We start from the raw sequence: 113,529 nt of genomic DNA on the forward strand, positions 1-113,529 counted from the left end.
AGGTAAAACGTGGGTCTTGGCACACCTCGCCACAGCCTTCGCCCGGCAGGGTTTGCGCGTGCTTATTACGTCCTCCAACCACCGCGGCATAAACAATGCCCTGCGCAAGATTCACGAAGTAACCAGCTACCCGCACCTGCTCAAAGTCGGTAAGCAGGCAGATGCCGACGGCTTAGGAGAAGTTGCTAACCATGAAAACGGGCCAGCGCTTGAAGCTGTGGACGGGAATGGGTTCATCGTCGGTGCTACCTGTTTTGCTCTCTATACCAAGCGCTTAGCAGGAGTAAAATTTGACGTGGTAGTTGTCGACGAGGCCAGCCAGTTAACGCTGCTGCAAGCCGCTGCCGCTATGCTTGCTGGTCGCAAATACATTTTCATTGGTGACCACCAGCAAATGCCGCCCATCATTGCGGCCTCCCATTCCGACCCAGCCCTGCACCGCTCCGTATTCGAGCACTTGTTTACCCGCGCACCTGGCACTCGCCTGAACGTCACTTACCGACTCAATGCGAGCCTGGCTGAATTTGCATCGTCTTACTTCTACGAAAACGACTTTACTTCCCACGAGTCCGCTGCTACCCGCACCCTTCACATACCCTCGACACCCACACAGTACGCTGATATTCTTGACCCCGCCCAACCCAGCGTTTTCGTAGATCTGCGCCATAGCAACTCCAAAACATATGAGCGCAGCGAAGCCCACTATGTTGCCGAACTGGTGTCTGAACTGCTGGCTAGCGGCGTTTCTGCCAGCGAAATAGCTGTTGTTATTCCCTATCGTGCCCAGGGGCGTGCCATCCGCCGCCGCCTCGACAAACGTTGCGCTGACCGCTCGCCCGAAGAGTTAGCTCAGGTCACCATCGATACCGTGGAGCGAATGCAGGGCCAGGAACGTGACGTGATAATACTGTCACTCACGTCCGGCCGCTTTGACTCTGCTTTGCAGCGAGCCAGCTTTTACTTTATGCCTAACCGCCTCAATGTGGCAATTACCCGCGCCCGCGTCAAGCGTATCATTGTCGGTAGCTCCCACCTCACCCGCGCCCGCTTCGATGTACCCGAGTTGCAACAGTGGGTAGACTGTTTCCGAGACTTTCTCAACTCCTGTCACCGCATTACCCGCTTGGAACCGTTAAAAAAGACTCGTCCAGCCAATACTTCCAATAGCAAAGCTGCTGGATGATAAGACCACACCGGCTTAACCCCAAAAAAGGCCACTCCGACATCGGAGCGGCCTTTTTCGTCAAAGTACCTCTTACACAGTTTGCCTTAAACCTCAAAATGCGGCCGGTCCTTCCACCCCGGCCAGTCCCCGCCCCAGCGCACCGCCGGACTCGCCACCTTCATCAACTGCGCGAACCGCCGCAGGACGTGAGTGGTAAAAGGTTTTTTTGTCTGCTTTGCGTCACAAATCAGATTTGTGTGATTGTACAAGTATGATAAATTAAATATTTTATATAAATATGTGTGTGCTAACTAAGTAAGACTATGGATAACAGGTACCATCGCTTTCGGCGAGAAGTGGTTTCTTGCCTGCTTAAGCGTGGCGAGCAACTCTTTAAGCTTTTACTTTTAGGTGGCTCTTTGGCCTTATCATCCTGCCGCGCTATAGAGCCCAGATATGAGGTGAGTCAGCTACCAGCTCCTTACCAAGGTAAAGCCCCTCTCAACCATGATAACGTTGATTATCACAATCATTTAACTTTAAAGCCTTATTATCAACTTATAGAGACGCCGGTTCAAATAGTCAATCCCAGACTGGTACTTGTGCCTACTCCCCACTATGAAACTTACCCTCCTGCACAATGGGATCCATCGGGCAGGTTAGGTTATGCAGCTTGGCAGTTGAACACCTCACAAGAGTTGAGATACCAAGCCTACGGTAAATTTTCTGATTTTTCTCGTTACCGACAATCCGCTTGGCCCGAGTTGACGGGCTACAAAGCAGTCTGTACCTCGTTGTATTCTATCGAGAAGGGGCTCACGACCAACGAGGGAAGCAAAACATTAGGCATCATTAATAATACAGGGCTTAAACGCTTTGCCCTTAAAACAGTCACTGGTTTGGATAAAAAACGACTACAAAATGTAGTGCATGATTTAACGCTTGAGCCATTAATTGAAACCCAGGCTGAGTACGATTTTCTAAAGCATCAAGCACAGGCGCTGTCTGCCGAAAGTCCTCAGCGTGTCGTATTGGCCGAGCCCCGAACTCTAGATAGTCTGTTGCAGGCACCAAATACAACTGCAGTTGTTATCAGTATTGAGGGGGGGCACGTGCTCTTAGGACCTGATGCGCTGCAAAACAATAGATTGTTATTAGCAGATACCAAGCCCCAGGATGCACAGGACATCCGTGACAGGGTAGCTTTAATCAAAGCTTGGCAACACCCCGTCTTCTTCATCACGTTTAGCCACCTCATCTGGAATAAGTTGGCAGGCCAAGCGAAAGGAACAGATGCTGATGGTTTCAAGCGGCAGTTGCTTACCATCCTTTCTCGTATGCCGGGCTTTGGTCCTGCAGTTTTCACCCAGCCAAATTCAGGCATAGCGGGGCTTTCTGGAGCATCTTATGAAAGCGGTACCCTGCCATATGATAATGGGAATTCAGAACGCATTATCCCAGATGATAACCAGTTGGGTCTAGTAGCAATAGAGGCTCTTTTGAGTAAAAACAACGGGCGTCGAATATTGATAGATCTTCGCCATTCAGGTATCAAGACCCGACTGCAATTCTATCATCTCCGAGATAGTTTATATCAAGACGTTCCGCCTTTAGTTTCTCATTGCGCCGCAAGTGGCGAATCTCTACGGCTTGCAATAGCCACTGGCCTACGGCCATATTATGATAGATACCCTGAATTCAACAACCCAGAAAAATTCTATCGCAAAAAGATAAAAAATCATTCTTTTCGGATGTTTAATCAATGGCCCTATTCCAAGTACTTCTCCGACAACACCACGACGCTGAAGGCCACTGAAATATTTCGTAGTAATAGCACAGGTTGGTTCCATCCGACTAGTAATAACTTGGCAGATGAGGAAATAGAGTATATCACCCGAAATGGTGGACTCATGGGTCTCACCGTTGAGCAAAGAGGTTTGGGGGGCAGTATGAAACAGTACAAGAAGACTCGTCGTGCAGCCCAAGCGAGTTTCCGGAGCTGGCTTACCCGTAATGAACCCACTCTCACTGATGCTGAGCGTCTGATCAGAGAAAAGCAGTTTTTTGATGCGGTTCCATTCATGCGCAACCTGTGGTATTTCACTAACCTCAGTAAGCCTGGGGCTGACGTCTGGTATCACCTTACCATCGGGTCTGACTATGATGGCATTGCTGATCCTATGGATTCCTTTGCAACCTCCAGCCGGCTGCCTAACCTAGAAAGTTTTATCAATGATTATTACCAAGCGTTCGAACATGTGTACGGCTTAAGGTTTAATTTAGCTGGCCGTTCAATGTCTCAAAATCTTCGTTTAGTATTTTCAACCAACGGTGTTGATTTTATCAAAAAGTACTATCCTAGGCGCTAGTTGGTATAGCTAAAAATTAGCCTGGTAAGTCGCGCATCAAATCAAGATTTTTGAAATAGTGACTTTGATCGAAAATAATATTTTCAAACACACGCCATTAGCCGAATGAATACAAAATTCATATTCAATATAATTTTATGGGTGATGATCATTGCCAATGCAGCTTTCATGTGTAGCTGCACCATGCGATATGTACTGTACGGCACAGAGGCTAGCCGCTATAGTGGAGCGGTGCAAAACGATAGCACATTCGTTTACTTTGATCGTCAAGGAGATATGTATCCCTCGGTTGACTCTAGAGTAGTTGTTCACGACGACCGTTTGAACTACCATGGAGCGTCTCTGCAGCACTACTTTCAGTTTTTAACTAAGCCAATCTGGTCTGCGGACCAGCAAGCGCAGGTTACTTCTCTGAGTAGATACTATGGGGTCAATCTAGACTTGCCAGCAAAGGAAACAGAGGTAAAAGCTTCGTGGCTTCAGCTACAGGATTCTGTTCAGACGAAGTTTATCCGGAATTTTAATCGACAACTTAAAGCGTCCAAAACTGATGTTTTGGTAGTCTTAATTCATGGCTACAATAATAATGTAGGTGAAACCCGTTGGTTTGCGCCGCTTAAGCGTCAGATTCTGGCTAACTATTTCATTGGTGAGCGAGTACATTTCTTGCACATATATTGGGACGGGCGCTCAGGTACCTTCGTATTACCGATGTGGACATGGGCACAAGGATCGTTGTATCCGGTAGGGTTGGGAGTAAGGCAGATTCTGACTCGTCTTGACCCCAAGATGCCTGTTTATGCGTTAGGGCACAGCACTGGTGCCCCCGTATTGTGTGCGGCTTTATGGAACTGCACCTCGGCACTGAACAAGGGTCGTGATTACCAAGTGCATCTAGGCGAGAGATATTTAGATATGCTCAAACAGCCCCGTTACATCACTCCAACCTTACCTAAGTTGCGGGTAGCATTTGTCGCACCCGCTATGCCAGCATTGCACTTCAATGATTTTGACAACCGCACAACAATAGCAGGCCAACAGTCATTAACTCCACCACCATTAACCCCGCAGCGGTTTGTGATAGGTCATAACCGCCATGACAAGGTGACGGGCAAAGGCCCGTTTCCAACTAGACTCTACGGCTCTACGCGGCTGGGAACTAAAAGAAGCGAATACTGTGGACACGGTAATACAACTCCTTATGGAGTTTTGACTTTGTTGCGCAGTACAGGAAGTTCAGCAGAAACCTTTCTGTATGACTTTACTAAAGGTATTCCGTGGTTCGGGTTAGGACATGGTGTCGTTAGTTTCATGAATGATGAACGCACTTTCTCACAATTCCTTGATGCTTGGCTTACTAATAAGCCAGTGCGCGGCAACACTACATGTCCGTGATAGTCGCGTATGATAAGCATCACCGTGATGACAGTATAAATTCACGTAGGAGTGGAAAGCTACCGGTCCTTGTTGAATGAAATTAAGGCAGTAATGGAGAGAGTGCGTTGAGAATTTAATCCTATGCACTTGGTCGGTATTTGCGCTACCGAGTTTCCCAACGCTCATTCTAACTAAACAGGCAGATCGCCTGACCTGCCCGTTGCTGTTCATCTACACCTCAAAATGCGGCCGGTCCTTCCACCCCGGCCAGTCCCCGCCCCAGCGCACCGCCGGACTCGCCGCCTTCATCAACTGTGCGAACCGCCGCAGCAGCTCCGCCGACCAGCTAATCTGCCCGCCGGCCAGCAGAAAGGCCACATCCAGGGCCCGCGCCGGTACTAGGTTGTGCTTCGACCCTCCGCCGCGCTTGTAGGTCACGATGGGGCCAGGCGCCGTGCGGCCCTGCGCGTACAGCCGCTCCTGCTCGGCCGCGCTCCGGTAGCCTTCCGTCACGATGGGCCGCCCCAGCCGGGCCAGCTCCGGCCGAGCCTGCCAAGCAGCCAGGGCCCGCCCGAAGGCCGTTCGCAGCTCCTCGTGCACGCCGGCCAGACGTGCTGCCTGGCGCGCCTGCTGGGCCTTAGTCAGCGTCACCACGCCGGATAGGGGCAGCCGGTGGAACTTCGGCCGGCAGGGCCTCCGCCGGAATCTTCACGACCGCCTCCGGCTTCTGCAGAGCCTTACGCACCGTGGCCCAGATGGTCACGATGGCTACCAGCGCCTGAATTACCAGATGCCCGTACTGCTCAATCTTATCAGGATCCGGCGGCACCAGCTCGTGGCTGGCTACCTGGCCCAGAAAGGAAGTTGCCATAATGTGTGCCATATGGCCGGCTTTCGTGCTGCTGAACATGGGGCTGCGTGTGGTTTGTTGTATTTATTTACAACAAATTTACGAGCCGCACCGTCGGACAGACAGCACCGGTTGCTGTTGGTTGCGTATGGTACTTTTTTGGGCAGCCCCTGCGGGCCGGGCTGTCCGCCACTCCGCTTCGCTGCGGCCCTGCGGGCAGCCTCCTGCGTCGGCTTGGCTCCCATCCCTGCTGCATCCTCCCGATTCTGCCGCATCCCGCCGCTATTCCCCGGGCGCTCCGCCCCCGCACCCGCGGCCGGGCCGCCCTGTCTGCCCCGCACAGCCACCCCACCAGGGCCACCCGGCCGCTCCCCCGATAAGGCCGCAGCCCGCCCCTGAAACGGGGCCGGCTGCCGGTTGAAGTGCGTTCAGGCCACGCAGGCCAAACAAAGCGGTGTGCTGCGCACCGGTTGGTTTAACCGGGGGCCTCCCCGGACCCCTCGCCACCGCGCCGGCACCCGCCGGCTCCATTCCGCTTTGCTCCATTCCGACCGGCCGGTGCCTCTTGCCGCCATCCATGCCCACCGGCCCTTAAAAAGGGGCCGCCGGTCATCTTAGCCGCCACGCGGGGCCAGCCGCCGGTCCGGCTCCGCTGCTCTGCGCCTCCCCGTCGGCCCGCCCCTAAGCCCCCGCCCATAGGAGCGTTGCACGCAGCCCCAGTGGGGGAGGGCCCCCACACCCCCCGGGCATTCAGGGGGCAGGTGGGCGGCCCCGGCGGCCACGCTGTGCCGGTGCCCGTGCTCAGGTGTCCAGGGGCAGCAGCTCCACCGGGCGGCCCAGGCGCCGGGCGGCCCGCAGGGCGCTCAGCGTGCCCTTGCTGCGGCCGTCCCATACCACCAGCACCAGGTCGGCGCGGCGTACTATCTCGGCGTTGCGCACGTGGGGCGCGGCTGTGGGGCCGTGGGCCGCGTAGTCCGGCCGCAGCTCCGTCAGCAGTACCCCGTGGGCGCGGGCCCAGGCGGCGGCCAGCTGGTCCACGCCCGCCGCGCCGCCGCTTACCACGCCGGCCGGTGCCAGCTCCGTCAGCCGGGCCGGCAGCGCTGCGCAGGTGCGCACGCTCCGGCTGCCAACTACTGCTATTATTTTGTCTTTTACCATGAAATAAGATACTGTATTTTTCTTGCATTTCCAGGGGGTGTTACCGTAAAATACTTGCATTTAATTGCATATAATTCCAATTATTATTGTATATTTATACAAGTAGTTCGGGAAAGGCCCGGACGCCATGCGCCGGCCAAAGGCCACGGCGGCGCAGCCCACGGCTAACATCTACAGCCCATGCTTACCGCTTTGCAGTTCTCGCAGCTCGTTGCCGCAGCCTGGTCCGGTCCGGCTGCCGCCCACTTCGCCACCATCAGCCACTACGCAGCCCCGGAGGGCTACACCCGCACCCAGTACACGGCCTCGTACCACCTCGGCCGCGCCTGTCACCTGGGGCAGGCTGAGTGCCCCTTCCAGGCCATTGCCGCTGCCGTGCAGGCGTTTGCCGTGGCCCAGCCCGCTCCCAGCCTGCTGGGGGCCCTGGCCGTAGCCCACGCCGCCCGCGCCCTGGCTGCCGCCGCCCGGGCGCTGGCCGGCGGCCCGCAGTACCGCCCCGGCTTCATCAGCCGCTGCCTCCGTCACCGTTGCGCCCGCCTGCGGTATGCGTAGCGCCCTGCTGTCCGCGCCGGCCGCCCCTGCATCGGGGGCGGCCCCGGTGCCCACCGTGCGCCAGCAGCTGGCCCACACGCAGTCGGCCCTGCACGATGCCCGCCAGGCGTTGTACGGGCTGCGCGGGGAGTACCCGCGCCAGCCGGCCCGCTTCGCCCGCATCCGCGCCGCCATCCTGCGCCACCAGGCCGCCCGCGCTGCCTATCAGGCTGCCTGCGAGGCGTTCCACGCCAGCCCCGAAGGTGCACAGCTCCACCGCATGCGCCGGCAGTATGCCTGCTGGTAGCCCCCCGCAGGCTGGCCGGTGGCACCCGGCCTGCCTGTACGCCGGCAACCTGGGCTGGGCCGTGGTGCGCGACGTGGCCCTGCCCGGCACCCGGCCCGGCGGCCCCGGCCACTACCAGCAGCAGGCCGCCCCCGGCGCCTACGCCACCCACGGGCAGGCCCAGGCCGCGGCCGATGCGCTGAACGCGCCGCCCGTCCTGCGCCTGCGCCCGGCCGACCGCTACGGTGAGCTGCCCGCGCCGGCCGACGACGACCACCCCCACCCCTGGGACCTCAAATAAGGCTGTTGGCTGATAGCTCTTAGCTGTCAGCCCGGCCCCATCCATCAACAAGCTGACAGCCATCAGCTAACAGCCAGAGACCATGTACCAGCCCCATCTGCTCGACCCGCACCGCGCCGAGCCCCAGCCCATCCAGCCCCGCAACGGCCGCAGCTTCCGGCTGGCCGAACTCTACGAACTCCTCGACTGCCGCACGGTGGACGTGGTGCGCCTCACCGACGAGCTGATTTTGATTATCGACGACGAAGGCAAGTTCCGCAACCCGGCTTACCTCAATCTGCTGGCTACCTACCTGTGGTACCAGTACCAGCCCGCCGCCCGCGGCGTGGACAGCATTGTGGGCCGCGTGATTCTGTGCCACGACAAGCAGTTCCGCTAGGCCCATGCAAGCGCCCACCTTCCGCGCCTGGGTGCGGCCCTGTCCGCGCTTCGGCTTTGTCTGGCAGGCCCGCCAGCCCTCTTATACGACCACCGCCCACGGCGACCGGCCCACCCGGGCCGCCGCCATGCGCGAGGCTATCCAGGACTGCCGCCACTTCCAGACCTGCCACGAACACCCCGGCCCCTGCAAGGGCTGACCACACACGGCTACCGGGGGCCGGGCCGGCAACCGGCCCCCCATTTCATTTCTCATTCCTTCTTCCATGAAAACCAGACAAACCACCACCGCCCCGGCTGCACCCGCCACGCCCGCCGCCGGGCTGACTTCCACCATTATGCCCGGCCGGGCCTACCTCACGGCCGCCGTGGACGAGGCCACCGGCGAAATCACAGAAACCAGCCGCTTCCGCTACCTGCCCGGCCACCCGCGCCAGATCCGCTTCGACGCCAAGGCCGGCCAGTTCAATAGCAACGGTACCGTGCCGCTGGGTTCTTCCATCCGCTTTATCCCGCTGGCCTGGCGCATCTTCCACGACAACATCCTGAACATGGGCCGCAAGCTGTGGGCCGAGTTGTTTTATGCCGACGACAAGGGCGCCATCTGCGCCGTGCTGTTCCACGGCTATTCGGTCGAGAACCTGTACCGCCTCATTGAGCCCCTGTTCTACGACGACCTGACCCTGGCCGACGTGGTGGTGAAGGTGCAGGCCGCGAAGAAGGAAACCGTCAAGGACGGCAAGAAGGCCACCTACTACATTGCCGAATTTAGCTACGAACCCGCCGATCCGGCCGAAGTGCAGGCCCGGCAGGAGTTTGCCCGCGACTTTCCCATCTGGCGCCAGGAAACCCACACGGGTACGGCCGACGTGCGCATCCGGGACGGCTACACCGTGCCCGCGGAGGCAGAGGCCGTTACGGAAGAAGCACCGGAAACCCAGCAGGCTGCCTGATGTCCCGGCCCCCGCTTCCCCGGTGGCGGGGGCCTGATCCGGTTACCCATCCAGCGCCATGACTCCGCTGCATACTATCCTCACGCTGCCCCGGCTCCGCGTCGAGCAAACCCCGCTCGATGCCACCGAGGCCGATCTGCTGGCCCGCCTCGGCCGGCTTGTAGAAGCCACCGGCCCCATGCCTGATGTGCGCGTCCTGGCCCCGGCCATCCGGGCGCTTTTCCCGGCCCCTACTTACCAGGTAGGCTGCGGCGGCACCCACATCTGGCTGCACCGCACCGACGACCCGGGCCGCCTGGCCATCATTCACGAAGACCGGTAAGCCCCGAACGCAGCATTTATCCACTCTCAGGAACCTGACAGCCATGTTTCACAGCCTCCAAACCTACCCCGGCCTCACCCAGGAGCAGCACCGCGCCCTGCCGTACGTTTCCAATACCGACCTGTCTGAGCTGAAAGCCCGGGTGCTGGGCCAGCTCCGTACCCCCAACCCCCGGGCCCTGGCCTACGGCACGGCCTTTCACGCGGCCACCCTGGAGCCGCGCACCTACGCCCGCACCGCCGACAACTGCCCCTGGCAGGAGCTGGAGCAGCTGGCCCGCCACGTGCGCCGCCACCGCTACTGCCGCGACCTGCTGTACCGCGGCACCGCCGAGCTGACCCACACCGCCGTGCACACCGAAACCGGGGTAGGGGTGAAGGTGCGCCCCGATCTGCTGGTAATCAGCCCCGCCGGCCGCCGCCGTACCCTAATCGACTTCAAAACTACCAGCTGCCGCAGCCGGGAGCAGTTCCTCGCCACCGTTGAGCAGTACGACTACGACCGCCAGGCTGCCCTCTACCTCGATGCCCTGCAGGCTGACCGTTTCCTGATTATCGGCGTGCAGAAGAAAGCCCCGCACGAGGTATGGGTATTAGACATTAGCGCCAATGCGGCCCTGCTCACTCAGGGGCGGAAGAAGTACACCGCCCTGCTGCATCGGTACACTGCTGAGGTCGTGCCAGTAGCCAAGGCCTACACCCATCGTTGTGGTATGTACCATTCCCGCGGCCCGCAGTTCTATACATAGCTGGACGTCAGTACTTCGGGGGGGTAGGTCTGTTTCCCACGGCTACTGACAATCTCCTCTGACAGCTGCTCCACTATATATTGCCATTGTCTTCTGCCAGAACGAGACGGCCTGTTGCGCTGTGTTGCTGGCGCTTCACGCGCTGGTGGAATTCATACCCGCTGGCATGGGAGTATTGCAGGTGGAAACACGTGCCTTAAATGTTGGCGGTTGCCATAATGCTTGAAGCATGAAAGCAAAGCCAAAGAGCTGAGCACACAGATGTGCTACAGGAAATCCTAAACCTCCGCCAGGGCCAGGGATTGTGCTGATGGTTCCGGCTCAAGACCGATTTCGCTTTTGGCCCTGACACCACAGTAGTCCCTTAACAGCCGAGCAATAGTGCGGGCAACCCCATTGGCCAATGGAACGGGTACACCATTGCCAATCATCTTGAACTTTGCGCTAAGTGGCAGGTCGGTTGGTAGAATGTATTGTTCATCCACCCCTTGGATACGCAGCACCTCCCTGACGGAGAGACGTTTGTTTTCCCATGGGTGCAGATGAACTTCGTTGTTGCCGTAGCACGCGGTCGGGCTATACCGGTATCGGTGTAACCGTTTAAAGGAACGGTTAGATACCATGCCTTCGTCGGTTGCCGCGGGCTTTTCAGAGAATAAGTTGAAACGCTCCTTGGCATTGTGGGTTGTTTCCTCCAAATGTTCAGGAACAAGGCATCGGCTAACGCACAAATCAAGCTGTTGCTCCATTTCTGGTGCAGGAGGTGTTACACCCAGTGGCGTGATGGTGGGCCAGGTGTAGCTCTTTCGGGCCTCCGCGTGGGTAAACTCCTGCTCCCAACCAGCCCAGCCAGCCTGTAGCAACTCAGGTGCTGACAAGTCTATCTGCGGTGTCTGTACCAAGTCCCGCCGGATACCTATCAGGAAAAGCCGTTCGCGGCTCTGCGGCACTCCGTAGTCCAAGGAGTTTAGTTTGGCATAATCTGTCAGGTAATGCTGTTTGAAAAAGTCCCGGATCAGATCAAATTCTGCCCGGTGCTTTTTCTGTAGCAAGCCAGCAACATTCTCAAAAACGAAGAAGGCCGGTTGCAGATGGTCAATGCGCCAACAGTAATCGTGCGTCAAACTACCCCGCTTTCCACCAATCCCTTCCCGTTTGCCGGCGATGCTGAAATCCTGGCAAGGTGGCCCGCCTATGATACCGAACAGATTGGGTGTTCCTGCAGGAAAGGCCTGCTTCAGAATTGTGTCATCGTCCGGTATGTCTACAATGCTGCCTGCAAAAGAAATCTGCGCTTCTTCAGCCTGTGGATCTTTCCCGCGACGCCAGGAGGTCATGCCCGCAGCATAAAGGGCAGCAAACTGAGGGTCAACCTCATTAGTCCACACCACGGGAAACCCTAATGACTCAAATCCCATGTCCATTAGTCCGCCGCCTGTGAAAAACGACAATACGGGAATCTGATGGGCTATTTCCTGCAAGCTTTGAAGTGACGCATTCATTAATTCCGCACAACTGTTATCCTCGACTGCTATACGATACAGTAACTGGTAAATGTAGTTCAGTCACGACTGATAGTAAAGTGAACAAAACAACAATTTCTAACCGTTGGAAGCAGTATCAACCAATACTGCGTAAGGCTCACACAGTTGCTTCACCTGGCAGCCATGGCAAATTTCCTTTGCAGGCCGCGCGAGCTTCTCGCTATGGCCAGCGGCAATCTGATTGTTGACTTCCTTGAACATCTCACGTGCAGCAGCTAGTAAGGAGGAACACTCCTGCAAACTGCCAGGCACTGTGTATTCATTACCCGCCAAATCTGCCAACAGCATTGAAATTGGCCATTCGCCAGAGCTTTCATGCAATACGGCAGCATACAATTGCAACTGTGTGATGTACTCAGGCTTGATTCTGCGGGCATCCGGCTCCTGAGAATCCGCGTCCGGTTCGGTTATGCGCCCGGTTTTATAGTCCACTACCTCCAGATTGCCAGCGGCGTTTCGCCTGATGAGGTCAGCTACACCGCGGACAACGCCATGACTGTCAGCCAGCCGTTGTTCAACCCCAAGTGGAACAGAGGAAACGGGTTTCGACCTGCCTGTGAGCATCCAGCACAGCAGCAACTTTCTGACAGCATACTGATGAGCGCGGTAAGCAAGTGGAACCAGATGTTGCTGCTGCTTTTTAAGCAGCTCAGCCTCCTGACATTCCACTTGCCTGTTCCACTCAGCTTCAAACTCAGCTACCGTGCTTATCCCGCTTGTGTTAGCGGCCTCCAACACTTTATGAATAATGGTGCCCAATGGCCCAGCACCGCCAGGTCCTGAACCTGAACCCGACACTGCCAGTAACATTTTTCCCTCGGGAGACCTTTCCAGCAGCACCTGATAAGCGCAGCGCTGCAGCCGCACAAACTGGCTGGGAGATACACTGGTGAGAGGCTGCAGCGCTGTAATCATTATTTCAGCAGGTTTTGGCTGCTTTTAAGCCATTCATAACATTTGCCCATGCGGCGGGCCAGATTGAACGAATCCAGGAACTGGACTTGCCCATCATGGTCAAGCGCATACTGCTGTGCCAACGCGAGTATCTCAGTTAGCCAGCTGCCTTCCTCAGGACGGTTGAGTTCCCAGAATGGATGTACTGCCAGAGTTATGTTCTGGCGGCTGGGACCCCATAGCAGGACAGGAAGAGCCTGACCGTTGCTGGCCCGCAACTCGCTGACTTCGCCTGTAATGCCTCCAGGAGTAATGAAGAAGCTGGTAGCCAGGTCGGAAAAAAGAACTTTAGTCTGGTCCAACCAGCCTGCGAGTTCGGGGGTAATGAACTGCCCATCTGTACCAGCGCGGTAAGAAGGGTCTCTCATAACTCGCAACAGACTTAGTGCAAGCCGCCAATCCAGCAAAGCATGATAACTCATGTTACGGTAGCCCATCAAGCAGTTGTAGCAGGCCGTTTTGCAGCGCTCCGGGTGGCCATCTGTCCCAGTTCCTCTGTCGTTGTGGATCTTGTCCAGATAGCCTCCTGCTTCTGCTGGTGCTAGTGCCTCCTGTATCAGGTCCATGCCAATTGATCCATGGCCTACAGGTGCCATCTTTCCGAACAACCGTCGCACAAAGCCTGAACCATTTGGCAGCGCATCGCTCAGTGTCAACTGACCTACGAAACGGCCTGCTCGTTTGTCATCAGCCAAGGGCACTTGCGTAATGCTGCCAATTTCAATTTCCTCGGGCTCGATATCCTCTTCATCCGCAATGGCGCGCTGCAGCAGGAACGCAGCTGAGTAATACGCGGCCTTCACCCCGTCTCTTTGCGAACCAGCTGATCCATCTAAGCCAAGGTTCAAGCCAAGGGGTACTGTTGTGGGCCTGAGTTGCAATAGCTCTGTTTTTTTATTGGCTGCCAAGGCCACCCGCTCCTGCGGATTGGCTTCGTCAGCCAGCCATTGCTGGGTAGTCCACACGTCGTTAAGTTGCTTCTCCCGCACATTTGCTTTCATTCCCCCTCCAAATAATGCTTCGCGAGGGCCCTTGTTCAAGCGCCATACCACATCAGCATCCCAAAGCATTGCCTGTGACCCGTGCAGCTCCAATACAGGGGTAGGCTCACTATCAGCGCCACGTTCTGTTAATAGGGGAGGACGCTGCACATACGAATCCACGTCTTCCCGTTCATCGCTGCCCGGGCCATAGTTCGTACGGAATGCTCTAGGGGAAACTACTTCATAGATATGTGCCGTGCTGACGTGCGGCGCATCAAGTTCGGCCTTGCAGGCCTCAACGGGGCACACTGCTGTGGGCGGGTCCGCCTGTTCGCAAGTGTCTGTATGATGGCATACCGGACAGGTGCGCATCCAGCGTCGGAGCACGAATGGGTCCTCGTCACGGTTGCTAATTACTGTCCGGTCGTAGCGTTGCTGGGTCTGCAACTCAGAGGTGAACCCAGTGGCCATGTAATAGAACTTGTCCTTGAGCTTTTGGGCTCCCGGAGCAAATTCATAAATGGCAGTGTCCGCCTGCCGGTCAATGAGTGGTAATATCCACCTACCGGCCTGCTGCCGCGCTCCTAAGTGCAGATTCCGGACCGTGGTAGGCATTCCAAACATGGGGAGCACACCGCCTTGGGCCAGTTTGTCGGCGTTGTCCTCACCTGGGGATTTGCCGGTCATAACCCGGTCCATTTCCCGGTAAAGGCCAGTGCCTGTATCAGCTAGCCAATCCAGCATTTCCGGAATATACTGCGCATTCTGGGCACCCGTCATAACATCCAGGACCTCTGTAGCCCAATCGGCTGACTCCTCCTTCAGCCATTGCTTAACGCCATCCTGCCACGCAGGCCATGTTCCTTGCTCCCCGAACTCGCCATGTACTCCGCCTCCAGTGGCGCCAGCATACTGGAACGCCTCGCGCAGCGCGGCTTTAGCCAGCACGCGCTTCAAAATGCGGGGCTGGTCCATTGCCAGGAAGGGTGTAGGAGAATCGTCGCCGGTTATTTTGTGGGGGTTGGCAAAATAAAATTCATCATGGCTGCGGCCCCGGCAGAAGGTGAAGGCGACGGAGTACGCCTGGCCCCGGCGGCCTGCACGTCCGACCCGCTGCTGGTAATTGAAGCGCTGCGGGGGCATGTTCGCTAACATCACTGCCTGTAGGGCACCGATGTCAACGCCAACTTCCAAGGTGGTTGTAACGCTCAGTAGATCGATCTGCCGAACTACTGCTGGTCCTTCGTCGGTCAGCACCACGTTACGGAAATGCCTTTGCCGCTCAAACTGGTCATCCGTTTGGCCGGTAAGCTCTTCGCAGTGTAAGCGGATGGAAGGCCGTGGATGCAATGCCGCGTGGTAAGCGAGGTAATTCCGCTCCCAAAGCTCATAACACTGCTTTTCTGGCTGTTTGGGCAGCGGCTCACGGCACCCCGTACAAACTCCTGCTGCTGGATGCAAGTGCGGACGGTAACATTTGCCGCAAATCCATACCGGGTCATTCTTGGCAGCGGCTTGCAAACTTAGGGCAATGGGGTCTACGTTACCGTTGGGATCTACAACAGCGGAACCTCCTGCTCCGCGCAAGTACCGGCGCACCCAATCAGCAATAATATTCCACTGGTCTCTTCCGCCCAGGTGTAGGCCTGCAACGGCTTTCATATACCGTTTAACGGCGCCAGGGAAACTCTCGTCATCGGCCAGCGGCCGTTCGCTTTTGTACTCGCTGGTAGTGTAACGGTATTTGTCGCCCAGGATTCTGATAACGGCGCTCAATATGTGGTCTGCGTGTGCATGAAGTATAGAGGGCAGAGCAGATAATGCTGAATCGCTGAGCTTAGGCCGCACCACGGCCGTTGCCAAGCCTGATGCTTCAAGGGAGTAAAACAGGCGGCGGAACAGCAATTCTGCTAACCTATCTGTCATCCCATTGCGAATTTCATCACTCAGAGCACCATAGTTTTCCCGCCACTTAGGCTTAACCGGATTAGAGTAGTCAAGCCCACTAAACCATGGCTTCTGGCGATTCTGGATGTCCAGAAATTGTACTTTCAGTTCATTCCCTCCTGGGTTTACACCTAGTTGCAAAAACGATTCCTGCAAAGGGCCGGCCCCGTTGTGTGAACTAAGGCTATTGTCCGATAAACCGCTTATCAACTCCTTAACAGATACAGTTCTCTCTGAAATCTTATCTAATTCAGACTGTGCCGCTATGCCGTCGTTACGCTCATATTCGTTATCACTGCTTGACAAGCGTGCTTTGTTGAGCAGGTATGATATCTGGCTGTATAGGTTTGGATGCTGTTCCTTAACCCCGCTTTTAGTTAACTCAGATGCTTCCGGGTCTTTCAGTAATCGGATGATGGAGTAGCCCGATACTACTCGTTGTAGATTAATTGTTAGTAGTTCACGTAGCAGGTCGCCATAATGGTTGCGTTCTATTCCATTGGCTACCTGAGCTGCATCGTCTCGGCTGTCAGAAAATACAACCAGTTTCCGGCTATCGGCGCCTTCTGGCAGCTGTAATAGCAGTTCCTTCGCAAACGTCTGACTGGTCTGGCCGAAACCAGTCCGGAAGCCGCGCACTGAACTCAGGCGTTTCTTGCCTTTCTCATGATTGGCACCACACCCAGGGCATACAGCTGGCATAGCCCGCAATGGTTGTGCGTCGGCAGCACTCTGTCCTTCCACGCAAAACAGCCACCCCGTAATCCAATCCGGTCCGTTGGCGGCACTTGGTGTTGACGAGCCGTTCCCGAGTAACTGTACCTGGCCGGTACGGCTATCAATCCTGGCCCGCACCCATTTAGCTGTGTTGGCTGGCCGGTTTTTGCCTATGCCAGGTTGCTGCCAAGGAAACGGACCCTCTGCATCAAGTTCGGCCTGCGTCCATTCCCGCCGCGGGTGTTCATAAGGTAGGACCTTCTGATCCCCAGCTGGCCAAAATACCGCATAGTCGGCATAGGTCCGCCGCTCCACCAGGGTTTCTGCTGCTTTCTCCGGAATGCCCTCAATGTCAGGGCTAACAGTCAGCATCTGGAAGCTGTTGCGGGAGGAAGTGCCTGGTACCGACCAGTTAAGGCGGGCTCCTCCATAAAATACAGTACCGCAGCTGTCACAGTACAGACCTTCCAATACATGCTGGCCGTCATCGGTGCGCAGCTTTGTCTGAGGCAACAGCTCACCAAACGGCTTTCTCACCTGCTGACCAGCGGGTAAACCAGGCAGGCCTACCCACAAGCCTTCGATGTTGCGAAAGAAGAAGTGAAACCGGAATCGGGGCAGTGCACGCCCCTGTACCCGTGCTGCCTTCTCGACATCCCGGAATTGCTTGTCATCGAGTAGACCGCGCGCAATAAACAAGCCACGCATGGCGGCCCGTAAATCCGCCTCGGCATGCCCTGGGCCAAATAATGATATAGCCAGGTGCTGGAAGCCAGGGGCAAGGCTGTCATTAGCTGGCAGTACGGGTACTGCACGGATCTTGGTGCGTCCAGTATCCTGGTCAGTTACCTGACAGGCCGCGTACAGCCGTTCGCGCAACTGTAGTTCGGCCGACAACAGGCTGCGTCCCAATGCGGCTACACCCGTGATGGGTTCAGTTGTGCTCTGCGTTCTTTTGCAAAACTGGTTCAGCAGCTGGGCCGCTTCGGTTGCAGCCTCGTCTAATTGGTCCTGGGTTCCGCCCCATGCGTCAGCCACTACCTTGAATGGGGCTATTGGCAAATGGCATTTCAGGCTACCGTCAGGAGATGTAGCTACTTCAATCTCTTGACCTTTGATGATTTGGAAAGCCTCGTTGCCATCTTCATTAGTGGGAACACCAAAAAAGTCCTCGAGGAACTGACGACTTGCTGCGCCTTCTTCTCCTTCTGTTTCCAGCGAAGCACTGCTGGCCAAGATCCGTAGCTGCGGGTGTGTAGGCGACAAGCCAAGCCGCTGTAATACGAGCCGTAAGAGGTAGGCTACTTCCGTGCCGGCAGTGCCCCGGTATAGGTGCAGCTCATCAACGACCAGGTGGAATATGCGGCTGCTGTCTTCTTCTAGCCAAAGGCGTGTCTTCTCAAAAATCGGGCTGTCCAGTGTACGCATTAGCATCACACTGAGCATTGAGTAGTTGGTAATCAGGATATCCGGTGGAGAATCCTGCATATCAAACCGGCTCCGCATCTCAGCTCCATCCAGCTGCGGAAAGAAAGCAGTCAGTTCTTTCCGGCGGTCAGCGTTTTCAGGCTGACTTATAAATTCCGCAATGGCTTCTGCATTGGCGCTAGCTTGTTGCAGCTCAGCCCGTAGCTCAGTCAGCTTGTACTTGTTAATCTCCCACTGCCCAGCCTCATTCTTCTTGCGCAATGAGCCGGCCACGGGAGTAGCCCCTGTATATCGGCCGAAATGGATGCGGTTGCCATTGTTGTTGGCATCAAACCAGTCGCGGGCATCCTGCGAGTCCAGTGCCCGCCGCAAGCGGGTCATCTGATCCTCAACCAGGGCGTTCATCGGGTAAAGAATCATTGCCCGCACTGCCGCTGGGCGGTTTTCGTGCCCGCGTTGTTTGGCGGCAGGTTTTAAGCCGCTGCCTGCCGTTGCCGCTTTATCAACTGTGCTAGCATCCGTGAGCTTATTTGGGCCATCCCACCAGTTTTTTGCACTGGGTGGCATCTCTCCGGCCGGCCGCCATTCCTTTCGGGTGAATTCCTTGGTGATTTCAGCCAAGAGCGGCAACAGAAATGATTCGGTCTTACCCGAACCGGTACCAGAAGTGATGACACAGTGTTTATGCTGTAGAGCTTCCCGCAGCATCATCACTTGGTGCTCATATAATTCTATCTCTGGATTGTCAATCAACCCAGCCTGGATCAGGCCCTTGAAAAGCTCCTGCTGTCGGCTGTCCAATCCGGGCAGGTCATCCGGGCCAAGTGCGGCAATATTCTTTCTGCTGCTCTTGTACTCCGGTAGTGGTTCGGCCCATGGCTGACGGTACAGCACCCGGTCCTGATGCAGTAATTTGTGCCGACGTTCTTCTATATCTGGAAATTTGGTGCGGAATGCTGTTTCTACGTAGCGGATAAAATTGTCACGGATGGTGTCAAACGCACCGATAGGATCATTCATAACAGGAGGGGGGCAAACAGTTCAGGTGTTGTACTTCAATGATCTTCTGTCCCAGAAGCTCAGGCAATTTGTTGTAGAGCAGTGTGTACATGCCAGGGGCACTGTAGACGTTGTAGCGTCGTATCTGGCCACCGTATTCAATAAAACATTGCTCAGGAGCTAATCCACTTAATAGAGTGGCCGCCCGTGCCGGCAATTCGGGTAACGGTGTTGCTGCTGGCACGGCAAGCAATTCCTGTGACTGGCTATGGAGCAGCACCCGTTTCGGGGCTCCTGCCTCTGCCCGCGAAAGAACCAGGTATCTTCCCCAGCTCTTATCAACGGCATAAGGAATATTATCCTGCCACAAGTAACAGTGGCGCCGGTACACTGTAAGCTCAAATTCAACCAGACTGAAGGATTTGTCACCAATCCCTTCCTGCCATTGCAGCGTTTGCGGGTTGAACCAGGACTGCTTCCAGTCGTCAGGGAGTTCGTCGTTATGGGGTTGCAACGAAGCGCCGTATGCTTCCAGCTTGGTGGAAAAAGCCATCAGTTCCGGTTGCACCAGGTCGCTGCAGAATTGCAGTCGGCATTCGGCCGCCAGGTGTTTCAGCTTGGGCAGTCCATAACTGGTCTGAGCAGTACCGCGTGCTGTCAACACCACCCGATCAGGCAGAAGCAGGTGGGTATTACTATTGGGCTGCGGGCTCACTTCCACCTCAACATCTAAAGCTGCAGCCTGTTGACTGATGTCTTCGATGAGCTGCCTGGTACGTGCTCCGGTCAAGAGCATGCGTCGGCCACAGAATCCTGTAGGTGCTGGCAGCAGGATGACCCCAGGTGGGTGGACGCGCAAAAGACCATGCTGTGCGTCATAGTCTCCAAATCCTAGTTGGCCATAGAGCCGCATGGCAGCACGCTTGTCTGCGGCCTTCGGTGGGGCTGCTTGTGAACCTGGGGGGGCTGCACGGCGCCGTTTGTCATGGATTACCTGAAACGCCTCACCGAATTCCTGATTGCTGAGCCGTCCCTGAAGAGTCAGATAGTGTAAAAGTGTATCGTTGTGCACTGTGGAATCAGCAAACGGGTTGGAAATACTGGGCATAAACCACCTGCTGGCGCAAGCGTAGCTGCTTCAGAGTTTGGGTTTCTCCACGCAGCCCATATCCGTCATAGCACAGGCCTGCCAATTCCTCGGGAATAATGGTGGTAGCAAGTCCAAGTGAATCCCGGCTGGGAGCAGAATAATTTTCTGGCAGCTTGCTGGAAACGATGCAATGCGGCAAGCTGCTGACATTTGCTTCGCCGACGGCAAACACTTTGAACTTTCTATCTGTAACCATGTCGGAAGGCAAATGCCACAAGGCAGCATCTTTCTCGTCCCGACATAATTCTACTGCTGGTCCCCCGTCTGTGTATGCCAGGCATAGCTGCCAGTCTCTTTGGCCGTTGATAACCCGGAACGACGGCACCAATTCATCCAAGTAGGTGCGGTAGCCGCAGGCCAGGCCACCTTCTGCTACAATTTGGGTTTCAGTAGCGACGGGCAGTCCGGCAAGTCCTGTTGCGTTTACAGGCAAACCCTCCAGCCAGAATAAACAGTAGTCGTTTGGAACCCCATCGAAGTGTGACCATTCCAGAAATCCAGCCGGTCCAACGTTATTCTTCCATTGTTGTACTGCGCTGGCATGGTGCTTATGGCAAAGAATCAACAGGGGAGTACCATGTTCGAGTGTTTGTGCCGGCACCCACCATTGGTAAAAACCGTAGCGTCCTCCAGAAATGAAGACCTGCAGCTCAGCCAACTGAGCTACCACCTTCCAATTGTTCGCAGGATCCCGGTAAACCTGCGCTTGGCTACTAGTCACTATGCCTTCTACTTCCTGCGACCATTCAGCCGTTTCCGGTTGAACAGCTTGCTGCTGTATGCCCGGTCCCGTCAGCTTCATGTCGTCCGGAATCGGTGTTTTGATATCCAGCCGGTAGTGTAAGGTGAGCTTGCCGGTTTCACCTATCCAGTCAGGAATAAAGGGCATCAGCCGGGCATACGTTTCACCGCGGTACTCCACAGTCTTCACCTGCCCACCCAAGCGTATCACCCGTTCACGCCGACTCGTGCTGCCAGTCCAACGGTCCAGCACGTTCTGCACAATGTCTACAACCGCCACCCCTAGTTCTGTGCTCTCTTGCAGCTCGTGTCGGGTGGAGGCAGGTAGTAATATGGATGGGTCCTGCAGCAACAGGGTCCGCATTTTGTCGGCAGTGACTTTAGATCCTGGTAGGAGATTGTTTCGCCCAAAAAATGCTGGCAAACCGCTTAGGGTAGTTGGCGGGAGAAGACACTGAGCCCTGGGCCAACCAACATGGATATGATGCCCCAGCTTCCGGGCCACCAGTACCCCACGTGCGCCCTGTAAATCCTCCTGACTCCACCGGGCAAGCTCTTGCCACATCTGCACCCAAACCCCGCTGCCTAGCTGAGCAAAGGCATTATCTGGCATCTCAGTCTGGCGCAGCAGTAGCCCTTTTCCTCTGAAAAAGTTATTCCAGCATCTGTAAAATCCTCGGGTTACAGATGTATCAATGCTGAACGGCAGCGTAAAGCAAGCCAAATACAACAGATGAAGCGGAGCTTTGAGCGACAATTTTCTGTTACCACGGAACATGACTGTGCGCTGACCAGTAATGGCTCCCTGTGCAGCATGCATCCAGTCTTGCCAGGCATACTTGGCCAATTCAGCTGGATGAGCAGGTGCATCACGCACAACACAGTCTTGTAATTCCTCACTTAGTACTACGGATTGCTTGCCTGAGGACACACTGTCCCAGAACACGGGGCCGCGTTGTAGGGCTTGCCAAAAGTCACGCAGAATAACAGCACTTTCGGCTTTGGCCAATGTTACCAAAGTACTGGTGGCGGTGGGCTTGGCTGCTGCCGATTGGACCGCCTGAAGTAAGTTGTCCTCAGTGAGATATAGGAACACCTCCTGTCCCTGCCGGTCAGGTTTAAACAAATAATCTGCGACCAGATTATTCCACTGTATATAGTCCATATTGAATAACTGCAGATTAGCTGTAGTTGCTTTACAGCCATATTTTTGAGACTAGCAAGTAGCTTATAAAGTCACGCAACTGCAAGCATATTATGAATGATGCAAACATTATTTTGCATCCTATTACTACCCAGCTATGCGAAGGGAGCTGTAATTCAGTTCATTCCACAAGCGCTCGAATGTTGACTCCCGCCGTATCGGCTTGAGTTCACACTCCCATACTACTAGCACTTGCCAGCCCTGTAATTCCAAGGCACGTTGTTGTTGCCAGTCACGGGCTTTATTGCGCCCTAATTTCTGCTGCCACCATTCAGTCCTTGATGCTGGAAGCTTAAAGCAGGGCTGGCCCTCGTGAGCATGCCAGAAACAACCATGTACCAGAATCACGGTACGGTACCGTGGCAATACAATGTCTGGCTTACCTGGCAAGTCTCCCCGGTGCAGTCGGAATCTGAGTCCTTGGCTGTGAAGCCACTTCCTCACGGTCATCTCAGGTTTCGTATCCTTGCTTCGGATACGCGACATATTGTAACTCCTCTGCGAAGGTGTAATCTTGTCCGCCATACCAACTCAACCCCTGGTTTTGCTCCCGTGTTCCGCTTTCATCACTGGGTGCTTGATCAGGTGGCATTTCTTTGAAAACCTTAACTGTTATGTATAGACCATCTCGTACTTATACATCTGATAGCTTGATTGTCAATAAATTGTATTCAAGGCGGGATTTGCGTGAGCTATTTGCTATTAATGATGCTACGATCAATACTGGCGTGTTTCGGCCCAAAGGCACCAATTCCGTATGGCTATTCGTGACTGAGGAAAAAGCAGCCGATAAAATCCAGTATAAGGATAAGCTGGAGGGTGATATACTTAAATGGCAAGGACAGCTTAGTGGCCGCACGGATAAGCTAATCATGAGTCATGCAACGGAGCACATTGAGTTATTGGTCTTCTATCGTCATAGTAAGCGGGAATATCCCAGTGCTGCCTTTCGTTATCTTGGACGCTTCGAATACGAAAGTCACCAGGCAGGAAAGCCCACTTCGTTTTTGTTAGTTGTCAATAAGGAGTGAAGGTTTGGGTTCTTCAACCAATTAATTGAAGTGTATTTATGACACAAATAGCGTGAAATCAGGACTCACCAGCGCCACAGAAGCCACGATCGGACTCTTCGCTCTCACATTCGATGGCTACGCATATACCGAAAAGATGTGGCAGCACCGGCCGGAGCGTGCCGCTGAACTCAGGGAGCAGTTGCATACCAGCGGCCGGCTGTCTGCTTATGCGGAGGAAAATTTTGCGGTGAATTTTCTGATGCACCGGGACTTTTACTCCTGGAAACATCTGCCGGAAAACCTTTCCCCTGTATGGTATCAGATGCTCTGGCTTTATCTGCACCTTTACCGCACACCGGTACCGACGGCATTCCGTCATGCCGACCTGTATCAGCAGTGGCAGCAGCGGCCTAAAGGTGCTGCTGAAGCCGCCGCCGCCGAGATCAGAATGATACTGAGCCGCCACCACTGATATGCTGTATCGTCTTGTTCCACAGCTCAGGTTAGGTGTTCAGGGGGCTGTATCCCATCAGTCCGGAAAATGGCAGCCTGTTCACCTGCGGCAGGGTAGCGTTGATGGAGCGTGCGGTGCATACAGCATCATGATGGTATTGCTCTTGTTGGGTCGGTTGGATTATGAACAGTTAACCGGATTGGAACAGACAGATGGCAGACGGCGTGAGGGCAGGTTTCTGGCAAGGCTGGAAAGATTTCCTGGTCTGTTCCGTCAAGGTATGGATATGCAGGAAGTACAGGGCTTGCTTCTGGATAGCTTTGGTAAAGTACTGCACGTGGAGCCTGCACCAAACGGAGGGGAAACATCCTGGGAATTCATAATTGGTCACCTTCAGAATGACCACCCCGTCGTTATCAGCGTTCGGAACGAAAGCTGTGGCCATTGGATGGTTGCAGTTGGAGTAGAATTCGACGACAGGCAGAAAGTGGTCAGGATACTGGCCCTGGACAGCTCAGCAGCGGCTTCCGGAATTTGTCCGTGGAATGCTTTTATTGAGGCCAGACAAAAGAGTAAGTCCCAATATTCCTTCAACTGGCATTCCGATGGTACGTCATGCTCCGTACAAATCGAGGATGTAGTAGCCATTTGGTGATTGTTGCTGGCCTAGCTGCTGAGTTGGTACCCGGCAATGACAGAAAAAGCCAGCCCACACTGTGTGGGCTGGCTTTTTCTGTCTTTATGATGTGCGTTACTGTCGTATCTATACCTCACCTGGAAGTATGCTGTAAGAATGCTCAGAACTGGTTGAACGAGTTTCGTTCTTCGTTCTAAGGTCTGATGTATCCGGCTGCGGTATAAGCACAATGGGAGTGCCCGCCACCGTTTCCCCGAACAGCGGGTTGGCCGGCAGCTGCTGCCCGCCGTTGCCATCCGGAATCTGGTTGAACAGCACCACCTCTTCGCCCGGCGTGCTGGCGGCCAGTGCATCGGTCAGGCGCTGGGGCGTCACCATGTCCAGCAGGTCGTGCACCAGCAGGGTCTGCGTACTCACGTCCACGTTGTAGGTCTGGTTCAGCGCGTTCATCATGGCTGTGGCCGTCTGGGCGTCGAGCAGGGCCGTAGCCAGGCGCGTAGCGTAGGAGCGGGCTTTGCGGTCAGCCTTGGCCCGCAGGCTCATGGCGCGCTTCATGCGCTGGCGGAACTGCTTCTGGTAAGGGGTCAGGGTTGCCATCTGATAACTGCCTTGCGGCGTTGAAGTGAAAAAGAAAGCGGCCGGCTCCGGGAAGCCGGCCGCGTGCCCGTTGATGCCAGGCGGCTAGCCCACGTATACCACCGCCAGCGGGTTGCTGCCGTTGTTGTTCAGCGGGTACATCTTGCCGTTCAGCTCCTGGTAGAAGTTGATGCCGAGCACGCCCAGCACCACGTCCGTTACGGCCGGGTCGGCGGGCAGCGTGGCCACCACGTTCTGCGCGCCCAGGGCGCCGCTTAGCGGTTGCGTGCCCAGCGGCGCGGCCACCGTGGCCACGGCAAAGGTTTTGGTGTCGAAGCTGAGCGCGGCTGCGGCGTACACAACCTCGTAATGGGTGGCGCCCTGCGGGCCGGCCACGTCGGTTTGCGGGTTGATGCCCGCCACGCTCAGCGTTACGTCCCGGCCGGCCAGCTCCACGCCGTAGCCGAAAAACAGCGTCTGGCTCAGGCCGGCCCCAGCGTTGAAGTTGAAGCCCAGCAGGCCGGCCGTGTTTTCTTTGAGCACCTGCCGGCCGCCCCGGTCATTGTCCTCGTCGAGGCTGATGATTTCGCGCATCTTCTGCGTCAGCCGGGCCACCAGCTTCTTGTCGCTGGCCGACTGGATAGCCTGGCGCAGCGCGTCACGTACCAGCTTGCCGGCCGAGGCCGCCTCGCCGAACTCCGAGGCGTTTTCCCGCGTGCGGGCCATGCTGGCCGAGCCGGCAAATGCCGCCTTGTTGGAAGCCGGCTTCTGCCGGATGCTGCCGTCCTTGGCAAACACGAGCCCGCCGACGGTGCCCTGAATGCCGATAATTCCGGTTTGTTGTGCCATGGGTGAAAAGGGAAAAGGAGTGAGGAAATGAGAAAAATCAGGGGAGAAGCGGCTGGCTCAGCGGGGACAGCCCGAGGCGTAGCGCCGCTTCCCGGCCGCGCTCAGATTGCGCCAGATGGAAGGCGGCACCGCCGGCGGGCAATGCCACAGCCCGCGCCCCTGGCGCTGGGCCTGCTGCTGCACGGCCGCCAGCCGCGGCACCTTGTGGCGGGGCGCCCAGGCCCACGCCCAGCCCCGCGCCACCAGCAGTGAGTCCAGGGCCACTGCCGGCCGCTTACCCGCCGCCGGCAGTACCACCGTAGCCAGGGTCCGGCCATACAGGTCCTGCCCGTGCAGGGTCAGGGCCACCAGCTGCCGGGGCGACAGCAGCCGGCGCACCGAGTCAGCCACCTGCCGGCCGTAGGGCTGGCCCGGCTCGGGTGCATCCGCCCCGGTCAGGCGCACCCGCAGCACCCGGCCACCGCTCAGCACGTCATAGGTGTCGCCGTCGATGACGCGCACCACCCGGCCGGCTTCCGTACGGGGCACGTCCGTACCGCCCCCGGTGCTGCCGGCGGCCGGCGGACAGCCCGTCAGCAGCCCGCCCAGCGCCAGGAAACCAATCGCAACCAATCGTAACGTATTGTTTGTCATGACGCTAAACCTATGTTCTGCGCCCGTCTGGTTGTATCTTTGTCTGTCCCGAACGCCCCCACTCTCCCCAGTATGCCCCAGGTTTGCATCTACCCCAAGGAGGCAGCCCAGCTTACGGGCACCAGCTACGACGCCGGCAAGCGCCTCCTCCAGCGCATCCGCCGCCACCTGGCCAAGCCGGCCCGCTCCTACGTTTCCATCGCCGAGTTCTGCCGCTACACCGGCCTGCCCGAGGCCGAAGTATGCGCCGCCCTCCGCCCGTAGCTGGAGGCAGGCAAAAGCCACCCTCCAGGCACCTTACAACTGCAGTAGTTACGTGGCGTCGGTACCGCATCTGTGCTTCCCCTGGTCGGCAGATACTTTCTGGTACGCCGGAGGACCAAAACCACCCAGGCCAGGCAACCCCTGGTTTATTTCACGCATCTGGCTCCTGTTGCCGGTACCCTCTGCCTTGTGCAGGGAGGCATCTGAAGTATGGCAGCTACTCTGGTTCCCAGGGTAGATCCTGGTTTCCCCGCTTTTATCCCGCTTTATACCGCATTCTGCGTTCTGATGAAGTTATTTACCACTACTGTTACCAGCATGTTGCTGTGTGCGTCGGCCTTCGGGCAGGACGTTCGTTCCTACGTGAGCACCCATACGGTGCCAGTGGCCATGATAAACCCGGCCGCCCCGGCCGACGAGTATGCCGATTTAGCCCCGCTGGGTGAAGCCATCGGCGAGGCCCGGGTAGTCATGCTGGGCGAGCAGGACCACGGCGACGGTCCGGCGTTCCAGGCCAAAACGCGCCTGATCAAATACCTGCACGAGCGCAAAGGATTCACTGTGCTGGCTTTCGAAAGCGACTTTTACGGCCTGACCACGGGCTGGAACCAACTGCCCAAACAACCCGACTCCATCCGGCACTTTCTGCGCCACAATATCTTTCCCGTCTGGACGCGCAGCGCCGACTGCCGCTACCTGTTTGAACAGTACATTCCTCAAAGCTTCCAGACCGCCAGCCCGCTCCAGGTGAGTGGCTTCGATTCGCAGCTGTATCTTAATTACAGCCACCTGCATCTGCGTGAAAACCTGGAGCGTTACCTGACCACCTCGGGTATTGCCGGCAAATTTGCCTCCCCCGCCGCCTGCCAGCAGTTTCTGGCGGCGGTGCAGGGATTGATGGTCAAACAGCGCACCAACACGCCTGACGCCTTCCCCCCGGCCATGCGCCGGGACCTGGAAAAAGGCCTGCAACTGATCAGCCAGGCCCAGCGCGCTGCCGCCGATACATCCGGCTGGCCGCGCGTAATCGCCAGCCTGCAGGCTTCCATTGCGACCAACTACCCGCTGCTGGCCCGCGACAAGGCCATGGCGGATAACCTGGAATTTCTGGTGGCTACGCAGTACCCGGATACCAAAGTCATTGTGTGGGCTGCCAATGCTCATATTCTGCGCTACCCGGACCAGCAGCCCGGCAAAGGCCGGGCTTTCGACATGGTAATCCGCAATAAGATGGGCTCGTATTTCACGCAAAACCCGCAACGGGCCCGGCAAACCTATGTGTTGGGCTTTGCCTCTTATCAGGGCACCGCCGGCCGGCTGACCATGCCTGCACCCTATACCATTGCCTTGCCGGAGAAGGATGGCCTGGAAACCTGGATTCCCCCCAGCGTTGTCTACGGCTTTCTGGATTTCACCTCCTACAACCGGCAGTTCAATACCCCAACCACGCCCTTCGCGTTGAAAAGCCCCGGTCATTCCCTGCCTCCCGGTTCCATTTCCCCTGTCGCCTGGAATCTGGCCTACGACGGCCTGTTCTTCATTCGCGACATGCAGGCGACGCAGAAAGCCGAATAACAGTACCGGTGTCGGCCGGTGCGTAGGCTGAGCGCAGGGCGGCAGCGGCCCAGGCCGCTAACACCCACTACCGCGCCGGCTCCCCGTCGAACCACTCGCCCAGAATCTTCTGCCAGGCATCCAGCACGGCCGGTGCCAGCAGCCGGGCTTTGTCTTTGGCGTAACGGTCCGTTACGTCTTCCTCGGCGTGGCCCAGCACCAGCCGGGCCAGTGCCTTATTACCGTTGCTGACCTGCTTGAGCAGCGTGGCAGCCGTGTGCCGGGCCGTGTGGGTGCTGATGACCTGCCAGATGGGGCGCCAGTTGTGCACCACCTTCCCGCCCGTAATCAGCCGGTCGTCCCATTCCCGGTTCAGCCCGGCCTGCCGGGCAATGTCTTTGATATAGTCGCCGCGCTGCTGCCAGGTGCGGGCCGGAAACTGCCAGCCCCACCGTTCCCCGATGTTCACCGCAATAGGGGGGAGGGGCACGGCCGCATCGTTGCCCGTCTTGCCCTGGGCGTGCAGCAGCGCCGGCACCCGCGTGCCATCCTCCAGCGTCAGCGTAATCCGCTCCCGCGGGTCGAACTTTTCCAGGTCCTCATACCGCCGCCCGCTGAACAGCTGAAACAGCCACCGGTCCCGTTCCTCAGCCAGTACGTCAGAAGTCGGCCGCCACCTGATCAGCCGCTGTACTTCCTCGATTTCCAGGTCCAGCTGCGGCGCGTTCTTGGCCGAATACTGCAGCCACGCCATGTCGGCCGGCAGCCCCAGCTGCTCGAAGCATTTGCGCAGCCCGGTGAAATGTACCTTGATGGTGGCGTCCGACTTCTGCAGGTCCAGCAGATGCTGCTGGTATTCCTTGGCAATCTTCTGCGTCACCTGCTCCGGCCGCAGATCGGGCCGCCAGCTTTCCATCATAGTGGCCAGCTGGTCGTACTTGCGCAGAGAGTCCTTGCCCAGGTTGCGGTTTTCCTCTTTCCACTCTTCCAGCACCTGCCGGAACGTGCGGCTGACCGGCTTTGCTGCTGCTACCGGTACCAGTACCTCTTCCACCTCCGACGGGAACAGCTCAGCCCGCAGCTGTTCCCGGGTTACCTTCTCGAACGGCGCCCGGTCAAACACTGCCTCGAAAGCCTGGGTAATGTCCCTGACCCACTCCGCCAGCCGGGAGTTCAGATACGCCTTGTCAGGATGGTCACCGATAACCTGTCCCGCCTCCGCATCCCAGAACGATTCCTCCCTGCCCCGCCGGTTCTTTCCTGCCGGAAGTACCAGCTCTCCCGTATCCAGCTGTAGTTCCTCGCCGTGCCAGCGGGCAGTCACCCGTACCGGGCAGAACCCCCGCCTGTTACATCTGGCCAGCCGCAGACTCATCCGCACGCTGATTTGCTTCCGGTAGGTAATCTGCTTTGCCATCCTGCCTGTGTCCCGGTATAGGTCCCGCTTTGTGTCCCGGTTTATATCTCAAGATAACCGGAACGCGGAGGAAAGGCAAGAAGGACGAAAGCAAAAAGTGGCCTGAAGCGGCCTAAAAACGAAGAAGCCCGCCGGGTATCGGCGGGCTTCTTCAACTTGAGCGCTCCCTCCTGGGCTCGAACCAGGGACCCTCTGATTAACAGTCAGATGCTCTAACCGGCTGAGCTAAGGAAGCGGTTATGGCGACGTTTATCTGTCGTTGCGGGTGCAATATTAGTGCATGCGGCTAGTTCCTGCAAGCATTGCGCTGAAAATAATTGTAAAAAATTAGCTAGTTCGTGATTGTCAGGACGTTGCCGGACAAAGAAGTTTGGTAGCGACGCAGCGCAATGTTGGCCGGCCCGCCCTGCACCTGGCCCTGGAAGTTGAACTGCGACTTGCAGCACGGGTCGAACAGCTGCACGAAAGGCGAGATTTTCACCCGGGCGCAGGTGTCGGCCGAGTTGTAGGTGCAGGTCCGCTCGAAGGCCAGATAGGTGCTGGCGTTTTGCCGCACCACAATAAGCCCCCGCACCCCGCCCGCGTGGTACACGGCCCCGTTGTCGAAGCGCAGCGCGCTGTTCTGCTGGTCGGTCAGGTAAAGCACCTCGTTGAAGGCCGTGAGCGGAATCTGGGGCTGAGCCTCCGAATTGCCCGCGCAGCTGGCCAGCAACGGGAGGCTGGCTACGGCTAAGGCCACAAGGAGGCTAGGCAGAGAAGAAACGCGGAACATAGGCGGATGCGCTAAGGATACGAGCAGAGAGGCTGGCCAGCTGTGAGCCGAAGTACCAGCCGAACAGGAAAGCCGCCTTAAAACGCCGAAGCTACGGCTTCTCGTTCCAGGGCGGCTTCCGGTTGGGCTGAGCCTCTATACTATCTATACTATAAAGGAGAAGGGCCCGATTTATTGTACGCCTTCAAACTGGCGCAGGAAGCGCAGGTCGTTTTCCGTGAACAAACGCAGGTCCTTGATCTGGTACTTGAGCATCGTAATCCGCTCGATGCCCATGCCCCAGGCGTAGCCCGAGTATTTCTCCGTGTCGATGCCCGACTGCTCCAGCACGTTGGGGTCGACCATGCCGCAGCCGCCAATTTCTACCCAGCCGCTCTGCTTGCAGATGTTGCAGCCCGCGCCCTTGCAGATCAGGCAGGTAATGTCGATTTCGGCGCTGGGCTCGGTGAAGGGGAAGAACGACGGCCGGAACCGGATGTTGATATCCTGACCGAACATTTCCTGCACGAAGTAATACACCGTCTGCTTCAGGTCGGCAAAGCTCACGCCCTCATCAATGAAAATGCCTTCGACCTGGTGGAACATCATGTGGGCGCGGGCCGAAATGGCCTCGTTGCGGTACACGCGGCCCGGCATGATGCTGCGAATCGGCGGCTTCTGGCTTTCCATCACGCGCACCTGCACGGTGCTGGTGTGGGTGCGCAGCAGCGCGTCGTGGGTGGGGTCGGCGGGGTTGCGGGTCACGAAGAACGTGTCCTGCATGTCGCGGGCCGGGTGGTTTTCGGGGAAGTTCAGAGCCGTGAAGTTGTGCCAGTCGTCCTCGATTTCTGGTCCCTCGGCCACGTTGAAGCCAATGCGGGAGAAAATCCGCACCATTTCCTCGCGCACCAGGCTCAGGGGGTGGCGCGTGCCCAGGGCCTGGGGCACCACGGGCAGCGTATAGTCGAACGTGGGGTCGGCGGGGGCGTTTTGCGCGGCGGCTTCCAGTTCCTGCTGGCGCTGGGTAAACTTCTCCAGGGCCAGCTGCTTGAGCTGGTTGAGCTCCTGGCCCACGGCCCGGCGCTGCTCCTGCGGCACGGTTTTCAGCAGGTCGAACAAATCGGCCAGCTGCCCTTTGCGCCCGGTGAAGGCAATGCGGAACTGCTCCAGCTGGTCGGGAGCGGAGAGGTCGTAAGCTTCGATTTCGGCGCGAAGGCGGTTGATTTGGTCCTGCATAGTACAGCAAAGGTACGCTTCCGGCGCAAAATCTGCCCGCAATTTGCCCGCGGGCCGGCCCCGCCCGCCCAAAGCAAAAAAAGTTGGTACGATTGCTGCAAAACCCCTCTCATCAAGCGGCACAGACGACTGAACGCGGGGCGCCACCCGTTCGAGTTATACGCCGACGGCTACGCGCCAGGTCTATCTTTCCTCCCTTTCGTCTTTTCTGAGTTATGAACCGTTTCCTGTCTTCCGCCTTCTTTCTGTTATTCGTAGGTGCCGCCTCGGCCCAGGCCCAGTCGCAAAATACGTCGGTTGGCTCGGCCGCCGAGTGGGCCTCGCCCGAGCTCGACCCCTGGACGATGAACGCGCCCCGCGCCGCCGCTGACCAGCCCGTAGCCGCTACCTCGGCCGAGCCCGCCAGCTACAACACCGGCTGGAGCAGCGCCCCCGGCATCAGCCTGAGCTTGCACAACAAGCCCAGCACCGACTGGTGGGGCCGCCCGCTCAAGAAAAAAGAGAAGAACAACCTGACCGCCGCCGTGGCGCAGCAAGAAACCAGCGTCGACCCCATGATGGAGTCGTCGGGCCAGATGATTGCGCCCGGCATGAACACGGCCCCCTACCGTGGCACCAGCACCGACTACTGGGGCCGCCCCGTGCGCAAAGCCAAGCGCCAGGATGCCAAGGTAGCCGCCAAGATTGCCAAAGCCTCGACCGTAGCCGCTACCACGGCCACTTCCGGCCAGTAGTATTTGGAGTAGCAGGTTCGCCGAAATTTCGGGGGTACCGTAGTAGAAACCAGCAGTGTATGTTCTACAGCTCAACTGGTTTGCTATGCGGTACCCCCGACTCTTTTTCTGGTTATTGACCCTGGCCCTGTGGCTGCCAGGGCTTGCGGCCCAGGCCCAAACCAAGCGCGCCAGTGGTTATCATAAAAAGGCCTCAGCCTCCCGCTCCCGCGCGGTGGCCCGCACGGCCAGCAACCGGCGCTATTCCGATGAGGACCGCCAGCGGCTGGCTCCCGGCATGCGCATCAACATGCCCACGCCGCCCAGCACCGACTACATGGGCCGCCCAATCAAGAAAAAAGTAGCCAAGCCGGCCTCCACCAGTTCCACCATTTCATCGGGCCAGACGGCCCCGGCTCCGGCTACGCCCGCCAAGGTGCAGAAGCGGCAGTGAGAAAAATATCGGGCCAAACGGCATTGTTAGCGCCGGAGTAGATATTTTTGTGGTTTCAGGCACAAATCCTACAGTTTCTGCGTAGTAGGGGAGAGTAAAAATCTTCTACTGCCACTTGTTTTCTCGCTATGCTACGTCCCGTTTTTTCGTGCCTTTTGTTGGTTGCCGTGTTGAGCACCTCAAACGCACTAGCCCAGCAAAGCCGCTCGAAATCGGCTAAAACGCCCGCTACCCCGGCTCCGGCCGCCGCCCCCGCTGCGGAGCCGGTGGCCACGCCCGCCCCCGACCCGGCGGCCACCAGCGGCTTTGCCGCTCCGGCCTCGGCTATGGAGGCAAACCCCCAGTCCAATGGCTTCGCCATTGCCCCGGGCTTCACGGCGGCTCCTTCGCACCGCGTGCGGATGGACTACCGTGGCCGGCCCCTGGCTCCCTACGTGAAGCGCAACGTAAGCGTGAATACCACGGCCCCGGCGCCGATGGTGGAAGCTACGCCCGTATCGGCGCCGGCTGAGCCCGCCGTGACGACCACCGAGGTAGCGGCCCCCGTGGCGGCTCCCGCCAGCAAATCGGCTTCGGCCTCGGCTACCAAGAAGGTAAGCAGCGCCGGTGCGGCTCCGGCAGCAGCAGCAGCGCCTAAGAAAGCTCCCGCCAAAAAGGCTCCCGCCAAGAAAGCTGACGACGGCTGGGGTTCTTCCGGCAGCGGCTGGTAAGCCATTCGCCTCTATCGAATCAACAAAAAAGCCTCCCCGATGCGTCGGGGAGGCTTTTTTAGTTAGGACCGGGGCGTTATTCCACTGCGTCGGTGGTGGCTAGCTCCGGGGTGGCCACGGTGGGCTGGGCCCGGTAGTAGAGCGTGGTGCTGTTTTCGGGGCGCAGGATGTCCTGGGCCATGGCGAGCAGGCCCTGGGGCGTAACGGCCTGCACCCGGGCGCTTTCCTGGTTGACGAGGTTGGCGTCGCCGATGAGCTTGCTGTAGGCCAGGTTCATGGCGCGGTTCAGCAGCTCGATTTCTTCGAACACGATGCTGGTTTCGGCCTGATTCTTTACTTTTTCCAGCTCTAGCTCGGGCACCAGCTCCTGGCGCAGCTCGGCCACGACGGCTTCGACGGCGGCATCGGCCTCTTCCGGGGTGACGCCCGCGTTGAGGCGGCCGTTGATGACGAGCAGGCCGGGTTCCAGGGAGCCGGTGCAGGACGCGGAAATGGAGTTGAATAGCGGCTGGTCCTTCACCACGCGCTGGTAGAGGCGCGACGACTTGCCCCGGCCCAGCACGTCGCTGAGCAGGTCGGCGGTGTGGTAGGTGGGCTCGGCGCGGCCGGGCATGTGGTAGACCTTGTAGAAGGCGCTGACCGGCACGTCGGCCGTGACGTCGAGCAGGCGGGCCTCAGTTTGGCGGGGCTCGGCGGGCAGGCTGCGCTCGTAGGGCGTACCGGCCGGGATGGGCCCGAACCACTTCTCGGCCAGGCGGCGCGCCTCGGCCACGCTGACGGGGCCGGCCACCACCAGGATGGCATTGACCGGGGAGTAGTGCTTGGCGAAGAAAGCCCGCACGTCGTCCATCACCGCGTTTTCGATGTGGCTGATTTCCTTGCCGATGGTGGGCCACTGGTAGGGATGGTGCTGGTAGGCCAGGGGCCGCAGCTTCAGCCAGACATCGCCGTAGGGCTGGTTGAGGTAGTTTTGCTTGAACTCCTCGACCACCACTTTGCGCTGCACCTCCAGGCCGTTTTCCGAGAAGGCCAGGCCCAGCATCCGGTCCGATTCGAGCCAGAAGGCGGTTTCGAGGTTGGCCGCCGGCAGCGTGAGGTAGTAGTTGGTGATGTCGGGGGAGGTAAAGGCGTTGTTTTCGCCGCCCACGTACTGCAGGGGCTCGTCGTAGTTGGGGATGTTGACCGAGCCCGAGAACATCAGGTGCTCGAAGAGGTGGGCAAAACCGGTGTGCTGCTCGTCTTCGTCGCGCGAGCCGACGTTGTAAAGCACGTTCAGAACGGCAATGGGGGTGGTATGATCCTCGTGGACGATGCAGCGCAGGCCGTTGGCGAGGGTAAATTCTTCGAAGTGAATCATGGGTGGCAAAGTGAAGGAGCGGGGCTGGGGGCCCCACCCAAAGGTAGGAACCCAGCAAACGTACAGGTAGCAGAAAACAGTGACCGGGGGAAGAAAAGTTTTCGGGGGCTGGCCGCGGGAGTCAGATTAATTTGTAATTAGGTAGCGCTATTTCCGGCCGTGGCCGAGCCGATCCGCTCTAGTACTATTTCCTATTGCACGTGGTTGTATTCTTCACTTATTCCCCCCTCTATCACCATGCCCAAAGGCAATAATTTCCTGGCCCCCGTGGCCGAAACCGATGCTGCGGCCGCCCGCGCCGCCATTAAAGCCCTGCAAGGCAAGCTGGCCTTCGTGCCCCAGCAGCCGGAAAGCCTACTGACCCCGGCTACCATCTCCTCGGAGCGGCTACCCCTGGCCGATCTGGCCCTGCAAGCCGCCGAGCAGGCCCCCAACATCATGCGCAAGGCCGCCGACCCCGAGCTGCTGCGCGCCAAAATCGAAGGCTACCGCGCCCTGGCCGTCCTGCGCAACATGTTGGCCCCCGAGCTGACCCGCCTCGACAACGCCATCAACGTGCTGGGCTCCGACATCCTGTTTCACGTCAACAACGTGCACGCCGACATCGAGAGCGACAAGGGCGAGAACGTAGACCTGGGCGAGCTGCGCCAGAGCATCAACGCGTACTACGCCAAGCCCGGCAACCGCAAGGGCGGGAAAGGCGGGACGGATAAGCCCAGCTAACTGCTGCCGACCAGCACCTGGGTACTCCCTGGGCTGACCACCGAAACGGCCTTTGCTACCACCGGACTGGTGATGGCAAAGGCCGTTTCATTGATCGGAATGACCAAAAAGGTGATTTGGATCGGTGTTTTGGTCATTCGAATGACCTTTTTAGTCATTCCGATCGGTGTTTCGGTGATTCGGATGACCATTTTAGTGATTCGAATGACCGTTTTGGTGATTCCGATGACTGATTCGGTGATTCCGATGACCGAAATGGTCATTCGAATCGGTGTTTTAGTGATTCGAATCACTAAAAAGGCCTTCGTTAGCCCCAAGTAGGAGGCTTTTGGTTGGCTGTAAGCCTACAACGTGGCCTTTATGCCGAGCAGGATGGTGCGGGCGGTGGGGTAGCTGCCCGCATCGAGGCCGGCTTGGGTGCTGCTGGCGCCAGCGGAGCTAACGTTGGGGTCGTAGCCGCGGTAGTTGGTCAAAATGAACAGGTTGTTGGCCCCCGCCCACACCGAAATCTGGCGGGTGTCGGTATTCCACACCTTATAGGAGAGGGTGAGGGAGGAAAGGCGCAGGTGGTTGCCCGATTGCAGGGTATAAGGGGAGGTGCGTTCCAGGATGGGGTGGCCGCCGGCGCGGGGTACGTCGGTAGCGGTGTTGGTGGGCGTCCAGCGGTTGCGCACCCGGCCCGAGGAGTTGTAGCCACCGGCCGGCTCGTCGAGGTTAAGCAAGGTCGTGTTCAGCATCTGGTAGCCAAAGAGGCCGTCGAGCTGGGTGAGCAGGCTAAAGCGCCGCCAGGCAAGATCCTGGCTGATGCTGAGCAGCCGCCGGGGCAGGCCGCTACCCAGCAACACCTGGTCGGCAGGGGTGATAATGCCGTTGTTGTCGATGTCGCGGAAATACGGCAGGCCATTGGCCGTGAGGCCCTGGTAGTCGTAGCCGTAGAAAGAGCTGAGGGGCTGCCCGTCTTCGGTCCGGTGGTAAATGCCGTACACCGGGCCGGCGGCGGGGTCGGTGGGCAGGGCCAGGCGGTTGCTGTTCAGGGCGGCGGCCAGGGTGGTTGTGCCCCGCACCGGGCCGGCCTGCCAGGCGCCAGCTACCGTTAGCTCCAGGCCTTTGTTGAGCACCTCGGTGCCGTCGATGCCGGCCAGGGAGCCCTGGGCGGTGCGGGCCTCGAGGTGCATGCGGCGCTGGTAGGCCCCGAGCGTAACGCTTAGCTGGTCCTGCCACAAACCCAGGGCAAGGCCCGCGTCGAACTGGCGCACTTGCTCCCGGCGAAACAGCCACTGCTGCGCGGGCGTGTTCGGGGGATAATTGGGAGCATACCACGCCACGCCGCCCGCCTGGCCGGGACTGGTATGACCCGTACCGGAGGTAAGGCCCCAGCCAACCCGGGCATCGAGCTTGCTCACGACGGTCTGGCCGTGCAGAAAGGCTTCCTGGCCGGCGTGCCAGGTGGCCTGCACACCGGGCAGCCATTCCGGGTCAAGATTGCCAAACAACGCCTGGTCGCGGCGCAGACTGCCCTGCACTTGGTAGCGCCCGGCGAAGGTATAGTCGGCCGTCAGCAGCAGGCTTTGCACCTGCACCTGGCTGGTGGAGGTGCTGCCGCCCACGCTGCCTTCCTGGCCGGGAAGGTAGTTGAGGTTTTCGTCCTGATACTCGTAGCTCTGGCGAACGGCTTGCAGGGCTGCGCCGACGGTATGGCGGCCGTCGGCGAAGGCGCGGCGGTAGCGCAGGGCGGGCTGCACCACCCACTGCTCGTAGGTGGCGCGGTTGTCGACGTACTGGCCGCCGGGCCGAAAGAAGAAGGGGTTGGAGATGCCGGGACCAAACAACTGGCTGTGCAGCACGGAGCGTTCCAGAGTGGCTTGTACTTCCAGGGTAAGCCCAGGGGCCAGGGTGTAATAGCCAGCCAGGCGGCCCAGCACCCGGTTCTGGCGGGGCCGCTGGTACGCCTCGTCGAGCAGCTGCACCGGGTTGTTGCCCTCGAAGATAACCTTGGCGTAGCTGCCGTCGGGGTTGCGCACGGGATAGATAGGCGGGGCCAGCACGGTACGCGTGAGCAAATCGTAGACCGGCAGGCGCTGCTGGGTCTGGCTGAGGCCCACCCCGGCTTCGGCCCGGAAGCGGTTGGTGAACTGATGGGCCACGAAGGCCCGGGCGTTGTAGCGCACCAGGCTCGACTGCCGCACCACGCCCTGCTGGTTGAGGTAGCCGGCACTCGCGTAGTAGCGGGTCTTGTCCGTGCCGCCATCCAGGCTCACCTGGTGCTCGTGCAGGGCCGCCGCGCGCAGGATTTCCGCCTGCCAGTCGGTGCCTTTGCCGAAGGCGGCCACCTCGGCGGCCGAGTAGCGGGGGCGGGTTCCGAAGTTGGTGTCCACATCGTTTCCCAGCTGGGCATATTCCTGGGCGTCGAGCAAATCGTAGCGGGTGCGGGCCTGCTGCACGCCGCCGTAGCCGGCATAGTGCAGGCGCGTCTGGCCCACCCGGCCCCGGCGGGTGGTGATGCGGATGACGCCGTTGATGCCCTGGAAGCCGTACTGGGCCGTTTCGAGGGCACCTTTCAGCACTTCTATCGTTTCGATGTCCTCGGCCGGGATGCTCAGCAGCGGATTGGCTTCCAGTTCCGAGGCTTCGATGGGCCGGAAGAAGGCGGTGGGGTTGCCGGAGTAGTTGTTGGGGGTAAAGGTGTTCTGAAACACCGGCGCGCCGTCGACCACGTAGAGCGGCTGGGCGTTGCCGCTGAGGCTGGCCGCCCCCCGGATGCGCACCAGGGCCTGGGCCCCCGGCGCCCCCGAGTAGGGGGTGACCTGCACCCCGGCCACCCGGCTGAGCAGGGGCTGGACGGTGACAAAGTGCGGCAGCGGCGCCGGCTCGCCGGCCGCCGCCAGCCGCAGCCAGCCGGTGGGGGCGGCCCGCAGGCTGTCGGGGGCGGGGCCGGCGAGGGAGTCGGTCTGCTGGGCCCGGGCCGGCAGGCAAGGCGCGACCAGCAAGCTCATAACGAGTAAGATTCGGGGCATAAAGGATAGGTGAGGGGAAAAGCAGCCCCGAAGATACGTCCAGCGGGCCGGCCGATTACCCATTGGCAAGGCCGTAATTTTCCTTTCGCCCAAACCTGTACTTTTGCCCTGCTTACCACCCACCCTTCCCCCCGTATGAACTTCGACCGGAAAGACTACTCCAACGACATCCTGCTTCACCTCTACCAGGGCCTGCTCAAGCCGCGCATGATTGAGGAAAAAATGCTCATTCTGCTGCGGCAGGGTAAGGTGAGCAAGTGGTTTTCGGGCATCGGGCAGGAAGCTATTTCGGTGGGCAGCACCCTGGCCCTGCACCCGGACGAGTACATTCTGCCCCTGCACCGCAACCTGGGCGTGTTTACCGGCCGCAACGTGCCCCTCGACCGGCTGTTTGCCCAGTGGCAGGGCAAAACCACCGGCTACACCAAGGGCCGGGACCGGAGCTTCCACTTCGGCACCAACGAGCACCACATCGTGGGCATGATCAGCCACCTGGGGCCGCAGCTGGCCGTGGCCGGCGGCATTGCCCTGGCCGATTTGCTGGATCAGGAGCCCCGCGTGACGGTAACCTACAGCGGCGACGGGGGCGCTTCCGAGGGCGACTTCCACGAGGCCCTGAACGTGGCCGCCGTGTGGCAGCTGCCGGTTATCTTCATCATCGAAAACAACGGCTACGGCCTGAGCACGCCCTCGCGGGAGCAGTTCCGCTTCAACTACTTCATCGACAAGGGCCCGGCCTACGGCATGGAAGCCGTGCAGGTGGATGGCAACAACGTGCTGGAAGTGTACGACACGGTGAAGCGCCTGGCCGAAGACCTGCGCCAGAACCCGCGCCCCGTGCTGCTCGAAGCCCTGACCTTCCGGATGCGCGGCCACGAGGAAGCCAGCGGCACGAAGTACGTGCCCCAGGAGCTGTTTGAGGAGTGGGGCCAGAAAGACCCGGTCGAGAACTACGAAAAGTGGCTGCTGGCCGAGGGTATCCTGGACGAAGAGGCCCGGATGCGCTTCCGCGAAACCATCAAGCGCGAAATCGAGGAAGGCCTGCGCGTCGCCGACGCCACACCCATGCCCACGGCCAACGTGGAGGAGGAAATAGCCGACATGTACCAGCCATTTGTGCCTAGTGCAGAGTGCCTGGTGCTTGGCCCGAACGACCCAAGCACCAAGCACCAGGCACTCAGCACTACCGACAAGCGCTACGTCGACGCCATCAGCGACGCGCTGCGCCAGAGCATGGAGCGCTACCCCGAGCTGGTGCTCATGGGCCAGGACATTGCCGACTACGGCGGGGTGTTCAAGGTCACGGAGGGCTTTGTGGGGCAGTTTGGCAAGGGCCGGGTGCGCAACACGCCCCTGTGCGAGTCGGCCATCGTGGGCGCGGGCCTGGGGTTGAGCATCCGGAAGAAGAAGGCCATGGTCGAAATGCAGTTTGCCGACTTCGTGACCTGCGGCTTCAACCAGATTGTGAACAACCTGGCCAAAAGCCACTACCGCTGGGCGCAGAATGCCGACGTGGTGGTACGCATGCCCACCGGCGCGGGCTCGGCGGCCGGCCCGTTTCACTCCCAGAGCAACGAGGCCTGGTTTACCCACACCCCGGGCCTGAAAGTGGTGTTTCCGAGTAACCCCCACGACGCCAAGGGCTTGCTCAACGCGGCCATCGAAGACCCCAACCCGGTGATTTACTTCGAGCACAAGATGCTCTACCGCAGCATCAGCGGGCCGGTGCCGGATGCCTACTACACCACGCCCATCGGCAAGGCCGCCCTGGCCCGGGAAGGCTCCGAGCTGAGCATCATTACCTACGGGGCCGGCGTGCACTGGGCCTCGCAGCTGGCCGACGAGCTGAAGCTGGACTGCGACATTCTGGATTTGCGCACCTTGCTACCCTGGGACGAGGAAGCCGTGCGGGCCACCGTGCTCAAGACCGGCCGGGTTATCCTGTTCCACGAAGACACGCTCACGGGCGGCATCGGGGGCGAAATTGCGGCCTGGATTGCCGAGCACTGCTTCGAGCATCTCGACGGCCCCGTGCAGCGCGTGGCGTCCCTGGACACGGCTATTCCCTTCTCGCCGCCGCTGGAAAAGGCTTTCCTGCCCCAGCAGCGCCTGCGCGAGCGGGTCGAGAAGCTGCTGGCCTACTAAAGCGGCGGCGGGCAGGCCTGATTCCCGGGGCCTGCCCGCGCCGCCAGTGTCTAGGTTGTTGTTTATCTTTCGGACTATCCTTTTCCGACGCTTACCCGTGAATCGTGCCGCATGAGCCGTTTGTCGTTTTCTAAGCTGCGCCGCCTCGGTGGGGGCCTGGCCCTGGGCTTGCTGCTGGTAGCGGGCGGGGGCTGCCGGCCCTACCGCATGCCCAACCCGACCGGGCCGCCCCAGCCTAAGGTGAAGAAGGCCGCCAACAAGGATGAGGTGTCGGCCGACGGCCGCAGCGCGGAAGCTACGTCCGAGATTAAGCCCATTCACAACAACTACGACAGGAAGGGCCTGCTGAAAAAGCCCAAGTACGAGCGGCGGCGCCTGAAAAAGAAGGTCGGTCAGCGCAAGTTCCTGGGCATTACGCTGCCCTTTTAATTCTGGTCAAGTGCCACTCCGCGCGGGAGTTACGTATACCGGCCCCGGCGGCGCCGTTAAACTCTTACGCCCCGCAACAGTCTGATTCAGCGGGCCTTTTTAACCTTGAATTGTATGCGTGTTATCTACTTGGCAGCCGGGTTGCTGCTGGCTTTTAGTACGGCCGCCTCGGCCCAGACCGACGACATGTACCCGGCGCGGAAGCGGGCCGAAAACCGCCGTGCCCTGCGCGACGCCCGCAAGTTCAAGGCCGAGTACAAGGACTCGCACCTGGCCGTGGATAAAACCGCCCTGAAGCCCGGCGGAACCGGCCGGCCGCAGCAACCTAATGACGGCCGCGAGAGTTATAAGTTCGACAACACGGGCATGCCCCGCGTGAGCGAGCCGGCCCACGTCGGGCTGGGCCTACGCACCAAAAAGAAAGCAAAGAAAGACTAGCTGTATGAGTACTCCCTGGCTGCCCCTCACCGAACCCGACCAACTGACCGACATCGTGCGCGAGTCGCACGAGCACCCGGTCCTGATTTTCAAGCACAGCACGAGCTGCTCCATCAGCGCTGCCGCCAAAAGCAAGCTGGAGCGCCAGTGGCCCGATGCCAACCTGTCCAACGTGACGATCTACTACCTCGACCTGCTCCGCTACCGGCCCATCTCGGGCGAAATAGCCAGCAAGTTCGGCGTGCGCCACGAGTCGCCGCAGCTGCTGCTGATTCAGGACGGCGCGTGCAGTTTCGACGCCTCCCACATGGGCATCCGCCTCAGCGACGTGCAGGCGCTGGTGAAGTAGTGAGTTAGTGAGTTAGCGACTTAGTGGTTTTGATGTTCTACCTGCGCCAGTCGTGCTAACGTGAACATCAAACTCACTAAGTCGCTAACTCACTAACTCACCATAGGCGAACTGAACCTCCTGCCGGATTTCCGGGTTCAGACTTAAGGCTACCGGGCAGGTCCGGGCCGCGTTTTCGAGCAGGGTTCGTTCCTTCTCGGTCAGGGTGGCGGGCATGTGGAAGTGCACGTCGATCTGGGCAATGCGCCGGGGCTCGGCCGCCATGTGCTTGTTTACCGTGAACCGTACGCCGGTCAGGTCTAGCTGGTGGCGTTCGGCCACGATACCCATGATGGTCATCATGCAGGTGCCCAGGGCCGCGCTGACCAGATCGGTGGGGGAAAATGCCTCGCCCCGGCCGTGGTTATCAAGGGGTGCGTCGGTGACGATAGTGGTTCCCGAGGCAGTGTGCTGGGCTTCGGAACGCAGATTCCCGGCGTAGCGGGCGGTGGCGGTGCTCATAGTCAGAAAGTTGGCAAGACAATGCTCACAAATTTACGTACTTTAGATAGTACGGCCCCCGGGCCGGCCCTTTCGCGGTTACTTCCTCCATCCTTAGCTACCTCGCCTCCCGTGCGCCACCTCTACACTTTCGGCTTTTGTGTACTAGCCTTGCTCGGAACGTCGCTTCGGGGGCAGGCCCAGAGCAACGACGAGCCTTCCTACCGCAAGGAGTTCACCTACGGCATCAACTTCAACACCCGGGGCGGCCTGATTGGCGGCGCGGCGGTGCGCTCAACCCGCGTGCTGGACGAGAAATGGTCCCGCTTCTGGGGTATTGAGGGCGTGGAAGTGAAGCACCCCAAGGAGCAGCGCGTACTGAACGGCTCAACCGGGGGCTCGTTCGTGTACGGCAAGTCGAACTACCTGTTCGTCATCCGGCCGTCCTTCGGCATGCAGCGCGTGATTTTCCGCAAAGCCCCTGAGTCCGGGGTGCAGATTAACGCCCTGCTGGGGGCCGGTCCTTCGGTGGGCCTGCTGATGCCCTACTACATCTACTACGACTACACCCTGCGGGAGCCCGGCACGGGCCGGACGGTGCAGGAGGACATCCGCAGTGAGCAGTACGACCCCGAGAAACATTCCTCGGGCGAGCTGATCCTGGACCGGGCCCCGATTTTCTCCGGCGCGGCCGAAACCAAGGTCAGGCTCGGCGGCCACCTGCGCGGCGCCCTGAGCTTCGAGTACGGCCGCTACCGCGACGCGGTGGCCGGGATTGAAACCGGCTTTCTGTTCGAAGTGTACCCCAAGAACCTGACGATTCTGCGGGCTCCCAACATCAACGACAACACGCTGAACACCAATTTTTTTCCTTCGGTGTATCTGACGCTGTATATCGGGCACCGCAGCTAGGCGAAAAACTCCGCCTTTTGCGGCGACAAAAAGGACTTTTCGGACGTTGGGGTGTTTATCCTCCTGACGACTGAAAAGTCCTCCGCTTTTTTAGCCATCGGCTTTCGATGGTACTCATAACTGCTAACCGACTGCTACCTTTGTAGTATGGATGACCTGCTGCTGACTTTACCTATCATTCAAGCCGAAACGGCCGCTCCGGCGGTGCCGGCCAAGCCCCGCAAGCCCGACTGGCTGCGCGTGAAGCTGCCGGTAGGCCCCGAGTACGCCAAAGTCCGCCGCCTGGTGGACGAACATAAACTGCACACGATCTGCGAGAGCGGCAACTGCCCCAACATGGGCGAGTGCTGGGGCGCCGGCACGGCCACCTTCATGATTCTGGGCAACGTGTGCACGCGCTCCTGCTCGTTTTGCGCCGTGGCCACGGGCCGCCCCAACGAGTACGACACCGACGAGCCCCGCCGCGTGGCCGAAGCCATTCAGCTCATGGGCGTGAAGCACGCCGTGATTACTAGCGTCAACCGCGACGAGCTGAAGGACCGCGGGGCCAGCATTTGGCTCGAAACGGTGGTGCGCATCAAGGAGCTGAGCCCCGCTACGACCATCGAAACGCTGATTCCGGATGTGAAAGCCAACTGGGCCGCCTTGGACACGATGATTGCCGGCGGGCAGGAAGTGGTGTCGCACAACGTGGAAACCGTGGGCAGCCTCTACCGCCTCGTGCGGCCCCAGGCTAAGTACGACCGGAGCCTGGAGCAGATCCGGCGCACCAAGGAAGCCGGCAAGCGCACCAAGTCGGGCATTATGCTGGGCCTGGGCGAAACCAAGGAGGAAATGTACCAGGCCATGGACGATCTGGCGGCCAACGGCCTCGACATCCTGACCCTGGGCCAGTACTTGCAGCCCACCAAGCGCCACATTGAAGTCGCCGAGTTTATTCACCCCGACCTGTTCGCCCATTACCGCGAGGAGGGCCTGCGCCGGGGCTTGAAGTACGTGGAAGCCGGCCCGCTGGTGCGCAGCAGCTACCACGCCGAGCGCCACGTGAACGTGCCAATTTAAACCAACCACGACCGGATACAACTAAAAAGCGCGGCTCCCAGACCTGGGAGCCGCGCTTTTTAGTGACTGGCTACGCTGAATTAGCGGTTTGCCTGGCTGTTGCGGCCATCGGTGGGCGGGTAGTTGCCCAGCACGCTGCCGACGATGCGGTACACTTCCGGCTCGGAGATGGTGCGGTTGTCAATCTGGGCCTCGCCCATGCCGCGCCACGCCAGCTCCTTGCGCTTGGCATCCACGATGTCGATGATGACGGTGCCTTCCTTGTATTGCGACACGGTGTTCATGCCCCGGCCGTAGCCGTAGTAGCCGTAGCCGAAACCGTAGGGCGAGTACGGATAGTTGACGCGCTGCTTGTCTTCTACCTTGGCGCTGTATGCCACGTAGATATCCGGGTTTTTGTCGACCTGCGTCAGGCCTTTGCGGCCCATTTCAGCCTCCACAGCCGTGCGCATGCGCTTGTCGAAGAAGGATTCGTAGCCCTTGGCCGGACCGCCTTCGGTGTCGGTCATTTGCTGCGGGTACCAGCCCCAGGTTTTATAGGCCCGGAAGTTTACGGAGTGGTCGAAGTCGGAGGAGACGCCTACGTGGGAGCTGGCGCAGCTGCTGGCCCCCAGCAGCAGGGAAAGACCCACGGCAGCCATAGCAACCGGACGGGAAAGGAAACGGGATATGCGGTTCATCGGTGGTTGATCAGATAGTGAATAAACAAGAACCCGAAAGGCAGTGGTTGGTTGGCAGCAAGGTGCGAAAAATCCAGCTTTGCGGGGTTGCTGTTTTAACGTTGGGCCTGCGGGCAACGTTCCAGAAGTCGTAGGCTAGCAGCGCATTCGGGCAAAGATATTTTATAGGAAAATTACTTTTGCCCTTGAAATAGCCCTATCTTAACCGACCTAACAACTACTTATGAACAAACGTCTACTTCACCTTTTTGGCCTGGCGGCACTTGCTTCCTGTAGCGCGGCCGGCGAATCGTCTACTTCGGCCCGGGCCAACCGTACTCCGGTGGCCTACAACACCGTCGTGGAGTGCACGCTGTACGACGGTATGAGCAAAACCTCAACCCAGCTCACAACCATCACCTCCGGGATGGAAGTGCAGGTAATGGACACGGTGGATGCCTACTTCGTGAAGGCCCGCGTCACCAAGGGCGGCAAGCCCCTGACCGGCTACATGTACCGCACCTGCTTCCCGCAGCGTTAGACCGTTTCCAAGTCGGCCGCTAGGCCGCACACCACTTTGCAAGACCCCACAACAGAAAGAGCCGCCCCGGAAGGAGCGGCTCTTTTGGCTATGGCCTATGCCCGATTAGTACGACGGGCCTTTGTCGGTAGCAACCAGCTTTTCTTCCTGGTCGGCGTATTCCTCCAGCGGGGTGCAGGAGCAGATCAGGTTCCGGTCGCCGTAGGCCGAGTCGATGCGGGATACGGTGGGCCAGAACTTGGCGGCGCGCACGTATTCGAGCGGGTACACAGCCTGCTCGCGCGAGTAGGGGCGGGTCCACTCGTGGGCCAGCACCGTGGCGGCCGTGTGCGGGGCGTGCTTCAGCACGTTGTCCTTGGCGTCGGCCTTCCCCGACTCAACGGCGGCAATTTCCTTCCGGATCGAAATCATGGCGTCGCAGAAGCGGTCCAGCTCCTCCTTGCTTTCCGACTCGGTGGGCTCAATCATGAGCGTGCCGGCTACCGGGAACGACACGGTGGGGGCATGGAAGCCGTAATCCATCAGGCGCTTAGCAATGTCCTCGACCTCAATGCCGGCCTTTTTGAAGTGGCGGCACTCCAGAATCATTTCGTGGGCGCAGCGGCCGTTGGCGCCGGTATAGAGCACGGGGTAGTGCTCCTCGAGGCGGGCCTTGATGTAGTTGGCGTTCAGAATGGCCGTTTCGGTGGCTGCTTTCAACCCTTCGCCGCCCATCATCGAAATGTAGGCGTAGCTGATGGGCAGAATGCTGGCCGAGCCCCAGGGTGCCGACGAAACGGCCCCGGTGGCTTTCTCGTGGCCTACTTCCACCACCACGTGGCCGGGCAGGTAGGGCGCCAGGTCGGCGACTACGCCGATGGGGCCCACGCCGGGTCCGCCGCCGCCGTGGGGGATGCAGAAGGTTTTGTGCAGGTTCAGGTGGCACACGTCGGCGCCGATGGTGGCCGGTGAGGTGAGGCCCACCTGGGCGTTCATGTTGGCGCCATCCATATACACCCGGCCGCCGTGCTGGTGAATCGTGGCGCAGATGTCGATGATGGTTTCCTCGTACACGCCGTGGGTGCTGGGGTAGGTTACCATCAGGCACGAGAGGTTGTCGGCGTGCTGGGCGGCTTTGGCCTTGAGGTCCTCCACGTCGATGTTGCCATCCTCGGTGCTTTTCACCACCACGACCTGCATGCCGGCCATGACGGCCGAGGCGGGGTTGGTGCCGTGGGCCGAAGCCGGAATCAGGGCAATGTTGCGGTGACCCTGGCCGTTGCCTTCGTGGTAGGCCCGGATAACGAGCAGACCGGCATATTCACCTTGAGCACCCGAGTTGGGCTGCAGGCTGACGGCGGCAAAGCGCGTCACCTCGCAGAGCCAGGCTTCCAGGTCCTCGAAAATCTGCTGGTAGCCCTGGGCCTGCTCGCGCGGGGCGAAGGGGTGGAGGCCACCGATTTCGGGCCAGGTCACCGGAATCATTTCGGCGGTGGCGTTGAGCTTCATCGTGCACGAGCCCAGCGGAATCATGGAGTGAGCCAGGCTCAAATCCTTGTTTTCCAGCTGCTTCATGTAGCGCAGCATCTCGTGCTCGGAGTGGTGCGTGTTGAAGATGGGGTGGGTCAGATACTCCGAGGTGCGCACGAAATTCTTCGGCCAGGTCAGCTCGACTTCTTCGGGGATTTCCACGGCCTCAGCGGCCGACTTACCCAGTACTTTGGCAAACACGGCCACGATGAAGGCCACGTCGGCCGCTTCGGTGTTCTGGTGCAGGGAAATGCCCACGTTCGACTCGCCGAAGTAGCGGAAATTGATGCCGGCGGCTTCGGCTTCGCGCTTTACCGCCTGCTGCAGCTCGGCGCTTTCCAGCTGGATGTTGAGCGTGTCGAAGTAAAACTCGTTGACTTGCTCCAGGCCCAAAGCTTTCAACTCCTTTTCCAGCAGCTGGGTCAGGGCGTGGATGTTGGTGGCAAACTGGCGGATGCGCTGCGGACCGTGGTACACGGCGTACATACCGGCCAGCACTGACAGTAGCACCTGGGCGGTGCAGATGTTGGAGGTGGCTTTTTCGCGGCGGATGTGCTGCTCGCGCGTCTGCAGGGCCATGCGGTAGGCCTTGTTGCCGGCTGCGTCGATGCTCTGGCCGATGATGCGGCCGGGAATGACGCGCTTGAAGGCGTCTTTGGTAGCTAGGAAACCGGCGTGGGGGCCGCCGTAGCCCATCGGTACGCCGAAGCGCTGGGAGTTGCCCACGCAGGCGTCGGCGCCCAGCTCGCCGGGGGGCGTGAGCAGCGTGAGGGACAGCAAGTCGGCGGCGACGGTCACGAAGATGCCGTGGTCGTGGGCCTTGCTGATGAAGTCTTTATAGTCGAAAATCTGGCCGTCGGCGGCGGGGTATTGGAGCAGCGCCCCGAACAGCGAGTCGTCCGACAAATCAACCGAGCGGTGGTCGCCGACGACCAGTTCGATGCCGAGCGGGGTGGCGCGGGTGCGCACCAGGTCGATGGTTTGGGGCAGCACCAGGTCCGAGACGAAGTAGCGGGTGGCGCTTTTCTTCTTGGTCTGGCTGTGGAACATGTGCATGGTCTCGGCGGCGGCGGTGCCTTCGTCGAGCAGGCTGGCGTTGGCAATTTCGAGGCCGGTGAGGTCAATTACCATGGTCTGGTAGTTGATCAGGGCTTCGAGGCGGCCCTGGGCAATTTCGGCCTGGTAGGGCGTGTAGGCCGTGTACCAGCCCGGATTTTCCAGGATGTTGCGCTGAATGACGCCGGGCAGCTGGGTGTCGTGGTAGCCCAGGCCGATGTAGTTCTTATAGATCTTATTCTTCGCGGCAATGCCCTTGAATTTCGCTAAAAAAGCCCGCTCCGTGAGGGCAGCGGGCAGGTTCAACTCGCGCTTGAGCCGGATGGCGGCGGGCACTGTTTCGTCGATGAGCTGCTCGACCGAGTCTACCCCGATGGTGCGGAGCATAGCGGCCACTGCCTCAGCATCCGGACCGTTATGGCGGTCCACAAATACGTCGGCGGGCTTGGTTTTGAGAATCATAGAAAAAGGCTAGAAATGGCGGGGAAATGCCCGGTGGGAGGGTGGGGCTCACAAAGGTAAGACGAAAAGGCGAGGCCGCCTTACGGCAAAAGGGCTAGTTTTACCCAAATTCCATCCTACCCAAGTTGCTACCACCCAACCCCAAACCCATGCGAAAAGTTACCCTTGGCATTATCTGCGAAGGCAAGAATCCGCCGGACAAACGCGTGCCCCTGACGCCCAAAAAGTGCGTGGAGGCCCAGGCTACCTTTCCCGGCCTCACCGTCGTGGTGCAGGAAAGCCCCGTGCGCAGCTACTCCGACCAGGAATACCGCGACCTGGGCATCGAGGTCAGCCCCGACATGAGCCCCTGCGACCTGCTGCTGGGCGTGAAGGAAGTGCCCGTGGCCCAGCTGATTCCGAACAAAACGTACATGTTCTTCTCGCACACGGTGAAAAAGCAGCCCGCTAATCGGGAACTGCTGCGCGCCATTCTGCAGAAGAACATTACCCTGATTGACTACGAAATGCTCACCAACGAAAACGGGGAGCGAATCGTAGCTTTCGGGCGCTACGCCGGCATCGTGGGGGCCTACAACGGGCTGCTGACCTACGGCCGCAAGCACGACCTCTACCGCCTCAAGCCCGCCTACCAGTGCGTGGACATGGACGACATGCAGGAAGAGTTTTTCAAGGTCAAGCAGCTGCCGCCCATCAAGATTGCCGTAACCGGCTCGGGCCGCGTGGCCCAGGGCGCCCTGGAGGTGCTCGACCGGATGGGCATCCGCAAGGTGAGCGTCTACGACTACCTCTACCTGGACTTTGCCGAGCCCGTGTACGCCCAACTGCGCAGCTCCGACTACAATGCCCGCATCGACGGCCGGGTGTGGGATACGCCCGACTTTCACCGCAACCCCCAACTCTACAAAAGCACGTTCGACAAGTTTCTGCCCGTCACCGACCTGCTCATTGCCTGCGCCTACTGGCACCCCACGGCGCCCAAGCTGTTCACGGAGGAAGACACCCGCCAGCCCAGCTTCCGCATCAATACCATTGCCGACGTGACCTGCGACGTGAACGGCTCGATTCCGTGTACCAAGCGCAGCAGCAGCATCCAGAACCCGCTGTTCGACTACAACCCCCAGACCGGGGAGCTGGAGGAACCCTGTTCCCGCCCCGGCAACATCACCATGATGGCCGTGGACAACCTGCCCTGCGAGCTGCCCCGCAACGCCAGCCGGGACTTCGGCCGCCAGCTGCTCGACAACGTGTTTCCCCACCTGCTCGCCGACGACGCCGACCAGGTAATCGAGCGGGCTACCATTGCCCGCAACGGCCAGCTTACCGAGCGGTACCAGTACCTGAGCGACTATGTGAAATAGTGATTTAGCGACTTAGTGAGTTTATGTTCTGCTTGCGCCACTTGCGCGGTTTGAACAGCAAACTCACTAAGTCGCTAAATCACTAAATCACTAAGTCACTATTTCACATTCAGCACCGGGTATTTGGCTTGTACCAGCATGTACAGACCATAAGCCAGTAGGCCCAGGGCGACGATGCCCAGCACGGCCGGACCCATCGAGGCCAGCAGATCAAAGGCTTCGTCGGTGCTGCCCACGGCGCCGGCCCGCGACTGGCGGCCGGCCTGCACGAAGAAGTAGCCGATAATGGCCATCACCACGCCCCGTGCCGTGTAGCCCAGCTGCCCCATGCGGTATACGGTGTTTTGCTGTCCGCCAGGAATATCCGCGCTTTGCACGTGCTTGTGAAACGAGCCGGAATACGCTTTGTAGATCTGGTAAATGCCGCCCCCAATGATGCCTACACCGACCAGCAGAATAATCCAGTCGCCGCCGGGCCAGTCGAGCACGCGGGCCGTGAGGGTTTGCTGGGTGTTGCCGCCGGCGCTGGCCGAGCCGTTCAGGGCCAATTTGGCCGCATACCACGCCAGGCTGGCGTAAAACAAGCCGCTGGCCGCAATGCCCACGCGCCGGCCCAGCCCTTTGGCATCCGAGCCTTTGCCCTCCGTATCGACCACCGCCTGAGTGAAGCGCCACACAATGTAGCCCAGCAGCCCGAAGGCAATAAGGCCGAGCAGAAATGGTCCGCCGGGCAGGCCTTGCAGGGTTTGCACGGCCTGTTTTTTGTCGGCGGTCTGGCCGCCTTGCTGGCCGGTAGCGGCCAGCAGCGCCAGCACCCCCATGAGCATGTACACCGCACCCTTGGCCGCGAAGCCAAAGCGCGCCAGGGTCCGGATGCCCTGGGAAGGGGAAGCAGAAGGAAGTGCGGAAGAAATGGAAGCCATGATTGCGGGGCGTAGAGGTTGACTTGCGCATACGCAGCCCACCCCGGTTTGGGTGCAAGCTCAGCCCTTAGCCGTGGCGCCCCAGCATGCCGCTGGGATGAAACACACTGGCCCCGTGGCGGAGCAAAGCCTGGTTTTCCGGAATATCCAGCGTCAGGATGGGCTTGCGCTGCGCCACAATGGTGTGCAGCAGGCGGGCCAGCACCCCATTGGGCGCGGCATAGGGAATAAAGAACTGGTCGGCCAGCTCGGCAATGAGCAGGTTGCGGATATCGGCCGTTTCCGGCGTCACGGTTTTCACGTCGGCCTCGAACGGCGTGATGAACAGCAGGCGCCCGGCCTCGATTTCCGGGCCGTATTCCATTCGCACGTTGGGCTGAATGCCCCGGCCCAACACGTAGATAATCGGCTGCTCCTGCCCCTGCAACAGATAGCGAAACACCGTTTGCTCCAGCATCGAGTGGAAGCCCGACAGCACGCACTGCTTCTGGGCCCGCTGCTCAAGCGCCCACCGATACGTCGGCTGCTCCACGCTGGCCGGGTATTGGCGCGAGCAGAAAAAAGCCGTCTTGGGTAAATCGAGCAGGTGGGTGTTGCCCAAGCAGCACAGTTCTTCGGGGGCAATGACCATGGGTGAGCAGCAAGTCCAGCTAATATGTAGCGGGTTTGTCCTGTTATTAATTGCTAAAATACTATATATAATGAACATCCGCCAACACAAAAGCCCCGTCGGCAACGAATTTCGTTACCGGCGGGGCTTATCAGGTGCGGGCAAATTGCCTACAGGTTGCGGTGAAACCAGTTTTTGATGTCCTCAATGGCATGACCGGTTTTCTGCTGCAAGCGGCCAAACCATTCGTCCTGCTGACCTTCCTGGTAGTCCAGGTCGTCGTCGGTGAGGTCGCCCCACTGCTGCTTGGCTTTGCCCTTGATTTCGTTCCAGTTGCCGCGGGCCCGCAGTTCGGTTTTGTCGTCGATGTTATTGTTGTTTAAGTCCATGGTTGGGGTGTGGTTAGGTGGGAAAGAAATGTATGTCCTCATACGCAAGCTCCACGGCTGAGTTAGCCCAAAAGCCAATTTCTTATTCCATACCTGCTATTGCAGCGCCGGAGGCGGACCGCTACCAGTGGGTAGAAGCCGAAACCAGCACCGCCGCCACCACCAGCCAAGTGCCCACGCCCGCGCCAAAACCCGCCGCCGCCTTACCGAGCTTCTGGCGCTTGGCCTGCTGCTGGTAGGCCCGCACGTACTCCGGATTTTTGAGCAGGGCCACATCCGACGCAATAATGTTGTTGGTGCTGGGCGCGCTGGCGGCAAGTACGCCTCCCGTTATCAACCCGATGGGTGGGTAGGCAATCGTGGTTCCGTACGTGCCCCAGAAGGCCCCGGGAGCCATAAAATTCCGGCGCGCGTCCTGCATGCCCCGCTGGCGGGCTTCCACCGCCGTAAGCCCGGGCTTCACCAGCGGCACGTGCTGAATCAGCTCTTTGGCGCCATTAGCGTAGCGAATCATGAATACCTGGGCCGAGGCCACCCGCAGCGTATCGGTCGTGGCCGTGTCCTGAGGTAGGTAGATGATGTTGTCGGGGCGAATGGTCAGCACGCGGGCTTTCTGCTCCCGGGCGTCCATGCGCAGAATAACGTCGTGCTGGGCCTGGGCAACCTTGGTCAGCAGGCTCAGCAGCAACAGGCAAAAAAGGCGCATCCGACGCGGAGTAAAGTAGTTCGGTATCATCGGGTAAGATAGCAGTTAGTTGCGGCGGGAGTTGAAGCCGAAGAGCAGGCTGAAACGCGCCCCGCCGTTGCCGGGCACCACGGCGAAGTTGACCGGGAAATTGATGCCGTTGGAGCGGAAGCTGGTGCCCACGGCCAGCGCGACACTGGCACTCAGGGGCGTCAAATTGGGCCCCAGGCCAAATTCCAGCCCCTTGGGGCCCCGAATGCCGATCAGGGCATTCAGGCTGGGCAGAAACTTGTTTTGCTCCAGCCCCGCAATCAGGGGCACGATTTCCAGCAGGCCCGCCGTGCCGTTGGGCAGGCGGAACAGCCGGGTTTCAAACTGCCAGCCAAACTGCGTCAGAAAGGGCTTGATGTTGTATTCCGTATCGGCCTTGTCGGCCATGCCGCCGGTGAGCAGCGTGATGCCTAAGCGCGGACCGCCCAGATGAACCTCGTCGAACGCCGGGGCCTCGTCGCCGGGCACCACGGGGCCGGGGGCCACTTTCGCTGACAGCGGTGTTGGGCCGCCCGCCGGGGTGCCAAACACTTCCTTGGTGCCGTTGGCGTACCGAATCATGAAGACGTCGGTTTTGCGCACGATAATCAGGGGGCCTTCCTGGTAGTCGAAGCGCTTGTAGTGCACTTCCGTCGGCGTTATCTGCAGGACTTTCACCTGGATTTCTTCCCCGTTCTGCTTGGTCAGCAGGTCCTGGGCCTGGCCCGCCGTAGCCAGCAGGCAGCCGAGCAGTAGTAGTAGGAGTCGCAACATGGGTGTGAGGAGAGGATGGTGAAACGTTATGCTGGAAAGATGCAGGCTTTCCGGCGCTACCTAGTCGCCAACTTCCTGTCTTTTAAGACTTTTATATAACATGATATTCGCTTGTAAAGAATTGGTATATAGAATGTTTGCTGAACGGTATTCAGACTTTAGGGAATTGTTTGCATCTTCGGCGTAGCTCATGGACGACCTACGCACCACTCTCGCCACTTTCTCCGCGGAAGACCGCAAGGACTTCGGCCGCTTTATCCAGCGCCAGCGCAAAAAACAGAAGGGCCGCATGGATTCGCGGCTCTATGAGCTGCTGCTGCACCAGAAGGAGTACAGCACCGACGAGCTGGTGGCCCGCCTTTACCCCGAAGAGCCCAACACGGTGGCCTACTACGCCCTGCGCAAGCGGCTCATGCGCCACGTCACCGACTTTCTGCTGCTGCGCCAGCGCCAGCAAGACCCCACGGCGGCGTCGTCGGTGCGCGGGCAGCTCACGCTGGCCCAGTACCTGTTCGAGGCCGGGGTGCCGCGCATGGCCTGGCTCACGCTGCGCAAAGCCGAAAAGCTGGCCCTGACCAACGAGCAGTACGAGCTGCTCAACACCATCTACAACCTGCAGATTGCCCAGGCTGACAGCGAGTATGCCGACGACCTGAACGACATCATCCGCCGCCGCAACCTCAACAAAAAGGCCGCCGACGAGGAGGAGCGTGCCGGCATTGCCCACAGCCTGATCCGGCAGCGGCTGCGCGAGGCCCGGGTGCGGGGCCGCGCCGGCGAGGCCTTCGACGGCATCATGCACGAGGTGCTGCGCGAATACGACCTGCAGGAAGCCTTTGCCCGCCGTCCGTCGTTGCTCTACCGCCTCATGGCCATTGCCCGCAGCGCCATGCTGGCCCGCCGCGACTTTGCCTCGTTCACGCCGTTCGTTATCCGGTGCTACCGCCTCATGGAGAAGCGCCACGGCTTTGCCCAAGCCCACCGCTACTACCAGCTCAGCCTGCTCTACATGATTGCGCACGGCCTCTACCGCACGCGCCGCTTCACCGAGTCCATCGAGTATCTGGAGCAGTTGCGAGTGGCTTTGTACACCGGGCCGCGGGGGCACTACGCCGACTTCGTGCCCAAGTACACGTTTTTGCTGGCGGCCAACTACGCCTTTCTGCGCCGCAACACTGAGAGTATTCAGCTACTGGAAGAGGTGCTCAAAGGCCGCGACGTGGTGCTCAATCCGCGCGACCAGCTCACGGCCCGCCTGGGGCTGGGTTTCCACTACTTTGCCGAGGGCAAGTTCAGTAAAACCAACCAGGTGCTCATCGGCATCGGGCGCTCCGATCGGTGGTGCGAGCAGCAGATGGGCCTGGAGTGGGTGTTCAACAAAAGCCTGGGCGAAATGCTGGTGCAGCTGGAGATGGGCAACCCCGACCTGGCCCTGAACCGCCTGCGCGCCATCGAGCGGATCCTGCGCGAGCGGCTCGGCGACGAGGGCGGCGACTACCACTACGTGCTCAACTACCTGGCCCTGGTGCGGGAAATTATTGACGATCCGGCCGCGCCCACCAAGCCCGGCTTCGTGCAGCGGATGGAAGCTCTGCCGGCCTTTCTGCCCCTGGAGCGCGAAGACCTGCACGCCATGAGCTTCTACGCCTGGCTGAAGGCCCGCACCGTGGCCCGCCCCTACTACGACGTGCTGCTGGAGCTGTCGGCTTCGGCCCCAGCTTAGCCGCCCGGCCCGAAAAAGCAGCGGGCCCCTGCTGTGGTAGCAGGGGCCCGCCGGGGTAAGCGCGTCAGTTGACGGACGACTACTTGTTGGTTTCTTCCACCAGCTTGTCGGCTTCCTTGTTTACGACAACGGCCGTGTCGCCTTTCTCGGGAGCCATGTCGGCTTTCACGTCGGCGGCAGCTTCGGAAGTAGCGGCAGCGGCGTTGTCTACGGCGTTTTCGGTGTTGTTGGCAGCGTCGGTAGCAGCGCTTTCGGCGGTAGCCTCAGCGTTTTCCTGGGTCTTTTCCGAGCAGGAAGAAACGGCGAACATGGCGAAAGCAGCGGCAACGAACAGGGTTTTGAAAGGCGTTTTCATGGCTAAAAGGAAATGAGTTAGATATTTAAGTCGGCCTTGATACGCGACCCCGGAAAAAGTAACCCAACGGCCGCCCAAAAAATGGCCAAAAACTTGCGCCGGGCTTGGTTCGTAGCGTAGTCATCATCCCCCTTAATTTCCTGCTCTTGCTTCGTTTTCGCTTCCTGCTTCCGGTGCTTGCCGCCGGCTTCGTGCTGCTTTCTACCTCACCGACGCGGGCGCAAAGCCAAGCGCAAAACGACGGCTTTCAGCGGCAGGATGGCACGATGTACGTGATTCGCAACGGCGCAAAGCGGCCCATGACCCAGGACGTGCACCTGCCCAACGGCCGCGTCGTCACCCGCGACGGGTTCGTCATCACCCGCGACGGTACCCGCACCGAGCTGGCCGAGGGCAAAGGCTGCGACCTGAGCGGCAGCGTGGTAGCCGTGGCCCCGGGGCCCAACGGGCAGCTGCGGCTAGCTGCGGCCTCGCGCACCCAAACCGCTGCCGCCAGCACGGCCGTTGGCACGGCGTATCTGCGGCAGCTATTCGCCGGCCCGGGCAAGCACAAAGGCTGGGGCCGCTTCAAAAAGGGCAAGCACGGCAAGGGCAAGGGCAAAAAGCACGACGACTAAGCAGCCCCTAATCAATGGCCTTTCCATCCTTATCGATGTAAAACGTGCGGCCGTCCTGCGTCACCTTCGCCTTGCCCTCGGCAAAGTCGCTGGCCTGGGTGTAGCGGCCGAAGGGCTTGGTGTCGGGCTCGGTGCTGGTCAGGTAGTCTTCGTCAATGAAGGTGTAGCCGTCGGCTAGCCGCACGCGGGCCAGTCCGTCGTGGAAGGAATAGGCTTCTCGGAACAGCTTGGGCGTGTCGGCCGGTGCTTCAGGACCGGTAATATAAAACCAGCCCCGGTAGTCGAGCACGGCGGCGTGGCCTTCGGCGAAGTCCAGCGCGTTGTAGTAGTACTGGCTAAACTCCTGGCCATCTTCGTCGATAAAGGTATACGCGTCGCCAATCCGGACGCGGGCGTAGCCGCCACGGTAGGGGTTCAGGGCGTCGTAGGTAGGCGGCAGGGTTTCCTTGCCATCCTCGTCAACAAAGCCGAAAGCGCCTGCCTGCTCCACCACGGCTTGGTCGTCGTGGAAGTCGCCGATGGAGCTGTAGCGGGCGGGCAGCAGCGTGTCGCCGTTGGCGGCCAGCAGGCCCCATTGCCCTTTTTCCTGAAAGCGCGTCGGGGGCCCCGAGGCCAACGACCGGATGCCACTGGCCACCAGCACCAATGCCACCACGCCCGTGCCCAGGGCCGCCAGCCGGGGCAAGCGGCGGCGCCAGGCCCGCAGCTGCCGAAAAGCCGGCTTCAGCTGCGCGTAGCTCGCCCGAGCGGCAGTCGTAGCCGCGCCGGTGCCCGTAGCAGCCGGGGCCGGGGCCGCAGCGGTAGCAGCCGGGGTGGCCGTTTGCAGGTGCTGCATCAGCTGCTCCAGCTGCTGAATCTTGGCGTCTAGCTCCCGGTTGCGGGCTTCCGACTCGGCCCGGGAAGCTTGAATAGCAGCGTCGAGAGCCGCTTTTTCCTGGCTTTCCAGCGTCAGCCGCTCTTGCAAAGCCGCGGCTTCGGGAGCTACGGCCGGGGCTTCGGCCAGCTGCTGCCGTAGCTGGGCAATGCTGTTCTCGCGCTCGGCTTCCCGGGCTTCCATGGCGCGCAGCTGGGCCGCCAGCTCTTGCTGCATGGTGGCACGCATGTGCTCCAGCTCCCGTTTTTCCTGGTCGCGGGCGGCCAGCGCCGTTTCGGCGTAGCCGTAGGGCACGTTGTCGAGGTCGTCCACGTCTTCGGCCCCGAGCCAGCGCCAGAGCTGGGCCGCCTTCTGCTGCCAGAAGCTGCTGGTTGGTGGAGCTTCTTCCGCTTCCTCCGGCGCTGGCATCTCGGTTGGCGGAGCCGCCGGCGCCTCGGTAGGGGAGACGGTCGGGGCCAGCTCGGCCGCCAGCTGCTCCAGGTCGGCGGCCGTCAGGTCAATTTCGGGCGTTGCCAGCTGGGCCAGGCGCTTGGTAAAGCGGCCGGGGTCGGCCAGGAGCTGGAAGTTGTTGGCGGCGGGCACCGCACTCATGCGCTCCTCAACCTCGGGCCCAAACACGACCGGCTCGCCAAACAGCAGCAGCCCGCTAATGAAATTCAGGTTGGCGTGGTCGGCGGTGATGTGCGGCGTTAATAGCTGCGCCAGGGCCGCTTTTTGCTGCACAAACTGCTGAAAGGGGTTGTCGGCGCCGGCTGCGCCGGTCAGCGGGGCTCCATCGAGCTGCCAGGCGGCGTAGGCAAAGTCGCGGATGGCGAGGCGGCCGCCCCGGGGCTCGAGCAGCAGAATGGTAATCAGGTGGGGACGCAGCACTACGGCATCCAGCACATCGTCTTCGCCCACGGGCCAGTTGCCCAGCAGCAGGGTTGGCAGGCCGTGTGGCTCAGCCGCCAGGGCGGCCCGAACGGCGTCGAACTGCTCGCGGCGGGCCTGGTTGGGAAAGGGAGAAAGAACGGAAACGTGCAGCATAAGGTGAGAAAGCAGCCCGGGAAGCCGGGTAAAGAGCCTGGGCGGGTTGTACGAGTCCGGTTCAGGCTTGGTGACTTAACTTTTCGGGAAAGAAGGCAGTATAGCAGAATAACTTCTTTCGATTTTTTTTCGCTCTACCTCCATGGACTCCACTGCGCCTACGCCCCAGAATACTCCCACGCCCTCCATTCCGTTGGCCGTAACCGATCAGCAGAACTCGGCCCTGCTCGATGATACGTTGGCCCTGCTCAACAACGGGGTGCCCGAGAAAGCCGACCAGCGCGGCCTGGGCGAAATTGAGCGGTGGGAACAGGTGCTGCGCGCTTCCGAACGCCCGGGTCTGGCCAAAATCATTCAGGAGCTGGCCACGCTCAATCAGCAGCTCAGCACCCCCGACACCGCCGCCCACGACCTTGCCGAAACCCTGGCCACGCTCGGGGCCGAAACCGTAAAGGTAGCCGATGAATCTTCCGACGACTACAGCGGCCCGCTCACGCAGCTGGGCAAGCTGCTCATCAAAATGGGTTCTTCGCTTTCCCGCTAGTTCCGGATTGCTCCCCAACCAAAAGCCTCCGCCAAACACTGGCGGAGGCTTTTGGTTGTTAGGCGCACCCCAAAGCAGTGGCCGGTACATGCCGCGTACTACGGCGGGCTGCCGTACTTTTGCGTTTTCATTCCATCGTGCCGCTCATGCCCGCTACCACTCCCGACCTTACGCTCTACGACCCGTTCACGGGCATGCGCTTCGCCCAGCATTGCTTTCTGTGCGGCACGCCCACGGCCCCGTCCGATTCGGTGCTGGTGTTCGACCAGTGGCTGCTGGAGCGCTACCAGTTGGCTGAGCTGCAGATTAAGCTGCTCGACCAGAGCGTGTTGGCATATCACGAGCTGCGCATGCCCTGCTGCGCCGAGTGCCGGCAGCAGCACGTGGCGCCGCTGGAGCAGACGGTAGCCGCGGCCGTGCAGGCTGGCCCCGCCGCGCTGCGCAGCCTCGATGAGAAAACGCTGTTTCTGTGGCTGGGCAAGATGTTCTACGGCGTGATGCTGCTCGAAATCCTGAACGAGCTGGACCCGCTGGTAAAGCCGCTGTATCCGCTGGCCGAAAACACCCAGCTGCTGCGCAAGCTGCAGTGCTTTTTTCAGGTGTTCCAGGCCCTGCGCGTACCCATCGTGTACGAGGACTTCACGCCGGCTTCCATCTTTATCCTGGAAACTGCCCCGCTCGAAGACACAATTCCCTTCGAGTACGACGACGACCTGAGCACCATGACGTTCAGCATCAAGCTGGATGAAACCGTGCTGGTCAGCTGCCTGATCGACAACGGCTTGCTGCGGCAGGCCATGGGCCGCGTGTACCGCGACGCGCAACGGCCGCTGCACCCAGTGCAGGTCGCCGAGTTTAAGGCCCGGGTGTATTACGGCGCGTACCTATTGAACGTGGTGCCCGATTACTTCCCGCGCCCCACCCAGCCCGGCGACACGGAGCTGGTGTTCGACACGCTGATTGACGACGTGACCCGCGAGATTTTCAACCCCTGGGAAAACTCGGCCTACGGCACGTCGTTGCAGGAAATGTGGAAACGGTGGCAGATTCCCTACACCGAAATCATGCGCGACCCCCGGCAGCCGCTCAGCTACCTGTACGATGCGGACGGAGAACCCCGCACGCTGGAGCGCTGGGAAGAGGCCGCCGGCTAATGCGCCGGTCTTTCAAGAAGTACTAAAAACTGCGGAATAGTGCTGCTGGGGCGTGGTGGCAGGCAGCAAATGGAATGAGATACTCAGCTGGCTTGCCACTGGGGCTCCACCTTGCTGATTTTCACGTTTTTCCACATCTCATCGAGGTGTTCCCGCTTGGCCGCCAGAATATCCATGCAGTGACGGTGCCGACGGTTCATCGTGTCGTGGATGATGTATACGCCGTCGAGCTTGGGAGAAATACCGGAAACCCGCACAGAGTCGCCGTAATCAAAGTCGCCGCCCCACTTCTTGAGCAGGTCGCGGGAAAGGGCCATCCACCGGTCTTTGCTGGAATGGTTGCGCCGGATCCGGGAATTATCGGCAGTAATAAAGGGTTCGGAGTCGGTCTGGCGAGGATCAGGCTCGTAAATCGTGGCCGTAACCGTGTAAATCGGCAGGCGGCGGGGCAGGCGCGCCACCACGGGCGGGGCCGAAATAAAGGCTACCGTGCGGGGACTCAAATGAGCGACGGTAGAAGGAAGAGCTGCGGAGAAAATGGGCCGCGGGGGAAAGAGGAGGGTCAGTAGGACTAAAGCAATAGACATGACAGTTAGGTTCGTGGACTCTTCTTCAGACCCGAAGAGTATGGGTTGCCTTTATGTAAGGCGGGCAAGAAGGGGTTAACTCGCTCGGACCTGAAAAGGTTCTTGAAGCGGGGAAGTAGTCGGTAGAATAACATAGATATATAGACAAAATTAATAAAATATATTGCTAAAACAATAAAAAATCTTGTCATGGACTGCTGACTTGGCAAAGTGCCTGGGGAAAAGGCAGCGGGTGGGTCAACCCGGCGGGAATGAAGTCGTAAAGAAACGGCTGGGCTTCAGCCCGGTCCAACCTTTCTACCTCTTCCAAAACCCCTGCTATGCTTTCAGTGTCTGACTCTTCCCACCGGCTGGTTGCGCTGGGTCTGGGAGTTGCCATCGCGGCGGCTGTCACCAGTTGCTCGTCGCCGGACCAGCCCGCCGGTACTACGGCCGGTGGCCCCGCTTCAGCCGATTCGGCCGCAACCCGTGAGCCGGCCGCGCCCGCCAATTCGCCCCTGCAAGTGGTAGCCCAGTTCCGCGAACCGCAGATTGTGGGCGTTGCCGTGCTGCCCGACGGCCGCATGTTCGGCGACTTTCCCCGTTGGGACAACAACCCCGTAGCGCCCATAGCCGAAATCGGCCCGGATGACTCCGTGAAACCCTACCCCGATGCCAGTTGGTGCATGTGGAACGAAACGACCCGCAACGAGCCCCAGAAACACTGGATCTGCCCGCAGAGCGTGTACGCCGACAAAGCCGGCATGCTCTGGGTAGTCGACCCGGCCTCTCCCGGCCTGCAGGGCACGGTGCCCGGCGGCCCCAAGCTGGTCAAGATTGACCCCAAGACCAACAAGGTGGTGCAAAACATCAGCATCCCCGAAAGCGTGGCTTCGCGCAAGTCCTACCTCAACGACGTGCGCATCGACACCCAGAACAACTACGCCTACCTCACCGAGTCGGGCGTGGGCAGCCTGGTGGTCGTCGATCTGAAGTCGGGTAAGGCGCGCAAGCTGCTGGCCATGCACGCTTCCATGATGGGCGACACCACGCTCAACATTAAAGCCGATGGCCACGAAATGATTGACCCAACCGGCAAGCGGGCCCGCATTAATGCCGACGGCATTGCCCTGAGCCAGGATTTGCAGTACCTCTACTGGAAGCCGCTGACCAGCTACAAGCTCTACCGCATTAAAACCGAAGCCCTGCGCAACCCGGCGCTGACCGATGCCCAGCTAGCCCAGCAGATTGAGGACCTGGGCCAGGTGCCGGCCTGCGACGGAATGGAAATCGACGCGACTAACAACCTCTATTTGACCGCCTTTGAGGACAACTCCATCAAGCGCCGCACGCCGGCCGGCAAGATCGAGACCGTAGTGCAGGACCCGCGCCTGGAGTGGCCCGATACGTTTGCCTTCACCGCCGATGGGACGATGTACGTGACAACCTCGGCTATTCACAAAACGCCGACTTGGAACAAGGGCGTGGGCCAGCAGGACCAGCCCTACCGGATTTTCAAGATGGCCTTGCCTAAATAATAACCGACTGAGGCGCAAAGCTTTCCGGACGACCCGAAAAGCTTTGCGCTTTATTTTGGATAGATTGTCCGGCACCAATATCCTGGATGAATGGTTGCGGAAAATAAGCTTGTGAAATACAGGCATATTTGTGTAATCGAATTCAGGTTTTTGCCTTACTGTGAAGCGTAATACATTTACGCCACATCACTTAGCTCCTACCCGCATGGACGCTTACTCTTACATCGCCAACGCCCATGGCGACTACATCGACCAGCTTTACAAAGCGTATCAAGCCGACCCTGAGTCGGTAGACTTTGGCTGGCGCAAATTCTTCGAAGGCTTCGACTTCTCCCAGCAGTATCCGGCTGAGGGTGAAGCGCAGGTGGTTGGCTCCGGCGTACTGAGTACCTCGGCCTCCACGGATGGTGCCGGCCAGATCCGGGCCGTCGACACCATCTCGGCCGACAAGGAAACCCAGGTCAGCAACCTGATCCACGCCTACCGCAGCCGCGGCCACCTGCGCGCCAAAACCAACCCGGTGCGGGAGCGCAAAGACCGCAAAGCCCGCCTCGACATTGCCGACTTCGGCCTCGGCGAAGCCGACCTGGACACGACGTTCAAGACCGGTGAAGTGCTGGGCCTGGGCGCCGGGGCCAAGCTGCGCGACATTATTGCCGCCCTGGAGAAAATCTATACCCGCAGCATCGGCTTCGAGTATATGTACATCCGCGACCCGCAGATTCTGGACTGGTTCCGGGCCAAGGTCGAGAAGGACTCGTTGGCCTTCAACCCCGGCGTGGAGTACAAGAAGCGCATCCTGAAGAAGCTCAACGAGGCCGTGGTCTTCGAGAACTTCCTGCATACTAAGTTCCTGGGGCAGAAGCGCTTCTCCCTGGAAGGCGGCGAAACCACCATTCCGGCCCTCGACGCCATTATCAACAAGGCTTCCGAGCTGGGCGTGAACGAGGTCATGATTGGCATGGCCCACCGCGGCCGCCTCAACGTGCTGGCCAACATCATGGGCAAAACCTACGAGCAGATCTTCTCAGAATTCGAGGGGACGGCCGTGCCGGACTTGACCATGGGCGACGGCGACGTGAAGTACCACATGGGCTACTCGTCGGAAGTTGACACTGAAGGGGGCCGCAAGGTGAACCTGAAGCTGGCGCCCAACCCGTCCCACCTCGAAGCGGTGAACCCCGTGGTGGAAGGCTTCGTGCGGGCCAAGATCGAGCACCAGTACGGCGGCGACTACCACCAGATTCTGCCCATCCTCATCCACGGCGACGCGGCTCTGGCCGGGCAGGGCATTGGCTACGAGCTGACGCAGATGTCGCAGCTGGAAGGCTACAAGACCGGCGGCACGATTCACTTCGTGATTAACAACCAGGTAGGTTTCACCACCGACTTCGAGGATGCCCGCTCGTCGATCTACAGCACCGACCTGGCCAAGATTATCGACGCGCCGGTGCTGCACGTGAACGGCGACGACCCCGAGGCCGTGGTGTTTGCCGTGCGCCTGGCCACCGAGTACCGCCAGCAGTTCCACGCCGATATCTTCATTGATATGGTGTGCTACCGCCGCCACGGCCACAACGAGTCGGATGAGCCCAAGTTCACCCAGCCCACGCTCTACAACATCATCAGCAAGCACCAGAATCCGCGCGAAGTGTATAACGCGACGCTGGTGCAGCGCGGCGACGTGGATGCCGAGCTGGCTGCCCAGATGGACAAGGAGTTCCGCGACACCCTGCAGGCCCGCCTGGACATGGTGAAGCAGAAGCCCTTGCCCTACAACTACCAGGCCCTGGAAAACGAGTGGCGCAGCCTGCGCCGCTCCAAGCCCGAGGACTTCGAACAGTCGCCCGAAACCGGCATCAGCGAGGAAATCGTGCAGAAAGTCGGCAAGGCCCTGACCACGCTGCCCGAAGGCTTCCGCCCCCTGAAGCAGATTGAAAAGCTGATGGAGGAGCGCAAAAAGATGTTCTTCGAGACGCGGGTGCTCAACTGGGCCGCCGGCGAATTGCTGGCCTACGGCTCGTTGCTCAGCGAAAAGCACATTGTGCGCGTGAGCGGGCAGGACGTGCAGCGCGGTACTTTCTCGCACCGCCACGCCGTACTGCACGACGCCGAAACCTCGGCGCCTTATAACTCGCTCAACTACATCGGCGAGGGCCAGGAAAAGCTGAGCATCTACAACTCGCTCTTGAGCGAGTACGCGGTGCTGGGCTTCGAATTCGGCTACGCCATGGCCAACCCCACGGCGCTGGTTATCTGGGAAGCCCAGTTCGGCGACTTCGCCAACGGCGCCCAGACCATGATTGACCAGTTCATCGTGTCGTCGGAAAGCAAGTGGCAGCGCATGAACGGCGTGGTGCTGCAGCTGCCCCACGGCTACGAAGGCCAGGGCCCGGAGCACTCCAACGCCCGCCCCGAGCGGTTTTTGCAGCTGGCGGCCGAGAATAACATCATCGTGGCCAACATGACCACGCCGGCCAACTTTTTCCACGCCCTGCGCCGGCAGCTGACCTGGAGCTTCCGCAAGCCCCTGGTGGTGATGTCGCCCAAGTCGATGCTGCGCCACCCGCTGTGCGTGTCGCCGGTGGAGGAATTCACCTCGGGCTCGTTCCGCGAAGTGCTCGGCGACACCTACGCCGACGCCAAGAAGGTGAAGCGCGTGCTGCTGTGCTCGGGCAAAGTCTACTTCGACCTGCTGGAAGAGCAGCGCACCTCGGGCCGCACCGACGTGGCCATCGTGCGTCTGGAGCAGCTGCACCCCTTCCCCAAAAAGCAGCTCGACGCCGAGCTGGCCAAGTACCCCAAGGCCAAGCTCTACTGGGTGCAGGAAGAGCCGGAAAACATGGGCTACTGGAACTACCTGCTGCGCTTCATGCGCCGCGAGCTGGAAGACGTGGTGGCCCGCAAGCCCTCGGCTTCGCCGGCTACCGGCTACAACAAGGTGCACGTCAAGGAGCAGAAAGACCTTGTGGGTCGCGCCTTCGACAAGCCCAAGGAAGCCGTGGCCGACGACAACATCAAAGACACGGTAGAAGTAGCCAAGAAATCTGACTAGCGGTAGCGCAAACCGGCTTTCCTGCTTAGCTTGCGGGAAGCCGGTTTGCCCTGTTCCGTGCGTGGCGCCGTCGTGGTGCCGCGCGGCGCGAAGTCAGTGCTTCGTGCTTTAATTTCACCTGAAACCCTTCTAACTCCCTTCCCATGGGTCTGGAAATTAAAATACCCGCCGTCGGCGAATCCATTACCGAAGTAACCATTGCCAAATGGCTCAAGCAGGACGGCGACACGGTAAAGCGCGACGAAGTCATTGCCGAGCTCGAGTCCGATAAAGCCACGTTTGAGCTGCCCGCCGAAACCGACGGCGTCCTCAAAATCCAGGTGGCCGAGGGCGAAACCATCGGCATCGGCACCACCATTGCCAGCATCGACGGTGCCGGTGGCGCGGCTCCGGCGGCGGCCCCCGCCGCCCAGCCCCAGGCGGCCGCCGCCTCCGCCGCTCCCGCCGCCGACCCTGTAACTCAGGGTGAGCAAAATCCCCAGGCCAGCAACCAGTCGGGCTACGGTGGCTCCCAGGCCGGCTCGGCCGACACGCCAACGGCCGCCGCTCCCTCAGCGGCAGCTCCGGCCGCTGGTGGCGGCGCTACCGTCGAAATGAAGATTCCGGCCGTGGGCGAGTCGATTACGGAAGTAACGGTGGCCAAATGGCTCAAGCCCGACGGAGCCCAGGTGCAGCGCGACGAAGTTATTGCCGAGCTCGAATCGGACAAGGCGACGTTTGAGCTACCCGCTGAAGGCGCCGGCACGTTGCGCCACGCGGTGAAGGAAGGCGAAACCATCGGTATCGGCGCTACTATTGCCCGCATCGAAGGTGGCAGCGGCGCGGCCAGTGCCGCCCCGGCTCCGGCTCCCACTGCTGCGCAGGCTGCTCCGGCCGCCGCGGCTCCGGCTTCGGCCAGCACGGGCAGCTACGCTACCGGCACGCCCTCGCCGGCCGCCGGTAAGATTCTGGGGGAGAAAGGCATTTCGGCCGCCGACGTGCAGGGCTCCGGCCGGGATGGTCGGATCACCAAGGAAGACGCCCTGAACGCCCAGGCTCGTCCGGCCGCGCCGGCGCCGGCTGCCGCCCCGGCCGCTGCTCCGGCCGCCAAGCCTGCTGCCCCCGCGGCGGCTCCGGCTGCTTCCGGCAACCGCAACCAGCGCAAGGAGCGCATGAGCAACCTGCGCAAGACCGTGGCCCGCCGTCTGGTGTCGGTGAAAAATGAAACGGCCATGCTCACCACCTTCAACGAGGTGAACATGCAGCCCATCATGGACCTGCGCAACAAGTTCAAGGACAAGTTCAAGGAGAAAAACGGCGTGGGCCTGGGCTTCATGTCGTTCTTCACCAAAGCCGTGTGCGTGGCCCTGAAAGAGTGGCCCGCCGTGAATGCCCAAATCGACGGGGACAGCATCGTTTACAACGACTTCTGCGACATCAGCATCGCCGTATCGGCCCCCAAGGGTCTGGTCGTGCCCGTGATTCGCAACGCCGAGGAACTCTCCTTCGAGGGCATCGAGAAGGAAGTGGTGCGCCTGGCTGGCCTGGCCCGCGACAACAAGCTGACCATCGAGCAGATGACCGGCGGCACGTTCACCATTACCAACGGCGGCGTCTTCGGCTCGATGATGAGCACCCCGATTATCAACGCGCCGCAGTCGGCCATTCTGGGCATGCACAACATCATCCAGCGCCCCGTGGCCGAAAACGGCCAAGTGGTGATTCGGCCCATGATGTACCTGGCCCTGAGCTACGACCACCGCATCATCGACGGCCGCGAGTCGGTGTCGTTCCTGGTGCGCGTGAAAGAGCTGCTCGAGGACCCGACGCGCCTGCTACTGGGCGTGTAATTGGTAGCAGCTACCACCTTCAAAAAAGGGCGGCCCAGACACTGGAGCCGCCTTTTTTTGTGCTCACTTCGCAGCAACCCGGACAAAATCAGCTAGTTTACACCGCTGTCCCGCTGGCAGCTAATCCGCAGACACGATGGAAAACACGACGAAGATTACCATTCTGGGCAGTGGCAACATTGGAATTTCGCTGGCCAAAGGCCTGGTTAAAGCGGGCATGGCAGCCCCCGAAAGCATAACCCTGACCCGGCGCAACGCCGCCGCCCTGGCCCCGCTGGCCCAGGCCGGCTACCAGACCACGGCCGATAACTTGGCCGCCGTGGCCCAGGCCGACATCGTGGTGCTGGCCGTGCTGCCCCAGCAGCTCAACAAGCTGCTCGACAGCATCAGCAGCGCCATCAGCCCCGAGCGGCACCTGTTCATTTCGGTGATTTCCGGGGTTAGCTGCCAGGATATCCGCGCCCAGGTGGGCGCGCCGGTGCGCGTGGTGCGGGCCATGCCCAACACGGCCATCGGCATCGGGCAGTCGATGACCTGCATAGCCAGTGACCAGGAACTCGACGACGACCTGGCCCTGGTGGAAAAGCTGTTCGACACGGTGGGCATGACGGTGCGTATCAACGAGGAGCTGATGACCTCGGCTACGGCCCTCTGCGCCTGCGGCGTGGCCTTTTTCCTGCGGGCTATCCGGGCCGCTTCCCAGGGCGGCACCGAAATTGGCTTTCACGCCCACGACGCGCTGAAGATGGCGGCCCAGACGGCCAAGGGTGCCGCCGACCTGCTGCTCCAGCTGGCCTCGCACCCCGAGCAGGAAATCGACAAGGTGACTTCGCCTAAGGGCTGCACCATTGCCGGGCTCAACGAAATGGAGCACCACGGCTTCAGCTCCGCCCTGATCAAGGGCATCAAGCTTTCGGCCGACAAAGCCGGCAAGCTGTACAAGGAAGACTGAAGCCGGAAAAAATATTTCCGTCCCAGAATGGGAAATAGCTTAGTTGGTAGCAGTAGTATTGACGAGCCAAAAAATAGAATAGTTATATAAAACGCCGTTTTCTAATTTTGGGAAACGGCGTTTTCATTGTTGGAATGAGTTTTTGATAGGTGTTTGATGCAAAAAAGGATTGTTTTGGTTGAATTGAATTCTATAGCTTTATACAACTGCTCTTATCTAAGAACCACGTTGTTGGGCTATGAAACATCTTCTACAGACGATTAAAAATTTCACCGCGCCTTCCTGCCCCACCTGCCCCCAGGCTACCAAGGGCGCGCTGGGCGCTTGCCACATCGGGCAGTTAGGCCTTTTGTCGGAGAGCAAGACCAGCCAGGTATACAGCAAGGGGCAGGTGATTTACGCCGAGGGTGGGGTCTGCCAGGGTCTGCATTGCCTTTACCAGGGCAAGGTGAAAATCACCAAGGTCGGCGGCGACGGGAAAGAGCAGATTATTCGGTTGGCCAAAGCAGGAGACCTGATCGGTATCTGCGCGCTGTGGGGCGAAACCAACTACCGCACCTCGGCCGTAGCCCTCGACGACTGTAGGGTGTGCCTGTTGCCCCGGCAGGATGTGCTGGCCCTGGTACAAAGCAATACGCAGTTTGCCGGCGCCTTGCTCAAGCACCTGTCGCTGGCCCTGAACTCATCGGACCAACTGGCCCTGAACATGGCCTACAAACCCGTGCGCGAGCGGCTGGCCGATGCGCTGCTGCTACTGCGGCAAACGTATCAGGAACCCGACACCACGGACTTCAGCATGGCTATTTCCCGCGACGACCTGGCTTCCCTGGTCGGGACGGCCAAGGAAACGGCCAGCCGGCTGCTGTCAGAATTCAAGGAAGACGGTATCGTAGCGGCCAAGGGCAGCCACATCACGATTCTGGCCCCGGAAAAGCTGGTCGAAATCAGCATGCAGTACGCGTAACGCCGCAACACGGGCTCAGACCAAGCAGCACCGCCCGGGTTTTTACTCAGGGTGAGTTCAGCTGTGTCGAATAAGTGCAAAAAAGCGGGTAATTGAATAATATGGAGCAGGCTGGAATAATGGCCAGTACAGCCCATAGTGTGCCTGGGAGTGGAATTGTCTACTTGCCAGTAGTAGCTAGTATGCCCTGTTTGCCTGGTTCTGGTAGATAATCTTGATAACTATCATTTGTGAAAATGAGCTAGCTCATTTTTTACCCAGATAAAACTCGTGAAATTTGAAATATCAAACGAGTTTATCAGTAGGATATATGCTGGAATAAGCGCTGTTGGTAGTTTAATCATTTTACGCCGTTTATTCAAAAAAGCTAATTCACTAGCTGCGCATCAGCTCGGGCTTACGGGCTGGTTGTAGGGTTAGCGGCTTCTCCTTAGCTCTATTCATCCGTCGTGGTATTACCAGCCCTGCCACGGGCGTGGCTGGTCATCTACGCTCTTACCGTCAGCATTTCAACGTCTCTTTCTTCCCCTCTTTACAACTCACACAAATGGCTTACTCAGACAATTCTCCCGCCGGTAAAGTAGTGCAAGGCATCATCGCCGACCTGCCGAGCCTGGTGGCGGTGGCGGTAGTAGACGCCGGGTCGGGCATGAGCCTGGCTTCGCACTCCAACTCGCCCTCCCTCAACCCCGACACGGCCGCCGCTTACAATACAGAAGTGGTGAAGCAGAAGCAAAAGGCCATGTCGGCCCTAAAGCTGACCGGGGAGAAAATCGAGGATATCCTGATTTCGCTCAGCAACCAGTTTCACCTGCTCAAGCTGACCGATACCGGGAACAAGTTTATCTACCTCGTCGTGAACTCGCGCGACACCAACCTGGCTATTGCCCGCGAAGTGCTGCGCACCCACGTGGCCACGCTCAACTAGCGCGGCCCTTCCGTGATACACGGGCCCGTTGTGGGTGCCGGGCCGTTGGCTGGGTGCCCGCAACAGGCCTGGCGGGCCTGCGTGCCAGGTTCCGCCCCGATTTACGCCAGGGCCAATGCCGACATGAAGCTTGATTTTTTTAGCCGGCTGCCGTTTGCCAGCGCCAGCGCCGGCGCCACCCACCAGATTATTTCGAGTGCCGCCGGGCCGGAGCGCACCGCCGCCGAGGCCATCCTGCGGCAGCTCCTGGCCGATTTGCCCGAGCTGCTCATCGGCGCGGTAGTGCAGCTAAGCTCGGGGCAGGCGCTGGCCTCGTACGCCACCTCCCGCGACTTCAACCTGGGCAAGGTGTGCGGCTACAACGCGGAGGTAGTCCGGCAAACGCACCAGCTGCTGCAAGCCCTGCAGCTGACCGAGGAGCACATTGAAGACATTCTGATTACGCTGAGCGGGCAGCTGCACTTGCTGCGGCTGTTGCCCGACGGCCAGCGCCTGCTCTACGTGGTGGTAGACTGCCGCGACACGAACCTGGCCCTGGCCCGGGCCGTGATGCGCGCCTGTGTAGAAGGGTAGTGGAGCCGTGGCGCGCCCCAAACGTTTTACTGGTGATGACAGAAGGCGCGTCACCGGCCGGATTTCCTCCTTTCATCCCTCATACCCCCTTACCTATGAAACTGACTGCTTCTCCCTTCGATCCGCAGACCGGTGAGCTGCTACCCGTGTACCGGGATGCTTACCTGCGCGGCGACCTGGCCCACGCCCACACCCGGTCCGTGGATGCCTATCTGAAAACCAACGGCCACAGCGCCGACGACACCCTGCGCCGCTTTTACGAAATGAAGCAGCAGGGCGAGCAGGTGCGCCCCGTGGGCTGGGTCCAACGGCAGTTCGAGCTGATCCGGACCGAGCCCAAGCGGTTCCGACAGCGGGCCGTCGCAATGGTGGTCGGTGGGGCCCTGCTCGGCGGGGCCGTATTTGCCGGCACCATTCTGCCGCACGAGCCCATCGAGGAAACCGTCGTGCTGCTGCCCGCCACCGAAGCCGCCGAGGCATCCAGCGCCCTGCTCACGATGACCGTGCGCGGCCGGATTCTGGACGAGAACGGCAAGCCCCTGGTGGGCGCCACGGTGCTGCAGAAAGGCACGTTCCGGGGTGTGAGCACCAATGCCGACGGCACCTACGCCCTGCGCGTGCCCGTGGGCCAGAGCACCCTCGTGTACGGCTACGGCGGGTATACCAACGACGAAGTACAAATCAACGGCAGCAGCACCCAGAACGTGACGCTGCTGCCCCGCGACAAAGCCGAGCAGAAAGCCCTGAAAAAAGGGCGGCACTGGTGGTCTTTTGTAAGCCGGTAAACTCAGCTATAAGGCTCAGCGGCGAGAATAAGTACGCTTGAAGTGAAAGCAAGAACCTACCGGAAGCACGTCTTGGCCGCCCGGCAAGCGGCAGTGGCGCAGGCGGCGGAGCCTAAGGCCCGCCGGGCCATTGAGGGCCTGGTGCGGGCCTTGCCGGGCTTGCTAGCCGCCGCCGTGGTCCGGACCGACTCGGGCAGTACCCTGGCCCAGCACTCGGCCACCGACCAGCTCAACCCGGCCACCGCGGCAGCTTACAACGCCGAAGTGGTGCGGCAAAAGCAAAAGGCCATGGCCGCCCTGCAGCTAAGCGGGGAAACCATCGACGACATCCTGATTAGCCTGAGCACCCAGCTGCACCTGATCAAGCTTACGGCCGACGGTCGCCAATTCATTTATCTGGTAGCCAATGCCCGGGACACCAACCTGGGTATGGCCCGCGAGGCCCTGCGCCACAGCATGGAGGAACTGGAGTAGCGCAGCTTTCGGGGGTGGCCTTGCCGCTCTTCACTTAAAAAAGAAACCCGTACTGTAGTCCAGTACGGGTTTTTTCTTGGGCTAAACCGGCAGCGTGTGGAGCGCCGCGGTTTGAGAGTGGGGAGAGTGAAGAAAGGAAACCAGAGCAGATTTGCGGAAAGGTTGGGTGGGAAAGGAAAAGCGGGGTGGGGTTAGTCGACGGGCAGCTCGCGGGAGCGGGTCAGGCTGAGGCGGGTGGCCATCTGGCGGGCCAGGTTTTTGGCTTCTTCGGCTTTGGTGCCCGAGAAGCACTCTTCCACGGCCGAGGAAAACAGCTTAACCCAATGCTCGATGTGGGGGCCGCTGGTGGGAAGGGCCAGCTGCTCGGGCAGGGGCTCACCTTCCTGCGTGCCCTGGCCCAGCAGGGTGCTGCTCCAGTAGCGGTATTGGGTGGTGAGGTAGTGGGGCCAGTGAATGCGGGCCGCCGCCCCAAAACGGGCTCCTAACAGCGTGTCGTTGGTGGCTTTAGAGCAGAGGGTATCCACCAAAGTTTTGATGTCACCTTCGGTTCTGATGTCGGGGAGAGTAGCAGAAGTTTTCATGAGCAGCAGCTAAGTCAGGAGGACTACCAAATACGGAGCGAATTTACGCAGGTTACATCTATTTCGCTCTATTAATATGAATATTTATTATAAAAAATTGGAATGTGAGAATGAAAAAACGTTTACACAACCTGCTAATGCCTTTCAGCGGGGTTCCGTTCCCTGGCGGGAGCTAATTACCGGTAGTTCCTAAAAAACTTACGAGCGTCGCCCACCCAGTATCACCAGCACCACGGCCGCCACAATCAGGGCGGCCCCGCCCAGCATGCCGACCGTGAGCTGCTCGCCGGCGAAGGCCCAGCCCAGCAGCACGGCCACCACCGGGTTGACAAACGCATAGGTGCCGGCCAGCGCCGGCTCGACGGCCCGCAGCAGCCAGATGTAGGCCGAAAAAGCCACGATGGAGCCCAGTGTAACCAGGTACGCGTACGCTAGCCACGACTTGGAGGTAACGGCCGCCAGCTCGAAGCCCTGGGCCTCGCCGCGCACCAGCCCGAGCACCAGCATGGCCAGCCCGCCGCAGATCATCTGCATGCCGCCGGCCAGGAAAGGGGAGGAGGCCGCCTGCTTTTTCTTGGAATACAACGAGCCGATGGCCCACACCAGGGCCGCCACCAATACCAAGCCAATGCCAATGGCCTCGTGGCCGGGCAGGGCCACGTGACTCGCCCCGGGCGTGCGGGCCAGCAGGTAGACGCCCGTTAGCCCGAGTACCAAGCCCACCGTAACCAGGGGCGTAGGCCGGGCGGCCACCCCGCTCAGCCAGCCCAGCAGCGCCAGGAACATAGGTACCGTGGCCACGAGCAACGACGTCATGCCCGAGGGAATGTACTGCTCGCCCAACGTCACGCCGCCGTTGCCGAAGGTGAGCAGGCAGATGCCGATGATGACGGCCGTCGCCCAGCCCTGCCGGGTGGGGGCCGCCTCGCCCCGCAGCCGCATAAACGCGTAGAGCAGCAGGCCCGCCAGCAGGTAGCGCGAGCCGGCCATGAGCAGGGGCGGAATACTGTCGATGGCGAAGCGGATGCCCAGGTAGGTAGAGCCCCAGACGAGGTAGACGATGGCAAAGGCCCCCAGAATGGCGGCGCGGGAAGGCGTAGTAGGAGCAGGAGCAGACATGAACGTGGCGCTTGAGGTCGTAAACCTACGGCAAACGCCGCCGCCCGGCCACCCGAAACTTGCGGCCGGCTACCTTCGCGGCGCCCAAACAGTAGCGCGAACTTTGTAGTTCGCGTGCCCCGCGCCGTCAGAACGCCAATCGTTCTGGCACGCGAACTACAAAGTTCGCGCTACTTAACAGTGCTATTGGCAACTTCCGGCCCGCCGCCGGGTCTGTATACCGCTCTCCTTTTTACTCCTATGCTCCGAACCCTGTTTTTTCTGGCGGCCTTCTGCGGCCTGAGCCGCGCCACTTCGGCCCAGCTGCTGCAAGCCAAGCCCGGCCCCACCCGCGCCGACTCACTGCGCGGCACGCTCACGCCCCTGCGCACCTGCTACGACATCAACTACTACCACCTCGACGTCAAGCTCAACATCGACGACCGTAGCCTGAGCGGCTCCAACCTGTTCCGCTTCACCGCCACCCAGGATTTCACCCGTCTGCAGTTCGATTTGTTTGCCAACCTGACGGTGGAAAAAGTGGTGTACCGAGGCCAGAGCCTGCCTTTCACCCGCGAAGCCAATGCCGTGTTCGTCACCTTTGCCCAGCCCATCAAAGCTGGCAGCCGCGACGAATTCACGGTGTTTTACTCGGGCAAGCCCCGGGTGGCCGAGCGCGCCCCCTGGGATGGGGGCCTGGTCTTCACCAAGGACAGCAACGGCAAGCCCTGGGTGGCCACGGCCGTGCAGGGCCTGGGCGCCAGCGCCTTCTGGCCCAACAAAGACCACCAGGCCGATGAGGTCGACAGCATGCTGATCAGCGTGACGGTGCCCCAGGGGCTGACCGACGTGTCGAACGGGCGGCTGCGCAAAACCACCAGGCTCAAGGGCGGCCTGACGCGCTTCGACTGGGCCGTGCGCAACCCCATTAATAACTACGACGTGGCCCTGAACGTGGGCGACTACACCAAATTCACCGATTCCTACGCCGGCGAAAAGGGCCCGCTCAGCCTGGAGTACTGGGTGCTGAAGGAAAACCTGGCCAAGGCCAAAACGCACTTTGCGGCCAACGTGAAGCCCATGCTCAAGTCCCTGGAATACTGGTTTGGTCCTTATCCGTTTTATGAGGACGGCTACAAGCTGGTGGACGCGCCCCACCTGGGCATGGAGCACCAGAGCGCCGTGGCCTACGGCAACAAGTACCAGAACGGCTACCTGGGCCACGACCGCTCGGCCACGGGCTGGGGGCTGAAGTGGGACTTTATCATCGTCCACGAAAGTGGGCATGAGTGGTTCGGCAACAACATCACCAGCCAGGACATTGCCGACATGTGGATTCACGAGTCGTTTACCACCTACTCCGAGGCCCTGTTCACCGAAAGCCAGTTTGGCAAGCCCGCCGGCCAGGAGTACCTGCACGGGCAGCGGCGCAACATTCAGAACGACGGCCCCATCATCGGGCCCTACGGCGTGAACCAGGAAGGCTCGGGCGACATGTACGACAAGGGCTCCAACCTGCTCAACATGGTGCGCACCATCATCGACGACGACCAGAAGTGGCGGCAAATCCTGCGCGGCCTGGGCCAGCAGTTCTACCACCAGACCGTCACGACCGAGCAAGTCGTGGGCTACCTCGACCAGCAGAGCGGCCGGAACCTGACCAAGGTGTTCGACCAGTACCTGCGCTACCCCGGCATCCCGACCCTGGAAATCCGGCAGGAGGAAGGCAAGGTGCTGGTGCGCTGGGTGGCCGACGTGCCCGACTTCGACATGCCGGTGCGGGTGCGCCTCAAGGGCGGGCAGTACGGCTTCATCCAGCCCGGCCCCCGCTTCCAGGAAATCGGCCTGCCCGGTGCTACCAAAGACAACCTCGAAGTCGACACGTTCAACTACTACATCGGCGTGCTGGTGGACTAACCCAGCCCGGTCATTGCGGACAAACTTCCGGCAGCCCCGGCACTACCCAGTGTCGGGGCTGCCGGCTTTATGGACTACCCGCCGGCCGCGCCCAAAGGCTGCCTACGGTTGAGATAGAGCAGCCGGCAAAAGGGGGCTTTATCAGCATTTTACGCTACATTAGAAGAAGTGCCCGTTTTGAAAAAGTGCAAATAAGCGTAAAGGCATACACTTACTGCACACGCGGGAAAGCAACGGCAATAGCTTTTTGAAAGCGTTTCAAGGCTGTTTGTAACCCAAATCATTACGGCGCATTCCACACCGGATTATACATCTTACGCACAACAAATTAGAATAGTTATAAACATAGATAAGCAGCACTCGGGCCTTCAGGGCCAGCATCGGGTACTGCTTACCGAGCGTTTTTTTCAGGGGCTGAGTGATTTTTTTTCAGCCGGTCCGATACTTTTTTCTCCTTCTTTTCCCACCCCTTATTGATGAAGAATTTACGCGCTTATCCTCTTAATGTCGGCCGGGCCGGTGGCCGCTGGCTGCTGCTCCTGCTGCTGGCGTGCCTCGGCCCCCGCGCCGCCTCCGCCCAGACGCTGGTCTGGGAAGAGAACTTCGACGGCTCGAACATCAACCCCGACACCTGGACGTTCGACTTCGGCGACGGCTGCGAGCGGGCCCTCTGCGGCTGGGGCAACCAGGAGCTGCAGTACTACACCAGCCGCCCCGAAAACGCCCGCCTCGACAACGGCAACCTGCGCATTGAGGCCCGGCGCGAAGCCTTTCAGGGCAAAGCCTTCACCTCGGCCCGCCTGAAAACCCTCGGCCGCATGCACTTCAAGTACGGCACGCTGGAGGCCCGCATCAAGGTCAGCAACCTGCAAAACGGGCTGTGGCCGGCCTTCTGGATGCTGGGCGCCACCGGCCAGTGGCCCGCCAGCGGCGAAATCGACATGATGGAGATGGGCAGCGCCGCTTCCTACCCCGCCAACGTGAACAACTGGGCCGGGGCCGCCCTGCACTGGGAAAACAACGACAAACACGAGTTCGTGACCCAGCTGCACCAGAGCGCCACCCCGCTCACCGATGCCTACCACGTGTATAAGCTGCAGTGGACGGCCACCGAAATCAAGGTGTTCATTGACAACGTGCAGTATTTCAGCCAGAACATCACCGCGGCCGACATGGAAGAGTTTCACCGGCCCCAGTTCGTGCTGCTGAACCTGGCCGTGGGCGGCATCTACACCGGCAAGATGGGCGTCGGCGACATTACGGCCCCGCTGCCCTCGGCCATGCTGGTCGACTACCTGCGCCTCTACCAGAACCCCGGCGACGAGCTGTATCTGGGCAAGAACAACGCCTTTGCCGGCGACTACGGCGTGCTGTCCGAGCGGGCCAGCATCACCAACAAGCTGGCCTTCGACGGCCAGGATGCCAGCCTCTACTACTGGAACAACCTGACCAACATCACCACGCCCCCGCCCGTCCCGTTTGAGGGGCAGAATGTGCTGGCCGTGCACGCCAACGCCGGCGACTGGTTCGGCATGGGCATCGACAACGCGCCTAAAAACCTGGGCAACTTTGCCACAGGGGCCCTGAAGTTTCAATTCAAAACCACCTACGCCGGCCAGTTTAAGATCGGCGTGAAAAGTGGCCACGGCGAAAGCTGGATCAACTTCCCGGCGGGCGGCCCGGCCCAGTACGGCCTGGTGCGCGACGGCAGCTGGCACGAAGTCACGATTCCGCTCAGCACCTTCAACCAGCCCAATATGGGCATGAACATCGACCTGCTGTCGATGAACGGCCTGTTCATGTTTGCCGGCGACCCGGCCGCCGGCCCGGCCGACTTCTTCTTCGACGACATGCGCTACACCGGCGGCGTGGCCGCCAACCCGGCCCCCACGGTGAGCCTGACGGCCCCGGCCCCCGACGCCATTGTGGCCCTGCCCGCCAGCCTTACCCTCACCGCCACCGCCGCCGACGCCAACGGCAGCGTGGCCAAAGTGGAGTTCTTCCAGGGCACGACCAAGCTGGGCGAAGACCTGACCGCCCCCTACAGCTACACCTGGGCCAGCGTGCCGGCGGGCGTGTACTCGCTCACGGCCCGTGCCACCGACGACGAAGGCACCGCCACCACCTCCAGCCCCGTGACGGTGTACGTGACGGCGGCCGGCAACACGGCCCCCACCGTGGCCCTGACCGCGCCCACGGCCAACGCCCGCTTCCTGACCCCGGCCAGCATCACGCTCAGCGCCGACGCGGCCGATACCGGCGGCGGCATCTATAAGGTGGAGTTCTTCCAGGGCACCACGCTGCTCGCCACCGACTTCACCGCGCCCTACAGTTTCACCTGGAGCGGCGCGGCCGTGGGTAGCTACGCCGTTTCGGCCCGCGCCACCGATACCGGCGGCCTCACCGCCACCTCGGCCGCCGTCAGCATCACCGTCGCCGACCCCATCGTGCCCACGGTCAGCATTACGGCCCCGACCAGCGGCACCACCCTCACGGCCCCGGCCGACGTGACCATTGCCGCCACGGCTGCCACCACCAACGGCACCATCGCCAAGGTGGAGTTCTTCCAGGGCAGCACCAAGCTGGGCGAAGACCTCACCGCGCCCTACACCTACGCCTGGACGGGCGTCGCGCCCGGCACCTACTCGCTCACGGCCAAGGCCACGGCGGCCGATGGCTACGCTACCACCTCGGCCCCGGTGGCCCTGACGGTGCGCGCCATTCCCTGCTCCAACCTGGCGGCCAACGGGGAGTACCGCTACGAGGTATTTACCAGCGGCGGCAACGTGACCTATACCTTCTTCCCGCTGGGCGCAACGGCGGGCGGCAACCTGGCCCTCATCTTTATTCGGGAGGGCACCATCGGGGCCTACCCCGGCTATACGATGGTGAAAAACGCGGACGGCAGCTTCAGCTTCACCAAGCCCATTGCCAGCGGCGTGGTCACCAGCTTCTACTTCACCTATCAGTACGGCGCGGGCGGCCCCGAGCACAACACCGCCGCCACCCCGCACAGCTACACCGTGGGCACCCTGTGCACCGGCGGCGGGGCCAACAACCTACCCCCCACCGTGAGCCTGACTTCGCCCACGGCCGCCGATTCCTTCGTGGCTCCGGCCGCCATCAGCCTGGCCGCCACCGCGGCCGATGCCGACGGCACCATTGCCAAGGTGGAGTTCTTCCAGGGCAGCACCAAGCTGGCTGAAGACCTGTCCGCGCCCTACACCTACGCCTGGACGGGCGTCGCCACCGGGGCCTACGAGCTGACGGCCGTAGCCACCGACAACAGCGGCACCTCCACTACCTCGGCGGCCGTGACGGTGCTGGTGCGCAGCACCGACGGCTCCTGCGCCACCACCGCCGACTACAGCTTCCGGGCCGTGACGGTGGGTGCCAACGTGACCTACACTTTCCACCCGCTAGGCGCCGTGGCGGGCGGCAACCTGGCCCTGATTTACATTCGGGAGGGCAGCAACGGCGCTTACCCCGGCTACCCGATGGTGAAAAACGCCGTCGGCGACTTCACCTTCACCAAGGCCATTGCCAGCGGCATTGTTACCAGCGTGTACTTCACCTACCAGGCCGGCCCCAACGGCCCTGAGAAAAACACCGCCGCCACCCCGCATACCTACCTGGTGGGCAGCAGCTGCGGCGTAACGACCTCCACCGCCAGCGCCGCTGCGACGGCCGCGGCCACCCTGCACCCCAACCCGCTCGGCCAGGGCGCGGCGGTACTTACCTTCCCGGTGGCCCAGGCCAGCCCCTACACCGTGGCCCTCTACGATCTGAAAGGCGCGCGCCTGGCCACGGTGGCCAGCGGCCAGGCCACGGCCGGCCAGCTGGTGTCGGTGCCCGTGCCGGCCGAAACGCTGGCCAACGGCATCTACCTGGTGCAAGTAACTACCGGCTCCACCGTGCTGACCAAGCGCCTGGTGATTAGCCGCTAGAGCCGGGGGCAGTAGCGCGAACTTTGTAGTTCGCGTGCCAGAACGACCGGGCAGCGCGGATAAGCCAGCCGCCCGGTCCGCGCTGTTTCCTGCTTGCGTAAGCCCTGGCCGATATTCGGCCGGGGCTTACTGCGTTTGGGAGCTGCCCCCAGCTTTTCCGGCCGGAATAGTTGGGCATTGAAAAAGCGGCAGTGGGGTAGGACCGCAAAATCCTGTGCCGGGCGCCGGCCGACAGCAGCCACAACAAAAACTCATTTCCCACATTTAACCACATTAGCACATCAGCACATTAACACCGTACCTTCGCCCCAGTTGATTCTCACCGAATTCACCCTAGCATGAACCAATACGACGTTACCGTCATCGGCTCCGGCCCCGGCGGATATGTAGCGGCCATTCGCTGCGCCCAGCTCGGCTTCAAGACGGCCCTGATTGAGAAGTACCCCACCCTGGGCGGCACCTGCCTCAACGTGGGCTGCATCCCCAGCAAGGCCCTGCTCGACTCGACCGAGCACTACCACAATGCCGCCCACACCTTCAAGGAGCACGGCATTGAGCTCAGCGACCTGCAGATCAACATGAACCAGCTCATCGACCGCAAAAACGGGGTGGTGAAGGCCAATACCGACGGCATCCAGTTCTTGATGAAGAAGAACAAGATTGAGGTGCTGCGCGGCGTGGGCTCGTTCGTCGATAAAAACCACATCAAGATTACGCCCACCGAGGGCGGCGAGGAGCAGCAGATTGAGACCAAGCACGTCATCATCGCCACCGGCTCCAAGCCCACGGTGCTGCCCTTCATTGCCCAAGACAAGGAGCGCATCATCACCTCCACCGAGGCCCTGAACATCCGCGAGGTGCCCAAGCACATGATTGTCATCGGCGGCGGCGTTATCGGGCTGGAAATGGCTTCCGTGTATGCCCGCCTCGGCGCGAAAGTGTCGGTGGTGGAGTTCATGGATTCGCTGATTCCGACCATGGACCGCGCCCTGGGCAAAGAGCTCAAGCGCATCCTGGGCAAAATCGGCATCCAGTTCTTCATGAGCCATAAGGTGACCGGCGCTACCCGCGAAGGAGATGCCGTAACCGTGACGGCCACCAACCCCAAGGGCGAGGAAGTGAAGTTCGAGGGCGACTACTGCCTGGTGGCCGTGGGCCGCTCGCCCTACACCGCCGGCCTCAACCTGGAAGCTGCCGGCATCGAAATGGAAGAGCGCGGCCGCATCAAGGTCGATGAGCACCTGCAAACCTCGGTGCCCGGCATCTACGCCATCGGCGACGTGATTCGCGGGGCGATGCTGGCCCACAAGGCCGAGGAAGAAGGCGTGTTCGTGGCCGAAACCCTGGCCGGGCAGAAGCCCCACGTCAACTACCTGCTGATTCCGGGCGTGGTCTACACCTGGCCCGAAGTGGCCGGCGTGGGCTACACCGAAGAGCAGCTCAAGGAGCAGGGCAAGGCCTACAAAACCGGCTCCTTCCCCTTCCGCGCCTCGGGCCGCGCCCGCGCCAGCATGGACCTCGACGGCTTCGTGAAAGTGCTGGCCGACAAGGAAACCGACGAAATCCTGGGCGTCCACATGATCGGCCCCCGCATTGCCGACCTCATTGCCGAAGCCGTAACGGCCATGGAGTTCCGCGCCTCGGCCGAGGACGTGGCCCGCATGAGCCACGCCCACCCCACCTACGCCGAAGCCATGAAGGAAGCCTGCCTCGCCGCCACCGAGAACCGGGCCATCCACATGTAATAAAGCGGCTCGGAACGACACCCAGAACGTCATTCCGAACAACCCAGCACGTCATTCCGAGCGTAGCCGAGGAATCTCGCGTGCTGACGTTGCCACAGCATATGTCATGCTGAGCCCCGCGAAGCATCTCTACCGCAGTGGTACTCCACCATAGAAAAGCGGCTGAACCTCCCCCCGGAGATTCAGCCGCTTTTTTGTGGCTGGGGCCTGGCTCACACGGCGAGCCGGCCAGCGGGCTTACAGCGTAAAGTCGATGGTAACGGCCTGCTCGCCCTCGGCCGTGAAGCTGGTCTTGTTGTTGAACACCACCTTCTTCACTTCCTTGCCATCCACCTCGATGGCGGCTTCGACCAGGGCATTGTTGCTCAACCGAATGGTATTATTGGTCCGCACCTTCGAGCAGCCGATGGTGAGCGATACTTTGTCGCCGGGGCGGACTACCGCGTCCAGGGGGCGGTCGGCGTAGGCGGCCGAGTTCCAGCCGGTGCTGAATTTCTCGGTGGAAGCGGTGCTGGTGCCGCCCTGGGGCATTTCGCGAATGGTGATGTAGCCGCCCACGTCAATCTTTTCGTCGGTGGGGGTAGCCAGGCCGTAGGCCGAATACTGCACGTGCACCTCGTGCTTGGGAGCCGGCGCGGCGTCTTCTTTCTTGTCGCCGCAGCCGGTGAAGGTCAGCGTCGCCAGCGATACGCCAGCCAGGAAGGGAAATAGGGTAGTACGTTTGGTCATAAAGAACAATAGGTTTGGCGTAAAAGTAGAGCGCCCACCCCGTTTTTCCGCCCCCGCACCCCCGGCTAGTCGTGGGGCCAGCCGCCTGTAATTCTTGGCCGCACGGCCGTAACGCCACAGCGGCTGGAGCTTGGAGAAGCTTCAGCCGCTGTGGCGTTTTTTAAATCCCAAAAAGCTTATCACCCTGAGAAAGAGACAAAACTTTGTAGTCTTCAGGGTTTAAGTCAGGAGGAAGTTTATCCCTCAAGACAGGAACAATGAACTGTATGTTAGATTTACTCACTACATCCGCAATCAGAGTAAGTTGATTGTCATGTATATTTTCTATCTGGTCATGTAAAATGAAATGCGCACAAGGGATTTCGTGCTCGTCACAAAATTGAATGTATGCTATGTCAAATGCAGCAATCTGTCCCTTCTTTTTTCCAGTTCCAAGCCCACCCACTGATCCTATTTTAAGCTCATAGGCTCTTTCTGTTTTGTTTTGACTTAAAATGAATTGCTCGCCGTAAAGTTTTTCTGATACTTTTGAGAAGAATTTGTTAAATTCAATTATGCTTTTTTCTAAATCTATTTCGAAAGATGCAATTCCATTATTTATATTTGTCAAGCTTTTTTCTATCTCCTCGAGTTTTTCCGTTGATTCATTCCATTGTCTTAATTGCTCTTCGTATTTTCCTTTTTGCTCATACTTTCTGTTTAACGATTGAATGATGTTCTCTAGCTCTTCAATTGCGCCTAGTTTAATAAGCTTTTGAGAAATATTTCTTTCGTCGTTTACATGTGATTGTAAAAGTTCATTAGCTGTTACGATGTCCTGTTCAAGTTTGGGAATTTCAGAGCTTATATATTTTACTTTTTCGTTAAGCATCTTGTTGTGAAATTCTAGCATATCTTCAAACGTGGCTTGCATTTTAGGAATGAATGCGTTAGCCGTCTTATACAATTCTTGAAGCTGTTTGATATTAATGTCTGCGTATTCTTTCTCGATTTCATCTTTTGCCTCAAGGATTATTTCTCTCCTTAAGTTGAGTCTGCCTAATTCTGTTGACAATCTATTTATGTCAGATTTTAATGCGTTTAAAGTGTTAAGGTCGTTTTGATAGTCTTCATTAATACTGAAGTTTGTTTTTAGAGTATTTAACTCATCTATATCTCTATTAATTACAGATAGGGCCTGTATAATCTGTGAGTGGGATGTTTCTTTGCGTAGTTTCTTTAGTATAGCCTCTTCAGTTGTTTTCTGGTGTTGAAGCTTCTGTTTTTTGTTGGCCGTGTTCGTGTCAATACCAAGCCAGAAAAGGTATAGGGCCTCATATTCCTCTGATTTAGTAGTCACATGTAGTACTTTTACAGTATTATCAAGTCGGCTTTTCTCATAACGAATATTTTTAGCAATTATCTGCCGAAAAGTTGGTTTTTCAGAACCGGAATGAAATATAAGTGCCTTGAGTTTTTCTAAAAAATCTTTGTCGCTATAAATATCTCCATTGATTTCTTGTATTTTTTCTGAGCGTTTTAAGAAATTTTTCTTGACTGTTATTTCCTGACTGTCATGTTTGGCTAAGTCCTGCTTTAGAACTAAGGTAATCATGATATTATTTTCTTTCAAATATGTCTCTATTTCAACATTGCTTTTTTCTTTAAATTCTGAATCGTTGTAAATGTTCTTTCCGTCTCCGCCAAGGCAGAAGTCAATTAGTTTTAAAACGGTTGTCTTGCCAACATTATTTCCAGACTGCTGTAAGGCATCAGTTGGTGTTTCATCTATAATAAGGTTAAGCCCTTTGTGAAAAAGGATTTCCCTTACTACTTTGGCATCGTTTTCTATTTTGAGTGTCTTTAAAAACATTTTTTTATTGAGCCAGATGACGTTAGTTTGATTAAGCCCAAAAGGAATAACCAGTCCAGTGTGAAGACAAATGATTGTAATGATATTTCAAAATCGTTTTTAGATTTTGTAAATAAATCAAAAAAATCGACCTCATTATCATTTGTATCTCTTAGTATATTAAGAATAAATGCTCCATAAAAATAAAGGCTATTCTTAGGATTTGTGTCTTTGGGAAGGAGCATGTCATGAGGGTTCTTCGAGTATTTTACATCTCATAAAGGCATCAATCATAATTACCAATAATGAAACGTTTATTATTTCAAAAGGTTCAGTTATATTTGAACTTTTGCTTATTTCATTTAGTAATCTTTTTTCTACTTCGGAAAAAATATTATCGGCGTTTAATTGAATTACCTCTAATTCATTTATTTCAGGATTTGCATTAGTAAAGTCTCCCTTTACTTTTAAATAGTGTTGTTTTATATTGGCTAAGGTAAAATATGTCATACTTGTGTTTTGTTGATCATGCTCTTTGTATATTGCTGAAAGCTTGCCAACGAATAAGCCATATTCATCTATTATTGGTTTGTATTTTTTTACATGGTTATACTTTATTTTATTTGCTATATCAAAGGGTTCGTTTTCTTGCGTGGCAGGATTGTTGTCTGCAAGCCTTTTTCCAAGTATGTTGATTAGCTTAGAAAGATTGCTGGTGATATTTCTGCTTTCCTTAAGGATGTTGATATCACCTAATGCCGCATAATTATCCCCAAGCCCTGTGTTAGTTTGATTAATCATTTTCCGACATTAATATCTCTCCCTGAAGCATAGTTACTTCCAGAACCGGAACTGGTCTGTTGATTCGCTCGTGCGTTTTGCCCAACAGTTTGAGTAGATGTGTTAATCTTTTTCTTTAAATCGTTGTTTTTCAATAATTGCAGAATATTTACAACTAAAGATATAACGGCAATAGCCCAACCGGAGTACTTCAGAAATTCTTCGCTCATTGTCTGGTTTGTATTATGGTGTCTTGTTCAAAGATATTAAAAGTTAGCCATGAGCCTGATAAATCTATTGGCGGGTTTACCTTGTCTAATGCTCTTCTGGCTTGAGTAGCAGACAACTAATCTGTGCTTCTCCTAAAAGAGCCGCTCCCCCAACAAGCCCTAAGCGCCCTCCCCCACAGTCGCTCGGCTATGCCGAGTGACGCCTATGCTCCCGCAGCTATGCTGCGCGGGGCTGCGGGCGTTGAGGCAGCTCCTAAGCGGATTCGCGGCATAGCCGCTCAGGCATAGTCCTCACTCGGCATAGCCGAGCGAGTGCCGCTAGGCTATTCCAAACGATCCTACACTCAGAGTGACACAATCGAAAAAAAAATATCGATTGTGTCACTCAATCAACAGACCGCTTACATTAGGTGCCAGGCGGCGGGGCAGGGGCTATTCTGCACGCGGCCAATCAGATGCTGCGTACTCCTACTTCCTTTTCCGAAGGCACCACAGTGGAGGTGCGGCGGCACTTTGCCCTTAGTCAGGTGGAGCTGGGGCGGTGGCTGGGGGTGAGTGTTACCCAGGTGCGGGCCGTGGAAGCTGGGCGGCGCAACTTCTCGCCCTTGGCCGAAACCCGGCTGCGGCGGCTCTCCGACCTGTTGCCCCCGCGCGGACCGGCGTTGCCCGCGCCCGAGGCGTTGCCGCCTTTGCCCCCGCGGGTGGCCCGCACGACCAAGCAAGCGCGGGAAACCGAGCTGCTGCGGCGGCGGGTGCGGCGCTGCGAGCATCTGGCGCGCCAGCTGGCGTTTCAGCTCGAAACCCTGGACTTGCAGGATGCGGCCCTGCTGCGCCGCCGGCAGGGAGTGGCGGCCCTGCGCCTGGCGTTGGCTACCCCGCCCGCCGGGGCCGGCCCCGGCTACGACGCCGCCGGGGAAGAGGCCTGGCTGGTGCGTATTGAGGCCGATGTGGCGGCCCTGCCCCCTCGGCCGGGGCCGCTGGCGCGGGCCCACCTGGCGCTGCGGCAGCGGCTGCTGCTGGAAGAGGCGGCCGAGCTGCGCCGCCTGCTGGCCGCGCCGGTGGCGCAGGAAAAGTAGCGAGGCGCATTCGCGGCTTCCGCTGTAGGCGCTTCGATGGTGGATGGCGGCGGGAGCCAGGTTGGGTGGGGCCGGCTATTCAACGATGCAGGCGCGAATCCGCGTCGCTGCCCGCCGGTGATTGGGTCGGGTAAATATTATATAGCCAGTCTATAATACAGGGAATAGGGCAGCGTTGCTTAGGAGTAATTACCTCTCATTTTTTAACCCCTTTTATTATGGCCATTGATGTAAGATTGCTGCTCACCCGCGCCCAGTGCGACGCCGTGATTGCCGAATTGGAGAAGCGCATCCGGCGCCTCGGAAACAAAGAGTCGAACTATGATTATCAGGACGAGGTCGGCAGTGAGCGGGCTACCGAGCTGAACGATGAGCTGAAGGGCCTCAACGTGCGCATCGCCAACCACGATACCTACCTGGCCACCCTCACCGAAGGCAGCACCGAGTATGAGCGCACTTTCGACGAGCGCCGCAAGGACGACGACCGGCGCGGCGAGATTCTGGCCCAGCAGCGCAAGCGCGGCGCGACGAAAGTGGTGCTGGGCCAAAGTGCCCTGAAGGAAACCCAGAGCCGCACCACGTCCCTGGAAGAGGATAAAGCCGCCGTGGCGGCCCACCGCCTCACGCTGGCCGCTTAAAAGTCGGCGTAGGAAATAAGGAACAGGGGCCGGAGCTGGCAGTAGCTTCGGCCCCTGTTGTTATTCAGGGGTGGCGGCTTGCCGCCGTAGCGCTTACTTAGCTCCTGGCACCAAGTAGAGACGCAATATTTTGCGTCTCGTCGTTGAACGACTCGCGAGGGACCGGGAGACGATTTCGTGCAACGACGAGACGCAAAATATTGCGTCTCTACTGCTTCTTTAGCTAACTCAAACAGCGCCTTAGGCGGAAAGTGGGCCCACGTACCGGTAGGTGTTCAGGAGCACGCCGGTGGCGGTGGCCTGGGAGCTGACGAAGGCCAACTCGCGCGGGTCGAGGTGGTCGGCAAACAGGCGCTTGCCCCGGCCCAGCAGCACGGGGTACACCAGCAGCACCACTTCCTCGACCAGGCCCTCGGCCAGCAGCACCGAGGTGAGCGTGGAGCTGCCGCAGACCAGCAGGTCGGGGCCGTCGGTGGCGCGCAGGCGGCGGATAGCCGCTACCACGTCGGGGCCCAGCGCCTGGGCCGGCCCCCAGCCCAGGCTGTCGGGGTGGTGGGTGGCCACGTATTTGGTGGCCGCGTTTAGCCCGTTCGCCATCAGGCTGTCCCCGGCCTGGGGCCAGTAGCCGGCCCAGGTATCGTAGGTGCGGCGGCCCAGCAGCAGATCGTAGTGAGTGCCGTAGGCCTGCACCACGGCCGCCAGCCCGGCGGGGGTGCGGTAGGGAGCCGTCCAGTTGCCGTGCGCGAAGTCCTCGCCGTTTTCGTGCTGAATCACGCCGTCCAGGGAGATGTGCTCCATGATTCTGATCTTTCTCATGCGGGGGGCTGATGGTAGGATAGTGGTAGGGCAAGATTACGGCGGCGGAGCCCGGCACGCCAGGGGCAATCCGGACAAATAGCGGGGCATTTGCGACGGGCGGCCGGTACGGGTGCCGCATCGGGGTGTAGAGACGCGTATTCGCGTCTCCATCGTTGCTGAGGTTGTTACGGCGCGTTGCCGATCGTCCAACGACGAGACGCAAGGTTGCGTCTCTACACGCCACCGGGTTGAATCTGGCGTGCTATGTAGATCTTTGGTAAGCCGAATGCCGGCCTTCGTTGTTGCCTTTGCATGAGTGAGCGGATTCCCACGTATGAATTGCAGGCCTTTGCCGCCGCCGCCGCCGACCAAAGCCCGGCGGTGTACTTCCCCGACTACGGCTCGGTGAAGCCCGCCCTTCCGCTGCGCCAGCCCTACCGGGGCAACTACTACAAAATCAGCCTGTGCCTGCGGGGCACGGCCGAGTTCAAGGCCAACCTCACGCCCTGCCGCGTGACGCCCGGCTGCCTGCTGCTGGCTACGCCCGACGTTATCAAGGAGTGGGGCCACGTGGCCGCCGACTACGAAACCCTGTCCGTGTTCTTTACCCGGGACTTCATCACGACCCACAACGCGGCCACCGGCCGGCTAGGCTTCCTGCTGACGCCGCCCACCTACGTGCTGCCGCTGGCTCCGGCGGAGGCGGCCAGCATTGCGGCCTCGTTTCGGTTTTTGCAGCAGAAATACAACACCCCCAGCGCCCAGCGCAGCAACATTCTCAAGAGCATTCTTACCGGGCTGCTCTACGAAATCGGCGGGCTGTATGCGGAGCCGCCCGTGGCTGGGGCGCCGGCCCCAGGCCGCCGGCAGCAGGTGGTAGCGGCCTTCCGGCAGCTGGTGCCGGTGCACTGCGCCGCCGAGCGGAGCGTGCAGTTCTACGCCGCCGCGCTCTGCATCACGCCCAAGCACCTCACCGAGCTGGTCAGGGAAGAAACCGGCCGCCCCGCCAGCGAGTGGATAGCCGAGGCCGTGGTGCTCGAAGCCAAGGCCCTGCTGCAAAACCCGGCCCTGACCGTGTACCAGGTGGCCGCCGGCCTGCAGTTTGCCGACCAGTTTGCCTTCAGCCGGTTTTTCAAGCGTAGCACCGGCCTCTCGCCCACGGCCTACCGGCAGGCCGGGTAGGGGAGCGGATGGTCTACGCTGGTCCGTCATTCCGAACATTCCGCGCATCGAGCAGAGGTGAGGAATCTCGCGTGCTGACGTGCGCCTCACCCCCCGGCCCGCATCTGCTGTAAGCGCAGAGTCCGAAAGAGGGGAGCCGGACCGAGCCAGCGGATCAGTTTTGTGCTGCCTGATAGACGGTAGCCGCCATTTCGCCACAGCTTGCCGCCCTTTGGCCATTCCGCCAGCGGGCCCGGGGGGCGAATTTTGAAGCTGTATTCGTAGCCGCCCCGTACCCGACCTCGTGGGAGCCGGGGAAGCTGCTTTATTCTTCACCCAAAGACCATTCCCCATGATTTTAGTAACCGGCGCCACCGGCCACTTAGGCGCGGCCGTCCTCCAGACCCTGCTGCACCACACTCCCGCCCGCGCAGTAGCCGCTCTGGTGCGCGACCCGGCCAAGGCCACCGACTTGCAGGCCCGGGGCGTGAGCATCCGGGTGGGCAGCTACACCGACCCGGCCTCCCTCAACCAGGCCATGCGGGGCATCGACACGGTGCTGCTCATCTCCGGCGGGGGCGACGACGACGGCCTGCAACAGCACCAGAACGTTATTGACGCGGCCCACCGGGCGGGCGTGCGGCGGGTGGCCTACACCAGCCGCGCCCTGCAAAGCCCCGCCACCCTGGCCAACGAGCTGATGGTGCGCCATTTCCAGACCGAAGACTACCTGCAAGCCAGTGGCCTGGGCTACCTTATCTTCCGCAACATCCTTTACATGGATACCCTGCCCCTGTTTACCGGCCCCACGGTGCTGGAAACGGGCATCAATCTGCCGGCCGGGCCGGGCAAGGTGGCCTACGCCCTGCGCCGCGAAATGGGCGAGGCTATGGCCCGCGTGCTGCTCGAAAACCCCGGCGGCAACCGCATCTACCACTTCACCGGGGCCGCCGCCTACTCTTTCCACGACGTAGCCGCCGCCCTCACCCAGGCCTCCGGCCGGCCCGTGGCTTACACCGACGTGGAGCCCGAAGCTTTTGCCGCCGGGATGCGCCAGCGGGGCGTGCCCGAGCTGGCCATTGCGCGCACCCTCGGCTTCCTGACCGACATCAAGCACGGGCAGGAGGAAGTAGTCAGCACCGACCTGGCCACCGTGCTGGGCCGCCAGCCCACCGGCCTGTTCGACGGCGTGCGGCAGCTGTATACCCTTTAATCGGCAGGGGTAGGCAAAGGCGCGGTTATCGGTCGGTTGGCATCCTTGGCTTCTCTGGCGGAGCGTCGCTGATCGGGGTGCGGGCCGCACGGGACGTGGGGAAGCTGCGGGAACAGCGGCTCGGCAGACATTTGCCCGACTGGGGCGCCGCACGCTTTCGAAGTCACCAGCCCCGATGCCGAGGTGCTGATGTGGATCAGCCCGGCCGACCTGGGCGAGTGGTTCTGGACCCACAGCGTGCCGGCTCCCGACGGGCAGGCGCTGCCCCTGGGCCCCAACCCGCTATGAAAACGCGCAAAAAGCCGCCGGACGCATTCCGGCGGCTTTTTGCGCGTTTGGCCTACGCGCGCCGGGGCACGTAGTGCTGCACCACGATGCCGCAGGCAAAGGCCGTGGACTGCACCAGCTCCAGGTCGAGGCGGGCATCCAGCTCTTGGAAGATGGGCAGGCCGCGGCCGATGGCGACGGGGTTGAGGAAGAGGTGATACTCGTCGATGAGGCCGGCCCGGATGAGCGCCGACACGAACGTGGCCCCGCCGTAGGCCATGATATCCTGGCCGGGCTGGGCTTTCAGCCGGTTGATTTCCGCGGTCAGGTCGCCGGTCGCCAGCACGGTATTGGGCCAGGCCGACTCGCGCAGGGTGCGGCTGAACACGACTTTGGGCGTGACCGTGAACTTCTGGCCGGCGGCGTGGTCGGGGTCCGCGGCATTGGCGGCTACGGCGGCCCAGTGCGGGATAAAGCCCTCGGCCAGCTTGCGGCCCAGCACAATGCCGTCGACCGGGTCGGTGAGCTGCTGCACGTAGCCTTCTAGGGCGGTATCCCAGGGGCAGGTCAGCCAGTCCAGTTCGCCATTGGGGCCGCCGATAAATCCGTCGATGCTCATTTGCACCTGGAGCTTTAGCTTTCTCATCGTCAGGGTAGGGAAGTCGTTTTTACACTCAATAGGAAGCCAAAGGTAGGGGGGCGCGGCCCGGGTAAAAAGGCCGAATGCGGCATTCAGCGGGTGCTTTGCGACAATCTGGCGGGCCCCGAAGCTACCAGCTGCTGCCGGCCCCGCCGCCCCCGGAGCTGCCCCCGCTGCTCGACGAGGATGAGGAAGACGATCCGCCCGACGAGCCCGACGAGGAGCTGCTGGACGAGGACAGCCTGGCGGTGGTGTACTTCTCCTTCCTTACGTGCTGGCAAAACGCGCACCGCCACACGTGCCAGCCCCAGCCGCCGTGGGAGGTGGTGGCGGCCTGCATTTCCTCGTCGGGCTGGGGCTGGGAAGTGAGGTTGTGGCACTGGCTGCACTTTTCAGCGTCGGTGTCGAGGTTGGCGTAGTCGAGGATGAGCTGGTGCTGGCAGGCCGGGCACTGCCACACGTCGTAGTCGATGGCCTCAATCAGCTCCTCGGCTACCTGGCCGGGTTGTAGGGCGTGGTCGTCCTGAAGCTCATCGAGGCGGTGCATGGGCTGGCCGCAGTGGGGGCAGGCGTAGGGCGCTTCGCGCAGGGCCGCCAGCCGCCGCCGGTGCCAGGGCCAGTAGGCGGCCAGCGCCAGCGGAAACACGAAGCGCAGAAAGCCCAGGCCGTGGTGGGCCTCGTTGAGAAACGTGTAGCGGGCGTGGCGGCTTGTGCCCGCGTAGCGCCCCCGCAGCCGGCCGTTGATCAGCAGCAGATAGGCGTGCGCGCCGAGCCACGGCCAGCCGTAGCCCAGGCCCAGCAGCGCGGCGGGCGGCACCGGCAGGTCCTGCACCACGGCCAGAAACCCCAGCGCCAGAATCGGGGCTGACCCCAGTACCAGTACGCCGCGGTAGAGGCCGCCCGCTCGCTTACGGGTAGCCAGCACCAGCACCACCACGACCAGAATCACCCCGGCCACGGCTACCTCGATGCTTTGGCCGGTGGTCCAGGCGTTGGGGTCGGGCGAGTCGGTATAGGCCGGGGCCGCCGCGTCGGCTTCCTGGGTCAGGCTCTGGGCGGGGGGCAGGCCCAGCTGGGCTTCCACCGAGTCGGGGAGGGCGAAGTGGCCGGTGGTGAGCTGGCGGATGAGGGCGGCCACGCCCTGGCGCACGGCCGCGTCGTACTGGCCCTGGCGCAGGTAGGGAACCATGTAGCGCTGCTGAATCCGGAAGCACACCACATCGGGCACGTCGGCTTCCAGGCCGTAGCCGGTTTCAAACTCCACCCGGTGCTGGTCGTCCACCAGGAGCAGCAGCAGGCCGTTGTTCTGGTCTTTGCTCCCGATTTTCCAGCGGTTAAACAGCGCCGTGGCCGCCGTTTTGGGCACTTCCTGGCCAATGCTGCGCGTCAGGACCACGTCGATGTGGGCCCGGCCGCTCTGGTCGAGGGGGCGCAGCACGGCGTTCAGCTCTTGGGCGGTGCCGGGCTGCAACAGGTGGTCGGGGTCACTGACGTAGCCTTCGCCCAGGGTTTTGGGGTCGGGAATGGTGGTCAGGTACGAGTCCTGCGCGGCGGCCGGCGGCATAGTCCAGAGCAGCGCCAGCTGCATCAGCAGCCACAGTAGGGTAGAACGCAAGGGCATAGCAGAAAGCCGCAGCGGCCGGTCAAGGGTTTGCCCGCCAAAGAAAAGCATATCTAGGCGGCTATACATGCCACAAGGCAAGTGAGAGCAACGTAACCCCTACCGTCATGTCGAACCCAGTGAGGCATCTCGCGGGCAATGGTAACTCTCTCCCTCTGTCATCCTTGATCTGGCGTCCACCTTGCGCAGTGCCTTCCTCCCCTGAGTAACAAGCCTCCGTAAACGCACAAAGCTCTTTACCGCTGGCGAGGTAAAGAGCTTTGGCACGTTGGTACAAGCTACGGTGGGGGAGGAGAGGAAGGTCCTTCGGCTGCGCCTCAGGATGACAGCTTTAACAATTGCTCCTTCCTCTTCCGCCCGCTCCTTAATAGGCTATCCGCTCCAGGTCGACGCGCTGGGGGCTGCGCTGCTCGTGGTAGAGCAGCAGGTGCGCCGCGTCCACGAACCAGACGTCGTAGTAGCCCGTGGACGGGGTTTGCTGCACCGTGGCGGGCTGGCCCGAGCGCACGTCCAGGGTCAGGATGCGGCGCTCGGTGCGCAGCACCACCCGGTTGCTGTCGGGGGCGAAGCCGCGCAGGCGGAACACGCCGGCCAGGGCCGCTTGCTGGGCCATGCGCCGGGCCTGCAGGTAGCCGCCCACCGTGTAGGAGCCCCCATCGGGCAGGGGCAGCACCCGCACCTGGTCGACCTGCCCGCCCGGACTCACCCGCAGCGACACTACGTCGCGGGGGCGCAGCGTGGTGGTGCTCACCCGCACGATGCCCAGCGTGGCAATGCCCGTGACGATGCCAATGGCCATGTGGCCGCCCAATGACGTGCTGGTGTAGGTTTCGCCCACCAGGCGCAGGCCGCCGTCGGCTTCGGGGCGCAGCCTCTGCCAGAGCACCTTGCGGCCCTGGGCCGTGAGCAGGCGCGCCTCCTGCGAAAGGCCAATCAGCCGCTCGTCGGTGCGGGTGCTGTCGGGGTGGAAGCGGGCCACGAACAGGCTGCCCGTGCTGGTGCGGCTGGGGCGGTTGTTGGGGTAAGAGTAGCCGGCCAGCAGCAGGCTATGGCCGGCACCCATCTGGGCCACGCCCGGCACGCGCCGCTCCCCGTTGTGGTCGAGGGGCAGGCGGCACAGCACCTTGCCGCTGGCCAGCTCCAGGGCGTAGGCCTTGGTAACGGCCCGGCGGCTGGTGGCATTGGTCGTGACCAGCAGCCACGCGTGGGTGCTGTCCAGAATAGCTTCTTCCACCTCCACGGCGCCCTGGTCCGAGGTGAAGCGGTGCTCCCACTGCACTTGCAGCTGCGGGTTGAGGTAGCGCACCAGAATGTCGCGGCGCCCGGGCTCGGCCAGCAGGAAGCCGTCGGCCTGGGGCCCCAGGCTGCCACCCAGCTCCCGCCACCGCACCTTGTGGGCCTTTTCCCGCTGCAGCTTCACTACCTGGCCCAGAGTGTCGAGCACCACGGTGGTCATGGTATCGGTGCCGCGCTTGTAGAGCTGGTAGAGCACGTGCTGGCGGCTGCTGGCACTGTTGCTGAAGACGTAGCGGCCGGGCAGGCGCAGGCTCTGGCGGCGCTGCCGGCCCAGGGTGGGGCTAAACACGTACTGCCGGAAATAAGAAGCCTCGTTGCCGGGCTCCAGGGAAAACATCATGGCCCGCTGGGCGCTGGGCAGATACAGCCCGCCGGTCTGGGCCAGCCGGATGCTGTCGATGGTGACGTGCTGGGCCTGGGTGCTCCGCCCGAAAAGGCCGGCCAGCAGCAGCGGGAAAAAAGCGTGGCGTAACGAAAGCGGCATAGACAAACGGTAGTGGTGCAATAGAAGAAAGAGGATGAAAAACCGAACCTCAAAAGTACAGAAACCCGTGCGCCGAGCCTACTGCGTATCTTCCCCGTATGGCTCGTCCCGATACTTACCAGCAGGTGCACCCGCTCACCCGCGCCGAGTGGCGGCAGTGGCTGGCCGCGCACCACGGCAGCAGCCCCGGCGTGTGGCTGACCTACTTCAAGAAAGAGTCCGGGCAGCCGCGCCTCGGCTACGCCGCGGCGGTGGAGGAAGCTCTGTGCTTCGGCTGGATCGACTCGCTGCCCCGCCGCCTCGACGCCGAGCGGACCCAGCTGCTGTTTACCCCGCGCAAGCCCAAAAGCGGATGGAGCAAGGTGAACAAGGAGCGCCTGGTGCACCTGGAAGCCGCCGGCCTGCTGGAGCCCGCCGGCCTGGCGGCCATTGCCCGGGCCAAGCAGAACGGGGCCTGGGAAAGCCTCGACGCCGCCGAAGCCGGCCTGGTGCCGCCCGATCTGGCCGCGGCCCTGGCCGCGCAGCCCCGGGCCGAGCAGCACTTTCTGGCGTTTTCGCCCTCGGCCCGCAAAATGCTGCTGACCTGGGTGCTGGGTGCCAGGCGCCCCGAAACCCGCGCCCACCGCGTAGCCGAAACCGTGCGGATGGCGGCCCTGAACAAGCGGGCCAACTTCGACCGGGAATAACGCGCGGGAAGATGGCTCGCCGGAAACCTTCGGGCCCGCATCTGCGAATACCTGAATACAGCATGGTTATCAGTTGGTTGGCCCTGCCGCCGACTGCCCGCCTTACGTCTTCGCCGCATGGGAAAGCACAAAAAGAAGCACTCCAAAAAGGACGCCGCCTCCGGCTCCGTGCTCGAATCCGCCGCCCTGTCCATCCGCAAGTACCGCCGGGTGACGGATGAGCTGGCCAAGCTCAGCACCGGGCAGAAGGTGCTGGGCGGCCTGCTGCTGCTGGCCGCCGGCTACTTCTACCTGGGCAAGCTGACCAACGAAGGCCAGGAGCTGCTGCAAAGCTTCCAGAAGCCGGCCCGCCGCTTGGGCAAGCACAAGCCCGCCGCCCCCGACGACGACGACGAAGATGCCCCCGAGGCGGTGGAAACCAGCGCCTCAGCCCGCAAGACCGCGCCGCGCAAAAATCATAAGAAGTCCAAGCACGCCCCCGGGGCCTTCGGCCGCCCGCCCGCCGCCACTCCCGACGACGTGTAGCCCACCCGGCGGCAACTTTATACCAGCCGGTTGCGGATACCCTACTGTTTACTGCCGGGCACCCCACGCGCCCGTTCTCATTTCCTTTCATTTTCCGCCTACGCCATGAAAAAGAGCAAGAAAACCAAGCCCGCCAAGAAAAAGTCGCTGCTGAGCGGGGCAGCCAAGACCCTGAAAAAGCTGGGCAAGGGCAGCGGCATCGGCCGGCTCAGCACCACCCAGAAAGTAGTGGGCGGCGCCCTGCTGCTGGGCGGCCTGGGCTACTTGGCGCAGCGCCGCGCGGCGGGTGCTACCACCGGCGCCGACGTAGATGCCAATACGGGCGAGAGTCTGCCCGGCGTAGAGGGCGCGGCGCTGTAGGCACCGCGCTGGTCGGGTTGCTTTTATTTTCCAGCAATTATGGCAAAAACCAAAGGTTCCGGGAAGGGCAAGGGCAACAAGAAGGCGCAGAAGGCTCGTCAGTCGGCCGGCTGGCTGGATGAGGCGGCCGGCACCCTGCACGCATTCCGCAAGGCCACTAAGTCGGTGCGCCGGCTCACGACGGGGCAAAAGGTGGTGGGCGGCCTTGCCCTGCTGGCCGCCGGCCTGACGTACCTGGCCAAGCGGCAGGCTGCTGCCGCGGCGGCCGTAACGCCCGATGCCCGGGCCGCCGAAGCCCACCTGGCCACCTTGAGCGAGCCGCCTGCCCCGGCCGAAGTGCCGGCCGGTCGTGCGCCGGCGCGGCGCAAGTCCCGCAAAAGGGAGTAACTCATCAAGCGCATACAGGTCAAAAAGCCGCTGTTTCCTTCGGGAGGCAGCGGCTTTTTGCTGGGGCTTCGGCGTTGTTCAGGCCCAATGGGAAATTGCTTTACCTGGCTTATTATGAGCTATATTGGTCTTTGTATATAAAGCAAAAGACCATGAAGCTGGATGAGGGCCTGGCTGCCGTGGTGGCGGCCATTATCGGCATAGCGGCCGGGGTAATATCCGGGGTGCTCAGTGCGCGCTACCAGAGCCGGATTGAGCACGAGAAATGGCAGCGCGCCTTGTCCGACGGGTTTCGCAGTGAGCTGCGCGCCACCGTGCAGCAGCTCACGCACAAGCTGTCAGAGGCCATTCATAGCATGTGCTGGCTTACCTGGCAGGCGGAATACGGTCCCGAAAAGCTCACGCAGGAGCGCATCGACCAATACGACGAGGAAATGCACCGGCTGCTACCCCAGATCATCGGGCTGCACGCCGTGCTGGCCGGCATGGATTACGAGGTGTTCAGCCAGCTGCGCGGTATCGTTGATGACGCCCTGAAGCAGGATGCCGGCATTGGCTACGCGCACCTGGCCTTTACGGAGCAGGATAAAAGCAGCGCGCGGGGCCTGGCGAGCCAGCACGAGCAGGCCGTAGCACTGGAATCCCAACTTTCCCAGGCCGTAGCCGAGGCCATCCGGGGCTATTCCATCCAGGCGCGCCACGCCGGCTAGGCCCCGGCCGGACCAGCCGGCCACCGCTTCTGCCGCCACTGCTCGCGCTGCTCGGCGTCGAGGAACGTCCAGGCTACCAGGCGGCTTACTTTCTGGCCCTGGCTCATGCCGATGGTGCGCACGTCGGCGGCCCCGCGCTTTTGCAGGGTTTTGTAGAGGCCGGGCAGGGTTTCCTTTTTGGAGATGAGCGTCGAAAACCACAGGCAGTTGTGGCGTTGCAGGGCGCTTTCCTCGGCCATGCGCCAGGTGAAGGTGGCCTCGCCGCCCTCGTACCACAGCTCGTGCGACTGGCCCCCGAAGTTGGGCGCTACTTTGCCCGTGCCCAGGTTCTGGTTTTTGCGCCGGTTGGCCGCCTCCGCCTCGGCCTGCGAGGCGTGAAACGGCGGGTTGCACATGGTCAGGTCGAACAGCTCGTTGGCTTTCACCACGCCGCTGAAAATATCGGCCGACGACGGCTGCAGGCGCACCTCGATGGCGCCAGCCAGGCCGGGGTTGCCGGCCACAATTTGCTTGGCCACCCGCACGGCCACCGGGTCGGCATCGGAGCCCACGAAGCGCCAGCCGTACTCGTGGTGGCCGATGATGGGGTAGATGCAGTTGGCGCCCACGCCCACGTCGAGCACCCGCACGCGCTTACCGGTGGGCACCGGGCCGCCGTTGGTTTCGGCCAGCAGGTCGGCCAGGTAGTGCACGTAGTCGGCGCGGCCGGGAATGGGCGGGGCCAGGTAGCCGGCCGGAATATCCCAGAGCTGCACGTGGTAGAAGTGCTTCAGCAAGGCCTGGTTGAGGGCCTTCACGGCGGCCGGGTCGGTGAAGTCGACCGAGGCCTCGGCGCCCTGGGCCGTGGGCGCTACGAAGGCGGCCAGCGCGGGGCTGCTGCGCACCAGGGCGGCGAAATCGTAGCGGCCGTGGTGGCGGTTGCGCGGGTGCAGGCCGGCTTTTTCGGCGGCAGACGTATCGTGGGGCTGAGTAGGCATGAGGCGGGGGAGAAGGTGGGCAAAGGCGGGTCAGGACCGGCCGCAAAGCTACGCAAAGCCGGGCCGGGCGGGGGCACCCCAAAAACAACGAGGCTGAAGCCCGGGAGCTTCAGCCTCGTTGCTGAGAATAACGGTAGCCGGGCGGTGGCCCGCCGCTACTGAGCGGCCGGCGCCTCGGGGGCGGCGGGCTTCACGGCCATTTTCACCGACACGGCCGTCGGGCCTTTCTGGCCCATTTCCACCTCAAAGGTCACTTTGTCGTTTTCCTTGATGGGGTTCAGCAGGCCGTTGGCGTGCACGAAGATGCTTTCCTGGGTTTCCTGGTCCTTGATGAAGCCGTAGCCCTTCGACTCGTTGAAGAAGGCCACCGTGCCCTTGCGGATCGGGTCGGGCTGCTCCATATCTTCCTGCTTGGAAACCGCAATGCGGATATCCTCCGCCTTGATTTCCACTTTCTTCTTGTTGGGGTCCGGCGGGGTAGAGGAGATGTTGCCAAACTCATCTACGTAGGCGAGCATGTCGTCCAGGCTCTGGCCTTTCTTGGCGTTGGCCTGGCGCTCTTCCTTGCGGTCAGCCTTATCGTTCTTTTTCTTTTGACGCTTTTTTTCGTTTTCCTTTTTGCCAAAGGATGCTTGGGATTTCCCCATAGTGTTCTTGGTTTATTGTTAAGGCGCTACTTCGGGTGAAGGTACGCACCAGCGCCGGAGAGTTGACGAATATACTATACTACAGATATATATCCGCGAAAGTTCAGGCCCGGGCCCGCAGTGCTATCCTATAATACGAATTTTTTGGGAAATCAGCGCAAGTTTCTCGCTGGAATGTACCACCGGGGGGCAAACGCCGCGCTCCTTGCGGCTCAACCCTGCGCCAGCCTCCTCCGTACAGCGCCCCACGGCCCGGCTATATAGCGCCGGGTTATTTTCTCACCCATTGCCCTGACCATGAAAAATACTTTGCTTTTCCTGTCCTGCGCCGCCGCCCTCACCCTGGGCTCGTCGTGCAACCGCGACAAAGCCGCCGCCGTGGATGCGGCCCAGACGCCCTCGGCCGACACGGCCGTAGTGGTCGACAACGATGCGCTGTACCGGGAAGACGGCAACCGCGTGGCCGATATGGTGACTTCCGACCTGGGTATTACCGATACGGCTCAGGTGCGGCAGGTGCGCCGCGTGTACTACACCCGGGCCCAGCGCCTGGGCGAAGTGAAGTCGCGCTACATCAGCGACACGACCGGCCAGTACGCCGCCATGCGCGAGGTAGACACCAACACGGACAACGAAATCAAGACCGTGTTCAACGACGAGACGCGCTACAACACCTACCAGAGCAACCGGCCGCGCTACTACGGCTACGCCGACGACGGGGCCATGACGACCACCGAAACCACGACCACCACGACCACCACGGCGCGTCCGGCCCGCCGCGGCCCGCGGGTGGTAGAGTACGAGAAGAAGAAAAACGGCGAAACCAAGATTGAGTATTCGAACGGCAAAACCGTGAAAATCGACAAGGACGGCGACACCAAGGTGGAATACCCCAACGGTACCAAGGTGAAGCGCGACGCCGACGACGGCCAAGTGAAAATCAAGCGCTAAGCCCGGCGCTAGTCAAGCAAAAACCCTGGCCGGCCGGCCAGGGTTTTTTGTTGGATTATTGGTACGAATAATTTCGTATGTAAGAGGAATTGACTTACTATTGCCCTTCCTGCATATTTTGAATTTCCCATTCTTGCTTATCGTCCGATGAAACTCTGTCCATTACTGCTGGCCCTGCTCGGCGGCGCCCCGGCCCTGGCCCAGACTCCCGCCCTGCCTGCCCCCGCCGACAGCGGCACGTATGTGCTGCACAAGTTTGAGCAGCCCATCGGCAAGGAAACCTACCGCCTGACCCGCACGGCCCAGACCCTGACCTACGACGTGGCGTTCCGGTTCGTGGACCGGGGCTCGCCGGTGCCGCTGCGGGCCCGGCTCCAGGTGACGCCCACCTACGAGCCGCTGCGCCTGGCCGTGAAGGGCCGCACCTCGCGCATGTCGACCATCAACGACTCCATCGAAATCGGCAAGGGCCAGGCCTACGTGCGGGTAGACGACAAGGTGACGACCACCGCCGTGGGGCCGCTGAGCTTCCCGGTGGCGGGCTACGCGCCGGGCACGGGGCAGCTGCTGCTCTTGCGCTACTGGCAGCAGCACGGCCGGCCCGCCAGCCTGCCCACCCTGCCCACGGGCGCGGTGCAGATCAGCCGCGACGGGCAGGACACGCTCACGTTTCAGAACCAGCCGTTGGTGCTGGAGCGCTACGTCATCAAGGGGCTGGTGTGGGGCAACGAGCTGCTCTGGACCGACCAGCAGGGCCGGCTGATGTGCATCATCACCAACGACGCCGAGGGCGACAAGCTTGAAATGATGTGGCAGCCCTACGAAAGCCTGCTGCCGACGCTCATTGGCCGGGCCGCCGCCCACGGCATGCGGCTGTTTACGGCCGAGGCCGGGTCCAAAGCGGCTACTCAGTCCAAGGTGCTGGCCATCAGCGGCGGGGCGGTGCTCGACGTGCTGACCGGGAAGCGGCTGCCCAACCAGGTGGTACTCATCGAAAACGGGAAGATTACCAAAATCGGGGCCGTGGGTAAGGTGAAAGTGCCCCCGGGCGCGGAGGTCATTCAGGCGGCCGGGCAAACCCTGGTGCCGGGCCTCTGGGACATGCACGCCCACTTTCAGCAGGCCGAGTGGGGCCCGGCTTACCTGGCCGCCGGCGTCACGACGGTGCGCGACTGTGGCAACGAGTTCAGCTACATCAACGCCATTCAGCGGGCCATTGATACGGGCCGGGGCGTGGGGCCGCGCATTCTCAAGGCCGGCCTCATCGACGGCAGCGGGCAGCGGCCCCTGGGCATCGTGCGGGCCGATACGCCGGCCGAGGCGGTGCAGGCCGTGCAGCAGTACAAGGCCAACGGCTTCGCGCAAATCAAGCTCTACAGCTCCCTCAAGCCCGAAATCGTGCGGGCCATCTGCGCCGAAGCCCACCGCCAGGGCCTAACCGTGACGGGCCACATCCCCGACGGCATGAACCTCTACCAGGGCGTGCGGGCCGGTATGGACCAGGTCAACCACCTGCCCTACGTGGGCTCGGTGCTCAAGCGCAACCCCGACCGGTCGTATAACTTCACCGACACGACCAGCCTGCGGGCTTTCCGGTTTTTGAAGGAGAGCCACACCGTTATTGACCCCACGCTGGGCGTCTACGAAATCATAGGCCGCTCGACCCAGGACGACATTACCCAGCTGGAACCCGCTTTTGCCAAGCTGCCCCCGCCGTTGCAGGCCCTGTTTATCAGCATGGGCGGCGACCCGAAAGAAGTAGCCGGGTTCAGGCCCCAGTATAATAGCCTGGTGCAGCTGGTGAAAGTGCTCTACGACCAGGGCGTTACCATTGTGGCCGGTACTGATATGGGCTTTCCCGGCACCAGCCTCGACCGGGAGCTGGAGCTCTACGTGCAGGCCGGCCTCACGCCCCTGCAAGCCCTGCAAACGGCCACCATTACGCCCGCCCGGGTGATGAAGCAGGACAAGCAAAGCGGCTCCATCGAAGTGGGCAAGCAGGCCGACTTGGTGCTGGTGGACGGCAACCCGCTGGAGAAAATTCAGAACCTGCGCCGGGTGAAGCTGGTGGTAAAAGACGGCCGCGCCTACGACCCGGCCCGGATGCGCACCCTGGCCGGCTACCAGCCGTAAGCCGCGCCGGGGGCCGGTCAGTTGCGGGTCTGGGTCATGCGTATTAAAGTCGGTTCGCGCTACCCCGGCCGGCTTATACCGACCGGCAACGTTGCCGACATCGTTTGCATAAAGAAATACGGCCCGGGGCTGCCGCCGGCCCCGGCAATTGGGTAATATCAGGGTGCGGTAACGGCTGCTGCTTCGGTGGTCGGCCGCATTTTGCTTCCTGCCTACTACCCACCCGATGTTCCCACGCATTCTGACAACCTGGCCCCGTTACTTTCGCCGGGCGGCCGCGGCCACCTTCCTGACCACGGCGCTGCTGACCAGCGCCGCTTCGGCCCGGGCCCAGCAGCTGGCCTTTCCCGGGGCCGAAGGCGCGGGCCGCTTCACCAGCGGCGGCCGGGGCTCGGCCACGGTGCCCACTACGGTGTTTGAAGTAACCAACCTGAGCGACGACCAGCAGCCAGGCAGCCTGCGCTACGCCCTGAGCCGGCCGGCGGCGGCCCGCACGGTGGTGTTCCGGGTGTCGGGCACCATTCACCTGGCCTCCCCGCTGGTTATCAGCCACAGCAACACCACCATTGCCGGCCAAACCGCGCCGGGCGGCGGCATCTGCCTGGCCGATTTTCCCGTCAGCCTCAAGGCCCATAACGTCATCGTGCGCTTCGTGCGCTTCCGCATGGGCGACAAAAACCAGAACCAGGGCTTCGTCGACGGGGCCGGGGGCGACGATGCCTTCGGGGGCCTGCGCAACTCCCGCCTCATCATCGACCATTGCTCCATGAGCTGGAGCACCGACGAGCTGCTGTCGGTGTACGAGGGCGACAGTACCACTTTGCAGTGGAACATCATGAGCGAGCCGCTCAACTATTCCTACCACTTCGAGAAAGGCGACCAGGACTTCGAGCGGCACGGGTTCGGCGGCATCTGGGGCGGGCAGCACAGCACCATGCACCACAACCTGTTTGCCAGCTGCAACAACCGCACGCCCCGCTTCAACGGCAGCCGCTACACTCACCCGGCGGGCTTCGAAAACTGCGACTTCCGCAACAACGTCATCTACAACTGGGGCGAAAACAACGTGTACGCCGGCGAGGGCGGCAACTACAACATTGTCAATAACTACTACAAATACGGCCCCAGCACCAAGGAAAGCGTGAAGGCTCGGGTGCTGAATCCCTACAGGATTACGGACGGCAAAAATCCGCTGCCCTACGGCAAGTTTTACCTGAGTGGCAACTACTCCGACGCCAGCGCCGACGTGACGCGCCACAACTGGCGGGGCGTGACGATGAACAACGGCTCGGCCGCCGATACGGTGCTTTCGAAAGTAGACGCCCCCTTCGACCTGGGCCCCGTAACCACCCAAACCGCCCAGCAGGCCTACGAGGCCGTGCTACAGGGCGCCGGCGCCACCCGCCCCGCGCGCGACACCCTCGACCAGCGCATCGTGCGCGACGTGCGCCGCCGCACCGGCCGCCTCATCGACGTGCAGGGCGGCTACGCCCACGGCACGCCCTACAGCATCTCGCAAAAAGCCTGGCCCGAGTTGAAGTCCAAACCTGCCCCCACCGACACCGACCACGACGGCATGCCCGACGCCTGGGAAACCAAGCAGCAGCTCAACCCGCAAGACGCCGCCGACCGGAATAAAATCGGGGCGGACGGCTACACCATGCTGGAAGTGTACCTCAACAGCCTGGCGGACAAGTAAGGACCAATGCAAAACGGGCTTTCGGGCTTACCTCAGCCACCTGCGGCCCGGCCGCATCCGTTGCTGGTGCTGAAGCCCGGGAAGTGTACCCGTGGCCCGGAATAAAGGTGAACGTGTTAGGGAAGGCCCAGGCTGCTCGCCGCGTTGGCCTTGCGGCTTTGGGCCGGGCCTGGAACTCGCGCCGGGGGCCGGGCAGTTGACTGGCCGGGCCGGCAATTGGCAAGAAAGGCGTTATTTTAGCCGGCCCCGATTCGCGTTTTTCCAACCGCGGGGGCAATAGCGCGTTATTCCCTGCGAGTGTCGAGCTGCGGGCCGCGTGTTGCGGCTGATCCTGGGCGCCCAATCCTTATCGGAAAATAGATTTTATGCGGCAGTTACTGCTTTTTCTGGGCCTCCTGCTGGTGGGGGGCGTGCTGCCGGCCGCCGCCCAGCGCCCCGACACCACCCGGCTGCCGCGGCCCATGCGCAAGGTGGAACTCGAAAACGTGGAAATCGAGCCCTCGGCCCGCGACGGGAAAGGCTGGCTGATGCTGGACAAGGACATTCAGCTGGAGCTGGAAGGGGCCATGCACAACCTCTACAACTTCAAGTACGACAAGGCCGAAAAGCAATTCCGCTCCCTGCGCCGCCGCTACCCCGAGCACCCCTTGCCCTACCTGCTGATGGGCCTAAGCCAATGGTGGAAAATCGTGCCCACCAACCTGCAAACCAAGCAGTACGACAAGCAGCTCTTCGCCTACATGGACACCACCGTGCGCAAGGCCGAGGTGCTCTACGAGCAGGACAACAAGAACTACGAAGCCTGCTTTTTCCTGTCGGCCGCCTACGGCTTCGATGCCCAACTCAACGCCGAGCGCAAAAACTGGACCTCGGCCACGCTCAGCAGCCGCAAGGCCCTGCGCTACCTGCAGGAAAGCAAGGAAGCCAACGGCCTGAGCCCGGAGTTCCTGTTTGGCCAGGCCCTGTTCAACTACTACGCCGTCTGGATTTCGGAAAACTACCCGCTGCTGCGGCCCGTGCTGTTGCTGTTTCCGAAGGGTAACCGCGCCCTGGGCCTGCAACAGCTGCGCAACGTGGCCAACAACGGCTTCTACACCGGCCTGGAAGCCAAGTACTACCTGATGCGCATCCTCTACACCGAGGAAAATAACCTGGAAGGCGCCCTGCCCGTGGCCCGCTACCTGGCCAACAACTACCCCGACAACGCCTACTTCCAGCGCTTCTACGCCTTGCTCTGCTACCACCAGGGCGACATGATAGAGTGTGAGCGGGTCAGCCGGGAAATCCTGGATAAGATAAACCGCGGCTACGCCGGCTACGAGGGCATCAGTGGGCGCTACGCCACCTATTTCCTGGGCTCCATCGTGCAAAACAGCTACAAGGACCTGGTGAAGGCCAAAGACTACTTCCAGCGCTGTCTCGTGTTTTCGGAAATGACCGGCGACACCAACAGCGGCTTCTACCTGTCGGCCAACGTGAACCTGGGCCGGCTGGCCGAAGACGAGGGCGACGTGAAGGCCGCCCGCCGCTACTACACCACCGTGACCGAGAAGGCCGAGAAAAAAACGCCCCAGTACCGGGAAGCCAAGCTCTACCTGAAAAGCCACAAAAAGTAAGGCCGCCCCACCGGGGCGGCCTCGTCGTCAGGGCTTCGGCGTTTCCGATGCTGCCGGCGTTGGTGGCGGCGGCGTTTCCGCTGGCGTAGTCGTCTGGGGAGCTGGCGCTGGCGTTGTTTCCGGCGTCGTGGTTTGGGGGGCCGGGGCTTCCGGGGTGGTCGTCGTTTCGGGCGTCGTGGGCGTGGCTGGGTCTGGGGCTGGGGCTGGGGCTTCCGGGGTCATGGGCTGTTGCGGGGTTGCCGGCGTCTCGGTTGCGGCGGGCGTTTTCGCGGCCTTGGGGGCTTTCGACTCTTTGGGCTCTTTCAGGGTCGGGCTGTTGCTGTCTTTCAGGCGAGACGGGCCATGCTTGCTCTTTTTGCCGCCGTTGGCCAGCACGAAGGAAAGCTCGGCGTAGCCATTGAAGCCGTAGGGGGTGCTCGAATCGAAGTAGGCCGACAAATCGTTGGAGCCTACCGTGAGGGGCCCCAGCCGCACCATCAGGCCGTAGGCCAGAGTCTGGTAGCCGTTGATCAGCGAAATCGGGGTGGCCACTTCCAGCCACTTGCTTTCCAGGCGCGGCGTGAGGGAGGCAAACGAGAAGCTGCGCATGCCGATGGCGTACTTGCCGCGCAAGCTCTGGCTAACGGAGGCATTGGCGTACAGCCATTTATACACGTGATAGTCCACATCCAGGTTGAGGGCCGTGGGCACGCCGGTCGTAAACTGGTTTTCGCGCTGCTGCTTTTCGGTGCGCAGAATCTTGTTGAGGCGCTGCTCGTAGTTGTCCTCGTCGATGCCCTCCAGGTCGGCTTCGCTCACGCCGGTTTTGGCCGTTTTAATGTTGTTGAAGGCCGTGGCGTTGTCCTTGTAGCGGATGTAGCCGATGTCGGTGATAGAAGCCGCCACCCGGAACAGGTACTTGTTGCGCGAGTAGTCGAGCCGGTCTACGCCCTTCTTATCAATGTAGCGGTACTGGCCCATGTTGGGCCGGAACTCGTACACCGCCCCCAGGTCGAGGCCCCAGCCGCCGCCGGTGCCCCCGCCGCCGCTGAGCCACTTCAGCGCCTGGTTCAGGTCCACGTCGTCGAAGGCGTCGGGGTTGGAGTAGCCAAAGGCCGCGTCCAGGGCGTTGATGCGCACGATGGTGTCGTTGGTGGCCGCTTTGTCGATAATCTCGTAGTCGGCCTGCTTGCTTTTCAAATAGGCCGAGCCGAAGCCGATGAAACGCTTGGCCGTGACGCCCGCTTTCAGGAAGTGCAGGCTCTTGTCGAGCAGCACGCGGCCGTAGGTCACGTCGTACTCCGAAAAGGCGTTCAGGTTCAGGTTGAAGGTGTTATCGGCCGAGCGGCCCTTCACCTTGAACTCGTCCACGGCGTTCTGAATCAGGTTTTCCGACACCGAGTTGCCCTGAATGGCCCCGCGCACCCGGGTGCTGAACGCCACGCTCTGGGTGGGGCTGATGCGCACCATCAGGCCCGGCCCGCGCACGTTCAGGCCGATGCTGAACAGCTTGGGCTTGTCACTCGGGCTGCGGGTCAGAAACTCCTTGCTCAGGTCCAGCGCGGCGCTGCTGTTCTGCGGGCTCCAGGGCCCGGTGTAGCGGTAAGCCGTGTTGGTGGCGTGCACGTCGAAGCCCACCAGCTGCAGCTGAAAGAAGTAGCGGTTGTCGACGATGTTGGCCGGGTTCCAGCTGGCGCCGCCCAGCCCGGAGTAGTTGCCCCGGGCGCTGTTAAAAAGTTGCTGGGCGGCCACGGTGCCCGGCAGCAGCGTGAGCAGCAGCCCCGCCAAACGAGAAGTAATCATGTAGTTGTGTTGCGTTAGGGTCAGCGGTTAGGGCGAAGGAAAGTGGCACGGCGCGGCAGAAGTACGATGCCGGGCGGGCGGCAAAAAGGCATGGCACCCGACCGGCATCGGCAGGAAAAACACGAAGGAAAGATCAGTATAAGGTGTTAATTGTAATTAAACCAATATTTTATATTGATACGGGTGGTTGACAACACCCAGGCAAAGCAATAGATAAAGACCTGATACCACTCTTCCGGCGCATAACCGAAGGAGGATAGTTTTCCATGCAAATTTACAATTGCGGGTAGGGGGCCGCAATACCTACTTCTGGGTATTGTGCGGTCCGGCGCAGCCTCCGCAAGTGGGCCCCGGCTGCATATTCCCGACCTCCGACGACGACGCCAGCTGCATCCTCGGGCCGGCCCGGCACCCCAACGGCGGCGAGGTGCTCGATTCCTGGACTTTTCGCTACCCGTAATAGAAAAGGCCCGGCGCAGCTACCTGCGTCGGGCCTTTCTGGCGTGCGTTAAGCCGCTTACCACTGGTAATTCAAGCTCAGGCCGTAGTTGCTCAGGCCGCCGGCCGGAGCCACGCGCACTTTCTGGTACCAAGGCTGGGGCAAAGCCAAGCCGGTGGCCTGGTCGTGCTTCACCTGGCTGCGGCCGTGCATCACCGCTATTTTGCCGAAGCCGTAGCCCAAGGCCAAGGCCAGCGGATAGTCGCTGGCCCAGTGCACGCCGTTGTTCAGCATGGCGTAGCTCAGCAGGCCCATCAGGGAGTAGCCCACGGGCCGCACGAAGCGGTATTCGGGGTAGTTTTCGGCAATAACCGTCACCGTGGCCATAGCCGTGCTCAGGTGGCCCGAGGGGTAGGCGTCGTAGTTGGGCACGTGCTGGCTGTAGGTTTTCTGGTTCGGAAACAGCCGGATTTTGCCCCGCGGGTAGGTCGTCGTGTACGGACTCTCGCGGCCGGTCATGTGCTTGAGCACCTGCACCACTAGGCCGTTGGTGTACACGGCTTCCATAATCTGGCTGGCCGTCTGCGAAGCCCGGTTGTCGCGCCCGAGCAGGCCGTACGCCCAGAAGCTGCCGGCAATGCTCAGGTGCGTCCAGCCGTCGCCCAGGAAGTACATGGCGCTGTTCAGGTTCGAGGGGTAGTTAAACTCCAGGTCGAGCTGCTTGCCGCTGCCGTAGCGCACGGGCACGTCGAACAAGGTGGTCTGGGTGCTGGCCGACGACAGGTGCATGTGGCGGCCCAACTGTTTGGCCCCGTCCAGAATCTGCTGGTCGAAGGCGTAGAGCAGCACCGTGCTGGCCACCACGCCCCCAATCATGGGCAGGTTTTTCTTCTGAAACGCAAACTTGGGGTAGGCCACCACGTCGCGCGGAATGTTGAGCAGAAACCGCAAGGGCTTGGGCCGCGCGTAGTGGTAGGTTTCGCCCGAGGGCATGGTATACTCGCTGCGGCGGGGCGCCCGGCCGGTGGTATCGGGCGCGGCCACCCGCCCCGAGTCCGGCGCGGCGACTTGGGCCGTAACTGGCTCAGTGGTAGCCCGGGCCTGCGCCGACGAAAGGCCCAGCGTCAGGCCGGCGGTAAGGAAAAGGATGCGGCTCAAAGAACCGGAAAGTAGCGGTAGACTCATTGGTACTGGATAATCGAACCGTAAAAGTAAGACAAAACCAGCGAAGCCCGAAGCCGGAACGGAAGATGATTCGAAGGTAAATATTTGCTGGTGAAGGGCTTCTAATACGCCGTGAGGATGATTTTCTCGTGAAGAAATGCGGCGAAAAACGGCCGGTTTTCGCCGGAAAATCCAGCGGCCGAAAACCCAATCCAGTAGTTTCTGTTGCTCTGCTGGGCCCCGCCTGCGGCAAACCACGCTGGCAACTGCCCCCTACTTTGCCACCCCGGCCCGGCGCCCGCCTCTTCCCCGCCCGATTCCGTATCTTAGGCTACTTCGTTTCCGCCATTCTTCCCGCCATGACCGTTTCTTCGGCCCCTGCCACCACCGCCACCTCGCCGGCCACCCTGGCTTCCTTGTTTACCCAGCAGCAGCTGCGGGCCCCGGCGCTGCGGCGCGAGTCGGCCGCGGAGCGGATCGGCCGCCTGCGCAAGCTCAGCCAGTGGATCGAGCAGAACCGCGCGGCCATTCAGCAGGCCCTCTACGCCGATTTTCGCAAGCCCACCGCCGAAACCGACGTGACCGAAATCTGGTCGTCGCAGGTCGAAATCAAGCACACCATCCAGCACCTGAAGCAGTGGATGCGCCCGCGCCGCGTGGGCACGCCCCTGTCGCTGGTGGGCACCACCTCGTGGGTGCAGGTCGAGCCCAAGGGTGTGTGCCTGATTGTGGCGCCCTGGAACTACCCGTTTTACCTGGCCATCGACCCGTTGGTGTCGGCTTTGGCGGCCGGCAACTGCTGCATGATCAAGCCCTCGGAAATGACGCCCGCCGTGGCCGCGCTGCTCAGCCGCATGGCCCAGGAGCTGTTCGACCCCGCCGAGGTGGCCGTGGTGGAAGGCGACAAGGATGTGGCCACCGCGCTGCTGGGCTTGCCCTTCAACCACATTTTCTTCACCGGCAGCCCGGCCATCGGCAAGGTGGTGATGCGCGCCGCCGCCGAGCACCTGACCAGCGTGACGCTGGAGCTGGGCGGCAAGTCGCCGGTGGTGGTCGATGCCACGGCCGACCTGCGCGACGCGGCCGAGAAAATCGTGTGGGGCAAATACATCAACGCCGGCCAGACCTGCGTGGCCCCCGACTACGTGCTGGTGCACGAAAGCGTGCAGGAGCAGCTGGTGCAGGAGCTGAGCCAGGCCATTACGCGCTTCTACGACCCGCAGCACGAGGGTATTGTCCACTCCGCCTCCTACGCCCGCATCGTGAACGGCCACCACTTCCGGCGGGTATCGGGCTTGCTCGAAGACGCCCAGCGCGCGGGCGCGCAGGTGGCCCTGGGCGGTATCGTGGATGGCAGCCAGAACTTTATCGAGCCCACGCTGCTGCTCAACGCGGCCCCCGACAGCCGCGTGATGCAGGAAGAAATCTTCGGGCCCCTGCTGCCCTTGCAGCCCTTTCGCACCCTGTCGGAAGCCGCCGACTTCGTGAATGCCCGGCCCCGGCCCCTGGCGCTGTACCTGTTTACCAAAAGTGCCGAAAACCAGCGCTACCTACTCCAAAACGTGTCGGCCGGGGGCTGCTGCGTCAACGAAACCATCCTGCACCTGGCCCACCCCGAGCTGCCCTTCGGCGGCGTGGGCAACAGCGGCATGGGCAAAGCGCACGGCCACTACGGCTTTCTGGCGTTTTCCAACGAAAAAGCCGTGCTCCGGCAGCGCACCGGCCGCACCGCCATCAAGCTGATGTACCCGCCCTACACGCCCAAAGTGCAGAAGCTGGTCGACTGGCTGATGCGGCTGTTGTAGGGCGCAGCAAGGCAAAAACGAGCTTTCGCCAAGGAGTGCCCGGCCGGCACTCCTTTTTCGTGGGTTGCTACCACCGGGTCGGTGGGGAATTAATAGGCGGCATGCCGACTATCTCGCGGAAATTAACGAACTTTTCAGGCCGCCGGCTGCCCACACCGGTCCGGCGCTCCGCCCGCTTTTCTCCCGCCCGTATGATTCTCTCCGCTGCCCACCATTCCACGCTGCAGGCCCTGGCCGATACCTTTATTCCGGGCTTCGCGGGCCGCCCCGAGCAGCCCGAGTTCTGGGCCCGGTCCGGCTCCGAAGGTATTGATCTGCAGAAAGTAGCTGAGGTGCTGAGCGCCCAGCCGCTCGGGGCGCAGCAGGAGTTTGAGAAGCTGCTGGGCTTGCTGGCCAACCCCATGCTGGGCCTCACCTGGTTTGGCCCCCTGAAGCCCTTCGTGCGCCTGGAGCCCGAGCAGCGCCAGCAGATGCTGCGCAGCTGGGCCCAGAGCAACCTGCCGCAGCTGCGCAAAGGCTTTCATGCCCTGCGCAAGCTGCTGGTGTTTCTCTACTACGGCTCGTCGGGGGCCGAGCAGGGCAACGGAGCCTGGGCGGCCATGGGCTACCCCGGCCCACTGCCCGATGCGGTGGTCGATACGCCCAAGCCCATCCGGACTTTGCAGCCCACCACCGACACCACCTACGACTGCGACGTGCTGGTGATTGGCAGCGGGGCCGGCGGCGGGGTGGTGGCCGGCGAAATGGCCGCCGCCGGCTACGACGTGCTGGTGGTGGAAAAAGGCCCCTACTGCCACGGCTGCGACTTTACCCAGCGCGAAGTGGATATGCTGGGCAAGCTCTACGACGCCAAAGGAGCCCTGACCACCCAGAATGGGGGCGTGGCGTTGCTGGCCGGCAGCTGCCTGGGCGGCGGTACCACCGTCAACTGGGCCGGCTCGTTCCGCACGCCCGACTACGTGCTCGAAGAATGGGCCCGGGAGCATCAGGTGCCGCATTTTACCTCCCAGGAGTTCAGGTACAGCCTCGACGCCGTAGCCCAGGCCTTGAGCGTGAATACCAGCTACACGCGCCACAACGGGCAAAACCAGGCGCTGTGGGACGGCTCGACCAAGCTGGGGCAGGAAGTCAAGCTGATTCCGCGCAACGAAAAGGGCCTGACCGACTCCGACCAGCATTTCCAGGGCCTGGGCTACACCACCATGGGCGACCGGTACGGCATCAAGCAGGGCACGCTGAACACGTATCTGCTGCAAGCCTTCCAGCACGGCGCCCGGATTCTGGCCGACACGCGCATCGACCGGGTGACGGTGCAAGCGGGCGTGGCCACCGGGGCCGAAGGCGTGCACACCACCGCCGACGGCCGGCCGGTGCAGATTAGCGTGCGGGCCAAGCGCGTAGTCGTGGCCGGGGGCGCCATCCAGACGCCGGCCCTGCTGCTGCGCAGCGGCCTGCGGCACCCCCACCTGGGCCAGCACCTGCATCTGCACCCCACCGTGGCGGTTTCGGGCGTGTATCCGCACCGCATCGACCCCTGGCATGGCCCGAGCATGTCGGTGGTAAACGACAGTTTTACGCGCCTGAACGGCACCAACTTCGGGGCCAAGCTCGAAACCCCGCCCGCCCACGCCGGCCTGATGGCCATGGTGCTGCCCTGGCTGTCGGGCGAGCAGCACAAGCAGATGATGCTCGACGCGGCCCACCTGGGCAGCTTCATCGTGCTGACCCGCGACCGGGACGGGGGCCGCGTCAGCATCGACAAGCACGGCGCGGCCCTGATTGACTACGTGCTCAGCGACTTCGACCGGGCCAGCATGCTGCGGGGCGTGCGGGCGGCGGCCGAAATTCACGTGGCGGCCGGGGCCAGCAAGGTGTATCTGCCCCACGGTACCCTGCCCACCCTGCACGCCGCCAACGGCACGCTGCTCAACCCCGAAGTACTCGACCAGCTGCCGTATCTGGGCTGGAAGCCCAACCAGTTCAGCCTTTACAGCGCCCACCAGATGAGCACCTGCCGCATGGGCGGCGACGCGGCCACGCACCCGCTGAAACCCAGCGGGGAAACCTACGAGGTGCGCAACCTGTTCGTGGCCGACGGCTCGGCGTTTCCGGCTTGCAGCGGGGTCAATCCGATGCTGACCATTATGGCCCTGGCCCACCACACGGCCCAGGAAATGAAGGCCGGCAGCGCCACCGTCAGCCTGACCACCAACCGGATGGCGACCAGCCGGTAATGCTGGCCGGGAGCAGTGCGAGTCACATTTTCCGGCCAGCATAACCGCTGGGTACGGTTTTCGCGTATGCAAGCGCAAGTCATTTTTCCGCGTCCGTACCTATGCTGTTTTCCCGCTCCCTGCTTGTTCTTGGCGTGCTTAGCACCGTCACGTTTGGTTGTGCCCGCCGCCAGAAGGCGGATATTCCGGAAGCCAAATCGGTGACGGTGGCCCCGGCGGCCGTGCCCAAAGCAGCCGCCCGCGACCTGACCGACGTGATGACCGACGAGCTGCGCCTGCTGCCCGACCAGCAAACCAAGGTGCGCGCCATCCTGAACGGCACGGTGGAAAAAGTGAACGAGGCCCGCCAGCGCAATGCCGGCAACCAAACGGCCCTGATGACGGATCTGAAGGCCATCAACGCCGACTCGGAAGGCCAGCTGAAAGCCGTGCTGACGCCCACGCAATACAAGCAGTACCAGGCCAAAAAGCGCCAGATGCAGGCCCAGATGCAGGCCCGCCGCTCCACTAAGTAATAAGGTAAAGCGCGGCTCAGCGCACCTTCGCCCTGCGCAGCACCCTACTGAACAGCCCCGGCACGAAGCGCTTCAGGTACACGCCCAGCGTTTCGCGGCCCCCGATGTACACCTCCTGCCGCCGCCGGGCAATGGCGCGTACGGCCTCCCGGGCCAGCTTTTCGGGCGCGAGCCCGCGGGCTGTGGCCTCGTCCATGGTGCGCTGCGGGCTGCCATCCGCCGTCAGGGCATTGATGGAAACGCCCGTGCGAATAAAGCCCGGGCAGATAATGGTGATGCCCACGCCGGTTTGCCAGATTTCGGCCCGCAGCGAGTCGAAAAAGCCGTGCAGGGCGTGCTTGGAAGCGGCGTAGGCGCTGCGGTAGGGCGAGCCGAACTTGCCCACCAGGCTACTGACCACCACGATTTGCCCGTGACCTTGCCCGATAAGGTGGGGCAGCACCGCCTGGGTCAGGGCCACCGTACCGAAATAATTCACCTCCATCAGCTGCCGATGCACGGCGAGGCTGGTTTCCAGGGCCAGGGAGCGTTGACTCAGGCCGCCGTTGTTGATGAGCACGTCGAGGCGGCCGTAGTGGGCCAGCACCTGGGCCGCCAGGGTCGGGAAGTCGGCGCGGCCGGCCAGGTCCAGGGGCAGAATCAGCACTTCGGCCGGGGCGCAGGCGGCCCGCACCCGCTCCAGCTCGGGCACGTTGCGGGCCGATAAGACCAGCCGGGCGCCGGCGCGGGCAAATTCCTTGGCCAGGGCCTCGCCAATGCCGGATGAAGCGCCGGTAATCCAGATAACGTGGTGGGCAAAGGACATGGCGGCGTAGTAGGGTAGGAGTAGAATACGGGCTTAAGATAGAAGGGAAACAAGGGCGGAAAGCATTCTGCTACAATCAACTTTCGCTATATTACTGGAAGCCCAGGCAACCTTTGGCGCTTGCCGGCCATCTATCCGCACGTTGCTGCCCGGCCAAGCTGGGTCGGTAATGAAAAAATAACGGGCTTCACTTTGCTTTTTCAGGGAATATGCGCTACTTTGTATTGCATGCTACTTGGTGACGCATGTTAGGGCAATGGATGTATGATACAGCTGCGGAATATCCGGAAAACCTATGAGGTGGGCACCAACCGGCTGGAAGTGCTCAAGGGCATCGACATGCACATTCGGGAGGGCGAGCTGGTGAGCATCATGGGCTCGTCGGGCTCGGGCAAAAGCACGCTGCTCAACATTCTGGGCATCCTCGACGACTTCGACCAGGGCGACTACACCCTGGCCGGCACCCGCATCGACCGGAGTTTGTCGCAGACCCGGGCCGCGCAGTACCGCAATCAGTTTCTGGGCTTCGTGTTTCAGTCGTTTAACCTGCTGAACTTCAAGAATGCGCTGGAAAACGTGGCTTTGCCGCTGTATTACCAGAAAGTGAGCCGGCGCGAGCGAAACCGGCTGGCCCTGGAATACCTCGACCGGGTGGGCCTGGCCGACCGCGCCGACCACCTGCCCAGCGAGCTGAGCGGCGGGCAGCGGCAGCGCGTAGCCATTGCCCGCGCCCTGATCAGCCAGCCCAAGCTGATCTTGGCCGACGAGCCCACCGGCGCCCTCGACACCCACACTACGCAGGAGGTGATGG

General features: G+C 60.8%; 106 protein-coding genes and 1 tRNA gene (2 of these 107 only partly in view). 61 read left to right on the top strand and 46 right to left on the bottom strand.

Annotated elements, in window-relative coordinates; genetic code table 11:
* The 3 genes from E5K00_RS14650 to E5K00_RS14665 form a co-directional block, all read left to right on the top strand.
* Nucleotides 1-1,183: the 3' portion of a DEAD/DEAH box helicase gene (locus tag E5K00_RS14650; protein WP_135464071.1), read on the top strand. Its footprint begins 722 nt before the window's first position; only the last 1,183 of its 1,905 coding nucleotides appear in the window; its start codon lies beyond the left edge, outside the window; its stop codon occupies nt 1,181-1,183.
* 305 nt (nt 1,184-1,488) lie between these two features.
* Nucleotides 1,489-3,534 carry a hypothetical protein gene (locus tag E5K00_RS14660; protein ID WP_135464072.1) on the top strand — a complete coding sequence of 682 codons (2,046 nt, stop codon included), beginning with the start codon at nt 1,489-1,491 and terminating at the stop codon, nt 3,532-3,534.
* Nucleotides 3,535-3,639: 105 nt separating this feature from the next.
* Nucleotides 3,640-4,929: a hypothetical protein gene (locus E5K00_RS14665; RefSeq protein ID WP_135464073.1), complete on the top strand. Its 1,290-nt coding sequence runs from the start codon at nt 3,640-3,642 to the stop codon at nt 4,927-4,929.
* 213 nt (nt 4,930-5,142) lie between these two features.
* Here E5K00_RS14665 and E5K00_RS14670 read toward each other — a convergent pair whose 3' ends face one another.
* From E5K00_RS14670 to E5K00_RS14680, 3 genes are all read right to left on the bottom strand, one after another.
* Entirely contained in the window at nt 5,143-5,562 is a 420-nt protein-coding gene (locus tag E5K00_RS14670) for a M15 family metallopeptidase (protein ID WP_245328302.1), read from the bottom strand.
* A complete protein-coding gene (locus E5K00_RS14675; protein WP_135464074.1) occupies nt 5,549-5,782 on the bottom strand; it encodes a hypothetical protein in 234 nt (77 codons plus the stop codon). The genes E5K00_RS14670 and E5K00_RS14675 overlap by 14 nt, the downstream gene beginning before the upstream one ends.
* A 780-nt stretch (nt 5,783-6,562) precedes the next feature.
* On the bottom strand, nt 6,563-6,919 hold the full coding sequence (locus E5K00_RS14680; RefSeq protein ID WP_135464075.1) for an SLOG family protein: 357 nt from the start codon (nt 6,917-6,919) through the stop codon (nt 6,563-6,565).
* 180 nt (nt 6,920-7,099) lie between these two features.
* Between E5K00_RS14680 and E5K00_RS14685 the strand changes: the two genes are divergently transcribed.
* The 8 genes from E5K00_RS14685 to E5K00_RS14720 all read left to right on the top strand — a co-directional run bounded on the left by E5K00_RS14685 (nt 7,100) and on the right by E5K00_RS14720 (nt 10,438).
* Nucleotides 7,100-7,471 carry a hypothetical protein gene (locus tag E5K00_RS14685; protein ID WP_135464076.1) on the top strand — a complete coding sequence of 124 codons (372 nt, stop codon included), beginning with the start codon at nt 7,100-7,102 and terminating at the stop codon, nt 7,469-7,471.
* Nucleotides 7,464-7,757: a hypothetical protein gene (locus E5K00_RS14690; RefSeq protein ID WP_135464077.1), complete on the top strand. Its 294-nt coding sequence runs from the start codon at nt 7,464-7,466 to the stop codon at nt 7,755-7,757. Before E5K00_RS14685 ends, E5K00_RS14690 begins: the two co-directional genes overlap by 8 nt.
* Nucleotides 7,744-8,037 (top strand): hypothetical protein, encoded by a 294-nt coding sequence (locus tag E5K00_RS14695; protein ID WP_135464078.1) that lies wholly within the window; start codon nt 7,744-7,746, stop codon nt 8,035-8,037. Before E5K00_RS14690 ends, E5K00_RS14695 begins: the two co-directional genes overlap by 14 nt.
* A gap of 82 nt (nt 8,038-8,119) precedes the next feature.
* Complete coding sequence (locus E5K00_RS14700; protein WP_135464079.1) at nt 8,120-8,416, top strand: DUF3846 domain-containing protein; 297 nt, start codon at nt 8,120-8,122, stop codon at nt 8,414-8,416.
* A gap of 4 nt (nt 8,417-8,420) precedes the next feature.
* Nucleotides 8,421-8,615 (top strand): hypothetical protein, encoded by a 195-nt coding sequence (locus E5K00_RS14705; protein ID WP_135464080.1) that lies wholly within the window; start codon nt 8,421-8,423, stop codon nt 8,613-8,615.
* A gap of 66 nt (nt 8,616-8,681) precedes the next feature.
* Nucleotides 8,682-9,368: a hypothetical protein gene (locus E5K00_RS14710; RefSeq protein WP_135464081.1), complete on the top strand. Its 687-nt coding sequence runs from the start codon at nt 8,682-8,684 to the stop codon at nt 9,366-9,368.
* Nucleotides 9,369-9,426: 58 nt separating this feature from the next.
* Nucleotides 9,427-9,690 (top strand): hypothetical protein, encoded by a 264-nt coding sequence (locus E5K00_RS14715; protein ID WP_245328303.1) that lies wholly within the window; start codon nt 9,427-9,429, stop codon nt 9,688-9,690.
* 43 nt (nt 9,691-9,733) lie between these two features.
* The gene (locus tag E5K00_RS14720; RefSeq protein WP_135464082.1) at nt 9,734-10,438 is read left to right on the top strand and encodes a PD-(D/E)XK nuclease-like domain-containing protein; all 705 of its coding nucleotides are present in this window, start codon (nt 9,734-9,736) and stop codon (nt 10,436-10,438) included.
* 278 nt (nt 10,439-10,716) lie between these two features.
* Here the strand turns inward: E5K00_RS14720 and E5K00_RS14725 are convergent, their stop codons facing one another.
* From E5K00_RS14725 to E5K00_RS14750, 6 genes are all read right to left on the bottom strand, one after another.
* Nucleotides 10,717-11,940: a DNA cytosine methyltransferase gene (locus E5K00_RS14725; RefSeq protein WP_135464083.1), complete on the bottom strand. Its 1,224-nt coding sequence runs from the start codon at nt 11,938-11,940 to the stop codon at nt 10,717-10,719.
* 99 nt (nt 11,941-12,039) lie between these two features.
* The gene (locus E5K00_RS14730) at nt 12,040-12,897 is read right to left on the bottom strand and encodes a RecB family exonuclease (protein WP_135464084.1); all 858 of its coding nucleotides are present in this window, start codon (nt 12,895-12,897) and stop codon (nt 12,040-12,042) included.
* Nucleotides 12,897-19,031 carry a DEAD/DEAH box helicase gene (locus E5K00_RS14735; RefSeq protein ID WP_135464085.1) on the bottom strand — a complete coding sequence of 2,045 codons (6,135 nt, stop codon included), beginning with the start codon at nt 19,029-19,031 and terminating at the stop codon, nt 12,897-12,899. Before E5K00_RS14735 ends, E5K00_RS14730 begins: the two co-directional genes overlap by 1 nt.
* Nucleotides 19,024-20,118, bottom strand: a complete 1,095-nt coding sequence (locus E5K00_RS14740) for a hypothetical protein (RefSeq protein WP_135464086.1) — start codon at nt 20,116-20,118, stop codon at nt 19,024-19,026. The genes E5K00_RS14735 and E5K00_RS14740 overlap by 8 nt, the downstream gene beginning before the upstream one ends.
* Nucleotides 20,090-22,066 carry a hypothetical protein gene (locus E5K00_RS14745; RefSeq protein ID WP_135464087.1) on the bottom strand — a complete coding sequence of 659 codons (1,977 nt, stop codon included), beginning with the start codon at nt 22,064-22,066 and terminating at the stop codon, nt 20,090-20,092. Before E5K00_RS14745 ends, E5K00_RS14740 begins: the two co-directional genes overlap by 29 nt.
* A gap of 126 nt (nt 22,067-22,192) precedes the next feature.
* The gene (locus E5K00_RS14750; RefSeq protein WP_135464088.1) at nt 22,193-22,630 is read right to left on the bottom strand and encodes a very short patch repair endonuclease; all 438 of its coding nucleotides are present in this window, start codon (nt 22,628-22,630) and stop codon (nt 22,193-22,195) included.
* 71 nt (nt 22,631-22,701) lie between these two features.
* Here E5K00_RS14750 and E5K00_RS14755 point away from each other — a divergent pair, with 71 nt between their 5' ends.
* Genes E5K00_RS14755 through E5K00_RS14765 form a run of 3 tightly spaced genes read left to right on the top strand, consistent with a single transcriptional unit; the run spans nt 22,702 to nt 24,227 of the window.
* The gene (locus E5K00_RS14755) at nt 22,702-23,136 is read left to right on the top strand and encodes a DUF3427 domain-containing protein (RefSeq protein ID WP_135464089.1); all 435 of its coding nucleotides are present in this window, start codon (nt 22,702-22,704) and stop codon (nt 23,134-23,136) included.
* A gap of 52 nt (nt 23,137-23,188) precedes the next feature.
* Nucleotides 23,189-23,590 (top strand): hypothetical protein, encoded by a 402-nt coding sequence (locus E5K00_RS14760; protein ID WP_135464090.1) that lies wholly within the window; start codon nt 23,189-23,191, stop codon nt 23,588-23,590.
* 1 nt (nt 23,591) lies between these two features.
* Entirely contained in the window at nt 23,592-24,227 is a 636-nt protein-coding gene (locus E5K00_RS14765; protein WP_135464091.1) for a hypothetical protein, read from the top strand.
* A gap of 108 nt (nt 24,228-24,335) precedes the next feature.
* Here E5K00_RS14765 and E5K00_RS14770 read toward each other — a convergent pair whose 3' ends face one another.
* From E5K00_RS14770 to E5K00_RS14780, 3 genes are all read right to left on the bottom strand, one after another.
* Nucleotides 24,336-24,806, bottom strand: a complete 471-nt coding sequence (locus E5K00_RS14770; RefSeq protein ID WP_135464092.1) for a hypothetical protein — start codon at nt 24,804-24,806, stop codon at nt 24,336-24,338.
* An 84-nt stretch (nt 24,807-24,890) separates the two neighbouring features.
* Nucleotides 24,891-25,634 (bottom strand): hypothetical protein, encoded by a 744-nt coding sequence (locus tag E5K00_RS14775; RefSeq protein WP_135464093.1) that lies wholly within the window; start codon nt 25,632-25,634, stop codon nt 24,891-24,893.
* A gap of 57 nt (nt 25,635-25,691) precedes the next feature.
* Nucleotides 25,692-26,246, bottom strand: coding sequence for a thermonuclease family protein (locus E5K00_RS14780; protein ID WP_245328304.1), 555 nt, complete (start codon nt 26,244-26,246; stop codon nt 25,692-25,694).
* Nucleotides 26,247-26,339: 93 nt separating this feature from the next.
* Between E5K00_RS14780 and E5K00_RS14785 the strand changes: the two genes are divergently transcribed.
* Nucleotides 26,340-26,531 (top strand): hypothetical protein, encoded by a 192-nt coding sequence (locus E5K00_RS14785; protein ID WP_089332422.1) that lies wholly within the window; start codon nt 26,340-26,342, stop codon nt 26,529-26,531.
* Between the two features lie 288 nt (nt 26,532-26,819).
* Nucleotides 26,820-28,106 (top strand): erythromycin esterase family protein, encoded by a 1,287-nt coding sequence (locus tag E5K00_RS14790; RefSeq protein WP_167856908.1) that lies wholly within the window; start codon nt 26,820-26,822, stop codon nt 28,104-28,106.
* 67 nt (nt 28,107-28,173) lie between these two features.
* Here the strand turns inward: E5K00_RS14790 and E5K00_RS14795 are convergent, their stop codons facing one another.
* From E5K00_RS14795 to pheS, 4 genes are all read right to left on the bottom strand, one after another.
* A complete protein-coding gene (locus E5K00_RS14795) occupies nt 28,174-29,409 on the bottom strand; it encodes a phage integrase SAM-like domain-containing protein (RefSeq protein WP_135464096.1) in 1,236 nt (411 codons plus the stop codon).
* Nucleotides 29,410-29,663: 254 nt separating this feature from the next.
* Nucleotides 29,664-29,737, bottom strand: a tRNA-Asn gene (locus E5K00_RS14800).
* Between the two features lie 96 nt (nt 29,738-29,833).
* Entirely contained in the window at nt 29,834-30,241 is a 408-nt protein-coding gene (locus tag E5K00_RS14805) for a hypothetical protein (protein WP_135464097.1), read from the bottom strand.
* A gap of 204 nt (nt 30,242-30,445) precedes the next feature.
* A complete protein-coding gene (gene pheS / locus E5K00_RS14810; RefSeq protein ID WP_135464098.1) occupies nt 30,446-31,489 on the bottom strand; it encodes a phenylalanine--tRNA ligase subunit alpha in 1,044 nt (347 codons plus the stop codon).
* A 215-nt stretch (nt 31,490-31,704) separates the two neighbouring features.
* Here pheS and E5K00_RS14815 point away from each other — a divergent pair, with 215 nt between their 5' ends.
* The 3 genes from E5K00_RS14815 to E5K00_RS14825 all read left to right on the top strand — a co-directional run bounded on the left by E5K00_RS14815 (nt 31,705) and on the right by E5K00_RS14825 (nt 33,366).
* Entirely contained in the window at nt 31,705-32,223 is a 519-nt protein-coding gene (locus tag E5K00_RS14815; RefSeq protein WP_135464099.1) for a hypothetical protein, read from the top strand.
* Nucleotides 32,224-32,308: 85 nt separating this feature from the next.
* Complete coding sequence (locus E5K00_RS14820; RefSeq protein WP_135464100.1) at nt 32,309-32,656, top strand: hypothetical protein; 348 nt, start codon at nt 32,309-32,311, stop codon at nt 32,654-32,656.
* A gap of 167 nt (nt 32,657-32,823) precedes the next feature.
* Nucleotides 32,824-33,366 (top strand): hypothetical protein, encoded by a 543-nt coding sequence (locus tag E5K00_RS14825; RefSeq protein ID WP_135464101.1) that lies wholly within the window; start codon nt 32,824-32,826, stop codon nt 33,364-33,366.
* Nucleotides 33,367-33,442: 76 nt separating this feature from the next.
* Here E5K00_RS14825 and E5K00_RS14830 read toward each other — a convergent pair whose 3' ends face one another.
* A complete protein-coding gene (locus E5K00_RS14830; RefSeq protein WP_135464102.1) occupies nt 33,443-34,723 on the bottom strand; it encodes a M16 family metallopeptidase in 1,281 nt (426 codons plus the stop codon).
* 237 nt (nt 34,724-34,960) lie between these two features.
* Between E5K00_RS14830 and E5K00_RS14835 the strand changes: the two genes are divergently transcribed.
* Nucleotides 34,961-35,446: a hypothetical protein gene (locus E5K00_RS14835; protein ID WP_135464103.1), complete on the top strand. Its 486-nt coding sequence runs from the start codon at nt 34,961-34,963 to the stop codon at nt 35,444-35,446.
* On the opposite strand, the gene E5K00_RS14840 is transcribed toward E5K00_RS14835, so the two are convergent.
* Entirely contained in the window at nt 35,443-35,709 is a 267-nt protein-coding gene (locus tag E5K00_RS14840; RefSeq protein ID WP_135464104.1) for a hypothetical protein, read from the bottom strand. The genes E5K00_RS14835 and E5K00_RS14840 overlap by 4 nt on opposite strands.
* An 81-nt stretch (nt 35,710-35,790) precedes the next feature.
* Nucleotides 35,791-38,460, bottom strand: a complete 2,670-nt coding sequence (locus tag E5K00_RS14845) for a SusC/RagA family TonB-linked outer membrane protein (RefSeq protein WP_167856909.1) — start codon at nt 38,458-38,460, stop codon at nt 35,791-35,793.
* A 135-nt stretch (nt 38,461-38,595) separates the two neighbouring features.
* Here E5K00_RS14845 and E5K00_RS14850 point away from each other — a divergent pair, with 135 nt between their 5' ends.
* The 4 genes from E5K00_RS14850 (at nt 38,596) to ytxJ (ending at nt 41,821) form a co-directional block, all read left to right on the top strand.
* Entirely contained in the window at nt 38,596-40,605 is a 2,010-nt protein-coding gene (locus E5K00_RS14850) for an alpha-ketoacid dehydrogenase subunit alpha/beta (protein WP_135464106.1), read from the top strand.
* Between the two features lie 111 nt (nt 40,606-40,716).
* Complete coding sequence (locus E5K00_RS14855; protein WP_135464107.1) at nt 40,717-41,034, top strand: hypothetical protein; 318 nt, start codon at nt 40,717-40,719, stop codon at nt 41,032-41,034.
* A gap of 114 nt (nt 41,035-41,148) precedes the next feature.
* On the top strand, nt 41,149-41,472 hold the full coding sequence (locus E5K00_RS14860; RefSeq protein ID WP_135464108.1) for a hypothetical protein: 324 nt from the start codon (nt 41,149-41,151) through the stop codon (nt 41,470-41,472).
* 4 nt (nt 41,473-41,476) lie between these two features.
* Nucleotides 41,477-41,821, top strand: coding sequence for a bacillithiol system redox-active protein YtxJ (ytxJ, locus tag E5K00_RS14865; RefSeq protein WP_135464109.1), 345 nt, complete (start codon nt 41,477-41,479; stop codon nt 41,819-41,821).
* 84 nt (nt 41,822-41,905) lie between these two features.
* Here the strand turns inward: ytxJ and E5K00_RS14870 are convergent, their stop codons facing one another.
* Complete coding sequence (locus E5K00_RS14870; protein ID WP_135464110.1) at nt 41,906-42,322, bottom strand: OsmC family protein; 417 nt, start codon at nt 42,320-42,322, stop codon at nt 41,906-41,908.
* A 111-nt stretch (nt 42,323-42,433) separates the two neighbouring features.
* On the opposite strand from E5K00_RS14870, the gene E5K00_RS14875 reads away from it, so the two are divergent.
* Both E5K00_RS14875 and lipA read left to right on the top strand, forming a co-directional pair.
* Nucleotides 42,434-43,213 carry a hypothetical protein gene (locus E5K00_RS14875; protein WP_245328305.1) on the top strand — a complete coding sequence of 260 codons (780 nt, stop codon included), beginning with the start codon at nt 42,434-42,436 and terminating at the stop codon, nt 43,211-43,213.
* 159 nt (nt 43,214-43,372) lie between these two features.
* Nucleotides 43,373-44,275, top strand: a complete 903-nt coding sequence (gene lipA / locus E5K00_RS14880) for a lipoyl synthase (protein WP_375378233.1) — start codon at nt 43,373-43,375, stop codon at nt 44,273-44,275.
* An 80-nt stretch (nt 44,276-44,355) separates the two neighbouring features.
* Here the strand turns inward: lipA and E5K00_RS14885 are convergent, their stop codons facing one another.
* Nucleotides 44,356-44,916 (bottom strand): DUF4136 domain-containing protein, encoded by a 561-nt coding sequence (locus E5K00_RS14885; protein WP_167856910.1) that lies wholly within the window; start codon nt 44,914-44,916, stop codon nt 44,356-44,358.
* Between the two features lie 262 nt (nt 44,917-45,178).
* On the opposite strand from E5K00_RS14885, the gene E5K00_RS14890 reads away from it, so the two are divergent.
* Complete coding sequence (locus tag E5K00_RS14890; RefSeq protein WP_135464112.1) at nt 45,179-45,475, top strand: hypothetical protein; 297 nt, start codon at nt 45,179-45,181, stop codon at nt 45,473-45,475.
* A 105-nt stretch (nt 45,476-45,580) separates the two neighbouring features.
* On the opposite strand, the gene gcvP is transcribed toward E5K00_RS14890, so the two are convergent.
* Nucleotides 45,581-48,502 carry an aminomethyl-transferring glycine dehydrogenase gene (gene gcvP, locus E5K00_RS14895; RefSeq protein WP_135464113.1) on the bottom strand — a complete coding sequence of 974 codons (2,922 nt, stop codon included), beginning with the start codon at nt 48,500-48,502 and terminating at the stop codon, nt 45,581-45,583.
* 149 nt (nt 48,503-48,651) lie between these two features.
* On the opposite strand from gcvP, the gene E5K00_RS14900 reads away from it, so the two are divergent.
* Nucleotides 48,652-49,863, top strand: coding sequence for an NAD(P)-dependent oxidoreductase (locus tag E5K00_RS14900; RefSeq protein ID WP_135464114.1), 1,212 nt, complete (start codon nt 48,652-48,654; stop codon nt 49,861-49,863).
* 98 nt (nt 49,864-49,961) lie between these two features.
* On the opposite strand, the gene E5K00_RS14905 is transcribed toward E5K00_RS14900, so the two are convergent.
* The 5 genes from E5K00_RS14905 to E5K00_RS14925 form a co-directional block, all read right to left on the bottom strand.
* Nucleotides 49,962-50,786: a DUF1206 domain-containing protein gene (locus E5K00_RS14905; protein WP_135464115.1), complete on the bottom strand. Its 825-nt coding sequence runs from the start codon at nt 50,784-50,786 to the stop codon at nt 49,962-49,964.
* A gap of 67 nt (nt 50,787-50,853) precedes the next feature.
* Nucleotides 50,854-51,417 carry a hypothetical protein gene (locus E5K00_RS14910; protein WP_210114324.1) on the bottom strand — a complete coding sequence of 188 codons (564 nt, stop codon included), beginning with the start codon at nt 51,415-51,417 and terminating at the stop codon, nt 50,854-50,856.
* 149 nt (nt 51,418-51,566) lie between these two features.
* A complete protein-coding gene (locus E5K00_RS14915) occupies nt 51,567-51,785 on the bottom strand; it encodes a CsbD family protein (RefSeq protein ID WP_135464116.1) in 219 nt (72 codons plus the stop codon).
* Nucleotides 51,786-51,906: 121 nt separating this feature from the next.
* Entirely contained in the window at nt 51,907-52,491 is a 585-nt protein-coding gene (locus E5K00_RS14920) for a hypothetical protein (RefSeq protein ID WP_167856911.1), read from the bottom strand.
* 45 nt (nt 52,492-52,536) lie between these two features.
* Nucleotides 52,537-53,274: a hypothetical protein gene (locus E5K00_RS14925; RefSeq protein ID WP_135464118.1), complete on the bottom strand. Its 738-nt coding sequence runs from the start codon at nt 53,272-53,274 to the stop codon at nt 52,537-52,539.
* A 190-nt stretch (nt 53,275-53,464) separates the two neighbouring features.
* On the opposite strand from E5K00_RS14925, the gene E5K00_RS14930 reads away from it, so the two are divergent.
* Nucleotides 53,465-54,997 (top strand): hypothetical protein, encoded by a 1,533-nt coding sequence (locus E5K00_RS14930; RefSeq protein WP_135464119.1) that lies wholly within the window; start codon nt 53,465-53,467, stop codon nt 54,995-54,997.
* 79 nt (nt 54,998-55,076) lie between these two features.
* On the opposite strand, the gene E5K00_RS14935 is transcribed toward E5K00_RS14930, so the two are convergent.
* Nucleotides 55,077-55,352: a hypothetical protein gene (locus E5K00_RS14935; protein ID WP_135464120.1), complete on the bottom strand. Its 276-nt coding sequence runs from the start codon at nt 55,350-55,352 to the stop codon at nt 55,077-55,079.
* Nucleotides 55,353-55,498: 146 nt separating this feature from the next.
* Here E5K00_RS14935 and E5K00_RS14940 point away from each other — a divergent pair, with 146 nt between their 5' ends.
* Complete coding sequence (locus E5K00_RS14940; protein ID WP_135464121.1) at nt 55,499-55,969, top strand: DUF6799 domain-containing protein; 471 nt, start codon at nt 55,499-55,501, stop codon at nt 55,967-55,969.
* Nucleotides 55,970-55,976: 7 nt separating this feature from the next.
* On the opposite strand, the gene E5K00_RS14945 is transcribed toward E5K00_RS14940, so the two are convergent.
* Complete coding sequence (locus E5K00_RS14945; RefSeq protein ID WP_135464122.1) at nt 55,977-57,869, bottom strand: WG repeat-containing protein; 1,893 nt, start codon at nt 57,867-57,869, stop codon at nt 55,977-55,979.
* A 142-nt stretch (nt 57,870-58,011) separates the two neighbouring features.
* Here E5K00_RS14945 and E5K00_RS14950 point away from each other — a divergent pair, with 142 nt between their 5' ends.
* Nucleotides 58,012-58,413, top strand: coding sequence for a hypothetical protein (locus E5K00_RS14950; RefSeq protein WP_135464123.1), 402 nt, complete (start codon nt 58,012-58,014; stop codon nt 58,411-58,413).
* A gap of 146 nt (nt 58,414-58,559) precedes the next feature.
* Entirely contained in the window at nt 58,560-59,567 is a 1,008-nt protein-coding gene (locus tag E5K00_RS14955; protein ID WP_135464124.1) for a hypothetical protein, read from the top strand.
* A gap of 83 nt (nt 59,568-59,650) precedes the next feature.
* On the opposite strand, the gene E5K00_RS14960 is transcribed toward E5K00_RS14955, so the two are convergent.
* On the bottom strand, nt 59,651-60,070 hold the full coding sequence (locus tag E5K00_RS14960) for an RlpA-like double-psi beta-barrel domain-containing protein (RefSeq protein ID WP_135464125.1): 420 nt from the start codon (nt 60,068-60,070) through the stop codon (nt 59,651-59,653).
* Nucleotides 60,071-60,474: 404 nt separating this feature from the next.
* On the opposite strand from E5K00_RS14960, the gene E5K00_RS14965 reads away from it, so the two are divergent.
* From E5K00_RS14965 to E5K00_RS15005, 9 genes are all read left to right on the top strand, one after another.
* Complete coding sequence (locus E5K00_RS14965; RefSeq protein WP_135464126.1) at nt 60,475-61,671, top strand: SMP-30/gluconolactonase/LRE family protein; 1,197 nt, start codon at nt 60,475-60,477, stop codon at nt 61,669-61,671.
* 205 nt (nt 61,672-61,876) lie between these two features.
* Nucleotides 61,877-64,726, top strand: coding sequence for a 2-oxoglutarate dehydrogenase E1 component (locus E5K00_RS14970; RefSeq protein ID WP_135464127.1), 2,850 nt, complete (start codon nt 61,877-61,879; stop codon nt 64,724-64,726).
* Nucleotides 64,727-64,869: 143 nt separating this feature from the next.
* Nucleotides 64,870-66,555: a 2-oxoglutarate dehydrogenase complex dihydrolipoyllysine-residue succinyltransferase gene (gene odhB, locus E5K00_RS14975; protein WP_135464128.1), complete on the top strand. Its 1,686-nt coding sequence runs from the start codon at nt 64,870-64,872 to the stop codon at nt 66,553-66,555.
* A 136-nt stretch (nt 66,556-66,691) separates the two neighbouring features.
* On the top strand, nt 66,692-67,507 hold the full coding sequence (proC, locus tag E5K00_RS14980; protein ID WP_135464129.1) for a pyrroline-5-carboxylate reductase: 816 nt from the start codon (nt 66,692-66,694) through the stop codon (nt 67,505-67,507).
* A gap of 238 nt (nt 67,508-67,745) precedes the next feature.
* Nucleotides 67,746-68,471: a Crp/Fnr family transcriptional regulator gene (locus tag E5K00_RS14985; protein WP_135464130.1), complete on the top strand. Its 726-nt coding sequence runs from the start codon at nt 67,746-67,748 to the stop codon at nt 68,469-68,471.
* A gap of 547 nt (nt 68,472-69,018) precedes the next feature.
* Entirely contained in the window at nt 69,019-69,399 is a 381-nt protein-coding gene (locus E5K00_RS14990; RefSeq protein ID WP_135464131.1) for a hypothetical protein, read from the top strand.
* Nucleotides 69,400-69,522: 123 nt separating this feature from the next.
* Complete coding sequence (locus E5K00_RS14995; protein ID WP_135464132.1) at nt 69,523-69,972, top strand: hypothetical protein; 450 nt, start codon at nt 69,523-69,525, stop codon at nt 69,970-69,972.
* Between the two features lie 95 nt (nt 69,973-70,067).
* Nucleotides 70,068-70,757 carry a carboxypeptidase-like regulatory domain-containing protein gene (locus tag E5K00_RS15000; protein WP_135464133.1) on the top strand — a complete coding sequence of 230 codons (690 nt, stop codon included), beginning with the start codon at nt 70,068-70,070 and terminating at the stop codon, nt 70,755-70,757.
* A gap of 42 nt (nt 70,758-70,799) precedes the next feature.
* A complete protein-coding gene (locus E5K00_RS15005) occupies nt 70,800-71,231 on the top strand; it encodes a hypothetical protein (protein ID WP_245328306.1) in 432 nt (143 codons plus the stop codon).
* Nucleotides 71,232-71,422: 191 nt separating this feature from the next.
* Here the strand turns inward: E5K00_RS15005 and E5K00_RS15010 are convergent, their stop codons facing one another.
* Nucleotides 71,423-71,812, bottom strand: coding sequence for a group III truncated hemoglobin (locus E5K00_RS15010; protein WP_135464134.1), 390 nt, complete (start codon nt 71,810-71,812; stop codon nt 71,423-71,425).
* A 198-nt stretch (nt 71,813-72,010) separates the two neighbouring features.
* Nucleotides 72,011-72,931, bottom strand: coding sequence for an EamA family transporter (locus E5K00_RS15015; RefSeq protein ID WP_135464135.1), 921 nt, complete (start codon nt 72,929-72,931; stop codon nt 72,011-72,013).
* Between the two features lie 240 nt (nt 72,932-73,171).
* Between E5K00_RS15015 and E5K00_RS15020 the strand changes: the two genes are divergently transcribed.
* The 3 genes from E5K00_RS15020 to lpdA all read left to right on the top strand — a co-directional run bounded on the left by E5K00_RS15020 (nt 73,172) and on the right by lpdA (nt 80,519).
* Nucleotides 73,172-74,827: a M1 family metallopeptidase gene (locus E5K00_RS15020; protein WP_135464136.1), complete on the top strand. Its 1,656-nt coding sequence runs from the start codon at nt 73,172-73,174 to the stop codon at nt 74,825-74,827.
* Nucleotides 74,828-75,303: 476 nt separating this feature from the next.
* Nucleotides 75,304-78,774, top strand: a complete 3,471-nt coding sequence (locus E5K00_RS15025; protein ID WP_135464137.1) for an Ig-like domain-containing protein — start codon at nt 75,304-75,306, stop codon at nt 78,772-78,774.
* Nucleotides 78,775-79,112: 338 nt separating this feature from the next.
* Complete coding sequence (gene lpdA, locus E5K00_RS15030; RefSeq protein ID WP_135464138.1) at nt 79,113-80,519, top strand: dihydrolipoyl dehydrogenase; 1,407 nt, start codon at nt 79,113-79,115, stop codon at nt 80,517-80,519.
* Nucleotides 80,520-80,756: 237 nt separating this feature from the next.
* On the opposite strand, the gene E5K00_RS15035 is transcribed toward lpdA, so the two are convergent.
* From E5K00_RS15035 to E5K00_RS15055, 5 genes are all read right to left on the bottom strand, one after another.
* Nucleotides 80,757-81,248, bottom strand: a complete 492-nt coding sequence (locus E5K00_RS15035) for a hypothetical protein (RefSeq protein WP_135464139.1) — start codon at nt 81,246-81,248, stop codon at nt 80,757-80,759.
* Between the two features lie 160 nt (nt 81,249-81,408).
* Entirely contained in the window at nt 81,409-83,100 is a 1,692-nt protein-coding gene (locus E5K00_RS15040; protein ID WP_135464140.1) for a DUF2326 domain-containing protein, read from the bottom strand.
* Nucleotides 83,091-83,324 carry an ABC-three component system middle component 6 gene (locus E5K00_RS23350; RefSeq protein ID WP_135464141.1) on the bottom strand — a complete coding sequence of 78 codons (234 nt, stop codon included), beginning with the start codon at nt 83,322-83,324 and terminating at the stop codon, nt 83,091-83,093. The genes E5K00_RS15040 and E5K00_RS23350 overlap by 10 nt, the downstream gene beginning before the upstream one ends.
* A 1-nt stretch (nt 83,325) precedes the next feature.
* On the bottom strand, nt 83,326-83,880 hold the full coding sequence (locus E5K00_RS15050; RefSeq protein WP_135464142.1) for an ABC-three component system protein: 555 nt from the start codon (nt 83,878-83,880) through the stop codon (nt 83,326-83,328).
* On the bottom strand, nt 83,877-84,089 hold the full coding sequence (locus tag E5K00_RS15055; RefSeq protein ID WP_135464143.1) for a hypothetical protein: 213 nt from the start codon (nt 84,087-84,089) through the stop codon (nt 83,877-83,879). The genes E5K00_RS15050 and E5K00_RS15055 overlap by 4 nt, the downstream gene beginning before the upstream one ends.
* A gap of 455 nt (nt 84,090-84,544) precedes the next feature.
* Here E5K00_RS15055 and E5K00_RS15060 point away from each other — a divergent pair, with 455 nt between their 5' ends.
* Both E5K00_RS15060 and E5K00_RS15065 read left to right on the top strand, forming a co-directional pair.
* Nucleotides 84,545-85,165: a hypothetical protein gene (locus E5K00_RS15060; protein WP_135464144.1), complete on the top strand. Its 621-nt coding sequence runs from the start codon at nt 84,545-84,547 to the stop codon at nt 85,163-85,165.
* A 218-nt stretch (nt 85,166-85,383) separates the two neighbouring features.
* Entirely contained in the window at nt 85,384-85,803 is a 420-nt protein-coding gene (locus E5K00_RS15065) for a hypothetical protein (RefSeq protein ID WP_135464145.1), read from the top strand.
* Between the two features lie 240 nt (nt 85,804-86,043).
* Here the strand turns inward: E5K00_RS15065 and E5K00_RS15070 are convergent, their stop codons facing one another.
* Nucleotides 86,044-86,619: a dihydrofolate reductase family protein gene (locus E5K00_RS15070; protein WP_135464146.1), complete on the bottom strand. Its 576-nt coding sequence runs from the start codon at nt 86,617-86,619 to the stop codon at nt 86,044-86,046.
* A gap of 294 nt (nt 86,620-86,913) precedes the next feature.
* On the opposite strand from E5K00_RS15070, the gene E5K00_RS15075 reads away from it, so the two are divergent.
* Nucleotides 86,914-87,783: a helix-turn-helix domain-containing protein gene (locus E5K00_RS15075; protein ID WP_135464147.1), complete on the top strand. Its 870-nt coding sequence runs from the start codon at nt 86,914-86,916 to the stop codon at nt 87,781-87,783.
* Between the two features lie 331 nt (nt 87,784-88,114).
* Nucleotides 88,115-88,975, top strand: coding sequence for an SDR family oxidoreductase (locus E5K00_RS15080; protein ID WP_135464148.1), 861 nt, complete (start codon nt 88,115-88,117; stop codon nt 88,973-88,975).
* Nucleotides 88,976-89,315: 340 nt separating this feature from the next.
* On the opposite strand, the gene E5K00_RS15085 is transcribed toward E5K00_RS15080, so the two are convergent.
* The 3 genes from E5K00_RS15085 to E5K00_RS15095 form a co-directional block, all read right to left on the bottom strand.
* Complete coding sequence (locus E5K00_RS15085; protein ID WP_135464149.1) at nt 89,316-89,888, bottom strand: dihydrofolate reductase family protein; 573 nt, start codon at nt 89,886-89,888, stop codon at nt 89,316-89,318.
* A 124-nt stretch (nt 89,889-90,012) separates the two neighbouring features.
* Entirely contained in the window at nt 90,013-91,497 is a 1,485-nt protein-coding gene (locus E5K00_RS15090; protein WP_210114325.1) for a TPM domain-containing protein, read from the bottom strand.
* A 370-nt stretch (nt 91,498-91,867) separates the two neighbouring features.
* Nucleotides 91,868-93,283, bottom strand: a complete 1,416-nt coding sequence (locus E5K00_RS15095; protein ID WP_135464150.1) for a hypothetical protein — start codon at nt 93,281-93,283, stop codon at nt 91,868-91,870.
* Between the two features lie 98 nt (nt 93,284-93,381).
* Here E5K00_RS15095 and E5K00_RS15100 point away from each other — a divergent pair, with 98 nt between their 5' ends.
* The 5 genes from E5K00_RS15100 (at nt 93,382) to E5K00_RS15120 (ending at nt 95,951) form a co-directional block, all read left to right on the top strand.
* On the top strand, nt 93,382-93,969 hold the full coding sequence (locus E5K00_RS15100) for a YdeI/OmpD-associated family protein (protein WP_135464151.1): 588 nt from the start codon (nt 93,382-93,384) through the stop codon (nt 93,967-93,969).
* 117 nt (nt 93,970-94,086) lie between these two features.
* Nucleotides 94,087-94,494: a hypothetical protein gene (locus E5K00_RS15105; protein WP_135464152.1), complete on the top strand. Its 408-nt coding sequence runs from the start codon at nt 94,087-94,089 to the stop codon at nt 94,492-94,494.
* A gap of 105 nt (nt 94,495-94,599) precedes the next feature.
* On the top strand, nt 94,600-94,854 hold the full coding sequence (locus tag E5K00_RS15110; protein WP_135464153.1) for a hypothetical protein: 255 nt from the start codon (nt 94,600-94,602) through the stop codon (nt 94,852-94,854).
* 39 nt (nt 94,855-94,893) lie between these two features.
* A complete protein-coding gene (locus E5K00_RS15115) occupies nt 94,894-95,241 on the top strand; it encodes a hypothetical protein (protein WP_135464154.1) in 348 nt (115 codons plus the stop codon).
* Nucleotides 95,242-95,372: 131 nt separating this feature from the next.
* Nucleotides 95,373-95,951 (top strand): hypothetical protein, encoded by a 579-nt coding sequence (locus E5K00_RS15120; RefSeq protein ID WP_135464155.1) that lies wholly within the window; start codon nt 95,373-95,375, stop codon nt 95,949-95,951.
* Here the strand turns inward: E5K00_RS15120 and rlmF are convergent.
* Nucleotides 95,948-96,928 carry a 23S rRNA (adenine(1618)-N(6))-methyltransferase RlmF gene (gene rlmF, locus E5K00_RS15125; protein WP_135464156.1) on the bottom strand — a complete coding sequence of 327 codons (981 nt, stop codon included), beginning with the start codon at nt 96,926-96,928 and terminating at the stop codon, nt 95,948-95,950. The two genes, E5K00_RS15120 and rlmF, sit on opposite strands and share 4 nt — an antisense overlap.
* Nucleotides 96,929-97,083: 155 nt before the next feature.
* Entirely contained in the window at nt 97,084-97,575 is a 492-nt protein-coding gene (locus tag E5K00_RS15130; protein ID WP_135464157.1) for a cold-shock protein, read from the bottom strand.
* Between the two features lie 297 nt (nt 97,576-97,872).
* Between E5K00_RS15130 and E5K00_RS15135 the strand changes: the two genes are divergently transcribed.
* The 4 genes from E5K00_RS15135 to E5K00_RS15150 all read left to right on the top strand — a co-directional run bounded on the left by E5K00_RS15135 (nt 97,873) and on the right by E5K00_RS15150 (nt 103,974).
* Nucleotides 97,873-98,526: a T-complex 10 C-terminal domain-containing protein gene (locus E5K00_RS15135; protein ID WP_135464158.1), complete on the top strand. Its 654-nt coding sequence runs from the start codon at nt 97,873-97,875 to the stop codon at nt 98,524-98,526.
* 147 nt (nt 98,527-98,673) lie between these two features.
* Complete coding sequence (locus tag E5K00_RS15140; protein ID WP_135464159.1) at nt 98,674-100,659, top strand: amidohydrolase family protein; 1,986 nt, start codon at nt 98,674-98,676, stop codon at nt 100,657-100,659.
* Nucleotides 100,660-100,885: 226 nt separating this feature from the next.
* Entirely contained in the window at nt 100,886-102,358 is a 1,473-nt protein-coding gene (locus E5K00_RS15145; protein ID WP_245328307.1) for a pectate lyase family protein, read from the top strand.
* 365 nt (nt 102,359-102,723) lie between these two features.
* Complete coding sequence (locus E5K00_RS15150) at nt 102,724-103,974, top strand: tetratricopeptide repeat protein (RefSeq protein ID WP_135464160.1); 1,251 nt, start codon at nt 102,724-102,726, stop codon at nt 103,972-103,974.
* 27 nt (nt 103,975-104,001) lie between these two features.
* Here E5K00_RS15150 and E5K00_RS22965 read toward each other — a convergent pair whose 3' ends face one another.
* Together E5K00_RS22965 and E5K00_RS15160 are read right to left on the bottom strand one after the other, a co-directional pair.
* The gene (locus tag E5K00_RS22965; RefSeq protein ID WP_210114326.1) at nt 104,002-105,756 is read right to left on the bottom strand and encodes a DUF5723 family protein; all 1,755 of its coding nucleotides are present in this window, start codon (nt 105,754-105,756) and stop codon (nt 104,002-104,004) included.
* A 517-nt stretch (nt 105,757-106,273) separates the two neighbouring features.
* Entirely contained in the window at nt 106,274-107,353 is a 1,080-nt protein-coding gene (locus E5K00_RS15160) for a phosphatase PAP2 family protein (RefSeq protein WP_167856913.1), read from the bottom strand.
* Between the two features lie 365 nt (nt 107,354-107,718).
* Between E5K00_RS15160 and E5K00_RS15165 the strand changes: the two genes are divergently transcribed.
* The 3 genes from E5K00_RS15165 (at nt 107,719) to E5K00_RS15175 (ending at nt 111,913) form a co-directional block, all read left to right on the top strand.
* The gene (locus tag E5K00_RS15165; RefSeq protein WP_135464162.1) at nt 107,719-109,164 is read left to right on the top strand and encodes an aldehyde dehydrogenase family protein; all 1,446 of its coding nucleotides are present in this window, start codon (nt 107,719-107,721) and stop codon (nt 109,162-109,164) included.
* Between the two features lie 191 nt (nt 109,165-109,355).
* Nucleotides 109,356-111,398: an FAD-dependent oxidoreductase gene (locus E5K00_RS15170; RefSeq protein WP_167856914.1), complete on the top strand. Its 2,043-nt coding sequence runs from the start codon at nt 109,356-109,358 to the stop codon at nt 111,396-111,398.
* 101 nt (nt 111,399-111,499) lie between these two features.
* On the top strand, nt 111,500-111,913 hold the full coding sequence (locus E5K00_RS15175; RefSeq protein WP_135464164.1) for a hypothetical protein: 414 nt from the start codon (nt 111,500-111,502) through the stop codon (nt 111,911-111,913).
* Between the two features lie 16 nt (nt 111,914-111,929).
* Here E5K00_RS15175 and E5K00_RS15180 read toward each other — a convergent pair whose 3' ends face one another.
* The gene (locus tag E5K00_RS15180; protein ID WP_135464165.1) at nt 111,930-112,718 is read right to left on the bottom strand and encodes an SDR family oxidoreductase; all 789 of its coding nucleotides are present in this window, start codon (nt 112,716-112,718) and stop codon (nt 111,930-111,932) included.
* Nucleotides 112,719-112,982: 264 nt separating this feature from the next.
* On the opposite strand from E5K00_RS15180, the gene E5K00_RS15185 reads away from it, so the two are divergent.
* Nucleotides 112,983-113,529, top strand: the 5' portion of a protein-coding gene (locus E5K00_RS15185) for an ABC transporter ATP-binding protein (RefSeq protein ID WP_135464166.1). Its footprint extends 122 nt past the window's final position; 547 of the gene's 669 nt are visible here — the first part of the coding sequence; it begins with the start codon at nt 112,983-112,985; the stop codon falls past the right edge of the window.

This window comes from Hymenobacter aquaticus (genome assembly GCF_004765605.1).
GTDB classification, from domain to species: Bacteria; Bacteroidota; Bacteroidia; order Cytophagales; family Hymenobacteraceae; genus Hymenobacter; species Hymenobacter aquaticus.

Bases quoted from the DNA above. Each gene is read 5' to 3' on its own strand.
- E5K00_RS14660 (WP_135464072.1), top strand. From the start codon at position 1,489: ATGGATAACAGGTACCATCGCTTTCGGCGAGAAGTGGTTTCTTGCCTG.
- E5K00_RS14665 (WP_135464073.1), top strand. From the start codon at position 3,640: ATGAATACAAAATTCATATTCAATATAATTTTATGGGTGATGATCATT.
- E5K00_RS14675 (WP_135464074.1), bottom strand. From the start codon at position 5,782: ATGGCAACTTCCTTTCTGGGCCAGGTAGCCAGCCACGAGCTGGTGCCG.
- E5K00_RS14680 (WP_135464075.1), bottom strand. From the start codon at position 6,919: ATGGTAAAAGACAAAATAATAGCAGTAGTTGGCAGCCGGAGCGTGCGC.
- E5K00_RS14685 (WP_135464076.1), top strand. From the start codon at position 7,100: ATGCTTACCGCTTTGCAGTTCTCGCAGCTCGTTGCCGCAGCCTGGTCC.
- E5K00_RS14690 (WP_135464077.1), top strand. From the start codon at position 7,464: ATGCGTAGCGCCCTGCTGTCCGCGCCGGCCGCCCCTGCATCGGGGGCG.
- E5K00_RS14695 (WP_135464078.1), top strand. From the start codon at position 7,744: ATGCCTGCTGGTAGCCCCCCGCAGGCTGGCCGGTGGCACCCGGCCTGC.
- E5K00_RS14700 (WP_135464079.1), top strand. From the start codon at position 8,120: ATGTACCAGCCCCATCTGCTCGACCCGCACCGCGCCGAGCCCCAGCCC.
- E5K00_RS14705 (WP_135464080.1), top strand. From the start codon at position 8,421: ATGCAAGCGCCCACCTTCCGCGCCTGGGTGCGGCCCTGTCCGCGCTTC.
- E5K00_RS14710 (WP_135464081.1), top strand. From the start codon at position 8,682: ATGAAAACCAGACAAACCACCACCGCCCCGGCTGCACCCGCCACGCCC.
- E5K00_RS14715 (WP_245328303.1), top strand. From the start codon at position 9,427: ATGACTCCGCTGCATACTATCCTCACGCTGCCCCGGCTCCGCGTCGAG.
- E5K00_RS14720 (WP_135464082.1), top strand. From the start codon at position 9,734: ATGTTTCACAGCCTCCAAACCTACCCCGGCCTCACCCAGGAGCAGCAC.
- E5K00_RS14725 (WP_135464083.1), bottom strand. From the start codon at position 11,940: ATGAATGCGTCACTTCAAAGCTTGCAGGAAATAGCCCATCAGATTCCC.
- E5K00_RS14730 (WP_135464084.1), bottom strand. From the start codon at position 12,897: ATGATTACAGCGCTGCAGCCTCTCACCAGTGTATCTCCCAGCCAGTTT.
- E5K00_RS14735 (WP_135464085.1), bottom strand. From the start codon at position 19,031: ATGAATGATCCTATCGGTGCGTTTGACACCATCCGTGACAATTTTATC.
- E5K00_RS14740 (WP_135464086.1), bottom strand. From the start codon at position 20,118: ATGCCCAGTATTTCCAACCCGTTTGCTGATTCCACAGTGCACAACGAT.
- E5K00_RS14745 (WP_135464087.1), bottom strand. From the start codon at position 22,066: ATGGACTATATACAGTGGAATAATCTGGTCGCAGATTATTTGTTTAAA.
- E5K00_RS14750 (WP_135464088.1), bottom strand. From the start codon at position 22,630: ATGGCGGACAAGATTACACCTTCGCAGAGGAGTTACAATATGTCGCGT.
- E5K00_RS14765 (WP_135464091.1), top strand. From the start codon at position 23,592: ATGCTGTATCGTCTTGTTCCACAGCTCAGGTTAGGTGTTCAGGGGGCT.
- E5K00_RS14770 (WP_135464092.1), bottom strand. From the start codon at position 24,806: ATGGCAACCCTGACCCCTTACCAGAAGCAGTTCCGCCAGCGCATGAAG.
- E5K00_RS14775 (WP_135464093.1), bottom strand. From the start codon at position 25,634: ATGGCACAACAAACCGGAATTATCGGCATTCAGGGCACCGTCGGCGGG.
- E5K00_RS14785 (WP_089332422.1), top strand. From the start codon at position 26,340: ATGCCCCAGGTTTGCATCTACCCCAAGGAGGCAGCCCAGCTTACGGGC.
- E5K00_RS14790 (WP_167856908.1), top strand. From the start codon at position 26,820: ATGAAGTTATTTACCACTACTGTTACCAGCATGTTGCTGTGTGCGTCG.
- pheS (WP_135464098.1), bottom strand. From the start codon at position 31,489: ATGCAGGACCAAATCAACCGCCTTCGCGCCGAAATCGAAGCTTACGAC.
- E5K00_RS14815 (WP_135464099.1), top strand. From the start codon at position 31,705: ATGAACCGTTTCCTGTCTTCCGCCTTCTTTCTGTTATTCGTAGGTGCC.
- E5K00_RS14820 (WP_135464100.1), top strand. From the start codon at position 32,309: ATGCGGTACCCCCGACTCTTTTTCTGGTTATTGACCCTGGCCCTGTGG.
- E5K00_RS14830 (WP_135464102.1), bottom strand. From the start codon at position 34,723: ATGATTCACTTCGAAGAATTTACCCTCGCCAACGGCCTGCGCTGCATC.
- E5K00_RS14835 (WP_135464103.1), top strand. From the start codon at position 34,961: ATGCCCAAAGGCAATAATTTCCTGGCCCCCGTGGCCGAAACCGATGCT.
- E5K00_RS14840 (WP_135464104.1), bottom strand. From the start codon at position 35,709: ATGACCATTTCGGTCATCGGAATCACCGAATCAGTCATCGGAATCACC.
- E5K00_RS14845 (WP_167856909.1), bottom strand. From the start codon at position 38,460: ATGCCCCGAATCTTACTCGTTATGAGCTTGCTGGTCGCGCCTTGCCTG.
- E5K00_RS14850 (WP_135464106.1), top strand. From the start codon at position 38,596: ATGAACTTCGACCGGAAAGACTACTCCAACGACATCCTGCTTCACCTC.
- E5K00_RS14855 (WP_135464107.1), top strand. From the start codon at position 40,717: ATGAGCCGTTTGTCGTTTTCTAAGCTGCGCCGCCTCGGTGGGGGCCTG.
- E5K00_RS14860 (WP_135464108.1), top strand. From the start codon at position 41,149: ATGCGTGTTATCTACTTGGCAGCCGGGTTGCTGCTGGCTTTTAGTACG.
- ytxJ (WP_135464109.1), top strand. From the start codon at position 41,477: ATGAGTACTCCCTGGCTGCCCCTCACCGAACCCGACCAACTGACCGAC.
- E5K00_RS14870 (WP_135464110.1), bottom strand. From the start codon at position 42,322: ATGAGCACCGCCACCGCCCGCTACGCCGGGAATCTGCGTTCCGAAGCC.
- E5K00_RS14885 (WP_167856910.1), bottom strand. From the start codon at position 44,916: ATGGCTGCCGTGGGTCTTTCCCTGCTGCTGGGGGCCAGCAGCTGCGCC.
- E5K00_RS14890 (WP_135464112.1), top strand. From the start codon at position 45,179: ATGAACAAACGTCTACTTCACCTTTTTGGCCTGGCGGCACTTGCTTCC.
- gcvP (WP_135464113.1), bottom strand. From the start codon at position 48,502: ATGATTCTCAAAACCAAGCCCGCCGACGTATTTGTGGACCGCCATAAC.
- E5K00_RS14900 (WP_135464114.1), top strand. From the start codon at position 48,652: ATGCGAAAAGTTACCCTTGGCATTATCTGCGAAGGCAAGAATCCGCCG.
- E5K00_RS14905 (WP_135464115.1), bottom strand. From the start codon at position 50,786: ATGGCTTCCATTTCTTCCGCACTTCCTTCTGCTTCCCCTTCCCAGGGC.
- E5K00_RS14910 (WP_210114324.1), bottom strand. From the start codon at position 51,417: ATGGTCATTGCCCCCGAAGAACTGTGCTGCTTGGGCAACACCCACCTG.
- E5K00_RS14915 (WP_135464116.1), bottom strand. From the start codon at position 51,785: ATGGACTTAAACAACAATAACATCGACGACAAAACCGAACTGCGGGCC.
- E5K00_RS14920 (WP_167856911.1), bottom strand. From the start codon at position 52,491: ATGCGCCTTTTTTGCCTGTTGCTGCTGAGCCTGCTGACCAAGGTTGCC.
- E5K00_RS14925 (WP_135464118.1), bottom strand. From the start codon at position 53,274: ATGTTGCGACTCCTACTACTACTGCTCGGCTGCCTGCTGGCTACGGCG.
- E5K00_RS14930 (WP_135464119.1), top strand. From the start codon at position 53,465: ATGGACGACCTACGCACCACTCTCGCCACTTTCTCCGCGGAAGACCGC.
- E5K00_RS14935 (WP_135464120.1), bottom strand. From the start codon at position 55,352: ATGAAAACGCCTTTCAAAACCCTGTTCGTTGCCGCTGCTTTCGCCATG.
- E5K00_RS14945 (WP_135464122.1), bottom strand. From the start codon at position 57,869: ATGCTGCACGTTTCCGTTCTTTCTCCCTTTCCCAACCAGGCCCGCCGC.
- E5K00_RS14950 (WP_135464123.1), top strand. From the start codon at position 58,012: ATGGACTCCACTGCGCCTACGCCCCAGAATACTCCCACGCCCTCCATT.
- E5K00_RS14955 (WP_135464124.1), top strand. From the start codon at position 58,560: ATGCCCGCTACCACTCCCGACCTTACGCTCTACGACCCGTTCACGGGC.
- E5K00_RS14965 (WP_135464126.1), top strand. From the start codon at position 60,475: ATGCTTTCAGTGTCTGACTCTTCCCACCGGCTGGTTGCGCTGGGTCTG.
- E5K00_RS14970 (WP_135464127.1), top strand. From the start codon at position 61,877: ATGGACGCTTACTCTTACATCGCCAACGCCCATGGCGACTACATCGAC.
- odhB (WP_135464128.1), top strand. From the start codon at position 64,870: ATGGGTCTGGAAATTAAAATACCCGCCGTCGGCGAATCCATTACCGAA.
- proC (WP_135464129.1), top strand. From the start codon at position 66,692: ATGGAAAACACGACGAAGATTACCATTCTGGGCAGTGGCAACATTGGA.
- E5K00_RS14985 (WP_135464130.1), top strand. From the start codon at position 67,746: ATGAAACATCTTCTACAGACGATTAAAAATTTCACCGCGCCTTCCTGC.
- E5K00_RS14990 (WP_135464131.1), top strand. From the start codon at position 69,019: ATGGCTTACTCAGACAATTCTCCCGCCGGTAAAGTAGTGCAAGGCATC.
- E5K00_RS14995 (WP_135464132.1), top strand. From the start codon at position 69,523: ATGAAGCTTGATTTTTTTAGCCGGCTGCCGTTTGCCAGCGCCAGCGCC.
- E5K00_RS15000 (WP_135464133.1), top strand. From the start codon at position 70,068: ATGAAACTGACTGCTTCTCCCTTCGATCCGCAGACCGGTGAGCTGCTA.
- E5K00_RS15010 (WP_135464134.1), bottom strand. From the start codon at position 71,812: ATGAAAACTTCTGCTACTCTCCCCGACATCAGAACCGAAGGTGACATC.
- E5K00_RS15015 (WP_135464135.1), bottom strand. From the start codon at position 72,931: ATGTCTGCTCCTGCTCCTACTACGCCTTCCCGCGCCGCCATTCTGGGG.
- E5K00_RS15020 (WP_135464136.1), top strand. From the start codon at position 73,172: ATGCTCCGAACCCTGTTTTTTCTGGCGGCCTTCTGCGGCCTGAGCCGC.
- E5K00_RS15025 (WP_135464137.1), top strand. From the start codon at position 75,304: ATGAAGAATTTACGCGCTTATCCTCTTAATGTCGGCCGGGCCGGTGGC.
- lpdA (WP_135464138.1), top strand. From the start codon at position 79,113: ATGAACCAATACGACGTTACCGTCATCGGCTCCGGCCCCGGCGGATAT.
- E5K00_RS15035 (WP_135464139.1), bottom strand. From the start codon at position 81,248: ATGACCAAACGTACTACCCTATTTCCCTTCCTGGCTGGCGTATCGCTG.
- E5K00_RS15040 (WP_135464140.1), bottom strand. From the start codon at position 83,100: ATGTTTTTAAAGACACTCAAAATAGAAAACGATGCCAAAGTAGTAAGG.
- E5K00_RS23350 (WP_135464141.1), bottom strand. From the start codon at position 83,324: ATGCTCCTTCCCAAAGACACAAATCCTAAGAATAGCCTTTATTTTTAT.
- E5K00_RS15050 (WP_135464142.1), bottom strand. From the start codon at position 83,880: ATGATTAATCAAACTAACACAGGGCTTGGGGATAATTATGCGGCATTA.
- E5K00_RS15055 (WP_135464143.1), bottom strand. From the start codon at position 84,089: ATGAGCGAAGAATTTCTGAAGTACTCCGGTTGGGCTATTGCCGTTATA.
- E5K00_RS15060 (WP_135464144.1), top strand. From the start codon at position 84,545: ATGCTGCGTACTCCTACTTCCTTTTCCGAAGGCACCACAGTGGAGGTG.
- E5K00_RS15065 (WP_135464145.1), top strand. From the start codon at position 85,384: ATGGCCATTGATGTAAGATTGCTGCTCACCCGCGCCCAGTGCGACGCC.
- E5K00_RS15070 (WP_135464146.1), bottom strand. From the start codon at position 86,619: ATGAGAAAGATCAGAATCATGGAGCACATCTCCCTGGACGGCGTGATT.
- E5K00_RS15075 (WP_135464147.1), top strand. From the start codon at position 86,914: ATGAGTGAGCGGATTCCCACGTATGAATTGCAGGCCTTTGCCGCCGCC.
- E5K00_RS15080 (WP_135464148.1), top strand. From the start codon at position 88,115: ATGATTTTAGTAACCGGCGCCACCGGCCACTTAGGCGCGGCCGTCCTC.
- E5K00_RS15085 (WP_135464149.1), bottom strand. From the start codon at position 89,888: ATGAGAAAGCTAAAGCTCCAGGTGCAAATGAGCATCGACGGATTTATC.
- E5K00_RS15095 (WP_135464150.1), bottom strand. From the start codon at position 93,283: ATGCCGCTTTCGTTACGCCACGCTTTTTTCCCGCTGCTGCTGGCCGGC.
- E5K00_RS15100 (WP_135464151.1), top strand. From the start codon at position 93,382: ATGGCTCGTCCCGATACTTACCAGCAGGTGCACCCGCTCACCCGCGCC.
- E5K00_RS15105 (WP_135464152.1), top strand. From the start codon at position 94,087: ATGGGAAAGCACAAAAAGAAGCACTCCAAAAAGGACGCCGCCTCCGGC.
- E5K00_RS15110 (WP_135464153.1), top strand. From the start codon at position 94,600: ATGAAAAAGAGCAAGAAAACCAAGCCCGCCAAGAAAAAGTCGCTGCTG.
- E5K00_RS15115 (WP_135464154.1), top strand. From the start codon at position 94,894: ATGGCAAAAACCAAAGGTTCCGGGAAGGGCAAGGGCAACAAGAAGGCG.
- rlmF (WP_135464156.1), bottom strand. From the start codon at position 96,928: ATGCCTACTCAGCCCCACGATACGTCTGCCGCCGAAAAAGCCGGCCTG.
- E5K00_RS15130 (WP_135464157.1), bottom strand. From the start codon at position 97,575: ATGGGGAAATCCCAAGCATCCTTTGGCAAAAAGGAAAACGAAAAAAAG.
- E5K00_RS15135 (WP_135464158.1), top strand. From the start codon at position 97,873: ATGAAAAATACTTTGCTTTTCCTGTCCTGCGCCGCCGCCCTCACCCTG.
- E5K00_RS15140 (WP_135464159.1), top strand. From the start codon at position 98,674: ATGAAACTCTGTCCATTACTGCTGGCCCTGCTCGGCGGCGCCCCGGCC.
- E5K00_RS15145 (WP_245328307.1), top strand. From the start codon at position 100,886: ATGTTCCCACGCATTCTGACAACCTGGCCCCGTTACTTTCGCCGGGCG.
- E5K00_RS15150 (WP_135464160.1), top strand. From the start codon at position 102,724: ATGCGGCAGTTACTGCTTTTTCTGGGCCTCCTGCTGGTGGGGGGCGTG.
- E5K00_RS22965 (WP_210114326.1), bottom strand. From the start codon at position 105,756: ATGATTACTTCTCGTTTGGCGGGGCTGCTGCTCACGCTGCTGCCGGGC.
- E5K00_RS15165 (WP_135464162.1), top strand. From the start codon at position 107,719: ATGACCGTTTCTTCGGCCCCTGCCACCACCGCCACCTCGCCGGCCACC.
- E5K00_RS15170 (WP_167856914.1), top strand. From the start codon at position 109,356: ATGATTCTCTCCGCTGCCCACCATTCCACGCTGCAGGCCCTGGCCGAT.
- E5K00_RS15175 (WP_135464164.1), top strand. From the start codon at position 111,500: ATGCTGTTTTCCCGCTCCCTGCTTGTTCTTGGCGTGCTTAGCACCGTC.
- E5K00_RS15180 (WP_135464165.1), bottom strand. From the start codon at position 112,718: ATGTCCTTTGCCCACCACGTTATCTGGATTACCGGCGCTTCATCCGGC.